The sequence below is a fragment of the Rhodothermales bacterium genome (assembly GCA_017643395.1).
Taxonomy (GTDB): domain Bacteria; phylum Bacteroidota; class Rhodothermia; order Rhodothermales; family UBA10348; genus JABDJZ01.
In genome coordinates, this window is sequence record JAEPNP010000007.1 from 57,672 (window position 1) to 149,029 (window position 91,358).

Consider the following 91,358-nt stretch of genomic DNA (forward strand, 5'->3'; position numbering starts at 1 on the left):
TTGTTCTCGTAGCTATCGGAGTTATTCCAGAGCTCGAGCTGGGCCAGAACCTGGTTGGTGAACGAGTTGGACATCACAAAGGACGGGTGTCCCGTTGCGCAACCCAGGTTCACCAGGCGGCCCTCGGCCAGCACAATCACCTCTTTGCCGTCGATGTCGTACAGGTCGACCTGGGGCTTGATGGTGTCCTTGGTGTTGCCGTAGTGCTCGTTGAGCCAGGCCATGTCGATCTCGTTGTCGAAGTGGCCGATGTTGCAGACGATCGCCTTGTCCTTCATGGACCTGAAATGGCGCTCCTGGATCACGTTGAAGTTGCCTGTCGCGGTAACCACGATATCGGCGCCTTTGACCGCATCGTCCATTTTCTTGACCGCGTAGCCGTCCATGGCAGCCTGCAGGGCGCAGATCGGATCGATCTCCGTCACGATCACGCGGGCACCGGCGCCACGCAGGGAAGCGGCGGAGCCTTTGCCGACATCGCCGTACCCGGCCACGACCGCTACTTTGCCGGCCATCATGATGTCGGTGGCGCGGCGGATGGCGTCCACCAGGGACTCCTTGCAGCCGTACTTGTTGTCGAACTTGGACTTGGTGACCGAGTCATTGACGTTGATAGCCGGCAGGACGAGCGTGCCGTTCTTCTCGCGCTCATAGAGGCGATGCACACCGGTCGTGGTCTCCTCAGAGAGGCCTTTGATGCCCGGAACGAGCTCGGGGTACCGGTCAAGCACCATGTTGGTCAGATCGCCGCCATCGTCGAGGATCATGTTGAGCGGCTTGCGCTCATCCCCGAAGAACAGCGTCTGCTCGATACACCAGTCAAATTCCTCCTCGTTCATGCCTTTCCAGGCGTACACCTGGATGCCGGCATCGGCGATGGCGGCGGCCGCCTCGTCCTGCGTCGAGAAGATGTTGCACGAGGACCAGGTGACTTCGGCGCCGAGCTCAACCAGTGTCTCAATCAACACGGCGGTTTGCACCGTCATGTGCAGGCACCCTGCAATGCGTGCGCCCTTCAGCGGCTCCTGTCCGCGGAATTCCTCGCGGATGGCCATGAGGCCCGGCATTTCAGCTTCAGCCAGGCGGATTTCTTTGCGTCCCCACTCCGCCAGGGAGATGTCTTTGACTTTGTAGGGCAACGTTTCGACCAGCATGGATTGCAGATTGCTCGTTATTCGAGAAAGAGGGGCTTGTACCCACGCCGTTCGTCTTGTTTCCGCGCTCGTGGATCAGCGGAGTAAAGGTGGGACGAATAGCAGCGCGGAACGCGGGCCCGCCTGGGAGATTCATTGGCGGCCCAACCAGCCTGGATTCTGTGATTCGAACGACTCTTCTGACAATCCTTCTGAGCGTATTCGCAGGTTGCAGCGCACCGGTGATGCCTCCGGATCCGGAGGCCCGGGTGAAGGTCATGTCCTACAATCTCCGCTACGGAGACGAATCTCTGGATCAGGAAGACTCGCGTCAGGTCAATTTGCTGGCGTCAATCCACCACCACCGGCCTGATCTGCTCGGCGTACAGGAAGCCAACGAGCCTTGGATGGAGATTCTGCCGCGGGAGCTCAAGGACTATGCTTACGTGGGCGTCGGGCGGGATGACGGCGTTGCGGCCGGAGAGCGGTCCGCCATTTTCTATCTGGCAGACAAGTTCGAGGTGATCGAAACCGGAACGTTCTGGTTGTCGGAGACCCCTGAGGAACCGTCATTCGGCTGGGGTGCCACGAACCGACGCGTCTGCACCTGGGCGTATCTGCGCAACCGGTTCACCGGAACCGTGACCGCACACTTCAACACGCACCTGGACCACGAAGTCCATGAGGCGCGGGTCAAAGGCATGGCGATCATTCTGGACCGCATCGCCCAATCCCCGCACCCGGTGATCTTGACCGGGGACTTCAACATCATCGAGGGCTCGGAGCTCTACGAGACGGTAGAAGCCACGAAGCTTTCGGATACCAAGCACAGCGCTGCAGAGTCACGGCCGTACAGCACCATGAACTGGTTTATTCCCGACGAGGAGACCGCCTGGGTGATCGACTACGTCTTTGCGGAAGAAGGCCGGTTCGATGTGCTGCGCTATGAAGTGGACCACACCTGGCGCTACGACGGCAAACCCGTTTCCGACCACTACCCGGTGCTTGCAGAGTTGGCTTTGGTGAACTGAGTCAACCGCGCGGAATTTCCTGGAGCACCCAGGTATTGCCGTCCGGGTCTGCGAAACCGGCGAACAGCACGCCCCCCATGTCGACCACTTCGCTGACCTCGACGCCGCGGTCCAGGAGTTCGGCACGCACCGACTGAATCTCCTGCACCACCAGATGGAGTCCACGCAGGGAGCCTGGAGCCATCTCGACTCCGGGCAGTCCCGTACTGAGAAGGACCGAGCAGGCAGAGCCGGGCGGAGTCAATTGCACCACGCGAACCCCTTCTGAGGGTGTCACGTCGTGGTCCAGGTGGAAGCGGATGACCTCTGTGTAGAACGCCAGGGAGGCATCCACGTCGCTAACGGGGATGGGGACGAGCTCGAGTTTCATGGCGGAAGAATACGACTATGCAACCGCCTTCCGCGTAGGTTTCTGTGCACCCATCGCCCGAGACCATGCAACCAGGCACCGCGCTAATTCCCGAATTCGACCAGGAAACCGCCGGCACGCGCCGCATGCTTGAGCGCATCCCGGCCGATGCACTCAACTTCCGTCCTCACGAGAAATCATGGACGCTGGGGCAACTGGCGACGCACTGCGGACAGCTCCTGTCGTGGACCCGGCCCACGCTGGAGTTGAACGAGCTGGACATCGCCAATATCCCCCCGGCCCGGGAGCGTACCACGCCGGAGTCCATTCTGCGGCACTTTGACGAGCAGCGGGCCGACGCGCGCGCCGCCCTGGAGGCTGCTTCCGCTGCGGTGATGGCCGAACCGTGGACCATGCGAGCAGGCGAGAGGGAGTTCTTCACGCTCCCAAAGATGGTCTGCATTCGGACCTTCGTATTCAATCATTCGGTGCACCACCGGGGGCAGTTGAGCGTTTACCTGCGGCTGCTTGATATCCCTGTGCCGGGTGTTTACGGACCCACCGCCGACGAGGCGATGTAGGGCAATTGCGCGCCGCTCCGAACCGCCTCCCGGGCCAGTCCGTACGCTCCAGCCAACCAGCCTTGTTCTGTCCCGCATGCGCCACCTACTCCCCATACTGCTTCTGCTGCTCGTGCCGCAAGCCGCGGCACAGGAGGCCGCCGAGTCAACGCCGGAAGCGGCAATCAACAGGGCCATAGACCGCTTGTCGGCGGCGACGGCGCCAGGCGGTGGGGGTGCTGAAGCCTACGGCGCGGAACTCACCGACACATTCTCCCGGTGGACGCTGGGCTCACGAGCAACCGATACCAAGGAAAGCTGGCTGGCGGGAATTCGCTCCTGGTTTGACGAAGGCTGGGTGGTCATCGACCGGGAGACCCACCACATCACGATTGACGTTGAGGGAGGCCTGGCATTCGTGCGCCGCGTGGTTTCAGAGAGTTACCAAGGGCCTGACGGCGAAATCACCGACCCGGCCCGCGCCGCGGTCTCGGAGGTCTGGAAATCCACTCGTGAGGGCTGGAAGCTGCACCGGGTAGAGGTCGTTTCGCTGCCGGACGCGAACTAGCGAACCCGAACGACGGTGCGGACGATGAGCTCGGAGCCTGCCCGAACGCGCAGGACGTAGACACCAGGGGTTGGCGGCGGGTCCAGCGACACAGAGCTCGCGCCGGCGGAGACCTCTCGCCGCGCGACGACCCTGCCAAGCAGGTCAAAGAGGGTCACCGTTGCCGGGTTTAACAGACTGCCCAGCTGAATGCTGACCGGGCCGCTAGATGGATTGGGGACGATCACCACCTCCTCCAGGGCGCGCAGGTTGTTCTCAATGCTTGAGAGCACGTCGAGCGTGGCGCGAGTTTCGGCAGGCCTCCCTTCCTGCAGGTGGCGAACCGCCACGTCCAATTGGGCATCATAGGCACCCGATTTCCGCAGCTCGTAGATGCGAATTGGCAGCCTCAGGTCCTCCGCTGAGAAGGGGAGCATGCGTAGCGCGGCTACCGTTTCCTGCACCTGCTCCAGATGCCGGTACCTGTATTCGACGGCCGGCTCGATGGTGGTGCCTTCGCCGAAGTCGTTCCAGGTCACAAGCTGCACAAACTGCGACCCCGCTGTCACGGCCCGGTCCAGCGTCTCCTGGAGGGTGGCCCCGTCGCGATGATCAAGAAAACCGTAGGAGGCCCGAACGCCGGCCTCCTGATAGATGTCATGGAAGCCGGGGAAGGAGCTTCCCATCCGCACCTCGTAGCCGGAGGCCCGCGCATAGTGGGCATTGAGATACTCGGTCAGGCGACCTGGAGTGAGCGTTCCGCCTCCTGAAGCCCACATTGGTGGCCAGGGGTACGCACCGTGTGCGGCGCCGGAAACCACGTTGTCAAGCGTCAGGAAGACCGGATCCGTACTGAACCCGCTGAAGGCCGTGATCCACTGCGACCCGGACCGCAGGTGCTGCGGCCCGAAGTTCAACAGCAGGGGGCGTCCCTCGTGATGCACGTAGGCACCGCCGTCCACCCAGAGGTCTCGGACTGCGTCCATATCGCGCCTTGCCTGATCCACAGCGGCCGAGCTGGCAATGCGACCCTGGGAGATCAGGTGGCCGAGCGTCTGATCCTCGTAGCAGACGGCGAACTCCAGTCCGGCCGCCGCGACCGCATCGTACAGGAGTTGAGCGGCGGTATGGATGGTGGGGTAGTCCCACAGGCTGCCGGTCCCGTACCAGTCGACGATGACCCCATCGATCCCGGCCACCTTCATCAGAAGGGTGTGGTACTCGAGCACGTCCGGGTCTGAGGAGTCGTACGGACCGATCAGCGGGTAATGCCTGGAGGCAATCTCACGCCGCCCGTCCGAGCCGACCCGATCCGGGTCAAAGTGGTTCATCGTCCAATGCCACCCCCAATACGTGCGATGGGGTTTGGCTTCGTACCAGGGCATGTAGTGTGCGAGAAACCGGGGCGAATCCTGGGCCTCGGCCCGGGCGCCGGCTCCAACCAGGACGCATGCAATGAGGATGCGGACGAAACGCACGTATACTGTTCAATTCAGACGCCCCGGAATATCATGAAAGCCCCCGTTTTCTGCCTCCTGCTCGCACTGGTCGGCACCGTTTCAGCTCAGGACCGGCCCATGGTGGCCATTGACGCCGGGCACGGCGGTGAAGTGGCGGGCGTAGTGGTCGGAGAACGTCTGGAAAAAGATGTCGTGCTCGAGATGGCGTTCGTGGTGGCCGCCGAGTTCGTAGCCGCGGGATATGACGTGGTCTTTACCCGCACGACGGACGTGGATGTGCCCTGGCCCCGGCGCAGATCCATAGCAGAGGAAGCAGGAGCCGACTTCCTGGTCATGCTGCATGCCAATCGCAACGACGATCCGGCCGTGAACGGGGCGGAGGTCTACGCCAATACCGAGCAGGCCCACCAAAAAGCGTTCGCCGGAATGGTGGCAGAGAAGCTGACCACGGTCGGCAAGGCCGAGTTGATGCACCGACCCTGGCCGTTCCTTCAGTCAGAAACGGTCGCCACGGCCATGATTGAGGTAGCGTTCATGAGCAACCCCGAAGATGCCCGAAAGCTGGAAAGTCGGGACTTTCAGCGCGCCGTGGGGCAGGCCATGGTGGATGCGGCGGAATTCGTACGAGAGCACGGCGAGCACTAGCAGCCAGGGAGCTCGAGCCGCGCACGCCGTTCAGAGAGGACCTCTCGGTACGACTCTTTCTTTTCTTCCGACAGGAAGCACGCATCCAGCAGGCGATCCCATTCTGCCTGTGCATCGACGACCTCAGAAAGCACAAGGTCGGCTGACTTCGCATTGAGGCCGAGTCGCTCCCGCGCCAGGTTTGTGACGAAATGCTCACGTTTGAAGCGGGACTTTTTGCCTGCCATGGTCAGCGCCATCTCCTCGGTCGGTTCACGCAGCACAATCGTGGAGTTGAGCATGTCGTATACCGGCGAGAGTTTGATGGTATTGGACGCGTCCGTGATGAGTGAGAAGTTCTTGATGTGCAGGTCCTCGTTGCCGGTCAGGAATGCGACCAGAATCATGCGATACAGGTGCGTCTTCTCCAGCAAGGGAAAGGTGCAGTAGTCGTTCACCACACCTATGACGCGCTCGATAGACGACTCGTACTTGGTGTCCCGACGCAGCCCGAGAAGCTGTCCGAAGTCTTCAGTAGGCACTTTCCGATTGCGGGCGATGCGGTCAAACCGGCGGATGACGTAGCAGAGCTCCTGCTCCCGCGTCCAGATCAGGCCATGCACGGGGACCTCCAGACCTGCTGCCTGGGCCATGCGCATGGTCACATCCTCGTTGGCCGGCACTTCGGGATAGTGGGGGCTGTCCGGCTTCAGGATGTACCGTCCTCCCGAATTGACCAGCTCAAAGCGCCCCGCGGAAACCTTCAGCACGGCGCTGACCTTCGGCTGCACCCCTCCGATGGACATCTTCCCGGATCGCGCGGTCGCTTCGAAGCGCAACTCTTCGTTGCTGAAGGGCAGGGGCTCGAGCGAGCGGAGCTTCGGAGAGAGTCGTTTCAGGCCTTGCCGGCTGTAGCGACCACGTTCGTCCTCAAGCGGCTGGTAGGAGAGGGGACACCGCATCACGCTATCGGCTCGACGGTGACCGAACCGACCGTATCCCGACCTACAGACAGCAGCTGCCCCATGAAATCCGTGGGGTCCAGTTTTTCCGCCCGAAGCAGCGCCTCAAGCTGCCAGCCCTCTGGAAGCAGGCCGTCAAAGAAGGGCGGAAAAGCGTCAAACCTGTACTCGGAGCGCGTTGTCGGCATGGTGAGCGACACAGGCGATCCGTCATATCCGTCGTCATAGACAAACACGTATGTCCCTGTGCCGGTCTCCTCGAGTACACCGGCCCGCCGGCCGTGAACCAAGACCGCCGCCCTTCTACGCGCACTCATTTCCCGGCTTCCTCTCGATAGGCGTGCATGAGCGGACTCTCGAAGCGCATCTGGATGTTCAGAGCATCCAGCAATTTGAGGATGGTGTCGAGGCGCGCGGTCTCCTTTCCGTGCTCAACCTCGTAGATGCTGGACTGGCTGAGTCCGGCAAGCAGGCCGAGTTCTCTTCTGGACAGCCCCGCTCTCTTCCGGTGAAAACGGATGACCGGGCCGGGATGCGTCGGAAGCTGCATGAGTTTATTGCGATCGTGGCAAAGTGTGCTCTCGGTGTGCGGTTTGGCGACCACGAAAGCAGAAAGAATGCCGAATTAGTGGCGATCGCGATAAAAACGGGCAGTCTTATGCCAATGATCCCGGGCGGGGCAACAAAACTGGTCTTTTTTGCTCCGATAGCACTAAAAACGACTGCAATGGCACCAGGAACGCCTGCCAGGAGCGCAGCCAGGGCCTGTTTTGAGGCGATCGTGGCAAAATCCCAGCGCTAGAAGACATCACGCTTCTTCCGCAGCACAAACAACCCTTCCTGCAGGCTGGTTACGATCACAGTGCCGCTCTCGTAGAACGGGTAGGTGCTCCACGCGCCGCTGAATCCGGGCCCTTCCTGATACGGTGAGGTGTCAAAAAACCCGACTTCGACAGGGTTCTCCGGGTCGCCGATGTCCAGCACGTGCAGGCCGTATCGGTAGTTGGCCTGGTACGCAAAGCCGTCCTCGAGGTACAGGTTGTGCGCGCTCGCGGGCATCGAACCCATGAACTCGTTGACCAGGACCGGGTCCTCGACATCCGACAGATCCCAGACCAGCGTACGGGTGGTCTCCACATTGCCGCGCACCACATCGGCCTCATCATCCTGGTAGAAGTAGCGGTGATCATCCGTGAGCCAACCCTGGTGGATATAGGCAGCATCCGGGCTTGAGACGCGCGCCAACTCCCTGGGCGCGTCCTTGTCCGTCACATCCGTGATGGCAAAGTGGGCTCCGTTGGAGTTCAGGCACAGCTCCCGGCCTGTATAGCGGGTGTCGGGCCCCTGATACACCACGCATTGCGAATCGTGGGTGCCACGCTCGCCCACCGCGCATCCGGCAAACACAGGATTCAGAGGCTCACGAATGTCAATCATGTGCAGGCCGCCGCCGCACGACTCGCCTCCGCCGCGATTGCCGACCGCGTAGGCAAACCCGGTGTCTTCATTGATGACGATGTTGTGGGAGCTGGCAATGCCTTTGTAGTGAAAGTCGGGCTCGAACAGCTCGGGGGGATCCTGCACATCCCGCAACCGGCGCAGATCGAATACCTGCATGCCGTGGTCGCCTGCTCCATCAGCGACGATATACGCGTACCCCCGGTAGGTCTTGATATCCCGCCACAACTGGGAGGGAGGCGTACCCCACGGCTTCGGCAAATCGCCGATCAACACCGGATTCGCCGGATCGGTGATGTCAATGAAGCTCGTGCCGTCATTGCGGCCCACCAGCGCGTATTCCCGACTCGTCTCAGGGTCCGTCCAGCCCCAGTTGTCGTTGGTGCGCACTCCGCGGGCGTGTTCGGGTGCACGCAGAATCGAGTTGGGCACAAACGACAGCAGATCGACATCCTCGCAGTCAAACGGACCGATCTTGCCGTCGGTACATTCGCGCTCCTCGCCGACGATGGCCCCAATGGCATCCGGGGGACTGACCAGCATCTGCCCGTCACTCCACCCGCCGCCAGAGCGCTCGTACACATGCACCGATCCTGACTGGTGGTGCATCCCCGGCGCCATCGCAATCAACAGGTCGTCATGGGCGATGAGGTGTCTGCCGAATTCATCCCGCTCCACGGTGGTAGCGAGGGTGAGCACCGAACGGGCGCTACTCGACAGAGCCTGGTAGCGATACACGCGTCCCGTATCGTTGTCCACGGCATTCGGCACGCCTACCCAAAGGTCAGTCCCAGCCAGGGCGATACCCGCTCCGAGGCGGCTTCCGTCCCGCACGGAGGGGTGTGAGAAGCGTACAACCTGCTCCCAGCCGTTGTGGGTCGAGGCAAACAGGTGGACTACACCTCGACTGTCGGTGGTGCCCGGCGCGCCCACTGCGACCAGATCACCCGACCAGGCCATTGAGGCTCCGAATTCCGATGCGGTTCGCGCCTCGACGGGCAGCGAACCGGTCTCGGTCCACGCACCGTCTTCCAGCCGGAATTCGACCACTCGGCCGGCGCGGTCCGCGTCCGGGGCGTTCCAGCCCGGCGCGGCTACCAGAGCCCGGCCGTCCGTGAGCAGGATAGACTTGCCGAAGCCGTCCGCGGGCGTGCCGCCGCTGGCCTGAAGCTCCGCTGCGTGTGACCAGTTGCCGTCTGCCTGGCGGCGGTAGACCTGCACGGTCCCTGGTTCCGGCTCAGCCTGCTGCTGCCTTGCGCGACGCCCGGTCGAAGGCGCGGCGCCCGGAGCCCCGATAAAAAGCCAGTCGCCCTGTGCGGCCAGGGTGAGGCCGAAGTCCGTGCCACAATAGCCGTACTGACTGCACCCCGGGTCGATACCCGCCGTGCCGGGTCCGTCAAGCACCCCGGCATGTGACCAGGAGGTCCCATCGTTCGAAAAGATGTGCAGGGGACCGCTGCGCTGACCGACAAACAGGGTTGAGCCGGTGCGTGCGAGGGCCGAGCCAAATCCGTCCGCTCTGCTGGCGTTCGGGGCGGTCAGCCGCTGGGCGAGTGCCCACGAGTCGGTACCGCGCTCATAGACGTACACCGAGCCCTCCCGGAACGTGGTGTTCGGCTCACCAATGATGATCTGCCCATCGCCCACCTCCACGGCCACACCAAAAGAGCCGCTCTGGGCCAGGGATTCCAGAGCGAGGAACGGGAGAACAAGCAGGCAAAAGAGGCAGCGCATGGCGGTGTCGGGTGTGCTTGAAGCAACATACGCGGCATCACCTGATGCGACCAGCGATGCTAGTAGTCCACCAGCATCACCTCATCGTCGCTGCGCTCAACGCGGGCGAATACGATGGATCGACCGTCGGGGGACAGGGTGATGGCCGGCCCTGCGCCCGACAGCCTCTTTTCCGGCCGATAAAGATCCCGGACGGCGGCTCCGCGCTGCACCGCAATGGCTCCGGACTGCCGAACGAAGATCAGGGAATCGCCCACGGGCGCCCAGCTTCCCCAATGCCAGGGCCGGATGTCTGTCGTGATGCGTTCTGCGGATCCGCCGGACCGCGGCATCCGCCAGATCCCGGTGGAATCAATCCGGGAGAACCAGATCCAGTCCCCAAGCTCCCACGCGTCAAATCCCCCGTCCCGTGTGATTTGACGGGGTGAGCCGCCGGAGACGGGCATGCGCCAGACTTCCCATCGGCCGGTTCGGTTCGACGCGAAATACAGACGGGATCCGTCGGGCGAATATCTGGGGTTTACCTCGTCGGCGGGGTGGCTGGTGAGGCGGCTCGGATTTCGGCCGTCGGCGGGGACCTGCCACAGGTCCGCGTGGCCTTCGGTACTGGCGTCGAAGACAATCCGGGAGGCGTCTGGCGACCAGCGAGGCGCGCCGATTGGTGCGCCGTCGAACGCCGTATGCTGTATCAGCTCCTGGCCCGAGGGGTGCCCACTCCATATTTCGTACTGACCCGACCGTCGTGAGGCGAAGGCGATTCGATGCCCGTCGGGGGAGTACGCCGGTGCGATGTCCTCTCTGCTTGAGTAGAGCACCGGGCTGGGTCCGAGGCCGAGGGAATCGAGCGAAATCTGCCAGAGGTCGCTCTCGTCCCTCAGGGAACGATACAGGAATCGCCCGGCGCCTCGCGCGTGGTGCAACCGGCCCATGCCGTGGTCAAAGTGCGCCAGTCTGGTGGGGGCATCTCCGCCCGCGGTGACCCGCCACAGGCGGTAGCGCCCCTCTCGATTGGAGGTTATCAGCAGCGATCGGCCATCCGGAAGCCAGGTGACGCCTTGAACATGGGAAGCGGAGTCAAATGTCAATCGGGTCAGCTCAGAGCCGTCCGCTGAGACCGTGAACAGATCGGCTCCTCCGGCGGGTCTGAACCGCCTGAAGGCGATCCTGGAGCCGTCGGGGGAGAAATGCGGGTCCACATCGCCACGGCCCGTCGTGGGCGGCGGGAGCAATGGGCGGTGCACTCCAGTGCCCACATCCACGAGCCCCAACTGCGCTGGTTGTGCGGGAGTGGGCCGCCCGGTCATGACCAGAGTGCTGCCATCCGGCGACCAATCCAGTGCGGCAATGCCGTTCGGGCAGGAGCCGATGCGCAGGCGTTGACCGCCGATGAGGGGCTTGCGGTAGAGGCCACATTCGCCGCGCACAGTGTCGGCAGCCGCGAAGGCCAGGCTGGCTCCGTCAGGCGACCAGGCCGGCAGCCCGGCGGGGCCGGGGCCGTCAGTAAACCTCACCGCGTTTGGCTCGCCGATCAGTTGCACATAGACATCGATCGCGTCGCGATCCGGCGTCCTCCAGGCAAAGGCGACGTGCCTGCCGTCCGGGGAGAGGACGGCTCCGTGCTCCTCTCCGGAGAGGGTGAGCAGGGGACGGGCCTCCAGCAGGTCTGTCGGAAGCGTGCCCGTTGCTCGCGGCCAGATCGCGATCACAATGAGGGTGAGTGCGATCAGCGACGCCCCACCGGCCAGTCCCCAGGAAAAGGCTCCGGCCCCGACCGTCGAGGGGGGATTCTGCACGAGGGTCAGCAGTCTGGGGCCCTCGTCGTGCCTAACCGGTGCGATCAGGCGGTAGCCGGACTTGCTGATGGTTTCGATGTAGCTCGGGTTCTGCCAGTCGTCCCCCAGAAGCTTCCGGAGTCGGGCAATGGCACTGGAGATCGTGTTTTCGCTGACCACCACATCGCGCCAGACCTGGTCGAGCAACTCCTCTCTGCGCACCACCTGACCGGGTGTCTCCGACAGGCAGAGCAGCACCTGGGTCAGTCGCGGGTCCAATTGGCGCACGGTGCCGGGACGACTTATCCGGTTGAGCGAGGGCTCGACAAGCCAGGCGCCGAGTCGAAACCTGTGGGGAAGTGGGCTCTCCATGTGAGGTCAGCATACCGGCCCAGTCCCGGAAAAGGTGCGTGATCACCGGACTCGCGCACTTTCCCACCAGAATGCCACCTTCTTGCCACGCCTGCACCACGGACACCACACCGCTCCGGGCGTCCTTGTGCTCCGGACAAATCACCTGATTCGATGCACAAGAAGCTCACCCTGATGGCGCTGGTGGCCGTCAGCCTCGTTCCTGCTGTGTCCTGCCAACAGTCCCCGGCGATTCATCCCGGAAAGACGGAGTTTGCGACCGTGCAGTCCTGGCCGGTTATTCAGCCCGGCGACGTCTCGCTGCAGAACTTCCGTCCGTTCAGGGCGGTCTACGAACGCAACTACACACAAGGCCTGGGGCCTGGGGCAGGAGAGCCCAGAACGGATCGCGTCATCATCACCGCGGAGCGCGTGGGTTGGCACGGTATCCCGGCGATCGCCATCTCGCTCACCGATACCGGCGCGCCCGAGTTTGGCGATACCATGTTCAGGGGCATGTACTCGGTCATTCGGGAAGACGACATGACCGTGCTTTTTGAGCTGGGACCGCTTCCCGGCACGGGCAAGGACTACTATGTAGCCAGGTTTGAGGGCGAACAGGGCATGGTCAATTCGGTGACCACCGCGACCGGTGAGGTGGACTTTCAGGAGATTCCACTGCCTGGTCCAGGGTTCGGTCCGGGCACGTGGGTTATGGCCAACGCAGGCCTCTCACCAGGCCGCAAGCTCCGCGTCGACCCCGTGTACAGTTCCAAGGCAAATGCGCTGGCTGGGTTTACCCCAATAGGGCTGGTGGTCGAACAGGAGACCTTTACGAGTCTGGCCGGTGTGGACTACGCAGCCTGGGCGGTCGATTACACCAGCAATCCAAGTGGAAGCATCATGCTTCGGCGATACCTGGTGGACACACCTCCCTATGTGCTGGGCACGGTGCGCATCGACCTGGACACGGGCGAGCGCGCGGACCGGCTGCGCCTGATGGAAGTCACGGTGTTCGATGAGTGAACCAGATGTGAGGCCGGGTGCCCGGGAGGCCGATCCGCGGTAGATTGCGGGCCCATGGAGTTCGCATTTCACATCGCCAAGGCGCTTTCGGTTGCGCTATTTCTGTTCTACGGCGTCAGTTGCCTCTTCGCGCAGGGGATGAAGTCGGAGTTTGAGCGGTTTGGTCTGGCGCGGTACCGCAGGTTGACCGGGGCTCTTGAGTTGCTGGGGGCGTTGGGCCTGCTGGTAGGCTATGCGGTGCCTTTGCTTGGGTTTGTGGCTGCCGTCGGATTGACTCTGCTCATGCTGCTCGGTGTCGGCGTGCGGATTCGGGTGCAGGACCCATTCCTGGAGATGGTGCCCGCAATCGTGCTGCTCCTCGTCAACGCCTACCTGGCGTGGGCTGTGTGGCCGGTTTTGCAGGCGAGCATGGGGTAGGTTAGAGAATCCAAGACGCGTAGCCATGCCTGATCTCTCCCTAGTATCCATCCTCCAGGTTGTTGTTGGCCTGGGACTCTTGAACGTCTGGCTGCTCAGAGCCGGATCCGAGACATCGTACCGCGGCGGAGATGCAAAGTCGCTGAAAGCGGAGTTTGCTGCATACGGGTTGTCGGATGCCGCTTTCTATGTGGTTGGAGGGCTGAAAATACTGGCAGGCATCGGCCTGCTCGTCGGCCTCTGGGTCCCCGAGATTGTGATGCCGTGCGCCGCGGTGGTGGCCGTGCTTATGGTCGGTGCCCTCGCCATGCACATCAAGGTGGGAGATCCGGTCATGAAGTCAGTACCGGCCGCGCTGATGCTCGTGATGTGCCTGGCGATCCTTTTTCTGGGTTAGGTGAGGCGATTCCCTGCGGGGTCAACCCGGCCGAAACTGAACGCCGTAGTTCACGGGGTGTACCGGCTCATTCCTCCATCCCGAGGAAGCCAACCCGAGCGGTAACGCTCCGGATCTCGCCGTCCCGGTCGAACTCGATCTCATACTCCGACGGGACTCGCGGTGCCAGATGCGAGGAAGGACAGCCACGCTCGCCAAACGGCCGCCCGTTTACGCGCACCAGGCGGTCTCCGCGTCGAAGGCCGATGGACTCGTCGAATACATGAAGCACTTCGCCGGTCTCCGGGTCGGCCAGGTAGTCACTCACGCGGGCCGGGTAGGCAGGGATCGGCCCCGAAATCGAGTCCGGGCGTGAAAACCGCACGAGCCCGCCTGGATGGTCGAACGTGATTGCGAAGTGGTGAAGCACCTCCTGACCTACCAGATGGCGGCTTTCGGTACGGGCTGCGAAGGGCTGTTCGAGTTCGAAGCCGCCCATGCGAACGGTTTGAGAGAGTCTGCCGGTTTCTACCACAAACAGGCCGTTGACGCGCATCCGGCCGCCAGTTCGTGTGGGAGGCATGCTCAGGCTGAATCGTTCCAAATCATCAAGGCTCAGGCCCCGACTCGACCCGGTGTCAATGAGAATCCAGAACGCGCGCTCCCCCACGTCAGCGCGCACGTACGGGCGGTCATAGCCGGCCCGGAGCGGCACCGCACCGGCGGAATCCAGACGCGCGTGCTCGATCACCAGGCGGCGGCCGGGAAAGTCGTAGGTGAGCAGCAGCGGGTTGAAGACCGGGTGCCCCAGAATGCCGTACACGCGCTCACCGAGCGCCGCACTGAGTGCATCCATGTCCAGCTTTGAAACGCCGAAGTCATACGCGGCATAGTCGCCAATGCGGAGGGAGTCGATCCGCTTGCGGGCCCCCACGGTACGGAGCACGTCGGGATCCATCACCGTGCGCCCTGCGCCCGAGTCCATCAGCAGCGGAATGCCCTCGTGGCCGTTTATGGTCGCGTTGACCACGAAGTAGTCGCCGCACATGGTCGCGGGCAGCTCGTATGGCTCCGTCATCGAGGGGACCGATACCCTGGCAGGTCGGCTGGCCGGATCGTCGCATCCGGCACCCGCCAGGAATAGCGCAAGCAATACGCTGATTCTGTTCATCGCGCAATCACCAGTCGGGCGATGGGTTCGGTGCCCACCCGCAGGAAGTAGATGCCGCTCGGCAACGGTGTTAGTGTCAGGGCAAGCTCATGCGCTCCTGCTGCCAGAAGTCCCGGGCGAGCCACCACCGACGTGCGACCCAGGAGATCCACGACAGTCACCTCTATCTCTCGAGCCTGATCCATCTCAAGCCTCAAACGGGCACGGTCGCTGGCAGGATTCGGAAAGAGACCCAGGATGCGGAAGCCGCCCGGCGACACCTCTGGTTCGGCGGACGTCTCACCAAGTCCGGCGTACCGGAAATCACCCACTACCGGCAGGTGATCAGAGGCCAGTGTGGTGTCCTCGGACTCCAGGCCGAGTGCAGAAAGCGCCTCGGCCGGCATGGCCGGGGTGAAGAACACGAATCGGTTCTGGGCGCGCAGGACCGCATCGCCAAAGACAATAAAGTCCAGCCGACCCGGGTGGAAAGAGCTGTTTGGGCTGTACCACGTGTAGTGCATGGGCAGATGGGTCACGCGCGGAAAGAGGTCCGCCAGCGCACTGCCGTCTCCATCCGGGGCTGCCGGGGCGCCGTGGAACGCGGTGTTGACAATCGCCCCTTCCAGCAGAGTCCTGAGCTGACGTCTGAACCCCACCATGTTCATGTCGCCCAGCACAACCAGCGGCGTTTCGGGCTGGATGGGCGGGGTACCGCCTGCGCGTGCGTCTCGGATAAACGCCATCATCGCGTCGAAGTCCAGCTGGCGATTCGTGTCGTTTCGGCAGCACGGTGGGTGTGCGTTCAGGAGCAGCATTTCCTCGCCCCATACGCTCGACATGTCGATGGCAAACGCCCCGTTGGCATCGCCGGACGCGCCACCGGCAATGCGATAGGATCCGGTTATGGGGTACCCACTGACCGTCACGATGTCCGGTTCGATCCGGGATGCGTACCACGGCCGCCCTGGCAAGGCGGCGGCCACAAATGCGCGCACCGCCTCGGCGGACTCGCTGCGAACCTCCTGAAATCCGATGATGTCCGGGTCCAGGAACTGGAGAATCCGCCGAAATCGGTCGGAACGACCGCTGTCAAACAACCCGCTGTTGAGCACATTCCAGGAGACGATTCGCACATCGTCTACCTGATCGCGCGCAAGAGCGATGGGCTCCAGAGGCGCCAGGGGGCCTTGATCGAATGTGTGGCGAATGGCTTCGCCGGTCCCGGGGAGGAAATCGAATCCGCCGAGGTCTGCCAGGGCAAGGCGCACGGTAGATCCCTGGAACAGCAGGTTGGAGCCATCCGGCCGCGCGTCCCGGCGGATGGCGACCTCGAATTCGGTGGAAGAGGTCGTCGGACCCGTGACAATGCCGATGGGAAAGTGGCCGATCTCTCCGGTCTGGCCGTACAGCGTATAGGTCCCGGTCCGGCCGCCGAAGCGCCACACCAGCTCGGCCCCGAGTCCCAGGACCTGCTCTCCGGTCGCCGGGTCGTCGTCCGTGTCCAGATACAGGAGCAACTCGTTGCCATCCTGTATGAGCAATTCCATGCCCAACTCGAATCGTAGAAGCAGGGAATGCTCGTCGTGCGTGACCCAGAAGCGGCCGAGGTCTACCTGGCCTGCCGGCGCATCTCCGGAATCATCCGTGTAGGCCGGCGGGATGCCCTGCCAATCGTCAAAGCGGCCATCCACAAACACGCGGGACGGCTGGGCCGCTGCCGGCAGCGTGGCGACGGCGAGGAGAAACGCAGGCAGCAAACGCATCATGTCGACGATAGCCATGAGGCAAACAGCGCACGGACTTCGTCGGCCGAGCGGTCTCCTTCAAGCAGGCTTCGGGCGGCCGACCCGGCCGACTTGGAGAGCTTGCTGCCGTCCCGTGCCGCTAGCAGGGGGTGGTGGTGGATCTCGACCTCCAGAAAACTCCGCAGCCCCATCGCCCGGGCGACGACCCGCTGGAGCCGGCTGGAGGGTTCGAGATCCATGCCTCGGATGATGTGTGTGATGCCGTAATCGACGTCGTCGACGACGCTGGCCACGTGATAGGCCACCGTACCGTCTTTTCGCCGCACGACCGGGTCTTGAAAGGCTGAGTCGGGTTGCCCGCGGACCTCTCTCGCGTCCAGCCTGAATCGGAGTGCAGCGTCAAACGTGTCCAGGGCGATGCGCTTGTCGCGACACGTTCCCGGGTAGGTGCCGTCCGGGGATCGTTCGGCGATTTCGCGGCGGCTGCAGGTGCAGGCGAACACCTCCCCGGATTCGACCAGCGGCTGGAGAGCGCGCAGGTAGCGCGGCGCCCGCAGGGATTGGCTCCAGTGGGCGGCGAACTCCATCGGATCGGCAGGTCCGAGCTCGAATGCGATTCCGAGCCAATCGGCCACGCGGAACACATCCTGCAGGTACTCCGGCCGAAACCGGGATCGGTCCAGATCATCTATGCGCAGCAGGATCTCGCCCCCCGTCTCTGCGCGCCAGGCCTCGGCCAACAACAGATTGAAGACATTGCCCAGATGCAAATAGCCGCTGGGCGTCGGCGCGAAGCGTGTTCGAGGGGTGTCCGGCACGGGCGGCAAACTTACGCGCCGGCCGGCCGGGTCGCTGTCACGATTGTGTTTCAGTCGGCGAGCGGACTCGGGGGCGGTGGGGGGTTCCGGGTTTGCTGGTGCCGCGGGCGGGCAGGTTGGGGGCTGCGGTGGCTGGGGTCGGTTGCGGGGCGGGCGGGGGTGGTCTTGCGGTCGCGGGGGTCTTCGCGGTCGGGCAGGGGCGGTTGTGCGATGGCGCGAGCCTTCGCGGCCCCCGGGGGGCGGTTGTGCGGTCGCGCGAGCCTTCGCGGCCCCCGGGGGGCGGTCCTCCGGTCGCGGGAGCCTTCGCGGCCCGGGGCGGCGGTCCTCCCGTCGTGGGAGCCTTCGCCGGCCGGGGGAGGTCCTCCAGTCGCGGGAGCCGCCGCGGCCCCGGGCCGGCAGGAGTGAGTCCTCCACCGCAGGTCGTGGAAAAGGCCCTCGTGATTCGACATCGCAGAACCCGCCGTCGGTCGCTATGTGGAATCGAGGCCCTTAGTCCACCTACGCCAAAGCAAAAATGAGCCTGGAGTGGAATCGGGGCCTCGTTTTCCATGTCGGGGCGCATCGGGGCAGCAGCCCCAGCCAGCGTGTGTGCACGCCGCGAATTTGGTCACAGCACGCGGACCAAGCCCCAAAAAGCCAGCAGAAAGGCCAGCACCGCAATCAGAGTCGCCGTCCATCCGGTCTTTCTTCCGAAAATCCAGCCGGTGAGCGCGATCCCGGTAAAGAACAGCACAAAGGACACGCCGAAGGCGCCGATGAACGGCATGAGCGTCGGGTCAATGCTGGCGACAACTTCACTCAGCGCCTCCCAGTCACGATTGGCAGCTCGGGTCAGGATGCGAAAACTGGCCATCGCCAGGTAAAGCGTGCAGGCTATGAGCAGCAGTGACGAAGCGGAGAGCACGCTGACGGTCCAGCGCGACAGGCGTGTCTTTTCCGTCGTGATAACGCCGGCAAGGAGCGCTATGGCAAAACCGCCCATGAGGGCGGCGATGAAGGACAGCTGATTCATGGCCTCAGCAAACAGCTGGGCCAGGGCAATCATTTCATCGGGGCTGGGCTCCATGCAGTCGGGTCTCGCGAGTTTGGGCAAACTTAGGAACGAGCGTCGGCTGCCGCGAGGGTCGCGGGGCCCGCGGGCGATGGGCAGGTTTGGGTCCTCCACGGCGGGTTATGGAATGCGCCCCCGTGATTCGACCTTTGGTGCGCCCCCGTCGGCCGCAATGTGGAATCGAGGCCCTTAGTCCACATACGCCGAAGCCAAAATGGGCATGGAGTGGAATCGGGGCCTCGTTTTCCATGTCGGGAGCTCCGGGGGCGGCCCGCGCCGGCGAACAGGGACTATCTTCGCACTCATGCAACTGATTGGCCCTTTATTCGCCCTGGTTCTTCTGGCGTGGGCGCCGTACGCCGCGACCAACCCAGCGGCCGGGCCCTCGGACACCGCCGCCGCGGCCGCGCTCGCACCGCGCGGCGAGCACGTGCTGGCGTGGGCGCCGTACGCCGCGACCACCCCAGCCCCAACAGACGACCCTCGCGTCCTGCTGATCGGCCTGGACGGCGTACGGCCGGACCGGCTCGCGCATGCGCAAACGCCGAATATCGATGCGCTTGCGGCCCGCGGATTCTACAGCCCCATCGCCCAGACACGCATGCCCACGGTCAGCGGGCCGGCATGGTCCAGCATGACGGGAGGCGTGTGGTCCGAAAAGCATGGCGTCCTGGGCAACGACTTCTCCGAGAACCGGTACGAGGAGTACCCTGACTTCCTCACGCGGCTGGAGCAGCTGGACGCGGATCGCTGGAATACGCTCGCGGTACTGGATTGGCCGCCGCTGGGTACCACCAACGCGGGCGGGCCGATGATTTCCGACACGGTGGACACCAAGGTGATCATCAATGGTGACGTGATCGGTTACCCTGAAGCAGACGCCCGGTCGTGCAACGCCGCCGAGGCCCTCCTCGCGACCCAGGAGGTGCACGCAGCGTTTGTCTATCTGGGCAACATTGATGTCGCCGGTCACAATACCAGTTCATTCTCCGCCGAGTACACCGAGGCCATCGAGTGGGCGGACGGGTGCGTCGGGCGCCTCGCAGAGGCATTGGCCGGCAGGCCGGACTCCGAGGACTGGCTGATTCTGATGAGCACCGACCACGGCCGCACTCCGGAGGGCGGTCATGGAGGCGACTCCCCCGAGGAACTGACCATTTTCTATCTCGCGGCAGGGGCTGCCGCCAATCCCGAGGAGAAGCGCGTGCCGACTACCGTCGATGTAGCCGTGACTGCGCTCACGCACCTGGGCGTTGCCATCGATCCGGCCTGGAAACTGGACGGGAGGGCCATCGGACTGCGCGCGGGGCAGTAGTTTCGGGTATGTCTGAATTCGCCATCCATGCTCGGGGTCTGCACAAGCGTTTTGCCGATGTGCATGCGGTGGCCGGCGTGGACTTCGAAGTGCTGCGTGGGGAGTGCTTCGGCCTTTTGGGGCCGAACGGGGCCGGCAAGACGACATCGATCGAGATTCTTGAAGGCCTTCAGCGAGCCGATGAGGGTGAGGTCTCTTTACTCGGCCTGAGCTGGGATCGAGACGAGCATACCCTGAGACAGCGCATGGGCATCCAGCTTCAGGAGACTCGGCTGCCCGACAAGCTGACGGTGCGCGAGGCGGTGACGCTCTTCCGGAGCTTCTACCGCGCGGGGCGCACCGTGGACGAGGTCCTGTCGGCAGTCGCCTTGCACGAAAAAGCGGATGCCTGGGTCGTCAAGCTCTCCGGAGGACAGAAACAGCGCCTTGCGGTGGCATGCGCTCTGGTCGGTGCGCCCGATTTGCTTTTCCTCGATGAACCGACCACGGGCCTGGACCCGCAGTCACGCCGCCAGCTCTGGGACATTGTCCAGGAATTCCAGCGAGGCGGCGGCACGGTCCTGCTGACCACGCATTACATGGACGAGGCGTACCAGCTCTGTGACCGGGTGGCCATCATGGATCATGGCCGCATCATCGCTTTGGATACGCCCGATGGGCTCATCGACTCCCTCGGGGCCAGCCACGTCGTGGAATTCCAGGTCGAGGGGGGTGAACTGGCGAAGCTCGAAACCTTGCCGGGCGTCGAGCACGTGACACGCGACGCGGAGGAAGTCCGGCTCACCGTCAGCGGTATCCATGTCGCCGTTCCGGCGCTCATGAATGCTGTCTCCACGGCGGGATTGAAGCTCACCGAGTTGCGCACGCATACCGCCACCCTGGAAGACGTATTTCTGCACCACACAGGACGGCACCTGCGCGATGCGTGATCACGAAGTCATCCAGTTGACCCTCTGGCGCCTGCGGGAGTTTCTGCGGGAGCCTGAGGCGCTGTTCTGGATCTTCGCCTTTCCGCTCCTGCTCGCGATCGCCCTCGGCCTGGCGTTCAAGAATCAGGGCGAGGAAATCATCCGCATCGGGGTGGTCTCGAACGATGGGGATCTGGCCATTTTCGAAACCCTGAGCGATGCCCCGGCGCTGGAGCCGGTGGCCGGCGACTACGAGAGTCTCTATCAGGAGCTGCGCACCGGAAGACTGGTACTGCTGGTAACGCCCGGAGACCCGGTCACCTACACGTACGACTCGACCCGGGCCGAGGCGCACATGGCGCGGCTGCGCACCGACGACGCCCTGCAATCGGCTGCCGGAAGAACCAATCCCGCCCGCGTGAGGGATGCCCTGATCGCCGAACGCGGGTCCCGGTACATCGACTTCCTGATACCGGGTCTGCTGGGACTGAACATCATGGGCACCGGGATGTGGGGTGTCGGTTTCGGCATCGTCAAGGACCGCATGAACAAGCTGCTGAAGCGGCTCCTGGCCTCCCCGATGCGCCGCAGACACTATCTGCTGGCCCACATGCTTTCGCGCATGTCATTCCTGATCATCGAGGTGACGGGGATCCTCGCCTTCGGGGCCCTGGTCTTCGATGTGCCCATCCGGGGCAGCCTGCTCCTGATCGCAGTGATCAGCATCCTCGGCGCGCTGGCATTTGCGGGCCTGGGGCTTCTTGTCGGAAGCCGGCAAAAGACGGTCGAGGGGGTCTCCGGCCTGATGAACCTCATCATGGTACCCATGTGGATCGGCTCCGGAGTCTTCTTCGCGTACACGAATTTCCCGGAGGCCATCCATCCGTTCCTGCGCATGCTACCGCTGACAGCCCTGAACGATTCACTGCGAGCTGTGATGCTGGAAGGCGTCGGCCTTGCGGCGATTGCGGTGCCCCTGGCGATCATGGCCGGTTGGACTGTGATTTCGTTTGGGCTGGCCCTGAAGCTCTTTCGCTGGGAGTAGCGTCAGCCCCTGTCCATGTCAGCGAGAATGCGTTGGAAGCGCGGGTTGTCACGCACCGGCTCCGCGAACGGCCAGGGCTTGAGCACGGTCATGTAGACATCCTTCGAGGTAAACCCCTGCTCCAGTTGATCCAGGGCGCGACTCGTATCGCCGAGGGCGATGTGGATCTGCGCCAGGAGGGGGGGCGCGACATACACCGAGTCGGCTTCGTCCTCGAGTGCCTTCAGCAGCACCCGGGCGGCCGTGGTACGACCGGACCACGCAAGCGCGCTTGCTTTGAGGGCCCGCGTCAAGTGTTGAGGTTCGACTACGCCCTCGGCGTCCTCCAGGGCTTTGATTGCATCGTCCCAGCGCCCGAGCGCCAACAGTGGATAGGATCGATTCAGGTGAGCGACATAGAAGCCGGGGTGTTCCGCGACAACCTCATCGAGAAACGAAAGCGCTCGCGTATGCTGGCCGGCGTAAAACAGCAGTTGCCCGTAGTTGGTCGGATGGATCGGGGCTACCGGGTCCAGCAGCATCGCTCGACGCTGGTGCTCCAGCGCCAACTGTAGCCGTCCGGTCTCGGCCAGGTGCGAGGCATACAGATGATGGGCCTCGGACAGGTTGGGGTTGAGTCGCAGCGCCTCCGCAAACTGATTGTCTGCCCGGTCCGTGTCCCATTCGAATTCGCTGGCGACCGAGGCGAGCGCCGTGTAGGCCAGCGCCTGCTGGGGGTCGATCCCGATCGCCTCATTCGCGGCATGCGTGGCCATAGTGAATCCCAGATCGAAGGAGGCATAGGCGGTGCCGGCACTCAGCAGATTGGCGATGGCCAGTCCGGACCACGCGTCGGCATAGTCCGGCTCCAGCGCGACGGCCTGCTGGAAGAGGCCGGCCGCACGAGGAAGCGAGCGGGGTGTGCGCTCATTCAGGGCGGCCATTGCGCTGAGATACAGGTCCTGCGCGCGGGCGGAAACGGGGGCCCGGCGCAGTCGGGAGAGGGCCTCTCCGGTCAGCTCCAGCGCCAGGGCATCAGCAATGGCAGTCGCAATTTCCCCCTGCACATCCAGCAGCGAAGTCGCCTGGCGACGGTGTGTGCGACTCCACAGCTGCCTGCCGTCGGGTGCCATCAGCTGCACCGCGACCTGAAGGTCGCCGTTCTCCTGCTGCACCTGCCCATCGAGGAAATAGCCAACTCCAAGGTCGCCGGAGGCAGCCTGCATGTGTTCGCGATCGGCGTGTCGACCACGAACCAATTCCAGACCGGGCAGACCTCCCATACGCGTCAGGATGTCTGATGTGAGCCCCAGTCCAATGCCCGTCCGGTTTTCGGAAGACAGATCCTCGAACGGAAGCACCGCAAGACGAACCGTGGCCTCGGTCAGGAGAAGGTCCGTGCCTTTGTACACAAGGCCGGCCAGCGCGACGAGGACGGCACCCAGCACTATCCAACGCACCCGTTGCCCCTGACGGCTCGATGCATCCGCCGTCGAGAGCATCTGGACGATCTCCTGCGCGCTGGCAAACCGGGCCGCCGGCGACTTCTGCAGGCACCTCTGGACAATCTTGCTCAGATCGGCAGGCGTGCCCTCAGGCAGCGCAGGGGTAGCTTCGTGGGAGATGGCGTGCAGTACAGCTCCATCTGCCGGAGCCTGCCATGGTCGTCGCCCCGATAGCATTTCGAACAACACCACTCCCAGCGACCAGAGGTCGGTGCGCTGATCCGTCGGCTGACCAGTGGCCTGTTCCGGGCTCATATAGCCGACCGTACCGGCCCGCGAGGTGCCTCCGGTGGTGTCCTGTTGCTGAAGCATCTTCGCGATCCCGAAGTCCAGGATCTTGAGCTGCCCGTCAGCACGCACAAGCAGGTTGGACGGTTTGATATCCCGGTGCACCACGCCGGCAGCGTGGGCCGCCCGAAGGCCTTCGGCAGCTTGCCGCACGATCGTGCGGGCCATGTCATGCGACACCGGACCCTCGCGGATCATCTCCCGGACCGTGACACCGTCGTACACCGGCATGGTTATGAACGGGCGGTCCGGATCGCTGGTGTCGATCTCGTATATGGTGCAGATGGCCGGGTGGTCGATGTTTCCGGCCGCTCGTGCCTCCGTCAGGAAGCGGTGCGCCGCGCCCTTGCCGGAAAACGAACCCGACGGAAGAAATTTGAGCGCCACGTCGCGGTCGAGCACGGAATCGTGAGCCCGGTACACCACGCCCATGCCGCCCCGGCCGAGTTCTTCCTGGATGTGGTAGCGCCCCAACTGGCTGCCGGCGGCCAGTGTGGCCCGGCCGGTGGAACTGCGCACAGAGGCAAGCAGCTCATCGAAATAGAGCTCCGCGGTCGGGCTCGTCATGTCGCGGAGCCGCCTGGACAGCCGCGGGTCCGATTCCGCGAGGCCACTGAGCAGGCGCTCTCGCTCGTCAGCGCCGACGCCTTCCAATCGCTCGAACCAGCGCTCGAGTTCTGACCAGTCGGGGGTGTCAGGGGAGGAATCCATGGATCAGGGCGGCAGCTCCTCGTGGATCTCGCTGAATAGCCAGCCCCTTGCCAGCGCCCAGCGTCGCTTTACCGTGGGTGCAGAAATGCCAAGAGCCTCCGCAGTTTCTTCGACGGTCATTCCGCCGAAGAATCGGCATTCGACCACGCGAGCGAGCTCCGCGTTCTCACCATCAAGCCGAGAGAGAGCCCGCTCCAGATCCAGCAGACGATCAGCAGTGGGTTGATCCACCAGGGCCACGTCCTCGATATCGGTCCGGTGCCGATCACCGCCCCGCTTCGCGGATCCGGCCTTGCGCGCATAGTCCATCAGCACCTGCCGCATGGCTCGGGAGGCCAGCGCGAGAAAATGCGCCCGATCACGGATCTCGTTGTCAGATCCCGCAAGCTTGAGATAGGCCTCGTGGACCAGGGCGGTCGTGTTCATGGTGAGGTTACCGTGCCATCGGCGGCGCTGGGCACGCGCTCGATTGTGTAATTCACCATAGACCAGCTCGAACAGCTGGTGCGCGGCAGGCTCATCGCCTTCGATGGCCCGCTGAAGTAGCTCTTCCGGCTGTGCCACGGGCTCCTGGGGAGGGGAGAAGACCTGCATGGTATCCATTTCGGGGTACAGGAAGCAACCGGTATGCGTTTCAACTCCTTTCGATGCCGTCTAGTTTGGGGACCGAACAACTCTTGCACGATGAGCACGAACTACTTCCCCGACGTCCCCGTCATCAAATTTGAGGGCCCCGAAACGGACAATCCATTGGCGTTCCGGTACTACGATCCCGAACGCCTGATTGCGGGAAAGCGCATGGCGGACCACCTGCGGTTTGCGTGCGCATACTGGCACACGTTCTGCGGCGGTGGCGGCGATCCGTTCGGTGCGCCCACGAGACAGTTTCCGTGGGATCAGGCGACGGACCCCATCGCCCGGGGCATGGCCAAGGTGGATGCTGCGTTCGAGTTCATGGACAAGCTCGGGCTGCGCTATTACTGCTTCCACGATGTGGATATGGTGGAGGAGGCTCCGACGAGTACGGAGACGGCACGGCGGCTGGACGTCGTCAGCGACCACGCCCTGACCAGGATGAAAGAGACCGGAATCGGTCTACTGTGGGGCACGGCCAATCTGTTCAGTCATCCCCGGTACATGAATGGCGCCGCCACAAATCCCGACTTCGCGGTCGTCGCGCGTGCCGGCGCGCAGGTAAAGCGAGCCCTCGACACGACCATCAAACTGGGGGGCGAGAACTACGTGTTTTGGGGCGGCCGCGAAGGCTACATGTCGCTCGTGAACACGGACATGAAGCGGGAGCTGGCGCATATGGCGACGTTCCTTCACATGGCCAGGGACTATGCGCGTGCCCAGGGTTTCACCGGCACCTTCTTCATCGAACCCAAGCCGGCGGAGCCCAGCAAGCATCAGTATGACTTTGATGCGGCGACGGTTATCGGTTTTCTGAGGGCCAACGACCTTGCGGACGATTTCAAGCTGAACATTGAGGTGAACCATGCGACCCTGGCGGGCCACACGTTCGAGCACGAACTACAGGTTGCAGCGGACGCGGAAATGCTTGGATCGATCGATGCGAACCGCGGCGACTACCAGAATGGCTGGGATACCGACCAATTCCCGAACAACCTCTACGAACTTACCGAAGCCATGCTGGTGATCCTGAGAGCTGGTGGTTTCCAGGGTGGGGGCATCAACTTCGACGCGAAGCTGCGCCGGAACTCGACGGATCTGGTGGACCTCTTCCATGCGCACATCGGCGGCATGGATATGTTCGCGCGTGCATTGATCACCGCTGATCGGTTGCGACGCGAGTCGCCGCTGGAAGCGATGCGGGCCAGACGGTACGCATCCTTCGACGCTGGTCCCGGTGCGCAATTCGAGCGCGGCGCCATGAGCCTCGAGGACCTGAGTCAGCTGGCCCTTGCATCGCCCGAACCGGACCAGATTTCAGGTCAGCAGGAGCTCTACGAGAATGTGCTGAACCGATTCATGTGACGATCCGGGATTTTCCGTTTAAGTCGGACAGGTGGTCCGCCGATAACCCTTCTGCGCGCCCGGTGTCGGGTCCATCCGACGCCCGCGTACACGCCAAGCGGCGTAGCGCGCCTTACTGAATGAACCAGATCTGCGCGGGCCTGGAGTTGTCCAAACAAGGGACTTCTGCCATGCGCACACTTCTTCTATCGCTGGTTCTATTCTTTTCGGCTTTCGACGCAGCTGCCACGACCTTCGAAGCGCCCGAGCGCTGCAGCATTGAGCATGCCGAACCTCCTCGCAACGGCTTCACCATCCAGGTGGCCTCGACGAGCAATCACTCCAACGCTCGCCAGATGGTCTCCGAACTGCCCGGTTCGTGGATTTCGGTGGCCTGCGTGAAGGGTGCCGAGGTATACCGTATCAACTTCGGACGTTTTCAGGCTCGCAATCACGCCGTGGCCGGGCAGTGGGACCTCGAAGACCTCAACCCAAGCCTGTCCGGCCAGATTGTTCGATTCTAGGCCTGTATCAGAGGCCTCGCCGTCAGAAGATTACGATGAGCAGGCTGAGGGCGAGGACCGTAGCTGCCGGCACTGATCGCTTGACGGGGTCACTGACCTTCAGATGCATGGCAAGGGCGCCCACCATGAGGACCGCCACCAGAATGGCCGCGGGCTGGACCAGAACGGGAAAGAACAGGCCAAACAACAGCGCAAAGGCAGCCAGAATTTTGAGGCCACCCACCAGGTAATACATGAATCCTGGAAGGCCGTACGCCTCGAATTCAGCCCTTAGCGAGTTGGCGCCCTTGCCACGATATCTCGTGCTGAAGTCGGATCGAATAAGCCAGACATTCAGCAGTCCGAAAGCAATGACAATCTGAAGGAGAGGGATGAGGACGGAAGACATAGTACTTGCGAGTAACGTTGGGTTTGATACGCGACAAGCGGCCGCCGGTGTTCTCCGTCTGCAGTCTGCAATCGCCGCTGAGCGATCAGCCGCGGCTCTTGGGGTGCCTGAGCAGGACCGCGGAAATGATGGTGACCAGCAGGCCGACCGGAAAGATCTCAAGGAACGTGATCGGGATGCGATAGAGTGGGTCGGCGTAGGTGGCCTTCATTTCCTCCATATTGCGGACTTCGGCCTCGAGCGCTGCTCCCACGACGCCGTCGGCCTCAAGCCCCGCGATAATCGAGGTGGTGTATTGCTCGATAAACGCATAGTCCGTCAGCACCAGGTAGATCTCCCACAGCAGCACATAGATCACGCTGGCGATGGCCGTGATACCCAGGCCCATGAGAAATGCGGTCCCGAAGCGAATGACGCCACCGAGCTCGTTGTCTCGATACCGTTTGACGCCCATGTAGACCATGCTGAGCGCCACGGTCATGACGAGGTAGCCCAGCCACTCCAGGCCGGCGAGGTGAGTGTCTCCGGCCAGGGAGGCGGAGAGCATGGCGGAGCCGATGATGATGACTCCGGAGAAGGAGCCGTAGATGAGGGCGATGCGCTTCATGAGTCGTTGCGGTTAACTGCCCGGATCATACTGAACTGGCCTCCCGGGGCGCGTCACCCGAACGGGTGATTCGCCTGCAATCACCCGTTGGGGCTATGCGATCAGGCTCAGTTCGCGGGCTCGTTCTACCGCTTGCGTGCGGCGGGAGACCTCCAGCTTGCTGTACAGTCGCGCCACGTGCGTTTTGATGGTGTTGCCCGAAACGAACAGCTTGTCGGCGATCTCCGCGTTCGAGTGTCCCTTTGCCAGCAGTTCGAGCACCTCGTACTCGCGCGGACTGATGCCCAGGTACTCCATGGCTTGATCGTTGCGTGTGAACTCCGTTGCTCGCCGCTTCACGAGACGACTGCCGGCCCAAATGCCGAGCGCTACGAACACGGCTGCCACCACGCCCACATACACATCAGTGGACAGTCGCCGCACGGTGTGCTGATAATCCAGCCATTGCAGCACGAATACGAGCAGGGCCGCAACTGCGGCGTAGACGAGCATCGATCGTTTCACGCCGCAAAGGTACTGGATTCCGATGGGCTATCTGGCCACAAGCGCGAGTCGTACGAACAGGCCGCGGCCCGCATCGATCTGGCGCTCGTCGTCTCCCGTACCCCACTCGAGGGTGTTCTTCAGGGTGTATCCGACCTTGAACTCCGCGGAGGCGATGCGTGAGACCGGAAACTGGGCTACGGGAGCAATCGTCGCCAACGTGTGATCCAGGCGCTGCATCTCGTGATCGATGTGGAACGAGGCGGTCCCGTAGTTCGCGGCAAGACCCATACGGACCTTGTTCGGGTTTCCCAGCCAGAGGTTGGCCCGCGAAGGGGCCCTGATGTCTATGTGGATTCGATTGCGTGGGTCGGTCTTGAACTGCAGCACGGGCGCAATCGGGAGATCCAGTCTGTTGCGGTAGGTGACGCCCAGACCCCATCGCCCGTCAGACTGGTAGATGACGGCAGTGCGCAGGTCAACGTCGGCCATGGCAAGCCGAGCCTGAAAGTCGCTGGCGATCGCCGGAGAGGCGTACAGCGTCAGCGTCCCCCCGAACGCCGGAATTTGCGCTGCCACGTCATAACGGATCTCGTGGTAATGCTGCGGGCTGTCCAGTCGCGAACGCCGGGGCCCGTCGACATCCGTGCGCAGGACCCGGTACCGCAGGGCGTGCGTGACCGTGGAGGAACCGATGCGTGTCGGCAGGGCGAACCCTGCTCGTGCAGAGAGCAGGCGGGATCCGTCCCCCGGGGCCGTGCCGGAAGGGGTGACCTGGCCCGCGAGCAGCGTGAACTGGGCGGCCGCGGGCAGGGCACTCAGGATGCTCAGGGCGCTCAGAAGCGACAGGATCTGCAGCAGGGATCTCATGATCGTGCGGGATTGCTGCTTTCCTACACGTCAGGCGCCGCTGAGAGGGATCAGACCGCCGGCGCTCAATCCAGGTGATCAGAACTGCCGGAAGCTCTGACTGACAAAGTGCAGCACGTCTGGAAGCGAGTCTCTCCAGTATGTCCAGGTATGCCCGCCATCCCGAACGCGGAATTCGTGCCGAACCTCCCGCTTTCGCAGTGCGATGTGCAGGAGGGCATTGCCTTCGTAGAGGAAGTCGTCGTCTCCCGAGTCGATGTACCACCGCACGCTGTTGAGGTCGTCCACCGACAGCGTGCGAGCAAGCTCCACCGCGTTGTGACGCTGCCAGTACGCATGTGCGTCCTCGTCGCTCATGCCGGCGAGTGCCTCGCCGAACTGCCGCCGGGCCTGCTCTAGCGAGGGCGGACCGACCCAGGAAGACAGAGGGCCGGCTGCCGCGAACATGTCCGGTCGATGCATCGCGAACATCAAGGAGCCTCCGCCGCCCATGGACAGCCCTGCAACCGCCCGGTATCGTTTTTCCGACTTCACCCGGAACGCGGACTCCACGTGAGGGATGAACTCGTCAAAGAAGTAGTCTTCGTAGTTCCATTCGCCGTCCGGGTAGTTGAAGTAGCCCAGTCTGCCCGTGAAGGCATCCGGCATCGCAATTATCATGGGTGTGGCCGTGCCTTCCCGGATCGCCTTGTCCGCGATGTGCAGCACTTCGCCAAACTGTACCCATCCGGTGTGGTCATCGCCTGCGCCGTGCAGCAGGTACAGAATGGGATAGGAGCGCTCAGAGGTGTCGTAATCGGGCGGCAGGTAGACGGCGAAGTTGCGCTCGCCACCGAGAATTTCGGTGGGCATGGACAGGTTATCCATGACACGGCCTGATTGCGCGAGAGCGGGGACGGTCAGGAAAAGCGTGGCAGCCGTCAGAAGGCGGGAGGTCATGGTCGATGCGGTCTTGGATTGCCCCGGCATTGTAACACCCGTGAGGCTGAGTCGTGTACCTGTCGTGCGATTCCTCTCCCTCATGTTGATGGCTGTCGTGTCGGGGTGCCCGGTCGCTCTGGCGCAGGCGCCGGCGACACCCCCACCGTTTGCCGCACTGGCCGACTCGGTTCGGGCGCCAGGGATTGTCTGGGCGTTCGTGGCTGGCGATTCGGTCATGCTGGGCGCCTCAGGACTCGCCGATCGGGCCGCGGGCACGGCCATGTCGGCGACCGGGACACGAATACGGGTCGCCAGCGTTACGAAAGCGGTCACAGCAGCCGCTGTGGCTCGACTCGCAGTCGAGGGGCTCCTGGACCTGGACGAAGACCTGCGAGACCGATGGGACTGGCTGAACGCTGATCATCCCGTGACCTTGCGCGGCCTGCTCACGCATACGTCGGGCTTGGATGATCCCTCGCTCGGCAACCTGGTGCGCAGTCAGACGGAGACTCTGCCCCTGGAGCGATTCCTGCGATCGCACGCGCCGCGCCAGACCACCCGGCCGGGTGCGGCGTTCAGGTACTCGAACCGGGCCTTTACCCTTGCGGGGCTCGTGATCGCCGAGGCGGTGGACCGGCCGTTCGCGGAGGCGATGGAGGACGGGGTCTTTGCTCCCCTGGAGATGCGCTCCAGTTCCGTCGGTCGTCCCGCGGATGTGGCGGCCGCGACGGGGTACACCTGTGGTGAATGTGACCCGGTAGCGCCATTCTGGGGCCAGACCGCGCCTGCGGGAGACCTGTACACCACGGCGGAGGACATGGGCCGCCTTCTGCGATTCCTGCTTGCGGAGGGGAGCTGGGCGGACACGCTTCTCGCACCACACGTCTCCGTGCATCCTGGCGTTCACGGCATGGCGCTCGGTTGGGCTCAGTCATCGGCGGGCTCCAGGGAGCTGCTGCTGCATGCTGGAGCCGGCCTGGGAACGACGGCGCTGCTTGCCCTGGATCCCGTGGCCAGGGAGGGCCTGTTTGTCGCGGTGAACGTGCAGAGCATGGCTTTGCTCGGCTCTGTGCTGGAAGCGTGGGCCGGACCAGATACGGCCCCCGACCACGTACCTGGAGCATCTGTTCCAGAGGGTGTGGGCGGCTGGTATCTGTCGGGCCGTGCTCCACGGAGCGGTATCGAGTCGCTGCCGGCCCTGTTTCACTACGGGGTCCAGGTGACTGCTACGACCGGTGGTCTGCTGGTTGGCGGCACGCCCTACGTTGTGGTGGGGAACGATCGCTATGCGGCTGCGGATGGCGACGGCAGGCTTGCGTTCTCCCGGGACGCGGACCTGGGGCTATTGGCCCATCGGTCCGGAAGGGGAGTCGGCCATCCGGAGACGCTCATTCGGCTGCCCCGGTGGGCTGAACCGCCGGTAATGAATGAAATCCTCTCGTTCGCCGGGGGGCTGCCACTCCTGATCGCGCTCGCCTGGCCGGTGCTGGCCGCACTTGTCTGGGCGATGCGCAAGGTGGGTGTGCGCGCGCGTGCGCTGCAGTTGCGGACGTGGCTACTGTGCGTGGGCACGGCGGCCTGTGCCCTGCCCGTGCTGTTTGTTTTCGTCGCTGGTTTCCAGCGGTTGGGGGCCACCGGCGACGTGCAGTTTGCACTCCCGTCGGCGATGCAGTGGTCGCTGGCGGCGCCCTGGCTTCTGCTTATCGTGGTGGTCCTGGGCACGTTTGCGATAGTCAAAATCGCCGGAATGGCGCTCCTCGACCGCCTGCTCCTTGGCACCTGCCTTGTATGTGGTGTCGTGCTGCTTGCGGTTTTCGCCGCGTTCGACCTGTTCGTCCTGCCCTGGTAAGCGCCTTACGGTGTCCAGTCGGCAGGCAGCGCATCGCACACACGCTCCCAGGACCAGTAGCCGTAGTGGGAGAGGGGCGGAGCGGACCCGTCTGCGAAGGGGACGCCATACCGATCCAGGAGCGCGATTCCTGTCGGCAGCTCCAGCCATGAGATGCGCTCCCGCGTGTTCGGCTGCTGCACGTTCACGGAGCGAAGGAAGGAGCCGTAGGCGGGGAGTGGTCGCTCGCGGCGGTAGCGCACCATCAGGGCTCCCGTAAACATGAGGCTGCGCGTGAGGTCATCGGGGTCGCCGTAGAGGACGGATGCGCCGCCGTCGCGGGCGTCGCCGAAGTTCTCGGAAACCGCGTCTCCACCTGAGGTCGTGCCGGGTTGCTGAACCAGCTCGGCGTAGAACCCCGACTCTGGAAGTGAACCCTCGACGAGTGAGCGAAGGAAGTGTTGGCGTGAGCCGCGATAGACTCGCTCGCGCCGTTCCTGACGACTGTCGATCACCTTCTGATTTGCCGCGGGAAGATCCTCGAATTGCAGGCGCCCGGTAAAGTTGTAGAAGCGCTGGGTGCCCTGCAGCGTCATCCCGTGCACCGTGATGCGATAGCCCAAGTACGGATTGAGAATCTGGACCGGCTCGCGGGCGCGCACGTCCAGGCGACCGCCGTTGTTCTGAATATCCAAGGCTTGCGGGTTTTCAAACTCGCAGCGTGATCCAGCGGGGGTGGTGCTGAAGAGCAGGTCCTCCACACGACCTCTCAGTCGGCGCAAGGCGCGAGGTTTGACGGCCTCGACGACGAACTCACCGAGAATGACCGGATCCTCCTCGAGCTGGATGTCCTGCGCCTCAGACAAGTCAAGTCGGGGCGTGATCGAGATGGTCTTGAGGCGAAAGCCCACCATCGAGACGACTACGACAAGCGGGCGGCGCTCCGGCAGGGTCAGCGAAAATGATCCGTCGTCTCCTACGACATCGCCCTGCTGCGTGCCGTCGATAAAGACGTGGGCACCCGGCAGAGGACTGCCGTCAGTGGCATCGCGCACGGTACCAAACAGGCTCTGACCGTTAGCGGGCAGGGCGGCAAGCAGGGCAAGCAGGAGAAGGGGAAATCGCATGCGCGCTCCTACGCCGATCCGAGTATTTGATCCCTCGCCTGACCGGCGGTAGCATGCGATACACCTTCCCCGTCATCGGTCCATGCGCGTCATCGTCCTGTTTTTGCTGCTACTCATCCCCGCCAGCGCGCTCGGTCAGCCCTTCGAGGGGGAAACGCTCTATCGGGTCACCACCGTGCGAGCCACGCCCGGGACCTGGCAGGACTTCATGGCGCATTGGAAGGAGGTGATCGCGTCGTGGCCGGATGAGGTCGGTGAACGCGCGTTCTGGATGCGGCACAGCCAGGGGGACCAGTGGGACTTCCTCTTCTTCTTCCCGCTGGACGACGCCGGCGCGTGGCTTTCGTCCGCCGAACACCCCATGTGGAGCCTCGGAACCGACGATCGCGTGGCGGAGACGAGTGATCTGTTCGCCTATGGCGCTCCCGTGGGGGTCTTGCGGCCACAGGCCGAGAGCGCCGGGTTCTTCCATGTCGAGATGTTCACCGCCATCCCCGGCAGCCGCGAACGGCTTCTGGAGCAGCGGCGCATGGAGAATGCGTTTCTGGCCGGCATCGGTCGGCCGCAAAACTTCATCTTCCGCCGGCATTCGGGCGTGGCGGTCGATGCCTTCACGCTCGGCTTCTACCGCGACATCAAGCACTTCGCCGAGAGCGCGGATGTTGACCCGGACCTCGAGGAGCGCTCGGCCAACGCAGCCGGGTTCGACGGCGTTGGCGGCATCAGCCCGCTCTTGCGAAGCCTGATCGCGCGGCACCATGACACGTTGGCCGTCGCGATTCGCTGAGGGCGCGGCGTTGGGGCGGCGGTGGCCCTGGCGGTCTGGGCGGGTGCGGCCCCGCGGTCCAGGCGGGAGCGGCCCCGCGGTCGGGGCGGGAGCGCTTGTGGAATCCCGGGGGGCGGATCACACGTCGGCGCGGTTCTGGCAGGCCCACATGTGGAAACGCGGGGGTGGATTACACCTCGGCGCCGTCGTGGCGAGGGCCTTTGTGCAATCGTAGGGGCTGATTACACTTGAGCGCGGTCGGGGCGCCGGCGCTTGTGGAATCGTGGGTGCTGATTACACTTGAGCGCGGGCCAGGGCGCGGTCGCTTCTCGAATCCGGAGGTGGATCACACGTCGGCGTGCTCCTCGCGGTCGCTTCTCGAATCCGGGGGGTGGATCACACCTCGGCGGGCTCTGCGCGGGCGCTTGTGGAAACTTGGGGCCGGATTCCGCCTCGGCGCGGTCGGGGCGGGGGCGCTTGTGGAAACATGGGGGCGGATTACACCTCGCCGCCGTCGTGGCGAGGGCCTTTGTGTAATCGTGGGGCCTGATTACACTTGAGCGCGGGCCAGGGCGCCGGCGCTTGTGGAATCGTGGGGCTTGATTACACTTGAACGCGTGCCGCTGCGGTCCGGGCGGTCCGGCCGTGCCGCGGCGGCCGCGCGCACGCGTGAGCTCAGCCGCCCGCTCGCTCCGGCCGCGCCGACGGCAGGCGCAGTCCGCGCCGAACCCCGCCCGCCGACACGCTACTCGCTCAGTTCGGGCGCGGTAGGCAGGCTGATGTTGCGGGCCATGGCCCAGAAACGCAGACCGGTGGTAGTACCTGCCGTCAGCAAGACCCGCATGGGTTCGATGATTTCGATCCCCGCCAGCGCCCAGTAGACGAGCCCGCCGAGTAAGGCGGCCGTGGCGTAAAAGCCGCCCTTGATGACAGCGGGGACCTCACGGACCAGCAGGTCGCGCACGACGCCGCCCCCGGTCGCGGTCAAGGCCGCCATCATCATGATGCCGATGGGGCCAAGCCCGAAGACGTGCCCTTTGGCGGCCCCGATGGCCGCGAAAACGCCCAGACCAATCGCGTCGGCTACCAGCACGCGATTCCACCGTCTCGCTAATGGTGGCGCCGATCGAAATACGATGGCACCTGTGACTACACAGACGATGAGATAGAGCTCGTCCTGGAAGACGGCGGGGGGCGTGGCACCCAGCATCATGTCCCGGATGATGCCACCACCGACCCCGGTGGCCGTGGCGAGCACCATGAAGCCGAGGAAGTCAAGTTGATGCCGATTGGCCTGCAAGGCCCCGGATGCGGCAAATACCACCGTGCCGGCGATATCCACGAGATAGAGCAGATCCATCAGACTCCGGCGAGTTCGCGTTGCTGGAGGTGAGCGACCAGAAACTCGTGCAGACTTTCAGCTGCCGAACCGGTGGCTTCGGTGCCACGGTACAGCCCGATGCGCGCTTCAAGGGGCTGGGGAAGCCCGGTCTCAGGGCCCAAAACATCCATATCGTCGGTTACGGCTGACTCAGCAATGATGCCGAGGCCGAGACCGGCCCGAATCGCCGCCTGCGTGGCAAGCAGGCTGATGCTCGAGAAGACCACGTCCGTTTCGATGCCGTTGTCGCCCATCTGCGTCATGGCCGCGCGACAACCGGCACATGGCGAATCCACTGGATCGATGATGACCGGCACGGGCCGCTCCTGGAGGAAGTCGGCTTCGACGCTTTGCGCCCACACGTAGGGCTCCGTCCAAAGCGGTGTCGCGGGGATCTCCGAGTAGGCCGTATTGGCGATGGCCAGGCAGAGGTCATTGGCCTGGATCATTCGGGCGAGCTCCCAACTGGTGGAGACCTCCAGTTCAATGCGAATCTCGGCGGCCAAGCGGCCGAAACGGGTCAATAGGCGCACCAGGCGGCCATGGGCCACCTCCTCCAACACACCCACCCGCACGGTTCCGCGCGCCTCGACCAAACTCAGCCGGGCCAGCGCCTCCTCATTGAGTTCTAGCATGCGCACGGCGTAGCCATGAAGTAGCCGGCCCGACTCCGTGAGCCTGGAAACCCGACCTGACCGATCAAAGAGCTTTGTGGAGAGCTGCTCTTCGAGCCGCTTTATCTGCAGGCTGAGTGCCGGCTGCGATCTGTACAGACGCTCGGCCGCCTCGGTGTAGCTGCCGGTCTCCGCGATGGTCACAAAGGAGCGCAATTGGTCGAGGGACAAGGACTCGATCATAAGCAAAGTTTATCGCGACGATGAATATTATTAATGAATCTAATTCTTAATGCGCCCATATGATCCCCTGAATCGAAACTGGAACCGCGCATGACCAAAGCTTTCCGCCTGCAACTGCTGGCCGCGTTCGCTGCCATCTACGTGATCTGGGGGTCCACGTACCTCGCAATCGTTTTCGCGATCGAAACCATGCCCCCGCTCCTGATGCTGGGCGCTCGGTTCGGCGTCGCCGGTCTCATCGTATACGCCTGGGCCAGGGCCAAGGGCATCGCAACGCCGACCCGGACGGAATGGAAGAATGCGGCCCTTGTTGGCACGATGACGCTGGCGGCAGGCACGGGCGCAGTGGCCTGGGCCGAACAGTGGGTGCCCTCCGGGGTGGCCGCGCTGCTGGTCACGACGGTGCCCATCTGGATGGTGTTGCTGGAGTGGCAGTGGAAGCGTGGCCCAATGCCGGCCCGCACGGTCTGGTTGGGTCTGGGTATCGGAGTCGCCGGCATCCTGCTCCTGGTCAATCCGGCTGAATTGAGCGGCGGCGACACCGGCATGCTGTATGGCAGCATCGCCATCCTGCTGGCTTCAATGGTCTTTTCGGCGGGCGCGATTCTCGGGAGGGATCGCGAGCTGCCGCCGCGGCCACTCATGTCGACTGCCGCCCAGATGCTGACGGGAGGCGCCTCGCTGACGCTGGCGGGGCTCCTGAGAGGGGAGTGGGCGGCGGTTGACGTGGCCGCCATCACCACGGAATCCTGGCTGGCATGGGCATACCTCATGGTCTTCGGCTCCATCATCGCCTACGGTTCCTTTGTCTGGCTCATGAAAAACGCCAGCCCGGCCCGCGTGTCGACCTACGCCTACGTCAACCCGGTGGTGGCCGTCATCCTCGGCTGGCTGCTCGGCGGCGAAGAGCTCGGGGGCCGCGTGCTCATGGCCATGGTGCTCCTGCTTAGCGCGGTGCTCCTCATCACGAGGTTCGGGGGCGGGCGCCGACGTCCGGGCGGACGCACGGCCCGCATCGCCCGGGTGCTCGTCAACAGAGGCGGAGCGATTCTATCGGCTTTTGCGCACAGCATGGACGCTCCGGCACGCTCAATGCCCAGACTGAGAGACTCACTCGTAGCGCTCGAACAGGTCCCCCTGCGGCCAGGCGTCCGTGCTGGCGGCCGCTTGCCAGAGCGTGCCTTTGAGGTCGCTGAAATAGCCGGAGCGGTCCTGCGGCCACGAGTTGAGCACGGCCGCGATGCAGACGGAGAATCGGCATCCCATGTACGATGAGGTCCCGGGCAACGCTCCGGTGTGCGAGAATTCGGCGCCGGAGCGTTCCCAGCCCATCGAATACCAGTACGCAGTCCCCCAATACATGCCAGGATGTGCGAGCATGGCCTCGCGCTCGGAGGGACCAATGACATCCCCGCGCATTCCCGCGCCGTCAACCGCAGTCAGGAACCGTACCAGGTCAACTGCCGACGACGTCCAGCCTCCATGGGAGTCCATCGCTTCCAGGTAGAAGCCTCCATACTGGCGTTGAACGCGGGCCTCGGTGGGCGGAAACACGGACGACACAAGGGGCGCTCCCTGGTAGTCGTAGTAGGTCGCCTCGTTCGAGCCGGAAACGCGAGATCTCCCCACCATCATGCTCTTGACCCCGGCCGGAGCGAGCACCGTGCGCCGCACGTGCTCCTCGTAGGGAGTGCCGGACACCCGCTCCAGGAGGCGGCCCAGCACCGCGTAGCCAAAGTTCGAATAGGCGTAGCTGCTGCCTGGTGGAAAATTCAGTGGTTCGCCGAGCATGTAGCGAACGACGATATCCGCGGCCGCCGGGGGTTCTTGCTGGAGCGCCCGGGCGGCCTGCACGGGAATGAACATGGGGTCGAAGCCTTTGTCCCTGTCCCATCCACCGAAGTGGTACAGCAGGTGCCGAATGGTGACCTGCTCCAGGTCCGGGTTGCGCGCATCGCCTGGAGCCGGCTCAAGATCGGGCAGGAAACCGAAAGCGGAATCGTCCAGCCTGATCGTACCCTCCGCAATCAGCTGCATCACGGCAACTGCCGTAATTGGCTTTGACAGGCTGGCGATGCGAAATCGAGTATCAGGCTCTACCCAGCGACCGGAAGGGATGTCGGCCAATCCGTAGCCACGTGCCAGCACCAGCCGCTCGTCCACGGTGACGGCCACGCCGGCGCCGGGAATGTCCCATTCCTTGAGCAGTCCAGGAATCAGGTTGTCGAATGCCGGCAGTCCATCGCCCGTCGAACGCGCCGGCTCCGGCTCCTCCCCGACACCCTGTGGGTCATCCAGACCCGGATCGGGGCCCGTAGAACTGCAGGCGACGAGCAGAAGAGCCAGTAGGAGGAGGAAGCCGCGCATTCCTGTAAGAAAGCACTGTGGCCCCTTCCACACCCCTGACTGTGAGTGTGCGGTCTCCGCCGATGCATCACCGGTCACATCGCAGCGCCTATCGGGTCAAATCCCGGATGACAGACTGCAACGCGCTCCGCAGGTCTTCCTTCAGCCAGTCGCCCCCGTGCCTACGATCTCGCAGAAGCCGGTCCAGGGACACGTCTTCGTAGTCCTGATCCCTGAGATCCCGCACCAGTCGACGGTCCACGCCGAGGATCTTCATGGCGACCAGCCTGTCTGCGGTGAAGTCGTCGAGGCCGAGCGCACTCATCTCGTCCAAATAATCCTGATCCACACGGTAGATCCGGAGTCGGATGGCCTGTTCCGGTGTCAGGCCGCGCAGTCCGAGCTCCCTCATTTCAGCGATGAACTCCGCGTCGACACGGTGAATGCGGAACGCGATGAGGTCTCCGGCTCCGATGTCCGGAAAGCCCATGTCATGAACTTCATCAACGTAGTCCGGGGAGACGCCATGGATGCGAAACGCGGTGTACTGGTCAGGATCGGATGGCCTGACGCCGCGCTCCTGCATCTCGGCAATGAAGTCCGGAGTGACGCGGTGGATGCGGAATCCGACGAGGTCATCGCCCGAGAGGTGGCCGAGTTTCAGACGCTGCATCCCGCGCACGTAGTCGGGAGTCACGCGATGGATCCGGTACGCTACCAGGTCGTCGGGGTCGAGTGACGTCAGTCCCGCGGCGGCCATCTCTTCCACCATGCCCGAAGAGACGCCGTGGATGCGGAAGGCAACCAGTTCATCAGCCGAGACATCCTTCAGGCCGGCTTCGGCCATTGACTCGACGAAGCCGGGGGTAACGCCGTGGATGCGAAACGCAATCAGTTGATCCGGCGATAGTCCGCGCAGCCCGGCCTCGTGCATGGATTCGACAAAGCCAGGGGTCACTCCGTGCACGCGGAAGGCTCGTCGTTGATCGGAAGTCAGCGTGCCCTGGGCCGCGACGGGCCAGGCAATGAGCGCACACAGGAGCAGGGTGGTAAGGCGCATGGCTGGAAGCAGGTTGGATATGCTAATTTGTTAGCACTACGGGAGGAATGCAAGGGGGTTGCAAGCCCCCTGCAACCGCGCTTTCCGGAGCCTGTGAGGCCCCGATTCGGCCTCTCCGATTCGCGGGGTTTCAACAGAATTCTGCGCAACAATCGCCAATTGCTGGCCGTCTATCCGGCAGTTGTCCCGACCGCACCTCTCCCCACGGGACGGTTTCCTGAAACCAATTCTTTGAATGATGCAGATGCAGAACCTGACGAGGTCCCTCCTGATGGGTCTCTTGCTCGTCCTGGCCGGCACCGCGAACGCCCAGTCGTTCGGTGGAGCAGTGGCTCTGACGGGAGACCAACTCCTCATCAGTCGCTCTTCTTCCGGCTCCGACATGGGTACCGTGTTCGTATTCGAGCGCGGGGCCGACGGAATGTGGACCGAGGGCGAGAGCTTCTCGGCCCCTGATGGCGCAGAGAGTGACAATTTTGGCCGCACGCTTGCCGCCACTGATGACCTTCTGGTAGTCGGTGCAACCGGCGCAAACGGTACCGTGGGCGCGGGATACATTTTTGAACGTAACGCCGACGGTGCCTGGGAACTGGGCTGGTCAGGCGTGCCTGAAGGTGTGGACGACGGGGACTATTTCGGTCGCTCGGCTGCTATCGACGGGGACTGGGTCTACATCGGATCTGCCGGACACCGTGCGAACTCCGGGGCAGTGTTTGCCTTCCGCAAGGGAGATGACGGCGCCTGGATGTCGCATTCGCGCATTGAGCAGCCGACGTTTCGCCCCAACGCCTACTTCAGCCTTGCCATGGCCGCGAGCAACGGCAATGTCGTTGTTTCCGCGCCCTTTGTAAGCGGAGGCCAGATTCATGCCTATCGCTACAACGAGGAGACCGATGCGTTCGACTACACGGGGCTTCTTTCGGGCGATGAGGGCCTGCAGTCCCAGGCGCTGGCCGTGCATGGCAATTGGGCCTTTGCGGGCGTGCCCGGCGCCAATGACGGCATCGGCGGCGTGCAGAGCTTCTGGTTTGACGCCTTCGCCGGCTCCTGGATCACGCGGGACATGCTGATGCCGTACGACGGTGTCGGCGGTGCGTTGGGTACGGCACTGGCCGTGGACGGCAACCAGTTGTGGGCTGGTGCTCCCGGCGCCGATGAAGGCAAAGGTGCCATCTACCGGTTCGAAATCGGTGTCGGCGCAATCACGGGTGCATTCCGCACCAGCCTGAACGACGCCTACGCGGCGAGTGGCGGTGGCGCCACGCTGGCGGTCTCCGGCGACGTGGCGGTGGCGGGCGCGCCTTCTGGCGGCCCCAGCGGACTGGTCTACGTGCTTGAGAACGACGGTATGTGGCGGGACGTGCAGATCCTGGGCAGCCAGTCCGGTATGCGCGCCATCACGGGCGGAGAAGTGCAGTGCGAGGACAACGTGGCAGAGGGGTATGACTGCGACAACATCGACCTGCTGTCCTTCCTGCCGGTGCACGAAGTCGGCGGTGGTGCAGGCTCCGGTTCTGGCGTCAAGGTCAACGACATCTGGGGTTGGACCGACGAGGAGACCGGACGCGAGTACGTGCTGCTCGGACGGATCGACGGCACCTCCTTCATCGACATCACCGATGCCTACAACCCGGTTTACCTGGGCAACCTGCCCATGACTGAGGGATCGACCGCCAATACCTGGCGTGACGTCAAAGTCTACATGGACCACGCCTACATCGTCGCAGACGGTGCCGGAGAGCACGGTGTGCAGGTGTTTGACCTCACCCAGCTTCGTGACGTCGATCCCGCCGAGGCACCGCTCGAGTTTGAAGAGACGGCCCGGTACGATGGCATCGCGAGCGCGCACAACATCGTCATCAATGAAGAGACGGGGTACGCGTTCACGGTCGGCAACCAGATGGGTGGCCAGACCTGCGGTGGCGGCTACCACATCATCAACATCCAGGAGCCGGCGAATCCGCAGTTTGCAGGTTGCTGGGGCCACGAGGGTACCGGCAACGCCGGTACGGGCTACTCGCACGATGCCCAGTGTGTGGTCTACCGCGGTCCTGACACCGACTACACCGGTCGCGAGATCTGCATCGGCGGCAATGAGAACTCCATTTCGATCGCTGACCTGACGGACAAGTCGAATCCGGTCGGCATCTCTTCCGCCAGCTACCCGAACGTGGCCTATACCCACCAAGGCTGGCTGAGTGAAGACCATCGATTCCTGTATGTGAACGACGAGCTGGATGAGATTCAGGGCGTCGAAGGCACCCGCACGCTGGTATGGGATGTGTCCGATCTGGACGAGCCCGTACTGGTCAAGGAGCACATGGGTAACAGCGCTTCCAGTGACCACAACCTGTACGTGCAGGACAACTTCATGTACCAGTCCAACTACGCGAGCGGGCTGCGCATTCTGGACATCTCGGATCCGGCCAATCCTCGCGAAGTCGGCTTCTTCGACACGACGCCGGGCCTGTCCAACGGACCCGGGTTCAGTGGATCGTGGTCCAACTACCCGTACTTCCCGTCGGGCACGATTGCCGTCAGTTCGGTGGGCGAGGGGCTCTTCCTCCTGAAGAAGCGCCAGATCGACACGTGACCTGATTCGCTCTCGCGGCGAGTTGAAAAGGGCCTCCGGGATGCTTTCCCGGAGGCCCTTTTTGCGTCAGTCCAGATCGGTCAGCAGTGCGTGATAGAACGCAACGGCCGGGGCCAATTGGGCCTCGGGGAGCCGTTCGTCGACCCCGTGCAGCAGAATCCCGTCTCTTGACGGGAAGACTTCGAATGGGATGAACCGGTAGATCCGGTCTGTCAGCGCAGCAAAATGCTTCGCGTCCGTGCCGCCGGTCGTCATGTATGGCGCGAGCACGACCGAGTCGCCGAATGCCGCGGAGACAGAGCGCACGATGTCGTCATAGCCGGGGCCTGAGGTTGGTGCCACGCCCACGGCCGGGCGTCCCGTCGCAGACGCTACAGTCACGTTCGGGTGCTGTCGCAGCGTGTGCTCCAAATGCGTCACGACGTCGTAGTCCGAGTCGCCCGGCATCAGCCGAAAGTTGATCACGGCGCGAGCCCGATCCGGGAGCACATTCGGCTTGGTGCCGGCATCCAGCATGGTAAACGCCATCGTCGTTCTAATCACGGCGTTGGTCGATGCCGAGCCTGCCAGCACGGCGCGAATCAGCGGGCCAAACAACCATTTGTTGGCAAAGAGCACTCGGTAGTGCAGCGGCATGTGGGGGGCAACGGCCTCGAAGAGAGCCCACGTCGCACCGTCCAGCCGGGCCGGCATCGGTTGTTCGGCGATGTCGTCCAGCGCGGCAGCAAGGTTGCTGATCGCCATCGAGCGCGGAGGAATGGAACTGTGCCCCCCGTCCCCGGAGGCTTCGAGAGTGATGTTCGCGTAGCCCTTTTCTGCAACTCCGACGACGGCCACAGGCCTGGTGACCCCTGGCACTGCGCCGTGCGTCACAAAGCCTCCCTCGTCGAGCACCCAAGCCGGCGCCACGCCCCGAGCGGCCAGGAGGGCGGTGATCGCAGCCATTCCGTGCTCGCCGCCGATCTCCTCGTCGTGCCCGAATGCCAGGTGCACGGTCCTGGCAGGAGTGAATCCCGACTGCACAAGGGACTCGACGGTTTCCAGGATCGCAACGAGCGATCCCTTGTCATCCAGTGTACCCCGGCCCCAGATCGTGTGCCCGTCCCTGTATCCCGAAAATCCGGGATGTGTCCAATCGTCCAGGGAATCCACGGGCACCACATCCAGGTGGGCCATGAGCACGACAGGTGGGAGAGTGGTGTCCTGGCCGGCCCACGTGTAGAGCAAACTCAGATCAGCTACTGTCGCACGATGCAGCGTGCGGTGCACCCCCGGCCACGCCCCCTCCAGGTAGGCATGCAACAAACGGAACGCGGCGGTATCCGCGGGCGCATCCTCCAGCGATACCGTCGGGATGCGAATCAGGCTGCTCAGGTGCTGCGCAGCAAGGGGGGCGTCGGGTGGTGGATCCGTTGCAGGGGCCTCAGGAACGTGCGGACGGAGAAGCAGGCCCCTGACCACGGCAACCAGCAGGACCAGCAGGAGAATGACGCCCAGCCCTTGTAATGCGCGTTTCATGCCTTCGGGGGATTGGGACTTAAGATCGTACCCCCACGTGGCCGATACCCCGTGAAAGCAATCCCGTATCGGCTATGAAACGCCAGGCCCTCACGCTGAACATTCTGCCCCTTCGTCCTCGCTGGACCCGCCTGATCGATCTGGTCAAGCCGGCCCATCAGCCCAAGTGGTGTGACGAATTGGCATGGTTCTGCTAGGCTAGTGGGTGGTCTGGCCCGCGGTCTGCAGGTCGAACCCCGTTAGCATCGCCGCTCCGCGAGCCCGCTGCTCCGGCGAGTTTGCGGCATACATCCAGAATCGTTCGTACCGGCCGGCGTTGAGGTAGGTCTGCATGGTCCCCTGGGACTTGTGCTCAGTGATCAGCCAGTTCACGACGATCTGGTAGTTGAGCCTGCCGTCCAGACCAAGTTTCTGCTCGCGGTCCAACGTGAAGGGCCCATCGTCCGAGAGCACCGTCTCGGGATAGCCTTCAAGGCCCCGGAATTCGATGTCGTCGCTATCCGAGCCTATGAGAGAGCCCACGAGCACGGGGCGCTCGTGCTCCGGCAGCGCCGAGGCGGCCCGGACGGCGAGGATTGAAGCGCCCTTGTGGTGGGCGTGGGTAGTCGGAATCGGGAGAAACGTGAGCACCATGTCATAGCCGCCGTCTGCCATGATTTCGGTGAGGCGCGTCGTCACCCAGTCACCGTCCCAGAGCTCCGTAAAGACGGAATCGACGTCCAGGATGCGGCCAGCGTCCGGTTGGTCGAGGAAGAAGTAGTTGCGGATCCCCACCACGTCGCCACCCGCCATCAATTCCTGCTTGCGGATCTTGGGCAGCACAGTCCTGGCCACATCCGGGTCGGTCAGGTTGAGCCCGTAAATGGGCTCGGCAAGTGTAGAAAAGCGGTATCCGCCAGCGCCGTCGGTGACGAGTGCCAGATCAACGGTCGCTCCGTGCTCTCGCACAGCCTTCCACATGGTCGCCGCAAACATGGCCTCGTCGTCGGGGTGGGCCGTCACTACAAGGATTGATGGAGCATCCTCGAGTGTGGCGCCGGGGGAGGCCAGAAGGGTGAGGGCTAGCGAGAGAAGGGTTAGCATCGGGCTGAATGCAGGTGGCCGCTGTGCTATGATACGTGAGCGAAGCGTGGGGCGTATCGCATCGCATCCGGCCCCGCTCCGCACACGAGCCGTATCCTTCGGCATCAGCATAGTGCAAGAACCCTGATCCGACTGGTGCTCAACCGTCCACGGCAGCCAGGAAATGCGACCTCGGTCAGGACTGAAGAGGTCCAGCTACCGGGTTACTGTTGCCGTCTGGTGGCAATGCTGGTCGGCCTTGCGCTCCTCGCCTCGGAGGCGTCTGGGCAAGCGTTCCGGTGGGCTGAGAGTTCCTACACAGCCGTCACATGGACCACGGCCGATGGGCTACCGATCGACCGGATAAACGACGTGGTGCGGACACCCGATGGCTACGTTTGGGCGGCCACGATTGAGGGGCTGGTGCGCTTCGACGGCGTCCGATTTCACACCTTCAACGGGGCCAATACCCCCGCACTGGAGACGAGCAGGCTGACCCTGCTCCACGTCGACAAACAGGGCACGCTCTGGATCGTGACGGAGAGGCTTTCCGTCATCCGCTACGACGACTACCGTTTCGAGCCGATCACGATAGAGGGGAAGCGGATCAGACTTACAGGTCCTACTCCCCACGTCTCCCAACGCATCCATGAGGATTCCGCTGGGGCCATGTGGTTCGCGACGCCATCGGGCGCCGTGAAAGTGAACTCGGACCAGAGCGTGCTCATGTCTCCAGGCTCCGGGAATGAGGGAGCCGTGTTGGGCATCGGCAGGGCTGTGGGAGGAGGTATCTGGATTTCGTACGAGGGTGGCACGGCGTATCTGCTCGGCGTGGGCGGGACTGTCCAGCGCTTCGGGGGGCAGAGCGGACTCGAGGGGTTCGTTTCACGGGTGTTCGCCGACTCCCTCGACCGTACCTGGGCGGCTGGTGAAGAAGGGATTTTCCGACTGTCTCAGGACGTGTTTCGCCCCGTCCTGGCCTCCGGCCTCCCAGTCGGAAGGGACTATCACTTTGCCACCACATTGACGAACGGCGATCCCTGGTTCGGGACAACGGGAGGGGCAGCGTTTCAACTCGAAGGGGACGAACTGCGGTACGTCCATCACGCCGACAGCATTCCTTTTGTCCGCGCGCCCGCGCCCGGGTCGGTTTTTCGCGGTTATGCGGACTGGCAGGTCCTGGCCGACGGGAGCACTATCGATGTTCTGCACAACAGGACCCCTGTCTACTCTTTTTCCGGGAACATCAACAACATGTGGTCGGGGGAAGCGAATGACGCATGGATTGCCTCGGACGGCGGTTTGATTCACCTCGCCCCGGCTCCGGTATCCGTAATCGATCATCCAGACAGGGATTCAGGCGGGGGATCCGCAAATGTCTACCCGCTGCTTCAGGACTCCAACGGCACCATCTGGGCCGGGCACCTCTGGTACGAGTTGCTCCGAATAGATGCGCAGGGCATAGAGGTTTGGGGTGTCGAGAACCGCGGCGTGGACGCAGGACACCCCTGGTCGCTCTACGAGGACTCCAGCGGGAGAGTGCTCGTAGCCGGGACGGGTGTCTGCAAGCTTCATCCGGGACCGGTCGAGTGCCCTCCCGATGATCTCCGGCCCCCCTCCATTGGAGGAATCCGGGTCATGTGGGAGGACGCCTCGGGTCGTTTCTGGCTTGGCGGCGAAACGGGGATTGCCCTGCGAGAAAATGGTGCCTGGCAGCGCTTCGGTGATGACACGGTTGGCATCTCGAACGCCTGGATCCGCGCAATAGAGGAAGACTCGAACGGCGCTCTGTGGTTTGGCACTAACGGGGGAGGACTGCTCCGGTACCGCGGCAACAGCTTCGAGTCGTTTTCCCGGTCCGATGGTTTCTGCAGTGATTTGGTACGGGATCTTTTCTTCTCTCCCGACGGGGCGTTGTGGGTCGCTACGGAGGACCGAGGACTCTGCCGCATCGCCAACCCGCTGGATCCTGTTTCCGAACTGGAGATCGGCATTGTCGGCACTCCGCAGGGACTGGGCTACGATGGGGTACATGCCGTAACGCTGGATGCCCAAGGACGCCTTTGGATGAGCACAAACAGTGGCATCGGCCATGCGCGCCTGGCGGAACTCACGGAGGTGGCGCTCGACCCGACGTTGGGTGTTCGGTATGTGGCGTATGACGAGCGGGACGGCATGCGCAATCGCGAGGCTAATGGAGGCGTGCAGCCGGCCTCGTTGACCGCCCGAGACGGCACCGTCTGGTTTCCCACCCAGCAAGGCCTCGCGGTCGTCGACCCGGCGCAGGTGAAGTCGACGCCCTGGGCGCCCGTGCTCATCGAGACCATTACCGCGCCCGACACCACATTCTATCCTTCCGATGAGATTCGCCTGACCGCCGAGCAGACTGACGTCGCGGTCAGCTACACCTACCCCCGTTTTCGCAAAGCTGAGGACCTCGCTTTCCAGTATCGGCTTCTTGGCCACAGCGATTGGATTCATGTCGGCTCGGAACGCATCGCACGGTTCTCCGGGGTTCCTCCTGGGGAGACGACATTTCAGATTCGCATCGCGGAAGGGCAGCGGGGGGCTGAAGAATCCGTGACCTCGGTTTCCATATATCGCGAGCCCCGGTTTCGGGAGACCCGCTGGCCCTGGCTGCTTGGGTTCCTCTTCGCGGTGGCGCTGGGCGCAGTGGGAAGCTCAGCCCGGAACACCCGGCTTCGCCGCCGCGCAGAGCGGCTTGAACAGGAAATCCAGCATCGCACGAAGGACCTGCGATCCGCTCTGGACACGGTGGCGGTCCAGGCAGAAGAGCTTCGTTCGTTGGACGAGGCAAAGTCCCGGTTCTTTGCAAATGTGAGCCATGAGTTGAGAACGCCGCTGACGATGATTCTCGGGCCCCTCCGTGGTCTGCTGGAGGGGCGGTATGGAGGAGTCTCCCCCGATGCGGGAGCGCAGCTGGAGGTCATGCTTCGAAACAGCCGGCGGCTGCTTCGGCTCGTAAATCAGATACTCGACCTCGCGGAACTGGACAGCGGACATCTCGCAATTGACGCAAAGCCGCATGACTTATGTCGCTTTGTGGAGCAGCTCACGGAAGCGTTTCAGGGAGCCGCGACCTCCAGGGGCCTGGATCTAACCCTTGACTCGTCCGGACCAATCGAGGTGCCGTTCGATCCTCAGCACCTGGAAGTGATACTCCTGAATCTCATCTCCAACGCCATCAAATTCACGGCCCCGGGAGGAAGGGTTCAGATTCGTCTTGCCATCAGGGGAGGTAACGCTCTCATGGAGGTAATCGACACGGGAGACGGCATCGCGCCGGAGTCCCTGCCAAAGGTGTTCGACAGATTCTATCAGGAGGAAGGCTCACCCGGCACCGGAATCGGGCTCGCGCTGGCAAGGGAACTGGCCCGTCTGCATGGCGGCGAGCTGACGGCAGAGAGCGAGGAGGGGCGCGGATCGACGTTCACCGTCTCGCTGCCGGGAGCGCTCTCCGAGGTCACGAAGGGCACCACAGTCCCGGCCTCCGATCCGATCGACTTGGGTCCCAATCCCGCGGCGAGGGGATCTTCGGCGGCATCCGAGACCACGGATGACGAAGTACCGACCATTCTGGTCGTGGAGGACAATCCGGATCTGCGGGCGTACCTGACTGAACTGCTCGAGCACGAGTATCGTGTTCTCCTGTCCGCGGACGGCGACGAGGCATCTAAACTCGTGGCAAGAGTGCTACCCGACCTCATCCTGTCCGATGTCATGATGCCCGGGATGGACGGGGTTCAGTTGAGTCGCTCGCTAAAGACAGATCGCATGACCGCCCACATCCCGGTTATACTGCTAACGGCCAAAGCGTCCCGAAGAGACGCGTTGGAGGGTTTGCGGGCTGGGGCGGACGACTATATCGCAAAACCCTTTGATCCGGAGGAGCTCCTGGCCCGGCTGCGAAACCAGCTCCGAACGCGGAAGAGCTTGCGGGCCAGGTACCAGGGCGACTCCAAGCCCATCCTGCGCGACATGGACCGGTCAGACGGGGGACTGGTCGCTCAATGCGAGGCTTACGTACGTCGGCGAATGGCTGACCCGAGCCTGACCGTGGAGGGACTGGCAGAGGCGCTGAATCTGACCTATTCAACACTCAATAGGCGCCTGGCTTCCGAAGCTGGCGTTAAAGCCACTCAACTCATCCGCAGGGTACGGCTCCGGGAGGCGGCAACTCTCCTCGAGGAAGGTGCGGGTTCAGTGACCGAAGTTGCCTACGGAGTCGGGTTCAATACGCTCTCGTATTTCGCCAAGTGTTTCAAGGATGAGTACGGGGTTCTTCCTTCGACCCATATGGGCACGGGGAAGCGAAAGTAGGCGGTCAATAGGCCCACGTTCGGGCCGCGAGATGCGTTTGCAAGTTCTGTTGCAACGATTGGCAGTTTCGTGACAGATGCCGGTTGGCGGGCGCTGTAGGCTGGTTCAGCGCTCACCTACACCACGTCCAATGACGGATCCGCTTCCCCCTGCCGTAACGCCCCCTGCTAGAACGGGTCGTCGCTCCCAGGCCCTCGAGAACGAACTGGCGGAACTCGAGTCGCTCGCAGATGCCCGCACCGCTCAGGACCGGGAGAACCGAGGACCGAGGGACAAACAATCCTCTTCGATTCAGGAGATGGACCGCCCCGGCCACAAGTAGCCGCTCTCGGGAAGCCGTCCGAGCTCCAGATGCGCCAACCCGGCGCCCTCAGCCACCACTATGCCATCCGAACCAGCGATGCAAAATTCTGCCCATATCCCAAACTCGGTTCAGTGTTTGTCAGGTGCGAAGGACACCCGCAGAACGTCGCACGATGGCCGATGGGCGATGTGCGTAGTCCTGCTAACATGCCTGGCCGCAGCGCCGGATGCAGCTGCGCAGGTCTCTCTGGCCTCCAACGAGACAGTTGGGGGACCATTGGTCGGTGCCGTGGTGGGGCAGTCGTTTCAGCCGACCAGTTCGGGAATCCTGACGTCGGTGCAGCTGAAGTTCCTCCTCCCTACGGAGGGTTCGGACCAGTTTGCTGTCTATGATGGCGAAGCGGTGGGGGGTACGCCGCTAGCCTCAGGAAATTTGCTGCCAGGTGTAGCTGGCACCTTCGAATCGTTTAAGACGGTCGCGGAGTTTTCCCCCGGGATTCCGGTGACCGCGGGGAAAACATATACCATCACGTTCACGGGAGACCTTTTTCCGCTCAGTCCAGTCGGAGATTTCTACCCACAGGGCAAGGCCTACCTTCCTTCCGGATTCCTCGCGGGAAACGATTTGGCATTCAATATCCTGGGCACGCCCAACGAGGCCCCAACCTTAACCGGGGCACCCTCCGACGTGTCGTTCACGGAGGACACCCCAGGCCAGCTGGACGTTTCCAATCTGGTGGTAGCGGACCCGGAAGACGACAACGTCACACTAACTCTGACTGCATCCGAAGGCACCTTTGCCGCACCTGGAGATGGTTCCATCATTCGCGTGAGTGCGACTCTGGTCAGCCCAACCGTGGTGACACTGTCGGGTACACCGGATGATGTCACCAGCTACCTCGAGACCAGCGTTTTCGACTGGACGCCTGCCCCTGACGACTATGGCGAGGACAGCTCCACCATCGAAGTGGTAGCAAACGACGGCAGTTCGAATTCAAACGTCTTTATCATCAATGTCGATATCACGCCCGTGAACGACCCCCCGACGGTCGCGGGGCTCTCCGCGGACGTCACAATCCTAGAGGATGCAGAGACAGGCATCCTGCTCGGCGGCACCATTACCGACGCTGATGGCGACGAACTTACTGTGATACTGACGGCCAGCGCCGGTGCGTGGTCCGCCCCCCTTAGCGGGACAGACATAGGGTCGGGCGTCACGGCCACCAAGGTGAGCGATACCGTAGTCTCGTTGGTCGGGTCGCCGGCAGACATTACGACTTACCTCGCGCACACTACTCCGCCACCGCCGAAGCTCCAGTACACAGGAGATTCTGACGCCATCGGAGTTGGCGCCGCGACAATCACCATCGTTGCGAGGGACAGCAATGGATCGGGTGATGTTAATCTCGGCTCTGTCAACGTCAACATCACGGCCGTCAACGACCCACCATCGTTTACCGAAGGGGGCGACATCACCGTAAACGAGGACTCTGGGCCCTATTCGGCGACCTGGGCGACCGACCTGGTAGCAGGTCCGCCCGATGAAAGCGGGCAGTCTCTCAACTTCCAGGCAACCTCCACCAACCTCGAGCTCTTCAGCGTCGCACCAGCCCTCAGTTCCGACGGCACGTTGTCCTTCACCCCGGCCCCCGACGCAAGCGGAACTGCTGTTGTTACGGCTACCCTTTCAGACAATGGGGGGACCGACAGTGGAGGCGATCCTGATGCGGCGCCTGTCAGCTTCTCGATCGAAGTCCTTGAGGTCAACGACGCCCCCTCAGTTACACTTGGCCCTGATATCACCGTGGCGGAGGACTCGGGCGACACATTCCTTTCCGGCTGGGCCACGGACGTCAGCGCGGGGCCGGCCAACGAATCCGGCCAGGCAGTTTCTTTTGACGTGTCGACAGACCACTCGCTATTCAGTGTAGCGCCACAGCTCTACAGTGATGGTTCCATCAACTTTGTGCCTGCGGAGCATGCTTTTGGGACCGCCACGGTCACGGTAACCGTCCGTGACAGCGGACCGAAGGACGGCGATAATGTCAACACCGCGGGGCCGCTGACCTTCGACATCGTCATTACCCCGGTCAACGACGATCCCGCGATAACCGGGCTGCCTTCGGAGGTGGCCGTCGTAGAGGACACGGCAAGCCCGCTAGGGTTGGGATCGGCAAGCTTCGAAGACCCGGACGGCGAGGACATTACGGTCACACTGACGGTCAGCGCCGGCACATTCGCGACCCCTGGAGACGGCTCCGGGGTGGGAGCCGGGGTACAAGCGACCCTTGACACCGCGACATCGGTGCGCCTTGTCGGATTGCCCTCCGACATCAACTCCTACCTGGATACCGCCTCCAACCTCACATACACAGGACCGCCGGATGTGAACGGGTCCGCCGCGGCTACCCTATCCATCGTAGCAAACGACGGTTCGGGCGCGGGCGATCTGAATCTGGCGACCCTCGACATCAACATCGCTTCGGTCAACGACGTGCCCGCCGCGACGGGCCTGCCGTCGGATACGACTGTTCCGGAAGACTCGGAGGCCAACATCGACCTTAGCGGGACCGCGGTCGAGGACGTCGATTCTAACTCAATCACGGTGACGCTGACGGTAGACCGTGGCACGTGGTCCGCGCCGGCATCCGGCGCCGGCATTGGTGCCGGGGTGTCTGAGGCGTTGCTCAGTGGGTCAGTCCTCACGCTTTCCGGCGCTCCGGCCGACATCAGTTCCTACCTCAGTACGCCTTCGCACGTCCGGTACACAGGGGCCGCAGACTCAAATGGAGAGGACGCCGCGGTCATTGGGGTCGCCGCCAATGATGGGGACGGCTCCGGGAGTGTAACGCTGGGTAGTGTGAACATCGACATCACTGCCGTAAACGATCCGCCCAGCTTTTCGGCGGGTTCCGACCTGATCGTTGGGGAGGACTCCGGCGCGCAATCCGTTCCGAACTGGGCGACAAGCATCCGCAGTGGTCCTGCAAACGAAGCCGACCAGACGCTGACGTTTTCGCTCTCGTACGACAACTCGAGCCTGTTTTCCGCCGGACCGGCCATCGATGGGGACGGCATGCTCACCTACACCCCGGCCGACGACGCAAACGGTTCGGCGACCGTGACCGTGACGCTGTCGGATGACGGCGGGACCAGCGACGGTGGGTTGGACACGTCGGCCCCGGAGAGCTTTACGATCACGGTAACTCCCGTCAACGACCCGCCGACGATCACCTTGGACGCGAACCCGGCCGTGTTGGAAGAAACAGGCGCCGTACTCGCCGGATGGGCCACAGGCATCAGCCCCGGACCCGTAGACGAGGCGTCGCAGTCGCTTTCCGTGATCGTCACTGCGGCGAACACGGCGCTGTTTCAAGAGCAGCCTGCCCTGGACCTCTCCACCGGGACGTTGACGTTCAGCCCAGCGCCCGACCAGAACGGGACCAGTGAGGTTTCCCTGGAGCTTTCCGACAGCGACGGAGCATCCACGTCCGAGACGTTCACCATTGAGGTTGTTCCTGTCAACGATGCCCCATCGTTCTCGCCGGGTAACGACCTGACGCTCCCGGAAGACGCGGGTTCGCAGTCCATCACGGGATGGGCATCTAACGTTTCTTCCGGTGCCGCGAATGAGGCCACTCAGTCGCTCAGCTTCCTGGTCATCGCGTCCAACCCGGCGCTCTTCTCCGAGCTACCAAGTCTCGACGTCTCAGGCGCGCTGACCTTCATTCCTGCTGCCGACGCCTCAGGAGTGTCTACGGTCGGTCTGCGACTCCGTGATAACGGCGGCACGGACAACGGTGGTGTGGACACCAGCGAGTCCGCATCGTTCACAATTACCGTGTCCCCAATCAACGACCCTCCGGTCCTGACTCTTCCCGGCCCGCAGTCAGTGGATGAGGACGGAGCGCTGGTCATCAACGCGTCGGTTCAGGACGTCGATTCGGCATCACTCACCGCCCGTGTAGCCGCCACTTCCTCCCTGGAGCTGGCATCCACCAGCGGAATCACCATCTCTGACGGAGCGTCGGGATCCTCGTCGGTGTCTTTCTTTGGCTCTCCGTCCTCAGTAGCCAGGGCGCTCGCTTCCATCACGTACCGACCCGACCCGGACTTCGTCGGTGAAGGTTCTCTGTCTGTCTCTGTTTCGGACGGCCTGGAGACCATCTCCGGGACCGTGCCGATCACGGTCATATCCGTTAATGACGCGCCGATCGCGGTGCCGGATGAGGCCTCCACGTTTTCCGGAGAGTCGATCGTGGTCCGTCCGCTGCGTAACGACTCCGATCCGGAGGGCGATCCGCTCTCCGTACTTTCCATCGGCCAGCCATCCTCCGGGATCGCGACACTGAACCCGGACTGGACGGTCAGCTACCTGGCTCCGGCGGATCTGGACGCGCAGGTCGAGATCACCTACGTCCTGTCCGACGGCTCCGATACCACGCAGGGTATCATTACGGTGCGCGTCAACGGCCCGGGGCCAGACGGAGACGGCATCGCCGGCTTCGTCGAAGCCGGCGCACCCAACGGAGGAGACGGCAACGGCGACGGGCTCCCGGATGCCGAGCAGCGAAACGTAGCGTCCATCCCGGTGGCGACGGGCGACTTAACGGGCCAATTCCTGACGCTCGCCACCGAGGCCAATCTTTCGTTTGAGCAGGTGTTGTCCGACGAGATTCCGGATCCCGAGAACGCTCCTGCCGACGCTGCCTTCCCGGTGGGGCTGGTGTCGTTCACCGTCAGCAATCTTGAGGTAGGTCAGTCAACCGTAGTGACGGTGATTCTGCCACGTGGGGCGACAGTGGTTTCCTGGTACATGTACGGACCTACAAGTGTCAATCCGGCACCGCACTGGTACGAATTCGACTGGGACGGCAAGACCGGGGCTGTAATTCACCCCGAAACCGCCTCGGATCCGCCCAAGGTTGACCTTCACTTCACCGATGGCCTTCGCGGGGACCACGACCTCCTCGCCAACGGCATCATTGTCGATCCGGGAGTTCCAGTCTTCAAGCAGAACTCGCTCCCGCTCACAGCAGCCGATACGGCGACAATGGACGAGGACACCTCAACCACGGTGTTGCCGTTGGCGAACGACACGGACCCCGACGGGGACACTCTCATTCTTCGGTCCATCTCGACAGCGAGCAGCGGGACAGCCGTCATGAAGGCGGATGGCTCCGTCACCTACACGCCCAAGCCCGACTTTTTCGGCTCCGACCAGATTGTGTATCGGGTATCGGACGGGTTCGGCACCTCGGTGCAGTCGACCATCAGCTTTGTTGTGGAGGCGGTGGAGGACCAGCCCGTTGCAGTGGCCGACTCGGCAGAGACGACTGAGGATGCCAGCGTCACGATTCCGTTCCTCGGTAACGATTACGATCCAGATGGGGATCACTTCTACCTGGCGTCCCTTGACGACCCCCAAAATGGTCGGGCGGTCTTTGTCGGTCAGCATAACTTGGTGTACATCCCGAATCCGGACTTTGCGGGCACGGATACATTCACCTACTCCATCGCCGACCGGCCCGGAGTCGCGGTGGTCGGCACGGTCACCATCACTGTGCGGGCCACCAACGACGCGCCCGTCGCGGTGGCAGATTCGGTGCAAACGTCCGAGGACACGCGCCTTGTGGCTGCCCTGCTTCTTAACGATCTCGACGTCGATGGGGACACGCTCCGAGTGACGGCGGTCTCACAGCCTGCTCACGGTGCGACAGTGATCCAGGCGGATGGAACCGTTTCTTACGTTCCCAATGAGGACTTCTTCGGTAGCGACCGATTCACGTATGTGGCGGGGGACGGTCAGTCAGAATCGGAGGAGACAGCGGTCATTGTAACAGTCTCCCCCGTAAACGACGCTCCTGTGTTTGAGGCACAGCCTCTCTCGGGGCCGGGAGGACCCATCGTATTGGCGGCCAACACGTTCGAGTTGGCCTACCTGGACGCGACCGATGTGGACGACAGGGCTCTTGTGCATGTATACGAGTTGGCGTCCGGGCAAGACTTTCTCGAAGTGTTGTTGAGCCGGGAAGCATCAGGAGGCCAAATCCGTCTGGATGCGGACACTGAGCTGATTCCCGTTCTTGAGGCCGCGGGTTTGTCGGTTTCCCAGGACATTACCGTCTATCAACGCATGACCGCTACCGACCCGGCAGGTGCCCGGGCAGTCTCAGAGCCGGTGGAAGTGACCTTCGCCCGGGGAACCGCAACCGGTCTTGAAGAGGTCGATGTCCCGCAGGATTACTACCTGAGTGGCAACTACCCGAACCCGTTTAATCCGTCCACCACGCTGGTATTTGGCCTACCCGAAGCCACTCTGGTCAGGGTGGAACTCTACGAACTCACCGGCCGTCAGGTCAGCACGCTGCTGCACGAAACACTCCTGGCAGGTCACCACAAAGTTCCGGTGAGGCTCTCGGGTCTCCCCACGGGTGTTTACCTGTACCGCCTGGTTGCCGGAGAACGGGGCTTCTCCAGGCTCTTGCATCTGGTGAAATAGTCCGGGGTCTCGTTGGAGGCTCCGGCTAGCGACGGTGCCGATGTGCTGTCGAGGGGCGGCCCCCTGGATCTGATCCGGGGGGCCGTATCCCATTATGCAGGTGGCCGCTGGCCCATGATACGTGTAAATTGTCAGGCTGAATCAGGAGAGCCTTGGAGCCAAGCGACAACATACGGGAAGCCGGACGCCGCCTGGCCCGGGACATGCGGGCCATCAGGACGGAGCGCAGGATATCCACGGATGCCGTAATCCGCGCCACCAAGGCCGCGCCGAACGTGGTGAGCGAGTTCGAGAGCAACGCGCTCATCGGCAACCCGATGTACAACCGGGTCTATCTGCGTCTCTTTGTGCGTGGCTACGCCGAGGTTCTCGGTATCAAGCCGGACGATGCGCTTGCTGCCGTGGACGAGGTCATGGAGGGTCGGTACACGGACGGCTTGGCCCGAACCTACCTGAAGGAGTACGACAAGGCTCAGGCCGTCGAGCCTGAGCCCCTGCCAGAGCGCACCGAGCCATCCAAGCCGGCAAAACCGGAGATTCCCGAGGACCTGATCGAGGCTTCGGTACCGATTCCTCCAGCACCGCCCTCGCAGGAGTCCGTGGAGGATCTGCCGGGCGTGGAGGTGTTTGAGCCTCCCGGCAGCACGAAAACGCAGGAGAAATCAGGTTCGCGAGTCCCGCCCGCCGCTGCAAAGCCCACCGTTGCAGCCGCGGAGCGGACTCGTGGACCGAAAGTGTTGCTGCCGGACGCCGGGGACGTGGCCAAGTGGATCGGCGCGGTGCTGGGAGCAGCTGTTGTGGCCTTCGCTGCGTGGTATCTCTGGCCACGCGGCGTAGAGGAGGCGAGCGTGCCGCAGGTGGCTCAGGACACCACCAGGGTGCAGATTCCCGTTCTTCCACCGCGCATTGTTCTGCCTGACACGGCCGACTTCTTCCTGATCGCGGCTCGTGATACGCTGAATCCGATCCGGTTGACCGCGGCCCAGGCTCTGGTGGACAGCCAGTGGTACAACATGGGCGTGCGCACCCCGGTGTGGGTAGAGTTCGGGGATACGCTGCAGGTTCGCGTGACGGACAGTCTGGCCGTCGAACTGCATGCGAACGATGTGGATGTCGTGGTCGCGGGCATGACCATGCCCGTTCGACTCCAGCAGAACGGCCGACGGTTCGTGCTGTATAAAGCAGACGTCCAGGCCCGGCTGGATTCTCTCCGCCAGGCGCGTGCCTTGCCCACTGGATGAGCGCAACCCTGATTGCCGAGACACGGAGCCTTCTGGCCGCCCTTCAGCCGGACGTGCCCGACAGGACGACCGCGGACCTTCAGGCGGCCGCCCTGCGACGGGTTCTGAACGCGCATGCGCGCCGGTACTATGTCCTGGATGACCCGCTGATTACCGATGGGGAGTACGATCGGCTGATTCATTACCTCCGTCGACTGGAGGCCGAGTGGCCGGAGCTGCTTACGGCTGACTCCCCGACGCATCGCGTGGGCGGTGAGGCGCTGTCGGCCTTTGAGAAAGTGCGGCATCCCGAGCCTATGCTGTCGCTCGGCAATGCCTTCGACGCCGACGATCTGCGGGCCTGGTATACCCGGTGTCGCAAGGGCCTCGGACTGGAAGAGGGTGCGCAGCTCGCGGTCACCTGCGAGCTCAAGATTGACGGACTCGCCGTGGCGTTGACCTACGCACACGGCATCCTGGAACGTGCCGCCACGCGGGGGGACGGAGTCGTCGGAGAGAACATCACGGCCAACGTGCGCACGATCGGTGCTATTCCCTTGCGACTTTCGGGCGATGCGCCTGCGCTGGTCGAGGTCCGCGGAGAGGTGTACTTCCCGCTCACGGGCTTTGCCAAACTGAACGAAGCGCAGGCCGCAAAGGGCGAGCGTGCGTATGCAAACCCGCGAAACGCCGCTGCCGGCAGTCTGCGCCAGTTGGATCCGAAAATCACGGCGACGCGCCCACTGTCGTTCTTTGCATACAGCGTGGGTCCGTTTCAGGGGCATATGCCTGAATCCCAGTCGCTGACGTTATCCAAACTGGCGGCGCTGGGGATGCCCACCAACGAACACGCGACACGATTCGACCAGATCGAGGAGGCCGTGGCGTATTGCGAGCGTTGGGCCGAACACCGGGACAGCCTGGATTACGAGATCGACGGCGTGGTCGTGAAGGTGGACGACTTCGCTGCCCAGCAGGCGCTCGGCGCGGTTTCTCATGCCCCGCGGTGGGCGGTGGCCTTCAAGTTTCCTGCGCGCGAGGCGACTACCATCCTGCGTGACATCGCCGTCAATGTCGGGCGCACGGGGGTGATCAAACCGGAAGCCGTGCTCGAACCGGTTGGAATTGGCGGGGTCACGGTGTCCCAGGCGACCCTGCACAACGAGGACTACATTCTGTCGCGCGACATTCGCATCGGCGACACGGTGGTCGTCAAACGGGCGGGAGACGTCATTCCAGCTGTGGTTGGACCTGTGCCCGGCGCCAGGGACGGGACGGAGCGCATATGGAGCATGCCCGATCGCTGTCCCGTCTGCGACACGCCACTCGAACGCCTGGAGGGCGAAGCCGACTACTATTGTGTCGCCTCCGATTGTCCTGCTCAGTTCATCCGCCTTGTCGAGCACTTCGTGTCACGCGGGGCCATGGACATCGAGGGGTTCGGTACCAAGTTGTCCATCCAGCTGGTCGAATCCGGGCTTGTTTCGACACTGGATGACATCTTTCGCCTTCAGATGGAGGATCTCCTGCAGCTGGAAGGTTTCGCCGGACGCAAGGCCGAGAATCTGTTGGCAGGCATCGACGCCGCGAGGCACCGCACCCTGGCTCGGCTCATCTTCGGACTTGGTATCCGGCATGTCGGCAAGACGGTAGGCGAATTGCTCGTTTCCGTCTTTCCCGATATGCAGGCTCTGGGGGAGGCAACGGTGGAGTCGCTGGTAGCCGTCGACGGCGTCGGAGCGGTCATCGCCCAGAGTGTGGTGGACTGGTTCGCGCGCCCGCACAATGTGGAACTGGTTGACGCACTGCGAAGCCTGGGCGTCAATACCACCCGTCTGCCGGAGGAAGCCCCGGCCGAAGGCTCAGATGCCAGCGACCTCGCCGGCAAGACGTTCGTCGTGACCGGCACACTCGAAGGCATGTCCCGGTCGGACGCCCAAAACGCCATCAAGGCGGCTGGCGGAAAGGTCACGGGATCGGTCAGTCGAAACACGGACTATCTGGTGGTTGGCGCCAGTCCCGGCTCCAAACTGCAGAAAGCGGAGGATCTCGGGGTGCAGGTCTTGAACCAGGCGGCGTTTCAGGCGCTCATTAAGGCATGACGGGCATCGATTACGCGGTGATCGCAGTGTACCTGCTTGGCGTTGCTGCGCTGGGAATCCGCATGAGCGGTCGACAGGCCTCGGCAACGGACTACTTCCTGGGTGGGCGGGACTTGCCCTGGTGGGCGGTTTCCTTCTCGGTGGTGGCCACCGAAACCAGTACGCTCACGGTGATCGGCATTCCGGCCGTGGCCTACGGCGGCTCGCTGACGTTCTTCCAGCTGACGTTCGGCTATATCCTGGGCCGGGTGCTCGTCGCCTGGCTGTTCCTGCCCCGGTATCTGTCCGGGTCCATGAGAACGGCCTACGAGTTCCTGGGCGACCGCTTCGGCGCGGGTGTGCGCTCGCTTGCTTCAGGCACGTTTCTCATCACGCGCCTGCTTGCGGATGGAGTCCGTCTCTTTGCCACCGCAATCCCGGTGAGGGTGATGTTGCTCTCGGCCGGTCTCGATGTCGGATATCCGGTCATCATCGGCACCATTGCGGTCGTGACCACGGTCTACACGCTGATCGGCGGACTGAAGGCGGTTGTTTGGGTCGATGTGGTTCAGATGATCCTCTATCTCGGCGGCGCGGCCTTTGCCCTGGTTCTGCTCTCCGGTCAATTGCCAGCCGGCTGGTGGGAATCGGCCCGGGAGGCCGGCAAACTGGTTACCATAGACGGGGGAGAAGGACTGCTGAGCTGGCTGCTCTCCCCGTACGTCTTCCCGACGGCCGTCATCGGGGGCGCCATTTTCTCGATGGCCTCTCATGGCACGGATCACCTGATTGTGCAACGTCTCCTGGCGTGCCGAACGCTTGCCGACAGCAGAAGGGCACTGATCATGAGTGGTTTTGTGGTCATGGCTCAGTTCGCCGCCTTCCTCGCAGTCGGCCTGCTGCTCTGGGGCTACTACGAGGGGGCCACCCTGGAGGCCTTGGGTCTGTCGAGGGGCGATGAGGTCTTCCCCAAGTTCATCGTGGAAGGCATGCCTCCAGGCATCTCGGGCCTCTTGCTGGCAGGTATCATCGCGGCTGCCATGAGCACGCTGTCGTCCAGCCTCAACGCGCTGGCGTCTTCCACGGTATTCGACATTCTGGGATGGGTGCGACGAGATCGATCACCCCTGGATGCAGATTCAGAACTCCGCATATCGCGCTGGGCGACATTGGGTTGGGGCCTTGTCTTCATCGTCTTTGCCAACCTGTTTCGGGACCAGCAGAACCCGGTCGTGGAACTGGGCTTGGCCATCGCCTCCTTCACGTATGGGGGACTGCTCGGTGCCTTTCTCCTGGGCATGTGGAATGATCGGCCCCGGGCTGCCGATGCGGGCGTGGCGCTTGTCGGCTCCGTCATCTTGATGACGCTCATCATTTTCGGCGTCTGGTACGGTCCGGAGGGGTGGACCTGGGCGTTCAGGCCTGACGCGGCTGCCCTGGGCTTGCGCTCGATCGCATGGCCGTGGTACACCGCCATCGGGGCGGCCCTCACGCTTGGAATCGGATCCTTGACTGCCCTGCGGCATAGGTGAGCGCCATGGCGTTGTTCAAGCGAGACCCCAAAAAGGCCCGACGGGCCAAGGCCCCGGTGGTTCGTCTCGAGGGAGTCGGCGCTGAGGAGCAGAAAGCCCGTCGCCGGGCGCAGTACCGAAAGACGAGCATATTTCTGGCGCTCGTCGTGCTGACGGTGCTCGCGTTCGTCCGTGGTGGCACGGTCAAGCAACAGGTTACCGAGGGCGATGTCTGGCGACAGGACAATTTGTCGGCGCCGTTTGATTTCGCGATCGAGAAGCCTGCTGCGGTGCAGGCGGCCGAGCAGGAAGAGGCGCGCACAACCACGCCGCCCGTCTTCAATCTGGATCCCGAGTACCTGCGGGATGCCCGGGAACGCAGCGATACGCTGCTTGCCCGCATAGAGCGCGCACTCGAGGCCCGGGCACGCTTCCAGGCCAATCGTCTCCGGGGGCGCCAGGCGGAGGCGACGGCTGACTCTGTGGTCTGGGAGGCTCTGCGGGCGCAGATCAACCTGCCGCTGAATTCAAGGCATTGGCGGCTGCTGTTTCAGTCGTACAACGAACGCATTCCGGGGGCCTCCTCGGCATCACGCGCGCCGAGCAGCGGACCCAGGTTGGACGCACGGGTCATGGTCGACGTCTGGTCGCTGTCCCAGCAGACGCTCAGAGCTGGTATTCTTGACGTCTCGAAGGACTCGATTCTGGCCAGTCAGGTGGAGGTTCGCGATCTCGAAGATCGAACCCGGGAGGAACGGCCGATTACCTCCGTGTACGACGTCGCAGGCGCGATCAGAACGGCGCGGGAAAATCTCTCGGTCACGTTCGATCAGCGACCGGACACCGTTGGCATCGCCATGGCCTTCTTCGGCCGCGTTGCCCAGCCCAACCTGCTGTACGATGAAGCCACTACGCGGGACCGGTGGAACGCGGCAATTTCCCGCCTGTCGCAGAACGCCGGGCGCGTGCGCGTGAACGAGGTGATCGTGCGGCGTGGAGACGTCATCACGGAGGATATTCAGCTCAAGATTTCCTCCCTGGAACGGGCACTGGACCAGCGGCGAGGGGCGCGACTCGTCTGGCAAACGCTCGCCGGCCAGCTCATGCTGACTTTGGCGATCTACGTCTGGTTCTTCCTGTACCTGTTCCTGCTGCGGAGGGTCATTTTCGAGGACAATCGGATGGTGCTGCTCCTGGCCATCCTGTTCACGATGGTGGTGGTGATGTACGGCACGGCGCTGCGCATCGAGGCGATCGACGTGTACATGGTGCCTGTGGCCATAGCGGCGGTGCTGATGACCGTCATATTCGATTCCCGGGTCGCCATATTCGGCCTGTTGACCATGGCGGTGCTGGGATCGGTGCTGGCGGGCATGGACCTGGTGTATCTGCTCAGCACGCTGTTCGCAGGCACCCTGGGCGTATTCAGCGTGCGGGATATTCGCAACCGAAGCCAGTTCTTCGTCTCGGCCGGTGTGGTGTACCTGGGGTACGTGGTCATCCTTCTGGCCGCGTTCCTGCTCGAGAGCACATCGCTCGAACGGTTCCTGGATCAGCTGCTGTTTGTGGCTATCAACTCCGTGCTGGTCCTGCTGGCATACGGCTTCCTGTGGGCATTTGAACGCGGCTTTGGATTGACGACGGACGTGACACTTCTCGAGCTCTCCGATACCAATCGACCGCTGCTCAAGGAACTGTCCCTGAAGGCGCCCGGCACCTTCAACCACACGCTTCAGGTGGCCAACCTGGCCGAGGCGGCTGCGTCTGCAATCGGCGCAAACGCCCTCCTGACCCGGGTTGGTGCACTGTACCACGACGTCGGCAAGATGGAGAAGCCGGAGTACTTCGTGGAGAACCAGCGGGGAGGCCACAATCCACACGATCAGCTGAAGCCGCGCATGAGCGCGTTGATCATTGCGAGTCATGTCAAGGAGGGACTCGCCACGGCGGAGGAGTACGGGCTGCCGGACGCCGTGAACCGGTTCATCCCGATGCATCATGGCACCACGCGCATCGAGTACTTCTATCGCAAGGCCATCGATGGACAAAGCGATGACGATGAGGTCATGGAGTCGGATTTCCGGTACCCGGGTCCCCGACCGGACTCCAAGGAGACGGCCATTCTGATGCTTGCCGATTCCGTAGAGGCTGCGAGCCGGACTCTTGACAACCCGACCCACAAGAAGCTCAAGACGCTGATTGACGGCCTGGTCGAAAGTCGGGTGGACGACCACCAGCTATCGGATACGGATCTGACTTTCCGCGACCTGACCCGCATAAAGGAAACGTTCCTGAACCTGCTTATGGGGCAGTTTCATGGGCGCGTGAAGTATCCTGGCGGCACAGGAGAGGGTTCCGAAGCGGATGCGGACGCGCCGACGGCCACGAACGGTCAATCGGACACGTCTCCGGCTCCGACCGAGCAGACCAGCCGTCCGGACTAGAGCGGAAGCTGCCCTCGCACGCGCTCCAGCTCAGGTCCAGTCAGCCTCAACTCGACAATCGCGTTCGCTGGCGCGGCGGCCAGGTGAGGACGCATGCGCCGCGCCGTTGCCGGCGTGTACAAGACGGCATCTGCCTGCCGGACAAGGCTGCCCAACCGGGGATCCGCGTCCTCCATCACTGCAGCGATGATCTGCCCCGTAAATCCGGCGTCTGAGCGAAGGCGGCGGCTCAACGCCGGGATCGCGTCCGAGTACCGGACCACCAGCAGCAGCGTCTCGTGGTCGAACATGCGGGAGGTCACCTCCACAGCCTCGGCGGGCAGTTGGGTGCGGATCCCTATGATATCGGCACGAGGCAGCTTCTCATGGACTTTCCGGGCGATGGGAAACGGCGCCACGACGTAGTCCGCGTCCATGTGGCTGTCCAGCAGTGCCAGCGGCACCGCATCGACCGTCAGCCCGAAGTATTCGGCCAGACGCCGGGCCCCACTTTCCGCGAACTCCGTAAAGCTGGCGACGAAGACGACCTTGGCAGTTTCGTCGTCAGCCTGAATCTGCGAGAGCTGCTCATCCAGCAGGTACTCCATCTCGCTTTCATCCAGGCCCATCGAGACGAGTTGCTGAACAGCCCGGGCCATGACCTCCGCACCTGCCTCAAGCCGATCGGTTTTGTCGGCCGGCCGGTACTCGCTGGCCACGAATCCGTGTCCTGGCCTGGCCGTGGCGAGCCCCTCATCGACAAGGATCTGGTACGCTTTCCGCACGGTGTGAAAGGAGATGCCCAGCCTGTCCGCGAGCGAGCGCGTGGACGGCAGCGTCTCTCCGGTGGAGATCTGGCCGGTGGCGATCAGAAAGCGGACCTGCTGGGCCAGCTGCTCCGACACCGGCGTCGAAGAGGCGCGATCGATGTCGAACTTCACCGCCCGTCCAGTTTTTCCTGCACACGACCTGCAAACGCGTGGGCCGCCTCGCGCACCACGGCCTCGAGCTTGGCCGAATTCGGCCAATCAGAGATTCTGAGCCTGCGGGCGTCGTGGCCCAAAACAATGCTGATCCAGGGATCCTCACGACGCACGTCCAGCACGGAAAGCCATTCGGGCACGCGTCCGCCTGCCACATCCCACGCGGACCGGATGCGCACGGCCTCTCCGGAGGTCTCCACCTCGACGGCCCGCCTCAGCAACTGGAATACGGTCCAGGCGGATGCGACCGCCAGCGCGACAGGGAAGCCGATGGTCAGAAAACGCAGCACCGGCTGGGCCGTGAGCATGGAGGTCAGCGCCCCCAGCATAACCGGAATCATGCACGCGCCGAGCGGCTTGACCATCGATGCGCCGAACAACACCGATCGACCCACCTCACCCGGGTGGTGCCGGCTCCGCAGCACCGTGGTGTCGGCGGCAGGCATGGGCTCAGCCGATGGCGGCGTATGCGCGAGGAAGCGGAATATCGGCGACCGTCACCAGGCCGGGGCGGGCCTCCACGACCAGCGGTGCGGCGTTGACCAGTGCAGCCACCGTAGCAGTGTCACCGAAAATGCCGCCGCGAATGGCGAGATCTATGGGTGGATCGCCCACAACGGTGACGGCATCCACGGGCTCTTCGGCGCCCACGAACATGCGAAGGTCCAGGGAGACGACCTGCCGATCTCCCACAAAACCCTCGGCGCAGTGATGGATGCCCGCCACGTCTCCCGCTGCGACGGTCAGGTAGGGCGTCTCCACCTCTCTGGAGGAAATGACCGGGTTCAGCCGCTCATCCACACGGTCGAGCGTCCATCCGAGCTTTTCGGCAACCATGTAGAGGGACTCTACGAGGCCGATGTGGCCAAACGTGCCGGTGGCTTTCTTTGCATCGAACTCCTGCTCAGTCAAGCCGGCACCGACCTTGCGCTGCAGCGGCAGTCGCCGCTTACCGGCATCGACCACACGACGCACGCGGATGCTCTTCACGGTGTTGCAGACGCCCGTCGCCATCAGAGCCAGCGCATCCATGGCGTAGCCGGGATTCACACCCGTGCCCAGCAGGGTCACGCCATTCTCACGGGCCACGGCATCGAGCTCCTGCGAAATGCGAGGATGCCGATGATAGGGGTAAGAAAGCTCCTCGGTCGAGGAGACCACATTGCACCCCGCGCGAGCGCAGACCACGAGCTGGTCATACATGCGATCGAGGAACGACGAGGTGGTATGCATCACCACGTCCGGGCGCGTTTCCGCGAGCGTTGCCTCGGCGTCTGCCGACACGTTTACACCGCAAGCGGACTCCAGGCCGGCGACCAGGGCTGCGTCCCGCCCGACCTTGCTCGGATCGACGTCGATGGCCCCTACGAGCTCAAACGCGCCTTCTTTGCTCAGGACGGTACGCAGGGTGGAGGCCCCGATGGGACCGATGCCGAACTGGACGACGCGTATGGGTTGACTCATAGGGGAGTTATTCGTCGGGCTGCATGAAGGGGTAGGCGAAGTGGTGTGGCGGGTTGAAGTTCTCCTTCACTGACCGGGCGGAGACCCACCGGATAAGGTTCAGGTAGCTGCCTGCCTTGTCGTTCGTTCCACTTGCGCGGGCGCCGCCGAAGGGCTGCTGGCCCACCACGGCACCGGTCGGCTTGTCGTTGATGTAGAAGTTGCCGGCGTTGTCGATAAGACGGTTGGACACGTCCGCGATCACGCGACGATCCTGTGCGAAAATAGCACCCGTGAGGGCATAGGGCGAAGTCTCGTCCAGAAGCTGCAGCGTGGTGTCGAAATCGGCGTCTTCGTAGACATAGATCGTCACGACGGGTCCGAAGATCTCTTCGCACATGGTCGTCGACTTCGGATCGTTGGATACCAGCACGGTCGGCTCGATAAAGTAACCTTCCTCATCGGAATAGTTGCCGCCGAAGAGCACCTCCACGTCAGGATTCGCCTTGGCGCCGTCGATGTAGCCCGTGATGCTTTGGAAGGCCTTGGCGTCGATGACCGCGTTGACGAAGTTCGAGAAATCGTCCACCGGACCCATCTTGATCTCCTCGAGCTGGGAAACCATGCGGTCCTTGATTTCTCCCCAGCACGAGCTGGGAATGTAGACGCGCGAGGCGGCGGAGCACTTCTGGCCCTGGTACTCAAACGCGCCACGCACGATGGCCGTGGCGACGGCCGCATTGTCGCATGAGGGATGCGCAAAGATGAAGTCCTTGCCGCCAGTCTCGCCCACGATTCGCGGGTAGGTGCCGTAATTGGGCAGATTCTGGGCCATCACGTTCCACATGTGCTGGAACGTGCCGGTTGAGCCGGTAAAGTGAAGTCCGCTAAGGTGCGGCGACGAGAAGACGTGTTGCCCGACGGTTCTTCCGGGTCCGGGGATCATGTTGATCACCCCGGGCGGCAGACCGGCTTCCTCCATGATCCGGTAGAAATAGTACGCCGAGAGCATCTGTGTGGACGCGGGCTTCCATACCACGGAATTGCCCATCATGGCCGGAGCCGTCGGCAGGTTGCCGGCGATGGCCGTGAAGTTGAACGGCGTGACCGCAAACACAAAGCCCTCCAGGCCGCGGTACTGCACGCGATTCCAGATGCCCGGGCTCGAGTTCGGCTGATCCCGGTAGATCTGCTGCATGTAGTGCACGTTGAACCGCAGAAAGTCGATCAGCTCGCACGCAGCGTCGATCTCCGCCTGGTAGGCGTTTTTCGACTGCCCGACCATGGTGGCCGCGTTCATGGTGTCCCGCCACGGTCCGGCGAGCAGATCGGCGGCCTTGAGCATGATGGCGGCCCGGTCCTGCCAGTCCATGTTGGCCCACTCGCGGCGCGCATCCACGGAGGACTGGATGGCCTCCTTGATTTCGTCTTCGCCGACTTCGTGGAAGACGCCCACCTTGTGGGCTGTGTTGTGCGGCGGCCGCACATCCTGGGTTTTGCCGGTCCGAATCTCTTTGCCGCCGATGAAGGCCGGAATGTCGACCTGCTCGCGCATCATCTCCGCCAGCCGCTTCTTCAGACTGGCCCGCCTGGCCGTGCCCGGTGCGTAGGAATTGACCGGCTCATTGACCGGTGTCGGAGTCTGGGGAATGAGATTGTTCATGACGCGAACGCTGATTGCTGCAGTCCAACAGGGCGCGTCGAGCGGGCCCCGTCCATGCCGAAACTTCGGCTTCAGAGCCCTGGGGTGCATCCCGTTCTACGAAAGTTCGCTAGGGCACGGAGGCTCGCTTCCGGGCAAGCTTTTCCCGGTGACCTGGTGCAGCGCACGCGCCGGTGGCCTCGAGCCTGGTACCGTGTCCAGGTGGTGGAAAACGGCCCGCAAGCACCAGAATGGGTCTGTTTTGGGCGATGGGCGGAGCCGCTTTGTTCGCTCGTTCCGGACGTTGGGCACGTTTCTCGCTTTCCGCCTGTGCGGCAGATTGGCTCAATTCGGGTCAATCCTGCCTGCCATAGATGGCGACTAACCGAGAAGCAATGATGAGCAGCACCTCAAGCCAAGCAGGACCAGACGGAGCCGGGAAAGGCACCGGCGGGGTCAAGCACATGCTGGAAGGGCAAGACAACAAGAAACTGGCCGGCGCCAAGGAGGCTCTGAAGAAGAAGATCCTCAAGCTGGTCATGCAGGAGGCCATGGAAGAGCTCGGCGACCCCGAGTCCGTGGCCGGCAAGTCCCTCGACGAGATCGGTATCGATCAGGAGGATATGCAGAAGCTGCATGACGGCGTGCGCAAGCACCTGATCCAGCGCGCCGCAACCGAGGTCACCGAGAGTGATCTCGACGAGATTGCCGACGCCGCCTGCCAGGCCGCACTGGATAACGGTGCAGAGATCGAAGAAGCCGCCGGTCGCGTGGAGCTGAAACTCCTGGGCGCCATAAGCGAGAAGGCCCTGGGCGGCCTTTCCGACGACGGTTCTACCATCTCAACCGCCTACGAGTCCATCGCAGACGCAAACGCCGCTGCCATAGACGAATTGGCCAACTCCGTGCAGGACCGCCTCTGCAGCGCCATCGCTGCGAAAGCCTGGTCAAACGGCGTGGATGTAGAGAAAGTGGTTGAAAAGGCCGCAGACTCCATCGACCCGGAGCATGCCACGGTCGCTGAGGCGATGAGTCGCATTCAGACCTCGGCCGGGGACCTGATCCTGCACAACGTGCTGGCGTCCCTGTCCGGCGGAGATGCCACGACGGCGCTGGCCGAAGAGGTTTCCCGTCGCTTCAAGGAGCGCATGCTGGGTGTGGTCACGGAACGCGTTTCCGCCGACCCGGACGCGATCGTCGAGGAGCTCTCCGCGGAATTTGGCCCGCAGCACGACGCGGTCGTCGCCGCGGCGCGCAAGACGCGGGTACACCTCATCACTCAGATCAAGGAGCGCGCGCTCTCCACGGTGGAAGATGCCCGTGCCACGGCGCGGGAGGCGCTGCTTGAGATCGAGGAAGACAACAAGCAGGTCGGTGAGGCCACTACGGCGCTGGTGCGTCGACTGACACAGAGTATTGCCGAAGAAGCCCTGAAGCAGCTTGGCGACGCGGATACCGCCGCCACATCGGCCCTCAAGATTGCACGCGAGAACGACGAGGTCATCGAGACCGCGGCGAATTCGGTATACGAGACGATGGCTCGCCACGTCGCTGAGGAAGCCCGCGAGCGCTGTGGGGATGCGGATCAGTTGGCTGATGCGGCCCGCGACTACATGGATCCGAAGGACGCGAGCATCTCTCGCGCCGTGAGCCTGGTGCAGACCCGGATCAGTGAAATGATCGGAAATCGCGCCCTTGCGGCCCTCGAGGAGGACGACCGCATGAAGAACCTGGCCCGCGAGGCTGCCCGCAAGGAAGAGGCCGTGGTCCAGAAGTCGGTCGATGAAATCCGCGAGGCGATCATGGACGACATCGTGCACCAGGTGGGTCAGAGCTTCCTCGACGCCGGCGAGACCGCACGCAAGGCCAAGGCCCGCATGGGCGAAGGCAACGCTGCCGTGATTGCCGCGAGTGAGGTCCTGAAAGAACTGGTGCTGGAAGAGCTGGCCAAGCAGGCCACCTTCACGCTGCTCGAACCCGAGAAGACGGGCGAAAAGGCCTTCCAGCGCATCGATACGGATGATCCGCGCTTCCAGCGCACGACGGACAACGTGCGCGAACGGCTGATCCGTACGATCGCCGAGCATTCCCTGAACTCCGTTTCGGATTCGGAGCAGGCCGCTGCCCGGGCCCGTCAGCACATCAGTGATGCGGATGCTGCGCTGGTCTCCGCCACGGCGGTACTTCGTGACCAGCTCATCAGTGAGATCGCTGAGCGCGGCACGGCCGAGCTCTCCGATACCCGAGCTGTAGCACGGCAAAGCCGCGGCCGCATCGAGCCGGAGAACGAAGCGATCGCCAACGCGAGCAACGCCCTCCGCGAACTGTTGCTTCAGGACATGGTCAGCATGACCAAGACTGCGCTTCAGGACGCCGAGCAGGCCGCTCAGGAAGCCATGCATCTCATGAGCCCGGGAGACCAGGTTGTGGAGCGCATGCGTGCCGTGTTCAAGGAGCGCGTACTCATCAACGTGCTGGGCGAAGCGATGCGGGAGATCGGACAGACGGTGTCCACGCCAAACCAGGAGGCCGCCATGTTCCAGCAGGCGCTGCATGCCATGACCTCCCGCGACTCAGCTCGCGCCGGTGCGTGGAACGGCAGTGGCTATACCGCCGCGCCCGCTCCCGCCGCTGTCTCCGCGGAGCCGCCGCGCATGTCGGTGAGCGTTCCAGACCAAACCTGGGAGTCCGCCGTCGCCGCCGACGAAGGACCAGACCACAGTGTCGCAATCACTCAGCAGGCCCCGGTAGCACAACAGGCACCGGTTGCCCACGCTCCTGCGATCGATCAGCCTTCCCAGGGTTGGGACTCGCCCGCCGTTCCAATGGACGAGGACGCCGACGTCCCGGCCATGGAAGATTGGGGTGCCGGCATCGAGCCCGCCACCACCGAAGGCTGGGTGCGCCTGAGCGAAATAGAAGATGAGGACCGGGTCGTTCCGCTGGATCCGCCCGAACCACTGGATGATGACCTCATCGTCACCGAGTTCGTGGACCATGAGCCGGCAGACAAGCCGACCAAAGGCATCAAGTTCGAGGTAACGGTTGCCGGCCAGCCGGCGACTGTGCCCGGGGACGGGGCACCCGCGGGGACCCCGACCCCAACGCCCGCCACGCCGAACGGGACCGCAGCAGGCCGCGAGGCAGAGCCTCAGCCAACCGCCCGCAAGGCGCAACCGGACTCGACTGCGTCTGCTCCGACGTCCCCCGAGACAGCCGCGACTGGCAAGCATGACGCCGTGGAGGCGCCGAGCGACTTCGACATGACGTGGGATGCCGACGACAACGCCCGCTGCTACATCTACGGCTACGTGCGAGCATCCGAAATCAAGGACGCGCCGCATGACCTCTCTGGCATGGCCGACGCCCCGGTGCGGTTCGTTACGCTGCGTGAAGTCCGCGCCATCGTCTCACGCGTTCCGACGGCCGACTTCGGTGAGAAGCAGCTCGAGAAGCACAGCAAGAACGCTGAATGGGTCAAAACGCATATTCGCAGCCACGCAGCCGTGCTTGACGCCTTCAAGGGGCAGTGCACGGTCATGCCTGTGCGATTCGGCACCGTCTTCGAGAGCGAAGCCGATGTGGCCGTGCAGATGAATACCGAGTACGATCACGTGATCGAAACACTCAATCGGCTGCAAGACAAGCAGGAATGGAGCCTGCGCATGACGCGCGACAGCGAGCGACTTTCGGCCAAAATCTCCTCATCCGAGCGCCATGTTGAGGACTCGCTGGACGCGATCTCGACCGGTGTGGCTCAGTTCATCAAGGATGAGTTGGACAAGGCGGACGAGTTGGTGGACGACGAGATTCTCTCGACTGTTACCGAGAACTGCATCCGCCGCACGCACGACGCGCTCATGCCATGGGCCGAGGACGGGGCGCAGAAGAGCCTGCTCACCGCGCCCGGGGTCGATATGGTCTTCAACGCAGCGTATCTGGTCTCCTCAGGTCAGCGCTCGGATTTCCAGGCAGAGTTCGAACGGCTTTGCAAGGAGATGGAGCCGCTGGGCATGACCCTTGAACTGACCGGCCCCTGGCCTGCCTACCACTTTGTGGATGCGGACCAGGACGGCTCGACCGCATTCGTGCCGGTCACGGAATAGCCGTCTCATCACGGCTTCTCGGGGGGCGCCCTTCGGACCTGGTGTCTGGAGGGCGCTCTTAATTTGGGTAAGTGCTGAACGGTACCCGGACATGGGGCGTTAGGGCGCTTCCTTCACGCCAACCCGCATCCGCCCTTGCAGTCTTCGTTCGAGCGCTTTCTCGCGTACCGCTACCTGACGGGAGCGGTGGGGCAGGACGGGAAACGGGGCTTTCTCCGGTTTGTCACTCTCGTGGCGGTCGGTGGTGTTGCCGTGGGTGTGGCCGCCCTCCTGATTGCGTTGGCGATAGTTCGGGGCTTCTCCGAACAGATTGAAGCCCGCATCGTGGGCTTTGGCGCACACGTGCAGTTGGAAAGCCTTCCCGACGCTCCGTTGGACGGCGCGCCTGGACTGATTGTCAACGCGCGGCAGGAGGAGGGTGTGCTTGCTGTGGACGAGGTGGTTCAGGAGTTTGTCCTCCTGCGTAGATCGTCGCAGGCCGTTGACGGTGCTTCCATCTGGGGCACCACCGCGATTCCTGCCTACGTTGCCGATCGGGTGGAGGGAAGTGCCCGGCTGGACACCCTGATAGACGGGCAGCCGGTCATGGTACTTGGCGCGGGGCTCGCGCGAAATCTCCAGGCTCAGGTCGGCCAGCGTGTGACGGCATTCAGCGTTCGGAATGCCGCGAGGCCGGATCGCGGCTCGGTGCGCATCGCCCAGTTTGTGATCGGGGGAATCTTCGAGACAGATCTGGCCGATTTCGACGATCTGTACGCGTTCGCGGCCATCGACGAAGCTCGGGATCTGGTGGCCTACCGTCCCGATCAGGTAACGCGGCTTGACATAAGGCTGGCGGACCCGGGACTGGCCGTGCAAAAGGCCGTCGAGCTGGAAAAGAGGTTCGCCTATCCCGTCATGGCGCGCTCCATTTACGAGGTCCACCGGAGCCTGTTTGCATGGGTCGAACTGCAGGAGGCCATCATTCCGCTGGTGATCGCCGTCATCATCCTGGTGGCGTCGTTCAACATTATCGGGACCCTGCTCATGATCATGCTCGAGAAGACGCGAGAAGTCGGCATCCTGCGCAGCCTCGGCGCATCGGCGGACCGCTTGCGACGCGCTTTTCTCATGCTGGGCGTGCTGATAGGTGCTACGGGCATGGTGCTCGGGGAGCTGCTCGCGCTCGGTTTGGCTCTGTTGCAGCAGGAGTTCTCGCTAATCCGTCTCCCGGCCGATGCCTATTTCATGAGCGTTGCACCGGTGGCGCTGAGTCCGTGGGATTTTCTGTGGGTTGCGATGGCCACCATCGTGCTGTGTGGTCTGTCCGCGTATCTTCCTGCCCGATTTGCGGCTCGAATTGATCCCATGCGGGCCATTCACTTCAAATAGCTGTCACCATGGCGCTTTCCGTCGGCGATAAAGCCCCCGACTTCTCTCTCTTCTCAGACGAAAAACAGGCGTTTACGCTTTCGGATGCCTGCAAGTCAGGGCCGGTGGTCCTCCTGTTCTTTCCGGCCGCGTTTACGGGCGTGTGCACGACGGAGCTGAACGAGGTGAACAACGAACTCGTGGCCTACGGTACCGATACCACGGTGGTCGGAATTTCCACGGACTCGCCGTTTACTCTGGCCGAGTTCCGGAGCGCGAATGCACTGAGCTTCAACCTGCTTTCGGACCACGAAGCGAACGTGTGTCGCCTTTACGGCTGCAAGTACGACCGCGATTTTACGCCCATGAAGCTGGATCGCATCTCCAAACGGTCGGCGTTTGTGGTCAAGCAGGACGGTACGGTGGCGTATGCTGAAGTGCTCGAAAATGCAGGCAACATGCCCGACCTCGCGGCCATCAAGGAGGCCGCCAACGGCTGAATGTCCGGTGTGGTCACGGTCCGGCTCTTCAGCGTACTGAAAGAGCGTGTCGGTAAGGCGGAGGTCGAGATCCCGGCGCATGAAGCGGAGGGGGTTGAGCAGGCTCTGAACTGGCTGGCTGGACGATTCGAGGCCGTCAGGGCCTATCGACCGTGGATCCGGGTGGCCGTGAATCGTTCGTACGTCTCGGAGAACGTGGCGCTGCATGCGGGCGATGAGGTCGCACTGATTACCCCGGTCAGCGGTGGCTGAGATCCGTCACGCCGACCGGTGGTTCCTGGTCACCGAGGAGACGCTGGATCCGGGGTCGGCCCACGGGTTTCTGCGAGATCCGGCGTGTGGAGGCGTGAATGTGTTTGTCGGTACGACCCGTGCCGTGACGGGGGACGTGCGCACGCTGGAACTGCGCTACGAGGCCTACGCGGAGATGGCGCTGGATGAGATGGCGCGGCTAGTCGAACTGGCCTCGGAGCAGTGGCCGGTCCGGAAGGCCGTGCTGATGCATCGAACCGGCGTGGTTCGCCCGACCGAAGCCAGTGTGGTGGTTGGCGTCTGCACGCCTCATCGAGATGAGGCGTTCGCTGCGTGTCGCTTCCTGATTGACGAGCTCAAGCTTCGCGTGCCCGTCTGGAAGAAAGAGCAGTACGCGGACGGGCGTACCGAGTGGGTGGAGCCGGGGAAAGAGGACTGATCCGGCAGCCTTTGCGTCAAAAGCGTCAGGGCGTGCTCAGGCGCTGAGCGCCTCCTGGATGCGTGCAACCGGGTCGCGCGCGGTGTCGGGCTCGAACGTCCGGCCCGTAATACGCTCATAAAGCTCCACGTAGCGGGAGGCCACCTCAATCCGGAACTCGTCCGGCAGATCGGGTAGTTGCTGCCCCTCAAGGCCCTGGAATCCGTTCTCCATTAGCCACTCCCGCACGAACTCCTTGGAGAGCTGGCGCTGCGGCTGGTCCCTGGACAGCAGGTCCAGATACGTGTCGTCGTAGAAGTAGCGGGACGAATCCGGTGTGTGGATCTCGTCGATCACTACAAACGATTCGTCCGGTAGACGGCCGAACTCGTACTTGGTATCTACGAGGATGAGGCCCCGCGCTGAGGCCATGTCTGAACCCCGGCGAAAGAGCGCGAGTGCCAGACTGCGAAGCGCATCGAGAGTCGCGCCATCGAGCAGGCCTCGCTCGACGATCTCCGTTGCCGAAATGTCCTCGTCATGCCCTTCTTCGGCCTTCGTGGCCGGAGTCAGGATGGGTTCAGGCAGTTTGCTGTTCTGGATCAGTCCGTCCGGCAAGGCTTCTCCACAGAGTTCTCTACCGCCATCGCGGTACACGCGCCAGGCATGGCCTGCCAGATATCCCCGCACCACGAACTCGATGGGGACGGGTTCGCATCGGCGCGCAACGGTCACGTTCGGGTCCGGCACCTCAATAACGTGATTCGGCATCACGTCGGCAGTCTGCTCAAAAAACCAGGCCGCCAGGAGATTGAGGACCTGCCCCTTGAACGGGATGGTTTGTTTGAGGATGTGATCGAATGCGGAGATTCGATCCGTGGTGACCAGGATGAGGCGGTCCGAGTCGGCGTAGGTATCGCGAACCTTGCCCGCATATCGTGCACCGAGTCCCTCGAAGTCCGTGCCCGGCAGCGTGTAGTCGAGCTGCTCCCGGATCAGATTCTTCTGCATCAGGTCCGGACGAATCGACTGCTTCGTCGTACACGCAGCCTCGGAGTCAGCACCCGCTGAGCCGGGTCTTCGGTCAGTTCATCCTCCATACGGGCGACCAGCGAGACCGTGGCTTCCCGGCCAATGGTCTGGATGGACTGATCGACCGAAGACAATCCGAGGTACTGACTGGTTTTCAGGTCGTCGTAGCCGACCACTGCGATGTCCTCCGGGACCTTGAGACCGGCCTCGACAATCGCGGACCACGCGCCGATGGCCTGCACGTCACTGGACGCAAAGACGGCTGTCGGCCGTTCATCGAGCGCCAGAAGGGCTTGCATGGCCTCATGGCCCGCCTCCTCACTGAACCCTTCGTGCTTCCGGGTGGAGCCGGACCGCACCAACTCCGGCTGGAACGCGAGTCCCGCTGAGGTAAGTGCTTCCCGATACCCTTGTATGCGGTCGTTCTGGATGGAACTGTCCGAGAACGAGCGAATCATACCGACACGCTGATGGCCCTGGGAGACCAGGTGTTCGACCGCTGCGCGGGCACCGGCGACATCGTCCCAGTCAAAGGACTCCATGCCTTCACGGGTGCTGCCGATGATGACCGTGGGCGCATGCAGGGTGGACAGCTCTTCAGCCACCCGGTCGTCGACTTCCACTCCGGCCAGCAGGAGCCCATCGACCGTGCCTCGCCGAAGGAATCCGGAAAGCGTCTTCACGGGAGCCCGCCAGCCAAGGTCACAGAGCAGAAGATCGACCTCCTGCTCCTTGAGGCCCATGCGCACGCCCTTCAACAGCTCGTTGTGAAACGGCGTCGTGTAGGTGGGGAGTGCGACCGCGATTGTCGGTGTGCGCTGCTGCGCCAGCTTCTTGGCAGTGCGGTCAGGACGATACTTGAGCTCGTCGATGGCCTTCAGCACGCGCGCGCGAGTCATGTCCGACACGTCCGCGGAGTTGTTCAGAACCCGCGAAACCGTAGAAATAGCGACCTTTGCACGGGCGGCTACGTCGTAGATCGTGACTTTGCTTTTCTCGAGAGGCATGCTTCCGGAAGGTAAAACAAAGCCACAATGCAAAAAGGGGGCGGGGTGATGAAAACGCGTTTCACAGAGATCCGGGGGAACCGCCCTTCGTTGAAGACGGAAACCATTGGTAAATGGCAGAGACAGCCGAACAGGAACTGCGAGACGTACTCGTTCCGATCACCGGAATGACATGCGCGGCCTGTGCAAGCCGGGTCGAGCGCAAGCTGTCCCGTTTGCACGGGGTACAGGCGGCTGTGGTGAACTACGCCACCGAGGAGGCCCGGGTACGTTACTCGGGGGCGCTCGAGGGCGACAGGTTGGTAGCCACCGTGGAGGCGGCCGGATACGGGGTTGAGACCCGACAGGCCGAAACCCTGCGAGAGTCTCGGGAACAGGCCCTGTCCACGCTGGAGCAGGCTCGGCGTGTTTCCGGAGTCGTAGAGGGGGATGTAGAGTCGGAGGGGGAGCGCTTTGTCGTGCGTGTGCTATACGTGCCGGCGCTTGCAGACCTGGACCGGCTGGGCCGCGTGTTTGGGTCTGAGGCAACTTCATCGACCGCCGATTCCCGCGAGTCGAGCGGTCGTTCCCGGATGCTGGGTGTGCGCATGGCTGTTTCAGCGGCCCTCACCGTTCCGGTCATGGTTCTTGCGATGGGCGGGATCGGCCTGGAGTGGCTCCAGTTGCTGCTGACCTTGCCCGTGGTCGTGTGGGCGGGTTCGGAATTCTTCGTGCTCGCGGCGCGGTCGGCGCGCCACGGTGCCAGCGACATGAATACGCTTGTCGCACTGGGTGTGGGTGCTGCATTCGCATTCTCTGTGGCTGTCGTGGTTGCGCCGGGGTTTTTCGCGGATGCCGGGGAAGCCCACGTGTATTTCGAGGCCGCGGCAGTCATCGTGACGCTGATTCTGTTCGGACGTTGGCTCGAGGAGCGTGCCAAGGGTCGCACGAGCGAAGCCGTGCGTGCCCTGATCGAGCTGCAACCAGAGACGGCCACGCGCATTGTCGCCGGCGAATCGGCCATGGTGGCCATTTCGGATCTGAGGCTTGGGGATCGCGTGCTCATTCGCCCCGGGGAACGCATCCCGGTGGATGCGGAAGTTGTCGATGGGCGGTCTGCCGTCGACGAAAGCATGTTGACCGGAGAGCCCCTTCCCGTAGAAAAAGCCCCCGGTGATCGGGTGGTGGCGGGCACTGTGAACGCATCTGGCGTACTCGAGGCCGTGGTGGTGCGGGTAGGCCGAGACACGGTGCTCGAACAGATTGTTGATCTCGTGCGGCGCGCCCAGAGCACAAAGGCGCGCGTGCAGGCGCTGGCAGATCGCATCGCGGCCGTCTTTGTGCCCGCCGTATTGGTGGTGGCCGTCGTGACCGCGGTAGTGTGGTGGTTTTGGGGACCTGAGCCGCGCCTCAACCACAGCCTTCTCCGCTTCGTCACGGTACTGATCATTGCCTGCCCCTGTGCGCTTGGGCTGGCCACGCCGACCGCCGTGGTGGCAGCCACCGGACGTGCGGCCAGGCAGGGCGTGCTCTTTCGGGCGGCCACGGCCGTCGAGTCGGCGGGCACCATCACGACCATGGTGCTGGACAAGACCGGAACGCTCACGCTCGGACGGCCAGAAGTGCAGGCCATAGAGGCACTCGATGGATGGTCCGAGGACGAACTGCTCACGCTCCTGGCTTCCGTGGAGTCCCGCTCGGAGCATCCGCTGGCAGCGGCTGTGGTGGCTTTCGCGCAGGCGAACGGGACGAGGCTGTCGGAGCCCAGCGAGTTTGAGTATGAGCCAGGGAGGGGAGTCTCGGGCCTGGTGTCTGGCCGTCGGGTCCGCGCCGGAAGGCGAGAATGGATCTCCCCGGAATCGGATTCGCGCGATGGGACCCGGATCTACGTGGAGGTAGATGGCAGGCTGGCCGGGAGCATTCGACTTGATGACGAGATGCGCGGGGACGCCCCGACTACCGTGCAAGAGCTGAGACGGTTGGGGGTGGATGTGGCCGTCGTATCGGGGGACGCGGAGCATCCGGTTCGCACCGTCGCATCCGCCCTGGGCATCTCGACCTACCGGGCAGCGGCACTACCCGCCGACAAAGCCTCTTTCGTACAGGCAGCTCGTGATTCCGGCGAGGTGGTCGGCATGTTTGGTGACGGTGTCAACGACGCCCCGGCGCTGGCAGCGGCCGATGTCGGTTTCGCCGTCGGAGGGGGAACGGGGATCGCCATAGAGGCCAGTGATGTGACCTTGCTCCGGGACGATGCGACGCTTGTGGCCTGGGCCGTCGATCATTCGCGCCGGGCCATGCGTGTGATTCGTCAGAACCTGTTCTTCGCGTTCGTTTACAACGTGATATGCATTCCGATCGCGGCCGGCGTGCTGTACCCGTTCGGCGGTCCCGTGCTCAGCCCCATGATTGCATCCGCCGCCATGGCCCTTTCCAGTGTGAGCGTGGTAACAAACAGCCTTCGGCTGGCCAAAACATCCTGATTCAGGCGGAGATGTCCGCAAACAGCATGAAAGAAATCATCATTGACGGAATGAGTTGTGGCCACTGCGTGCGCGCGGTGGAAGAAGCCATCGGCACGGTGCCTGACGCCAAAGGAGCTACGGTGGAGATGGGCAAGGCCCGGCTAGACGTCTCTGACGAAGCCCTCGAGCGGGTCAAGGCAGCGATCGAGGAGGAGGGATACGCGGTGACGGCGGTTCACTGATCCCCGTCCGCGGTTGCGGCCGCCCCCGGCCGCGGGTCCGAAGGCATCCGGCACCATCGGCCGGTGCCCGTGGCGGCCCCGTTCGTGTGCAAAACGGTCAGACGGGACTATCCCAGCGCGGCCCGCATTTCCTCGCGTGTCGTGAATTTGACCCGCGGCCTGCCTGAGGCCTCTCCCGCCTGGGTTTCAAGGCCATCCAGGCGCTGCCAGGCCGCGAAGTCGAAGAAGTCCGGTTTCCGGGCCGCGACCATGGCGGCTGCGGCTTCGGGGGAGGGGGATTCCGGATTCGGAAGCAGGCCGGCCTCCGCATCGGCCAGAAGCAGATCCACCGTGCCTACCGCGCAGGCCTTGTTGGTGCCGATCACGCCGCTGGGCCCTCGTTTGATCCAGCCCGCGGTGTACAGCCCCGGCACGTGCGCACCGGACTCGTCCTGTATGCGTCCGTCCTCGTTGCGAATGATGCCCCAGTCGTCACGGAACGGGACATCCGGCAGAGCAACACCCCGGTATCCCACGCTGCGAAATACCAGGCCGGCTTCGAGAACGTCCGTGTCGCTGGTCGCGCGGGGCCGAAGCGTGCCCCTTTCATTGCGGTAGATTTCGTTGCGAACGATGCGCACCGCGCCCACACCACCGTCTTCGCCAGCGTCAATCGAGGTCGGTGACACGAGGAATCGAAGATGCAGGCGACGCGGCTTGCCGCTCGGGGAGCGTCCGGCATAGTCCCGAATCATTTCCACCTTGCGATCGGTCTGTCGATCCGGATTCGCTTCCATCTCTGCACGGGAGAGGGGGTCGGGCTCCGCCTCTTCGGGTTTGATCAGGAGATCCGCCCCCTCGAGTTCGCCCAGCTCCTTTGCTTCGGGGTTGGTAAACGCCGCCTGTGAAGGGCCGCGCCTGCCGAGCACATACACATCTTCGATGCGGCTGTCGCGGAGGGCCTCAAGGGCGTAGTCGGCGATATCGGTCGTAGCCAATTCCTCGTGCGTGCGACACAGGATGCGCGCCACATCAACCGCCACGTTGCCGACGCCGACAATCACCGCCGCCTTCTGGTTGAGATCGAATTGCAGGTCCCGGAAGTCGGGATGACCGTTGTACCACGCCACGAATTCGGTAGCGCTGTGACTGCGAGGCAGGTCTTCCCCGGGAATGCCGAGTCTGCGGTCGATCTGCGCCCCGGTGGTGAACACAATCGCGTGGTAGTGCCTGCGAAGGTCCGCCAGGGAAACGTCGCTGCCGTAGTCCACGTCTCCGAAGAATCGGAACCCATGCCGGGCCGCCGTGCGATCGTAGACCCTGGTCACGTTCTTGATCTTCTGGTGGTCAGGTGCCACGCCGGCCCTGACCAGGCCAAAAGGTGTGGGCAGCCGATCAAACAGATCCACCGAGGCATGCTCGGAATTCTTCAGGACATGCTCCGCCGCGTAGAAACCGGCGGGGCCGGCACCGACGATAGCAACACGCAGAGGTGATTGGGGCATCAGCGCTGGGGAATAGGTGGCCCGAAAGTAGTCGTGCGCACGGGAGGCGGCAATGGCCGGCCGCTCTCCATGGCGGCGCGGCGCGAAGCGGCAATGCACACCGACGCGCATCCTGCGCCGAAACCCCGCCGCGGACTTGCGGTAGGCCCCGGCGCATGAAGGGAAGCGCGCCGCACTCGGGAGTCACGATCCAGCTCGGGCTGATCGCCGCGTGTGTCCTGTTGTGCACATCCCCGGCTCGTGCCCAGGAGTTCAGTGTCGCCCATGTCGACACCGTCCGAGTAGCGGCCGACTCCACCCTGCAGGTGCGTCCTTTCGTGCTCGCCGAGACGGTTCAGGTACGGATTTCCGGCCGGCTCATCGCATTCAGCGTGGATGCAGTGCGCGGACTCGTGCGCCCGGAGGGAGCCCGGCCCGGAGACATTGCCGTTGTATCCTACAGGGCCCTGCCCATCGATCTTCAAACCGAGTATCGACTGCTGCGCGAGCCGATTCAGGTTGCAGACCGCCCGGGTCGACCCGCAACGAACCAGTCCGCGAGAGAGCCCACAAGCAGCGTTAGATCACGCGGCACCATCTCTCGGGGCGTGATTGCCGGGTCAAATCGCGACGTGGCCGTCGAGTCCGGGCTGCGCCTGAATCTGGAGGGCGAGCTGGCTCCGGGCGTCGGCGTGCGTGCCGCGCTCACCGATGCGGATTCTCCCATTCGACCGGACGGCACGACCCAACGGCTTTCGGAGTTCGATCGCGTGTTTGTGGAACTCACCGCGCGCCCGGGCCGCGTGACGCTGGGAGACTTCCAGGGCCAGTTCACCGGCTCCCGCATGGCCGGGCTGGATCGCAAGCTCCAGGGGGTGATGCTGCGGTCTTCATCGTCCGAGCGCGTTCAGGTGGCCGCTCTTGGCGCGACCTCGCGTGGCGAGTTTCGCAGTCAGCAGCTCGAGCCCATTGACGGTGTGCAGGGCCCATATCGCCTCGAAGGCCCATCGGGCGATCAGTTCATACTCATTCTGCCTGGTTCCGAGCGGGTGTATGTGGACGGTCAGCTCATGGTGCGCGGCGAGGCGGGCGACTACACAATTGACTACACGGTTGGCGAGCTCACCTTCACGGCATCCCGCCTCATCACGGCCGACCGGCGCATCACGGTAGAGTTCGAGTACGACACGAATCAGTTCACACGGACGCTGCTCGGGGTTGAGGTGGGCGCCAACGTGTTGCCGCGGTGGTCTGTGGGCGCTTCCATAATCCGGGAGGCCGACTCCGGGGAATTCCTGGACGAGTTTGGACTTACGGCAGCGGATTCGTTGCTATTGACCGTTTCCGGAGACCGGGGTGCGCTGATCAGCGGCGCGCGTCAGGTGGTCTACGACCCCGAGGCACGGTTCGTGCAGTACCGCCAGGAGGTGATCCAGGGAGATACGGTTTTCGCCATCCTAGAGGGCCGGCCGGAAGAGGGCGAGGCCGTATTCAGGGTGCAATTCAGCCGGGTGGGTGCCAGCAACGGCAGGTATCAGCGAGCAGCCACCGGGGTCAATGGCATCGGATACGTGTACGCTGGACCCGGCGAGGGGGCGTACGAGCCCGTGCGGCGACTTCCCGCTCCCGCCCTGCAGGCTCTGTTGGACCTGCGCACGACCCTGAGACCAATCTCGGGGCTGGAGTTACGAGGCGAGTTCGCCCGCAGTGTGACCGACCTGAACAGGTTGTCGGTGTTGGACGCACAGGATGACGGGGGCAGGGCGCTCTGGCTGGAGGCCGTCTCGGATACCGTGCGCATTGGGGCGCACACTCGGCTGCACACGCGCGGCTCGTTCCGTGATCTCGGCGCCAATTTCAGGGTGTTCGAGCGTTTCCGGGACGTCGAGTTTGCGCGAGAATGGGGACTTGCGCCCGGTCAGCTGGATCCGCTGGGCAGTGAGTCGGGGGAACGGGAGTGGCAGCTAGGTGCCGGCCTGTGGCTGGGCGACTCTTTGCGCACCGACGTGGAGGCTGCAGGCCTGGAGCTGCCGGGACGTTACGAGGGTCTCCGATACCGCGCGCAGGCATCGTATGGAGGCTTCGTCCAGGCCCGTCGTCTGGATGTGCGCTCTGACGATCTGCTGGCCGGAGCCAGCGGGCGGTTTGTCCAGGACTTCGTGCGCGTTACGCCCCACAGGGGGCGTGTGACGTGGTTCACCGAGGTTGAACACGAAACCAGCACGCAGCGGGAATCCGGCGACCTCAGGCCGATCTCGTCCGCGTTCGTGGAGCTGCGTCCGGGACTTTCCGTGCAGCGCAATGCGCAGACGTGGAGCGCGTTTGTCGAGCGACGGTTTGAGCAGGCACCGCTGGAGGGCCGGCTGCAGGGGGCGGCAGATGCCTGGACGGCGGGCGTGCAGGGCGAGTTTTCCGGCGGGTCTGGTCTGACCGGCGACCTGGATCTGGCCTGGAGTAGCAAGACGGTCCGGGAGGCCTTCACGGACCGTCTGCGAAATACGCGTGCCCTGCTGCTGGCCCTGAGCGGCCGGGCTGCACCTGGCGGGATCAACCTGTCCTGGCGCTACGACGCCCGAACGGAGCGCACTCCCGTGCTTGAAGAAGTATATCTGCGCACCGGGCCGGAGCTTGGCGCGTTCGTCTGGGAAGACCTCAATGGTGATGGTGCCGTGCAGGTAGACGAGCTGCTGCCTGAGACCACGCCGAATGAAGGCACCTACATCAGAACGTTTCTTCCGTCTGACTCGCTGGCCAGCGTCAACTCTGTGGCTCTGCGAGTCCTGGCCCGCTCCGAGCCATGGGTGTCAGGAACGCGAGTGCGCCTGCAGTCTCTCTTCGATGTGCAGGAGCAGTCCCGCACGGATTCCCGGCTCGATGTATATCTGCTGAGGCTTGGCACGTTTCGGGTCCCGGGGCTGACCACCCGTGGTCGGGTGCGGGTGCGCCAGGACGTGGCACTGTCCCGGCCGGATTTCCCCGTCTCGGTGGATCTCGCGGTGCAGGAGAATCGCTCATTGTCCGAGCTCTCCGGCGGCCTGGAGCGTAGGGAGTCGAGTCTGGCCGAGGCCACCGTGCAGATACGCCTGGGCGATCAGCTTCAGGCTTCGCTGCGCGGGGCCCTGGAGAATGATGAGACGGACTCCGAGCGATTTGCGTCCCGCCGCTACGCCTTGCGAACGCGTCGCATCGAACCCTCACTCACCCTTCGGCGTGGTCGCCTTGTACTGCGTAGTGGGCTGGAGGCGGCCTGGAAGCAGGACCGGCTGTCCGACGGCGATGCGCGCATCGCCCGAATTCCCGTTTCCGGTCGCTGGTCCGTGCCGGCGAAGGGGGACTTCTCCGGGCGCGTTGAGGTGTCCAGTGTGCGTCTTGCCGGGACCGGCGCCGCGGGGCTGGCCGGATTCGAGCTCACAGACGGCCGAGGAGACGGCACCTCCATTATGTGGGGCGTGGGCATGCAGCGCGCGCTGACCGGCAGCCTTCGAGCCACTCTGGCGTACGACGGAAGGGCACCATCGGGAAGACCGGTGGTGCATACGGGTCGGTTCCAGCTAAGCGCCGTCTTCTAGCAAGCGGCCTAGTCCTCCATCTCGGGGTCGGCCCACTCGTCGTAGCGCTCGCGGCGAATGTCGGCCCCCGCTCGTTGAAGCTTGCCTTCCAGATCCTCGTAGCCGCGATCCAGGTGGTACACCCTGAGAACGTGGGTTTCACCTTCGGCCACCAACCCTGCAAGTACCAGGGAGACGGAGGCCCGCAAGTCGGTCGACATCACATGAGCGCCCTTGATGCGACGGCCACCCTCAACGACCACCTCGCCGTCGATCACGATGGCGTTCATATTCATGCGCCTCAGCTCCGGAATGTGCTTGAATCGATCCAGATAGACCGTGTCGCGAATCCGACCGTTGCCTTCGGCGCAGGCCAGAAGCACGGTCCATTGCGCCTGCAGGTCCGTGGGGAATCCCGGAAAGATGTCCGTGGTGATGCTGACGGGAAGCAGACTTTCAGGCGGCGTAACGAACACCTTGTCGTCCTGCACCGTCAGCCGTACTCCGGTCGATTTCATGGACTCCATGAATGTCTTGCCCAGGTGATCCACGTTCACACCACTGACCGTCATGGTCTCTCCGGGGCGCCCGGCGACTGCCGCCGCGATCATGAACGTGCCCGCCTCGATGCGGTCCGGGGCGTTTTTCCAGTGCACGGGCGAGAGGGCATCGACGCCCTCCACCTCCAGCGTCCTGGTGCCGATGCCTTCAATGCGGGCACCCATCTGCACGAGCATATTGCAGAAGTCGACCACGTCTGGCTCGATGGCAGCATTCTCGATGCGCGATCCTCCTGACGCGCACACTGCCCCGAGAAGCAGGTTGACCGTAGCACCCACCGAAGACGGCTTCATTTTGTAGATACCTCCGGGCATCCGGCCGCCACGAGCCTTGGCGATGACATAGCCGCCATCCAACTCGATCTCTGCTCCCAGGGCCGACAGCCCGTCCATGTGCAGGTCCACCGGCCGCGGACCCCACGCGCAGCCGCCCGGCAGCGACACGGTAGCCTTTCCGAACCGCCCCAGCAACGCTCCGAGCATGTAGAACGAGGCCCGCATGCGCTTGACCAGCTCGTACGGGGCCCTGGTCTTGGTTGCTGGAGCGGCATCCACCACGAGTCGATGCGCTTCCGGGGTAAAATCGACTTCAGCTCCGGTGACGCGCATCACACGCGCAAAGGTGTGGATGTCCCTCAGTGACGGCACGTTTTCTACGGTAGAAGTGCCCTCGGCCAGCAAGGTGCCGGCCATGAGGGCGAGCGCCGTGTTCTTGGAGCCGCTCACGGGGAGCGTGCCATACAGGGGGCGTCCGCCCCGAACAATCAACTTATCCATGCATCGGTGGTCGTTAACGAAAGCCAGCCGGGGGGCGGCGCCACGCAAGATAACGGATCACGGAACGGGTCGGGGCGTTCGGACGTGCCCTTTCCAGCCCCATGACACCCGTATACCTGGACTACGCCGCCACTTCGCCCATTCCTGAGGCGGTTTTGCAGGCCATGCTACCGTGGCTCACCGAAGGTTTCGGCAATCCTTCATCGGTGCACGGAGCGGGTCGGGTAGCACGCAATGCGGTCGAGGAAGCCCGCGAGTCCATCGCCCGTCAACTGGGATGTAGCAGCGAAGAGGTCATTTTCACATCAGGGGGCACGGAATCCAATCACCTCGCCATCGCTGGATGGGAGGGAGGCATCGTCACGTGCGAGGCCGAGCATGAGGCGGTTCTGAAGCCCGCCGAGTCTCGAGGCGCACGGATTCTGCGCGCAGATGCCTCGGCTCGGGTTAGCGCAGCGGACGTGCGGCCGTTCCTTGACGCCGGCACGCTGGTTTCCGTCATGGCCGTGAACAACGAGTTGGGTACCGTCAATCCGATCCGCGACATCGCAGACGCCTGCCACGAGGCGGGGGCATTTCTGCACACGGACGCCGTGCAGGCCGCCGTGATCGATACCCCGCACATTCCGTCGCTGGGCGTAGACATGATGACGCTTTCCGGCCACAAGGTCGGGGCGCCCAAAGGTGTCGGTCTGCTCTATGTGCGCAAGGGCGTGCCGTGGAGTGCGCTCATGCGGGGCGGCGGCCAGGAGCGGGACCGTCGCGGCGGTACGGAGAATGTGGCCGGGATCGTGGCCATGGCGGCAGCCCTCGCGCGTGCACGCCGGGCTGATCTGCCCGAACTGAATCGTCGGTTGCGGGAAGGCCTCATCGCGACTCTTGGAGATCACATCCGCATAAACACTCCGGAGGCGGGAAGCAGCCCGCATATCCTGCAAATCGGGGTTCCAGACGTTCCGGCCGGAGAGGGAAGCGAACTGTTGATTTTGGGGCTGGACCTGGAGGGCATTCAGGTCAGTGCCGGATCGGCCTGCTCGAGCGGCACGCTGAACGCCAGCCACGTCATGGCCGCCATCGGGCAGGCGGGCATCGCGTCCATCCGATACTCGATGGGCCACGCGACGACGGAAGCAGATGTGGATCGCGCCGTGTCGGCGACCCGGAAGGTCATCTCGCGCACACTGGCAGCCCTATGAACCTGCTGATGGTGTTCGCCCGCGCACCGGAGCGCGGGGCGGTGAAAACGCGCCTGGCGCGAGCGCTTGGTGAGGACCAAACGCTACGGCTGTACGAGGCCTTTGTGCGGGACTGTGCCGCCCTGGTGTCCGGCCTCGACGTGCCTGTGTGGTGGTGGGCCGCCGGAGATCCGGCTGTCCTGGCGGGGGTGCTACCTGCAGGCGCAGACGTTCGAAAACAAGTGGGCGATGGGCTGGGTGCGAGACTTGAACACGCGTTTCGTGCTGCCGCGTCGGCTGGTTTCGAACGTACGCTGGTCATCGGCACCGACTCGCCCGGAATGCCACGTCACCTGATTTCGGAGGCGTTTGACGCCTTGGACAGTCACAGAGCCGTGCTTGGTCCGGCGGAAGACGGCGGATACTACCTGCTTGGACTGCGTGGCACATCGCCCGAATTCCTGTCGAAGGTGACGTATTCCCGTTCCGACGTCCTTGAGAAGACGCGCGCATTGCTGACGGACGCCGGCACCTCTGTGGGGCTTCTGCCGCCATGGTTTGACGTCGATGAGCCCGCCGATCTCCAGCGTGTTGTGGATGTTTTTCAACGGTCGCCGGAGCGCGCACCTGCCACCGTTCAGACGCTGAGGGCTTTGGGCCTCATGCCCGCGGAGGACGCCTCGTGCTGAAGGGTGTCCTGCTAAGGCATAATGACTTCGAATCCGACCACGTCGGGACGCGCAATGTGCACGTATGGCTGCCGGAGGCCTACGATGCGGGTGGCGATCCTCTTCCTGTGCTCTACATGCAGGACGGCCAAAACCTCTTCGAGCCGGAGTTTTCCTTTGCGGGGGTCACCTGGGGCGTGGCGGAAACGGTATCGCGCCTGATTGAGGAAGAAGGCCTGCCGCCGCTGATCGTGGTGGGAATCTGGAATACCTCCAAGCGTATCCCCGAGTACATGCCCGAACGTCCGATGGCGGATTGGGCGGACCCACGCGCGCTTAAACGGTTTGGAACGACGTGGGGAGACGAGCCATGCTCCGACGGCTATCTCCGATTCATGGTCGATGAACTCAAGCCGTTCATTGACGACGAGTACAACACCGCGTCCGACAGGGACAGCACATGGCTGATGGGGTCATCGATGGGCGGACTGATCTCCCTCTATGCTCTCTGCGAATACCCGGCCGTATTCGGCGCGGCATGTTGCCTTTCCACGAGTTGGACCGTCGGCGGACGGGTGATGATTCGCTATCTGGAGCGACATTTGCCTGAGAGCGGAGCCCATCGCCTGTATTTCGATTATGGCGTGGAGGCCCAGATTGCGCGCTACGAGGCCCTGCAGAACGCTGTCAACAGGCTGGTTCGAAGGCGCAAGTATCGGCGGGATGAGGACTGGATCACCCGGCGTTTCCCAGGAGCTGCGCACGACGAGGCTGCCTGGAAGGAGCGGGTGGACGTGCCGTTGAGATTTCTTCTGGAACGAAACCCCTGACCCGGCCCACTGGCTATCTTCGCCCGACACCAAGCGCTTACGACATGACAGAACAGGCCAGGCGGGATGCCATCCGGGCCAAGGTGACGCTCGAGCAGTTCATCATTGACCGCCAGGAACAGCTTCCACACTCCACGGGAGCGTTTTCCCGCCTGATTCGCGATCTGTCGGTAGCGGCGAAGAGTGTGAACTGGCACATGCGGCGGGCAGGCCTGGTGGACGTCTTTGGCTCCACCGGCGAGGTGAATGTGCAGGGCGAAGTCCAGCAAAAAATGGACATGCTGGCCCACGAGGAGTTTGTGAAGGCTTTGCGCCGAGGCGGGGAATGCTGCCTGATCGGATCCGAGGAGCATGCCGAGGCGATTCCGCTCAGCGCCGACGTGGGGACCGACGGCAAGTACATCGTTCTCATGGATCCGCTGGACGGGTCCTCGAACATCGAGGTCAATGTGTCGGTCGGCACCATTTTCTCCATCTACCGGCTGCCGGACGACCACGAAGAACCGAGTCTGGAGTCCGCGCTGCAGCCGGGAGTCAATCAGGTCGGCGCCGGCTACGTGGTTTACGGCTCGTCCACCATGCTCGTCTACACCAGCGGATTCGGTGTCAACGGGTTTACGCTGGATCCGTCAATCGGCGAGTTTCTGTTGAGTCACCCGAACATCCGTACCCCGGAGAACGGGCGCATGTACTCCGTCAATGAGGGCAATTACAACTCCTTCGAGGATGGTCTGAAACAGTACATCAAGTGGATGCAGCGGGATGATCAGGAGTCGCGAAGACCGCTCAGCACGCGCTACATCGGGTCTTTCGTTGCGGACTTTCATCGCAACCTGCTCAAGGGCGGACTCTACATCTATCCTGCCACGGAGGCGAACCCCAACGGCAAGCTTCGCCTGATGTATGAGTCGAATCCACTCGCCTTTATCGCCGAGCAGGCAGGTGGGGCCGCCTCCGATGGTCGCATGCGCATCATGGAAAAGCGCCCAAGGGCATTGCATGAGCGCACGCCCCTCTACATCGGGAGTCCCGTCATGGTCACCATGGCACAAGAGTTTCTGCGCGGAGAGCGCACGCTGGAGGATTGATGCCTGAATCGGTTCGCATCTGGGGGCCCGGCTCCCTTTCGAATCTAGGTCCCGGTTTCGATTCCATCGGCGTCGCGCTGGATGGCATTGGCGATGTGGTCGAGGTGACCGCGTCGGAAGAGCCGGGCATCCACGTCCTGCCTGGCGAGGGGGTCTGGAAGGCGCCGTCCGATGTGCGTTCGAACACTGCAGCCCGCGCGGCCGCACATGTGCTGGCCTTCCACCACGACCGGTTTCCGGGGCTGACCATCAAGATTGTCAAGGGGATTCGGCCCGGGTCCGGGTTGGGAAGCTCGGCCGCAAGCGCAGCAGCGGCCGCGCTCGGCGCGCTTACAGTGCTGACTGATTTGCCGCGTGAGCACGCGGTGGATGCTGCCCTGGAGGGTGAGGCAGGCGTGGCGGGAGCGCGCCACGGTGACAACGTGCTTCCATCACTTATGGGCGGCGTGGTGCTGACGTCTGCAAGCAGACCGGAGCACTTTCGGCGGGTGCCTGTGCCCGTCCCGCTTCCGTTGGCCGTCGTGCGCCCCGAGGTGACGGTGCTGACCAAGGAAGCACGCGAGATGCTGCCCCGCGTGGTGCCCCTGCGGGATGCCGTGCACAACGCTTCTTCGCTGGCGTTCCTGATCGATGCTCTTCGCGCGGGAGACCTGCAGGAGGTCGGCCGCGCGATTGAGCAGGATCGCCTCGTAGAGCCTGTGCGGGCCCGACTCGTTCCCGGGTATCACGACATCCTGCAAGCCGCTCGCGATGCGGGTGCGCTGGGAGCCGCGCTCAGCGGTTCTGGCCCCGCCTTGTTCGCAGTCTGCGGCGATGGCGCGGGTGCTCGGCGGGTGCGCGACGCCATGATTGCTGCCACTCAGAAGGCCGGGCACGAGGTGTCTGGATTCGTTTCCAGCATTGACGAACGCGGAGCCCGCGCGACGCGGCGGCACCAGACCGAGAATCCTGTTTGATGGCCCTTCGATTCCGATCAACGCGCTCCGACTCGCCCGCGACCACGGGATTCATCGAGGCCCTGCACAGAGGTCTGGCACCGGACGGGGGGCTGTATGTGCCGGAAACTATCAGCCCGCTCCCGCAAGGCTGGACGACAGGAGAGTCCGTGGCGGACATCGGCTGCACGGTGCTGGGCAGCTGGCTTGACGGGGAACTACCGGGCGATGCGCTGGAGGCAGCCGTGCGGGATGCCCTGAATTTCCCGGTGCAGCTTGTGTCGCTGGGGGGTGACTGGACCGGTGTGCATGTCCTGGAGCTCTTCCATGGCCCGACACTTTCCTTCAAGGATTTTGGTGCGCGCACCATGTCCCGGCTCATGGCGGCTTCCCTGCCGGAGGGCCGGGAGATCACCATCCTGGTTGCCACCTCGGGAGACACAGGCAGCGCGGTGGCAGATGGCTTCAGCGGTCTTCCAGGCGTGCGTGTCGTGCTCCTCTATCCGGAGGGTCAAGTCAGTCCGATCCAGGAACGGCAACTCGTCGTGAAACGACCTGGAGTTACGTCCCTGAAGGTGCGTGGGACCTTCGACGACTGCCAGCGACTTGTGAAAGGCGCATTTGCCGACGAGGGCCTTCGGCACGTCGGCTTGTCCTCGGCAAACTCCATCAACATCGGCCGCCTGCTTCCGCAGTCGCTCTACTACCTGTGGGCCGTGTCCCGACTCGGCGAGGCCGAAATCTGTGTACCCAGCGGCAATCTCGGCAACCTCACTGCGGCCGTCCTGGCCTGGAAAGCAGGTATGCCCGTGCGCGGCTTCATTGCGGCGCACAACAACAATCGCTTCTTCCCGGACTACCTGACGGGCGATGAGGTCGAGTTCCGCCCGTCCGTGCGCACCATGTCGAACGCCATGGATGTAGGGGCGCCCTCAAACTTCGAGCGGCTGGAGCACATGCTCGGGCCGCAGACCATGCGGTCCGCGATTCGTGGTTTCTCGGTGGACGAAGCAGGCACGGCCGCCTCCATGCGACGCTTGTACGAGGAGACCGGGTATCTGGCGGATCCGCACACTGCGGTCGGAATCGAGGCGGTACGTCAACTCAGGCCGGATCGGCCCGTCGTGGTCGCCTCGACCGCTCATCCGTGCAAGTTTCCGGAGGCCGTCGAACCTGCAACCGGTGTTCGGCCGGAGATGCCGGATCGGCTGGCCGCGCTTTGGGACGAACCGGTCGCCGCGAGGGCGATGGAGGTGTCGGGAGAGGCCCTGCGTGAGGTGATCCTAGGGGCGTAGGCTGTTGGGGGGCGTTGCGCGGCTGGGGTGGGGCTGCGGTTTCGATTTCGGGGCCGTGGATTCCGGGTGGTTTGCGGCTCGAATCGTCGCGCCGGGGCGGCGGGTGGTTTGCGGCCCGAATCGTCGCGCCGGGGTGGCGGGTGGTTTGCGGCCCGAATCGTCGCGCCGGGGCGGCGGGTGGTTTGCGGCCCGAATCGTCGCGCCGGGGCGGCGGGTGGTTTGCGGCCCGAATCGTCGCTCCGGGGCGGTCGGTGGTTTGCGGCTCGAATCGCGACCGCGGCCCGCGGGGTGTATTGCGGGTTAATCGTGGCGCAAGCCCGCTGGGCGCCTCGCGGGTAAATCGTGGCTGTGGCCCGCCGTGTGGAAAACGGGGGGTGGATTCTACGTCGGCGACCTCTGCGCAACGCCATAAGTCGAATACGGGCGCGGATTCCACATGGCTGGTAGCCGCGACCGCCCTCGGGTGGAATCAGGGGGGCTGTTTCCACATCGGGGCCCGCGACTGAGCGTGCCGGCGGGACTGTAACGTCTTTTGTGTAATTGGTCGTTGAGCACATCCGTAAGATGAAGGATGGACTCAGAGAACAACCCCA

Annotated in this window: 70 protein-coding genes (1 of these 70 only partly in view); 37 read left to right on the plus strand and 33 right to left on the minus strand. The window is 63.5% G+C overall.

Annotation, left to right across the window (positions count from 1 at the left end; genetic code table 11):
* A protein-coding gene (locus JJ896_17610; protein MBO6781479.1) for an adenosylhomocysteinase crosses the window boundary here: on the minus strand, positions 1–1,154 show its 5' portion. Its footprint begins 154 nt before the window's first position; 1,154 of the gene's 1,308 nt are visible here — the first part of the coding sequence; the start codon lies at positions 1,152–1,154; its stop codon lies off the left edge, out of view.
* A 161-nt stretch (positions 1,155–1,315) separates the two neighbouring features.
* On the opposite strand from JJ896_17610, the gene JJ896_17615 reads away from it, so the two are divergent.
* The gene (locus tag JJ896_17615; protein MBO6781480.1) at positions 1,316–2,164 is read left to right on the plus strand and encodes an endonuclease/exonuclease/phosphatase family protein; all 849 of its coding nucleotides are present in this window, start codon (positions 1,316–1,318) and stop codon (positions 2,162–2,164) included.
* Between the two features lies 1 nt (position 2,165).
* Here JJ896_17615 and JJ896_17620 read toward each other — a convergent pair whose 3' ends face one another.
* Positions 2,166–2,534 carry a VOC family protein gene (locus JJ896_17620; GenBank protein MBO6781481.1) on the minus strand — a complete coding sequence of 123 codons (369 nt, stop codon included), beginning with the start codon at positions 2,532–2,534 and terminating at the stop codon, positions 2,166–2,168.
* A 65-nt stretch (positions 2,535–2,599) separates the two neighbouring features.
* Between JJ896_17620 and JJ896_17625 the strand changes: the two genes are divergently transcribed.
* Positions 2,600–3,094, plus strand: a complete 495-nt coding sequence (locus JJ896_17625) for a DinB family protein (protein MBO6781482.1) — start codon at positions 2,600–2,602, stop codon at positions 3,092–3,094.
* 76 nt (positions 3,095–3,170) lie between these two features.
* The gene (locus JJ896_17630; GenBank protein MBO6781483.1) at positions 3,171–3,641 is read left to right on the plus strand and encodes a hypothetical protein; all 471 of its coding nucleotides are present in this window, start codon (positions 3,171–3,173) and stop codon (positions 3,639–3,641) included.
* Here the strand turns inward: JJ896_17630 and JJ896_17635 are convergent.
* Positions 3,638–5,098, minus strand: coding sequence for a T9SS type A sorting domain-containing protein (locus tag JJ896_17635; protein ID MBO6781484.1), 1,461 nt, complete (start codon positions 5,096–5,098; stop codon positions 3,638–3,640). The genes JJ896_17630 and JJ896_17635 overlap by 4 nt on opposite strands.
* Before the next feature lie 33 nt (positions 5,099–5,131).
* On the opposite strand from JJ896_17635, the gene JJ896_17640 reads away from it, so the two are divergent.
* Complete coding sequence (locus JJ896_17640) at positions 5,132–5,725, plus strand: N-acetylmuramoyl-L-alanine amidase (GenBank protein MBO6781485.1); 594 nt, start codon at positions 5,132–5,134, stop codon at positions 5,723–5,725.
* Here JJ896_17640 and JJ896_17645 read toward each other — a convergent pair.
* From JJ896_17645 to JJ896_17665, 5 genes are all read right to left on the minus strand, one after another.
* A complete protein-coding gene (locus JJ896_17645) occupies positions 5,722–6,666 on the minus strand; it encodes a HipA domain-containing protein (protein MBO6781486.1) in 945 nt (314 codons plus the stop codon). The two genes, JJ896_17640 and JJ896_17645, sit on opposite strands and share 4 nt — an antisense overlap.
* Positions 6,666–6,983 carry a HipA N-terminal domain-containing protein gene (locus tag JJ896_17650; GenBank protein MBO6781487.1) on the minus strand — a complete coding sequence of 106 codons (318 nt, stop codon included), beginning with the start codon at positions 6,981–6,983 and terminating at the stop codon, positions 6,666–6,668. Before JJ896_17650 ends, JJ896_17645 begins: the two co-directional genes overlap by 1 nt.
* Positions 6,980–7,216, minus strand: a complete 237-nt coding sequence (locus tag JJ896_17655) for a helix-turn-helix transcriptional regulator (protein MBO6781488.1) — start codon at positions 7,214–7,216, stop codon at positions 6,980–6,982. The genes JJ896_17650 and JJ896_17655 overlap by 4 nt, the downstream gene beginning before the upstream one ends.
* Positions 7,217–7,464: 248 nt before the next feature.
* On the minus strand, positions 7,465–9,858 hold the full coding sequence (locus JJ896_17660; GenBank protein ID MBO6781489.1) for a choice-of-anchor B family protein: 2,394 nt from the start codon (positions 9,856–9,858) through the stop codon (positions 7,465–7,467).
* A gap of 59 nt (positions 9,859–9,917) precedes the next feature.
* Complete coding sequence (locus tag JJ896_17665; GenBank protein ID MBO6781490.1) at positions 9,918–12,002, minus strand: PD40 domain-containing protein; 2,085 nt, start codon at positions 12,000–12,002, stop codon at positions 9,918–9,920.
* Positions 12,003–12,155: 153 nt separating this feature from the next.
* Here JJ896_17665 and JJ896_17670 point away from each other — a divergent pair, with 153 nt between their 5' ends.
* Genes JJ896_17670 through JJ896_17680 form a run of 3 tightly spaced genes read left to right on the plus strand, consistent with a single transcriptional unit; the run spans position 12,156 to position 13,821 of the window.
* On the plus strand, positions 12,156–13,007 hold the full coding sequence (locus JJ896_17670) for a hypothetical protein (GenBank protein ID MBO6781491.1): 852 nt from the start codon (positions 12,156–12,158) through the stop codon (positions 13,005–13,007).
* 54 nt (positions 13,008–13,061) lie between these two features.
* Complete coding sequence (locus JJ896_17675; protein MBO6781492.1) at positions 13,062–13,424, plus strand: DoxX family protein; 363 nt, start codon at positions 13,062–13,064, stop codon at positions 13,422–13,424.
* Positions 13,425–13,449: 25 nt separating this feature from the next.
* On the plus strand, positions 13,450–13,821 hold the full coding sequence (locus JJ896_17680) for a DoxX family protein (GenBank protein ID MBO6781493.1): 372 nt from the start codon (positions 13,450–13,452) through the stop codon (positions 13,819–13,821).
* A gap of 67 nt (positions 13,822–13,888) precedes the next feature.
* Here JJ896_17680 and JJ896_17685 read toward each other — a convergent pair whose 3' ends face one another.
* From JJ896_17685 to JJ896_17700, 4 genes are all read right to left on the minus strand, one after another.
* Positions 13,889–14,971: a hypothetical protein gene (locus tag JJ896_17685; protein ID MBO6781494.1), complete on the minus strand. Its 1,083-nt coding sequence runs from the start codon at positions 14,969–14,971 to the stop codon at positions 13,889–13,891.
* Positions 14,968–16,734 carry an endonuclease/exonuclease/phosphatase family protein gene (locus JJ896_17690; protein ID MBO6781495.1) on the minus strand — a complete coding sequence of 589 codons (1,767 nt, stop codon included), beginning with the start codon at positions 16,732–16,734 and terminating at the stop codon, positions 14,968–14,970. The genes JJ896_17685 and JJ896_17690 overlap by 4 nt, the downstream gene beginning before the upstream one ends.
* Complete coding sequence (locus tag JJ896_17695; GenBank protein MBO6781496.1) at positions 16,716–17,516, minus strand: hypothetical protein; 801 nt, start codon at positions 17,514–17,516, stop codon at positions 16,716–16,718. The genes JJ896_17690 and JJ896_17695 overlap by 19 nt, the downstream gene beginning before the upstream one ends.
* A 607-nt stretch (positions 17,517–18,123) precedes the next feature.
* Positions 18,124–18,582 carry a hypothetical protein gene (locus JJ896_17700; protein MBO6781497.1) on the minus strand — a complete coding sequence of 153 codons (459 nt, stop codon included), beginning with the start codon at positions 18,580–18,582 and terminating at the stop codon, positions 18,124–18,126.
* Between the two features lie 289 nt (positions 18,583–18,871).
* Here JJ896_17700 and JJ896_17705 point away from each other — a divergent pair, with 289 nt between their 5' ends.
* The 3 genes from JJ896_17705 to JJ896_17715 are packed head-to-tail and all read left to right on the plus strand — an operon-like array spanning position 18,872 to position 21,835.
* Entirely contained in the window at positions 18,872–19,882 is a 1,011-nt protein-coding gene (locus JJ896_17705) for an alkaline phosphatase family protein (protein ID MBO6781498.1), read from the plus strand.
* Between the two features lie 8 nt (positions 19,883–19,890).
* On the plus strand, positions 19,891–20,811 hold the full coding sequence (locus tag JJ896_17710) for an ABC transporter ATP-binding protein (protein ID MBO6781499.1): 921 nt from the start codon (positions 19,891–19,893) through the stop codon (positions 20,809–20,811).
* Entirely contained in the window at positions 20,804–21,835 is a 1,032-nt protein-coding gene (locus JJ896_17715) for an ABC transporter permease (protein ID MBO6781500.1), read from the plus strand. The genes JJ896_17710 and JJ896_17715 overlap by 8 nt, the downstream gene beginning before the upstream one ends.
* A 2-nt stretch (positions 21,836–21,837) precedes the next feature.
* Here JJ896_17715 and JJ896_17720 read toward each other — a convergent pair whose 3' ends face one another.
* Complete coding sequence (locus JJ896_17720; GenBank protein MBO6781501.1) at positions 21,838–24,318, minus strand: protein kinase; 2,481 nt, start codon at positions 24,316–24,318, stop codon at positions 21,838–21,840.
* 3 nt (positions 24,319–24,321) lie between these two features.
* Positions 24,322–24,921, minus strand: coding sequence for a sigma-70 family RNA polymerase sigma factor (locus tag JJ896_17725; protein MBO6781502.1), 600 nt, complete (start codon positions 24,919–24,921; stop codon positions 24,322–24,324).
* Positions 24,922–25,002: 81 nt separating this feature from the next.
* On the opposite strand from JJ896_17725, the gene xylA reads away from it, so the two are divergent.
* Both xylA and JJ896_17735 read left to right on the plus strand, forming a co-directional pair.
* Positions 25,003–26,316 (plus strand): xylose isomerase, encoded by a 1,314-nt coding sequence (gene xylA, locus JJ896_17730; protein MBO6781503.1) that lies wholly within the window; start codon positions 25,003–25,005, stop codon positions 26,314–26,316.
* Between the two features lie 170 nt (positions 26,317–26,486).
* Positions 26,487–26,819, plus strand: coding sequence for an SPOR domain-containing protein (locus JJ896_17735; protein ID MBO6781504.1), 333 nt, complete (start codon positions 26,487–26,489; stop codon positions 26,817–26,819).
* Between the two features lie 22 nt (positions 26,820–26,841).
* On the opposite strand, the gene JJ896_17740 is transcribed toward JJ896_17735, so the two are convergent.
* From JJ896_17740 to JJ896_17760, 5 genes are all read right to left on the minus strand, one after another.
* Complete coding sequence (locus JJ896_17740) at positions 26,842–27,207, minus strand: DoxX family protein (GenBank protein MBO6781505.1); 366 nt, start codon at positions 27,205–27,207, stop codon at positions 26,842–26,844.
* Positions 27,208–27,292: 85 nt separating this feature from the next.
* Complete coding sequence (locus JJ896_17745; protein ID MBO6781506.1) at positions 27,293–27,814, minus strand: DUF4199 domain-containing protein; 522 nt, start codon at positions 27,812–27,814, stop codon at positions 27,293–27,295.
* Positions 27,815–27,907: 93 nt separating this feature from the next.
* Positions 27,908–28,318, minus strand: a complete 411-nt coding sequence (locus JJ896_17750; protein MBO6781507.1) for a response regulator transcription factor — start codon at positions 28,316–28,318, stop codon at positions 27,908–27,910.
* A 27-nt stretch (positions 28,319–28,345) separates the two neighbouring features.
* A complete protein-coding gene (locus JJ896_17755) occupies positions 28,346–29,167 on the minus strand; it encodes a hypothetical protein (GenBank protein ID MBO6781508.1) in 822 nt (273 codons plus the stop codon).
* Positions 29,168–29,245: 78 nt separating this feature from the next.
* On the minus strand, positions 29,246–30,106 hold the full coding sequence (locus JJ896_17760; protein MBO6781509.1) for a hypothetical protein: 861 nt from the start codon (positions 30,104–30,106) through the stop codon (positions 29,246–29,248).
* 64 nt (positions 30,107–30,170) lie between these two features.
* Between JJ896_17760 and JJ896_17765 the strand changes: the two genes are divergently transcribed.
* Positions 30,171–31,937, plus strand: coding sequence for a beta-lactamase family protein (locus JJ896_17765; protein ID MBO6781510.1), 1,767 nt, complete (start codon positions 30,171–30,173; stop codon positions 31,935–31,937).
* Between the two features lie 5 nt (positions 31,938–31,942).
* Here JJ896_17765 and JJ896_17770 read toward each other — a convergent pair whose 3' ends face one another.
* Positions 31,943–33,043, minus strand: a complete 1,101-nt coding sequence (locus JJ896_17770) for a carboxypeptidase-like regulatory domain-containing protein (protein MBO6781511.1) — start codon at positions 33,041–33,043, stop codon at positions 31,943–31,945.
* 82 nt (positions 33,044–33,125) lie between these two features.
* Here JJ896_17770 and JJ896_17775 point away from each other — a divergent pair, with 82 nt between their 5' ends.
* Complete coding sequence (locus JJ896_17775) at positions 33,126–33,830, plus strand: hypothetical protein (protein MBO6781512.1); 705 nt, start codon at positions 33,126–33,128, stop codon at positions 33,828–33,830.
* A 724-nt stretch (positions 33,831–34,554) separates the two neighbouring features.
* On the opposite strand, the gene JJ896_17780 is transcribed toward JJ896_17775, so the two are convergent.
* Both JJ896_17780 and JJ896_17785 read right to left on the minus strand, forming a co-directional pair.
* Positions 34,555–35,169: a trimeric intracellular cation channel family protein gene (locus tag JJ896_17780; protein MBO6781513.1), complete on the minus strand. Its 615-nt coding sequence runs from the start codon at positions 35,167–35,169 to the stop codon at positions 34,555–34,557.
* The gene (locus tag JJ896_17785) at positions 35,169–36,047 is read right to left on the minus strand and encodes a LysR family transcriptional regulator (protein MBO6781514.1); all 879 of its coding nucleotides are present in this window, start codon (positions 36,045–36,047) and stop codon (positions 35,169–35,171) included. The genes JJ896_17780 and JJ896_17785 overlap by 1 nt, the downstream gene beginning before the upstream one ends.
* A gap of 90 nt (positions 36,048–36,137) precedes the next feature.
* On the opposite strand from JJ896_17785, the gene JJ896_17790 reads away from it, so the two are divergent.
* Positions 36,138–37,322 carry an EamA family transporter gene (locus tag JJ896_17790; GenBank protein MBO6781515.1) on the plus strand — a complete coding sequence of 395 codons (1,185 nt, stop codon included), beginning with the start codon at positions 36,138–36,140 and terminating at the stop codon, positions 37,320–37,322.
* Between the two features lie 1,180 nt (positions 37,323–38,502).
* On the opposite strand, the gene JJ896_17795 is transcribed toward JJ896_17790, so the two are convergent.
* Positions 38,503–39,453 carry a hypothetical protein gene (locus JJ896_17795; GenBank protein ID MBO6781516.1) on the minus strand — a complete coding sequence of 317 codons (951 nt, stop codon included), beginning with the start codon at positions 39,451–39,453 and terminating at the stop codon, positions 38,503–38,505.
* A gap of 238 nt (positions 39,454–39,691) precedes the next feature.
* On the opposite strand from JJ896_17795, the gene JJ896_17800 reads away from it, so the two are divergent.
* Positions 39,692–42,046 carry a choice-of-anchor B family protein gene (locus JJ896_17800; protein MBO6781517.1) on the plus strand — a complete coding sequence of 785 codons (2,355 nt, stop codon included), beginning with the start codon at positions 39,692–39,694 and terminating at the stop codon, positions 42,044–42,046.
* A 66-nt stretch (positions 42,047–42,112) separates the two neighbouring features.
* On the opposite strand, the gene JJ896_17805 is transcribed toward JJ896_17800, so the two are convergent.
* Both JJ896_17805 and JJ896_17810 read right to left on the minus strand, forming a co-directional pair.
* The gene (locus tag JJ896_17805) at positions 42,113–43,564 is read right to left on the minus strand and encodes a M20/M25/M40 family metallo-hydrolase (GenBank protein ID MBO6781518.1); all 1,452 of its coding nucleotides are present in this window, start codon (positions 43,562–43,564) and stop codon (positions 42,113–42,115) included.
* Positions 43,565–43,762: 198 nt separating this feature from the next.
* Complete coding sequence (locus JJ896_17810; protein MBO6781519.1) at positions 43,763–44,647, minus strand: PIG-L family deacetylase; 885 nt, start codon at positions 44,645–44,647, stop codon at positions 43,763–43,765.
* Between the two features lie 225 nt (positions 44,648–44,872).
* Here JJ896_17810 and JJ896_17815 point away from each other — a divergent pair, with 225 nt between their 5' ends.
* The 7 genes from JJ896_17815 to JJ896_17845 all read left to right on the plus strand — a co-directional run bounded on the left by JJ896_17815 (position 44,873) and on the right by JJ896_17845 (position 63,028).
* A complete protein-coding gene (locus JJ896_17815; GenBank protein MBO6781520.1) occupies positions 44,873–48,967 on the plus strand; it encodes a response regulator in 4,095 nt (1,364 codons plus the stop codon).
* 130 nt (positions 48,968–49,097) lie between these two features.
* Positions 49,098–49,289, plus strand: a complete 192-nt coding sequence (locus JJ896_17820) for a hypothetical protein (GenBank protein ID MBO6781521.1) — start codon at positions 49,098–49,100, stop codon at positions 49,287–49,289.
* A 168-nt stretch (positions 49,290–49,457) separates the two neighbouring features.
* The gene (locus JJ896_17825) at positions 49,458–55,772 is read left to right on the plus strand and encodes a tandem-95 repeat protein (protein MBO6781522.1); all 6,315 of its coding nucleotides are present in this window, start codon (positions 49,458–49,460) and stop codon (positions 55,770–55,772) included.
* 152 nt (positions 55,773–55,924) lie between these two features.
* The gene (locus JJ896_17830) at positions 55,925–57,013 is read left to right on the plus strand and encodes a helix-turn-helix domain-containing protein (protein MBO6781523.1); all 1,089 of its coding nucleotides are present in this window, start codon (positions 55,925–55,927) and stop codon (positions 57,011–57,013) included.
* Complete coding sequence (gene ligA / locus JJ896_17835; protein MBO6781524.1) at positions 57,010–59,094, plus strand: NAD-dependent DNA ligase LigA; 2,085 nt, start codon at positions 57,010–57,012, stop codon at positions 59,092–59,094. Before JJ896_17830 ends, ligA begins: the two co-directional genes overlap by 4 nt.
* Positions 59,091–60,605, plus strand: coding sequence for a sodium:solute symporter (locus JJ896_17840; protein MBO6781525.1), 1,515 nt, complete (start codon positions 59,091–59,093; stop codon positions 60,603–60,605). The genes ligA and JJ896_17840 overlap by 4 nt, the downstream gene beginning before the upstream one ends.
* Before the next feature lie 5 nt (positions 60,606–60,610).
* Positions 60,611–63,028 (plus strand): HDIG domain-containing protein, encoded by a 2,418-nt coding sequence (locus tag JJ896_17845; GenBank protein MBO6781526.1) that lies wholly within the window; start codon positions 60,611–60,613, stop codon positions 63,026–63,028.
* Here the strand turns inward: JJ896_17845 and JJ896_17850 are convergent.
* The 4 genes from JJ896_17850 to pruA are packed head-to-tail and all read right to left on the minus strand — an operon-like array spanning position 63,025 to position 67,096.
* Entirely contained in the window at positions 63,025–63,948 is a 924-nt protein-coding gene (locus JJ896_17850) for a GntR family transcriptional regulator (protein MBO6781527.1), read from the minus strand. The two genes, JJ896_17845 and JJ896_17850, sit on opposite strands and share 4 nt — an antisense overlap.
* Positions 63,945–64,436: a hypothetical protein gene (locus JJ896_17855; protein ID MBO6781528.1), complete on the minus strand. Its 492-nt coding sequence runs from the start codon at positions 64,434–64,436 to the stop codon at positions 63,945–63,947. The genes JJ896_17850 and JJ896_17855 overlap by 4 nt, the downstream gene beginning before the upstream one ends.
* A 4-nt stretch (positions 64,437–64,440) precedes the next feature.
* A complete protein-coding gene (locus JJ896_17860) occupies positions 64,441–65,454 on the minus strand; it encodes a hypothetical protein (GenBank protein ID MBO6781529.1) in 1,014 nt (337 codons plus the stop codon).
* 7 nt (positions 65,455–65,461) lie between these two features.
* The gene (pruA, locus tag JJ896_17865; protein MBO6781530.1) at positions 65,462–67,096 is read right to left on the minus strand and encodes an L-glutamate gamma-semialdehyde dehydrogenase; all 1,635 of its coding nucleotides are present in this window, start codon (positions 67,094–67,096) and stop codon (positions 65,462–65,464) included.
* 377 nt (positions 67,097–67,473) lie between these two features.
* Between pruA and JJ896_17870 the strand changes: the two genes are divergently transcribed.
* The 5 genes from JJ896_17870 (at position 67,474) to JJ896_17890 (ending at position 73,722) form a co-directional block, all read left to right on the plus strand.
* Positions 67,474–71,181 carry a GvpL/GvpF family gas vesicle protein gene (locus tag JJ896_17870; GenBank protein MBO6781531.1) on the plus strand — a complete coding sequence of 1,236 codons (3,708 nt, stop codon included), beginning with the start codon at positions 67,474–67,476 and terminating at the stop codon, positions 71,179–71,181.
* Positions 71,182–71,316: 135 nt separating this feature from the next.
* Positions 71,317–72,552: an ABC transporter permease gene (locus JJ896_17875; GenBank protein ID MBO6781532.1), complete on the plus strand. Its 1,236-nt coding sequence runs from the start codon at positions 71,317–71,319 to the stop codon at positions 72,550–72,552.
* Positions 72,553–72,560: 8 nt separating this feature from the next.
* Entirely contained in the window at positions 72,561–73,031 is a 471-nt protein-coding gene (locus tag JJ896_17880; GenBank protein ID MBO6781533.1) for a redoxin domain-containing protein, read from the plus strand.
* Positions 73,032–73,283 carry a MoaD/ThiS family protein gene (locus JJ896_17885; GenBank protein MBO6781534.1) on the plus strand — a complete coding sequence of 84 codons (252 nt, stop codon included), beginning with the start codon at positions 73,032–73,034 and terminating at the stop codon, positions 73,281–73,283.
* Positions 73,276–73,722 (plus strand): molybdenum cofactor biosynthesis protein MoaE, encoded by a 447-nt coding sequence (locus JJ896_17890; protein MBO6781535.1) that lies wholly within the window; start codon positions 73,276–73,278, stop codon positions 73,720–73,722. The genes JJ896_17885 and JJ896_17890 overlap by 8 nt, the downstream gene beginning before the upstream one ends.
* 36 nt (positions 73,723–73,758) lie before the next feature.
* On the opposite strand, the gene JJ896_17895 is transcribed toward JJ896_17890, so the two are convergent.
* Both JJ896_17895 and JJ896_17900 read right to left on the minus strand, forming a co-directional pair.
* Positions 73,759–74,712 carry a phosphoribosylaminoimidazolesuccinocarboxamide synthase gene (locus tag JJ896_17895; GenBank protein ID MBO6781536.1) on the minus strand — a complete coding sequence of 318 codons (954 nt, stop codon included), beginning with the start codon at positions 74,710–74,712 and terminating at the stop codon, positions 73,759–73,761.
* Complete coding sequence (locus tag JJ896_17900; GenBank protein ID MBO6781537.1) at positions 74,712–75,740, minus strand: LacI family DNA-binding transcriptional regulator; 1,029 nt, start codon at positions 75,738–75,740, stop codon at positions 74,712–74,714. The genes JJ896_17895 and JJ896_17900 overlap by 1 nt, the downstream gene beginning before the upstream one ends.
* 113 nt (positions 75,741–75,853) lie before the next feature.
* On the opposite strand from JJ896_17900, the gene cadA reads away from it, so the two are divergent.
* A complete protein-coding gene (gene cadA / locus JJ896_17905; protein MBO6781538.1) occupies positions 75,854–78,202 on the plus strand; it encodes a cadmium-translocating P-type ATPase in 2,349 nt (782 codons plus the stop codon).
* A gap of 26 nt (positions 78,203–78,228) precedes the next feature.
* Positions 78,229–78,426 carry a cation transporter gene (locus tag JJ896_17910; protein MBO6781539.1) on the plus strand — a complete coding sequence of 66 codons (198 nt, stop codon included), beginning with the start codon at positions 78,229–78,231 and terminating at the stop codon, positions 78,424–78,426.
* 107 nt (positions 78,427–78,533) lie between these two features.
* Here the strand turns inward: JJ896_17910 and JJ896_17915 are convergent, their stop codons facing one another.
* Positions 78,534–79,910 carry an FAD-dependent oxidoreductase gene (locus JJ896_17915; protein ID MBO6781540.1) on the minus strand — a complete coding sequence of 459 codons (1,377 nt, stop codon included), beginning with the start codon at positions 79,908–79,910 and terminating at the stop codon, positions 78,534–78,536.
* A 155-nt stretch (positions 79,911–80,065) separates the two neighbouring features.
* Between JJ896_17915 and JJ896_17920 the strand changes: the two genes are divergently transcribed.
* A complete protein-coding gene (locus tag JJ896_17920; protein ID MBO6781541.1) occupies positions 80,066–83,458 on the plus strand; it encodes a hypothetical protein in 3,393 nt (1,130 codons plus the stop codon).
* An 8-nt stretch (positions 83,459–83,466) separates the two neighbouring features.
* Here the strand turns inward: JJ896_17920 and murA are convergent, their stop codons facing one another.
* A complete protein-coding gene (murA, locus tag JJ896_17925; protein ID MBO6781542.1) occupies positions 83,467–84,774 on the minus strand; it encodes a UDP-N-acetylglucosamine 1-carboxyvinyltransferase in 1,308 nt (435 codons plus the stop codon).
* A gap of 101 nt (positions 84,775–84,875) precedes the next feature.
* Here murA and JJ896_17930 point away from each other — a divergent pair, with 101 nt between their 5' ends.
* From JJ896_17930 to thrC, 6 genes are read left to right on the plus strand one after another with little or no spacing between them, the layout of a single operon-like run.
* Entirely contained in the window at positions 84,876–85,970 is a 1,095-nt protein-coding gene (locus JJ896_17930) for a cysteine desulfurase (protein ID MBO6781543.1), read from the plus strand.
* Positions 85,967–86,638: a TIGR04282 family arsenosugar biosynthesis glycosyltransferase gene (locus JJ896_17935; protein MBO6781544.1), complete on the plus strand. Its 672-nt coding sequence runs from the start codon at positions 85,967–85,969 to the stop codon at positions 86,636–86,638. Before JJ896_17930 ends, JJ896_17935 begins: the two co-directional genes overlap by 4 nt.
* Positions 86,632–87,447 carry an esterase family protein gene (locus tag JJ896_17940; protein ID MBO6781545.1) on the plus strand — a complete coding sequence of 272 codons (816 nt, stop codon included), beginning with the start codon at positions 86,632–86,634 and terminating at the stop codon, positions 87,445–87,447. The genes JJ896_17935 and JJ896_17940 overlap by 7 nt, the downstream gene beginning before the upstream one ends.
* Positions 87,448–87,491: 44 nt before the next feature.
* Positions 87,492–88,535 carry a class 1 fructose-bisphosphatase gene (gene fbp / locus JJ896_17945; GenBank protein ID MBO6781546.1) on the plus strand — a complete coding sequence of 348 codons (1,044 nt, stop codon included), beginning with the start codon at positions 87,492–87,494 and terminating at the stop codon, positions 88,533–88,535.
* Positions 88,535–89,491, plus strand: coding sequence for a homoserine kinase (locus JJ896_17950; protein ID MBO6781547.1), 957 nt, complete (start codon positions 88,535–88,537; stop codon positions 89,489–89,491). Before fbp ends, JJ896_17950 begins: the two co-directional genes overlap by 1 nt.
* Complete coding sequence (gene thrC, locus JJ896_17955; GenBank protein MBO6781548.1) at positions 89,491–90,765, plus strand: threonine synthase; 1,275 nt, start codon at positions 89,491–89,493, stop codon at positions 90,763–90,765. The genes JJ896_17950 and thrC overlap by 1 nt, the downstream gene beginning before the upstream one ends.
* Positions 90,766–91,358: the final 593 nt, after the last annotated feature.

Bases quoted from the DNA above. Each gene is read 5' to 3' on its own strand.
- JJ896_17620 (MBO6781481.1), bottom strand. From the start codon at position 2,534: ATGAAACTCGAGCTCGTCCCCATCCCCGTTAGCGACGTGGATGCCTCC.
- JJ896_17625 (MBO6781482.1), top strand. From the start codon at position 2,600: ATGCAACCAGGCACCGCGCTAATTCCCGAATTCGACCAGGAAACCGCC.
- JJ896_17630 (MBO6781483.1), top strand. From the start codon at position 3,171: ATGCGCCACCTACTCCCCATACTGCTTCTGCTGCTCGTGCCGCAAGCC.
- JJ896_17640 (MBO6781485.1), top strand. From the start codon at position 5,132: ATGAAAGCCCCCGTTTTCTGCCTCCTGCTCGCACTGGTCGGCACCGTT.
- JJ896_17645 (MBO6781486.1), bottom strand. From the start codon at position 6,666: ATGCGGTGTCCCCTCTCCTACCAGCCGCTTGAGGACGAACGTGGTCGC.
- JJ896_17650 (MBO6781487.1), bottom strand. From the start codon at position 6,983: ATGAGTGCGCGTAGAAGGGCGGCGGTCTTGGTTCACGGCCGGCGGGCC.
- JJ896_17655 (MBO6781488.1), bottom strand. From the start codon at position 7,216: ATGCAGCTTCCGACGCATCCCGGCCCGGTCATCCGTTTTCACCGGAAG.
- JJ896_17660 (MBO6781489.1), bottom strand. From the start codon at position 9,858: ATGCGCTGCCTCTTTTGCCTGCTTGTTCTCCCGTTCCTCGCTCTGGAA.
- JJ896_17665 (MBO6781490.1), bottom strand. From the start codon at position 12,002: ATGGAGAGCCCACTTCCCCACAGGTTTCGACTCGGCGCCTGGCTTGTC.
- JJ896_17670 (MBO6781491.1), top strand. From the start codon at position 12,156: ATGCACAAGAAGCTCACCCTGATGGCGCTGGTGGCCGTCAGCCTCGTT.
- JJ896_17675 (MBO6781492.1), top strand. From the start codon at position 13,062: ATGGAGTTCGCATTTCACATCGCCAAGGCGCTTTCGGTTGCGCTATTT.
- JJ896_17680 (MBO6781493.1), top strand. From the start codon at position 13,450: ATGCCTGATCTCTCCCTAGTATCCATCCTCCAGGTTGTTGTTGGCCTG.
- JJ896_17685 (MBO6781494.1), bottom strand. From the start codon at position 14,971: ATGAACAGAATCAGCGTATTGCTTGCGCTATTCCTGGCGGGTGCCGGA.
- JJ896_17690 (MBO6781495.1), bottom strand. From the start codon at position 16,734: ATGGCTATCGTCGACATGATGCGTTTGCTGCCTGCGTTTCTCCTCGCC.
- JJ896_17700 (MBO6781497.1), bottom strand. From the start codon at position 18,582: ATGGAGCCCAGCCCCGATGAAATGATTGCCCTGGCCCAGCTGTTTGCT.
- JJ896_17705 (MBO6781498.1), top strand. From the start codon at position 18,872: ATGCAACTGATTGGCCCTTTATTCGCCCTGGTTCTTCTGGCGTGGGCG.
- JJ896_17710 (MBO6781499.1), top strand. From the start codon at position 19,891: ATGTCTGAATTCGCCATCCATGCTCGGGGTCTGCACAAGCGTTTTGCC.
- JJ896_17715 (MBO6781500.1), top strand. From the start codon at position 20,804: ATGCGTGATCACGAAGTCATCCAGTTGACCCTCTGGCGCCTGCGGGAG.
- JJ896_17720 (MBO6781501.1), bottom strand. From the start codon at position 24,318: ATGGATTCCTCCCCTGACACCCCCGACTGGTCAGAACTCGAGCGCTGG.
- JJ896_17725 (MBO6781502.1), bottom strand. From the start codon at position 24,921: ATGGATACCATGCAGGTCTTCTCCCCTCCCCAGGAGCCCGTGGCACAG.
- xylA (MBO6781503.1), top strand. From the start codon at position 25,003: ATGAGCACGAACTACTTCCCCGACGTCCCCGTCATCAAATTTGAGGGC.
- JJ896_17735 (MBO6781504.1), top strand. From the start codon at position 26,487: ATGCGCACACTTCTTCTATCGCTGGTTCTATTCTTTTCGGCTTTCGAC.
- JJ896_17740 (MBO6781505.1), bottom strand. From the start codon at position 27,207: ATGTCTTCCGTCCTCATCCCTCTCCTTCAGATTGTCATTGCTTTCGGA.
- JJ896_17745 (MBO6781506.1), bottom strand. From the start codon at position 27,814: ATGAAGCGCATCGCCCTCATCTACGGCTCCTTCTCCGGAGTCATCATC.
- JJ896_17755 (MBO6781508.1), bottom strand. From the start codon at position 29,167: ATGAGATCCCTGCTGCAGATCCTGTCGCTTCTGAGCGCCCTGAGCATC.
- JJ896_17760 (MBO6781509.1), bottom strand. From the start codon at position 30,106: ATGACCTCCCGCCTTCTGACGGCTGCCACGCTTTTCCTGACCGTCCCC.
- JJ896_17770 (MBO6781511.1), bottom strand. From the start codon at position 33,043: ATGCGATTTCCCCTTCTCCTGCTTGCCCTGCTTGCCGCCCTGCCCGCT.
- JJ896_17775 (MBO6781512.1), top strand. From the start codon at position 33,126: ATGCGCGTCATCGTCCTGTTTTTGCTGCTACTCATCCCCGCCAGCGCG.
- JJ896_17780 (MBO6781513.1), bottom strand. From the start codon at position 35,169: ATGGATCTGCTCTATCTCGTGGATATCGCCGGCACGGTGGTATTTGCC.
- JJ896_17785 (MBO6781514.1), bottom strand. From the start codon at position 36,047: ATGATCGAGTCCTTGTCCCTCGACCAATTGCGCTCCTTTGTGACCATC.
- JJ896_17790 (MBO6781515.1), top strand. From the start codon at position 36,138: ATGACCAAAGCTTTCCGCCTGCAACTGCTGGCCGCGTTCGCTGCCATC.
- JJ896_17795 (MBO6781516.1), bottom strand. From the start codon at position 39,453: ATGCGCCTTACCACCCTGCTCCTGTGTGCGCTCATTGCCTGGCCCGTC.
- JJ896_17800 (MBO6781517.1), top strand. From the start codon at position 39,692: ATGCAGATGCAGAACCTGACGAGGTCCCTCCTGATGGGTCTCTTGCTC.
- JJ896_17805 (MBO6781518.1), bottom strand. From the start codon at position 43,564: ATGAAACGCGCATTACAAGGGCTGGGCGTCATTCTCCTGCTGGTCCTG.
- JJ896_17810 (MBO6781519.1), bottom strand. From the start codon at position 44,647: ATGCTAACCCTTCTCTCGCTAGCCCTCACCCTTCTGGCCTCCCCCGGC.
- JJ896_17815 (MBO6781520.1), top strand. From the start codon at position 44,873: ATGCTGGTCGGCCTTGCGCTCCTCGCCTCGGAGGCGTCTGGGCAAGCG.
- JJ896_17820 (MBO6781521.1), top strand. From the start codon at position 49,098: ATGACGGATCCGCTTCCCCCTGCCGTAACGCCCCCTGCTAGAACGGGT.
- JJ896_17825 (MBO6781522.1), top strand. From the start codon at position 49,458: ATGTGCGTAGTCCTGCTAACATGCCTGGCCGCAGCGCCGGATGCAGCT.
- ligA (MBO6781524.1), top strand. From the start codon at position 57,010: ATGAGCGCAACCCTGATTGCCGAGACACGGAGCCTTCTGGCCGCCCTT.
- JJ896_17840 (MBO6781525.1), top strand. From the start codon at position 59,091: ATGACGGGCATCGATTACGCGGTGATCGCAGTGTACCTGCTTGGCGTT.
- JJ896_17845 (MBO6781526.1), top strand. From the start codon at position 60,611: ATGGCGTTGTTCAAGCGAGACCCCAAAAAGGCCCGACGGGCCAAGGCC.
- JJ896_17855 (MBO6781528.1), bottom strand. From the start codon at position 64,436: ATGCCTGCCGCCGACACCACGGTGCTGCGGAGCCGGCACCACCCGGGT.
- JJ896_17860 (MBO6781529.1), bottom strand. From the start codon at position 65,454: ATGAGTCAACCCATACGCGTCGTCCAGTTCGGCATCGGTCCCATCGGG.
- pruA (MBO6781530.1), bottom strand. From the start codon at position 67,096: ATGAACAATCTCATTCCCCAGACTCCGACACCGGTCAATGAGCCGGTC.
- JJ896_17870 (MBO6781531.1), top strand. From the start codon at position 67,474: ATGAGCAGCACCTCAAGCCAAGCAGGACCAGACGGAGCCGGGAAAGGC.
- JJ896_17880 (MBO6781533.1), top strand. From the start codon at position 72,561: ATGGCGCTTTCCGTCGGCGATAAAGCCCCCGACTTCTCTCTCTTCTCA.
- JJ896_17885 (MBO6781534.1), top strand. From the start codon at position 73,032: ATGTCCGGTGTGGTCACGGTCCGGCTCTTCAGCGTACTGAAAGAGCGT.
- JJ896_17895 (MBO6781536.1), bottom strand. From the start codon at position 74,712: ATGCAGAAGAATCTGATCCGGGAGCAGCTCGACTACACGCTGCCGGGC.
- JJ896_17900 (MBO6781537.1), bottom strand. From the start codon at position 75,740: ATGCCTCTCGAGAAAAGCAAAGTCACGATCTACGACGTAGCCGCCCGT.
- cadA (MBO6781538.1), top strand. From the start codon at position 75,854: ATGGCAGAGACAGCCGAACAGGAACTGCGAGACGTACTCGTTCCGATC.
- JJ896_17910 (MBO6781539.1), top strand. From the start codon at position 78,229: ATGAAAGAAATCATCATTGACGGAATGAGTTGTGGCCACTGCGTGCGC.
- JJ896_17915 (MBO6781540.1), bottom strand. From the start codon at position 79,910: ATGCCCCAATCACCTCTGCGTGTTGCTATCGTCGGTGCCGGCCCCGCC.
- JJ896_17920 (MBO6781541.1), top strand. From the start codon at position 80,066: ATGAAGGGAAGCGCGCCGCACTCGGGAGTCACGATCCAGCTCGGGCTG.
- murA (MBO6781542.1), bottom strand. From the start codon at position 84,774: ATGGATAAGTTGATTGTTCGGGGCGGACGCCCCCTGTATGGCACGCTC.
- JJ896_17930 (MBO6781543.1), top strand. From the start codon at position 84,876: ATGACACCCGTATACCTGGACTACGCCGCCACTTCGCCCATTCCTGAG.
- JJ896_17935 (MBO6781544.1), top strand. From the start codon at position 85,967: ATGAACCTGCTGATGGTGTTCGCCCGCGCACCGGAGCGCGGGGCGGTG.
- fbp (MBO6781546.1), top strand. From the start codon at position 87,492: ATGACAGAACAGGCCAGGCGGGATGCCATCCGGGCCAAGGTGACGCTC.
- JJ896_17950 (MBO6781547.1), top strand. From the start codon at position 88,535: ATGCCTGAATCGGTTCGCATCTGGGGGCCCGGCTCCCTTTCGAATCTA.
- thrC (MBO6781548.1), top strand. From the start codon at position 89,491: ATGGCCCTTCGATTCCGATCAACGCGCTCCGACTCGCCCGCGACCACG.